This window comes from Frigoribacterium sp. UYMn621 (assembly GCF_040549525.1).
GTDB lineage: Bacteria > Actinomycetota > Actinomycetes > Actinomycetales > Microbacteriaceae > Lacisediminihabitans.
In genome coordinates, this window is sequence record NZ_JBEPTM010000001.1 from 498,697 (window position 1) to 609,518 (window position 110,822).

The following is a 110,822-nucleotide window of genomic DNA, read 5'->3' on the forward strand; positions in this document are numbered from 1 at the left end:
CGTGCTCCGGCGCTGGGCGATTCAGTAGCCACTAAACAAAACAGGAGACAGGGAGACATGAAAACATTTAGGGCAGTTGTAATCATTCGATGCGAGACAATCGAACAGGCGGAAATCGTGCTTGCCGAGCGACTGGCATATTACGAAGACTATGGATTCGATTACACCGTGACCGAAAACGGAGCGCGGGAGATGGGGGCATGACGACCACGGAGCCCTACACCCGCACTAAGTCGGGAGCCTGGACCGCCGAGAGCAAAAGGCGCATAGAGGCAGAGCGCGCAGAGCAGCGCGTCAAGCAGCATGAGCAGTACAAGCAAGCAACGGCCACCCGCGAAGCCCTCGAAGCCTTAGAGGAAGCAACCGAGTTTTTCGAGGGAGTGGCGAACGAATACAACCTCAAAACCGCGCAAACAGAGCGCGAAGAGCGGCTAACCGAAGAGGCCCTAAACCAAGGCCGCGAAGAGGGCAAGCGCGACACACTGGACGACTACGAGAGCGAAGAGGGGGGATGGATTGAGCACTATATCCACCGGATCAAGTACGCGGGCCTAGACACCAACCTAACGGCGCTCGAAGTGCTAGAGCTCATCCGCGACCGCATAAGCCAAATACAAACAAAGGGGACCTATTGAACAAAAAGACCACAGCCGCCGCACTGATCGCCGGGGCAGTTTTCGCCTTGGCTGGGGCCAGTGCAGCGAATGCAGCCGAAACAACGCCGAGCGCAATAGCCCAGACCTGTGCAGCCGGCACGGTTAGCGCAACTTGGAATGGCGGCGGATCTTTCACGGCACACACCAGCGACAAGAATCCCGCGGGGTGCGGAGTGTGGCTTAGCAGCTATTCTTTCGACACTGCGCAGCCGACCAGCGCAGCCGACCACCACCACGCACAGACGGCGAAAGAGTGGACGTGGGCGATTCTCACAAACACGGCGCAGACTTTCACGATCGCGCTGCCTGCGTGCGGGACATATCAGGCGGACATGTACTACGGCGCGCAGCCAGCGCTGAAGTTGCCAGACGGGGAGCTAGGGGGCGCCTATATCGCCGGTAACGTGGTGATGCGCGACGCCTGCCCGCCGCCTGTCGTCGTTCCCGACCCGACCCCGACGCCGACCCCGACGACCCCCGCGCCGACGCCGACCCCCACAACGCCGGTACAGCTGCCCGTAACAGTAACTCCGGCGCCAATACCCGCGGCAGCCGTAACGCCGCCCAGCGCGGCACCTGTGGCCGATGCGGGCAAGAAGCTGGCCTACACGGGCGGCCCGGTCGCTTGGGGTTTGCTTTGGTTCGGAATTCCAGCCGTAGCCCTCGGCGCGGCGTTGATGTTCCGCAGCCGTCGCAACGCACGCAACGCAAAGAAGGCCGGCGCATGAGCAACGCAGCACGTAAAGCGCGCAAAAAATCGGGAAAGCCGATCGACACAACGAAACAGGCAGCCCGCCGCGACGCCGGCGCGACACCGCAGCCCGCCAAAATCAGCCGCGCCACCCGAGCGCGCATGGATGCAATGATGCTCGAAATAGTAAAAGGAATGAGCGCATGATTCTGCTAGCACTTGTCCCGCTCCTTCCAGCCGCAGCCCTTATGGCGACCCTCGCAATCCGCGAAGGAAACCGAACAAACAAAGAAAGCGAGTCTTCCGCTTGATGCTCATTCTCCCTTTAGCTGGCATGTTTCTTGCTGTCGGTCTCGGTCATATCCTTTTTGAAAGGCCTAAAGCATGAAAATCTCACCTAAACAAGAGCTCCACATCCGAAACGTGCGAGCCGCCGCGATCGCCTGGCGAACGGCTAAAGCAGATGCGTTGATGCGCGCCCGACAGCTCGCAGAGCGGGAAGTGGCGGATTACCTTCTGGCGATGGACCGCGAGGTCCGCCTGGCGAATGATGCCGGCGTGCCATCCAGCCGGATTTATCGGGAAGGTCTGGGCACGAAGAATCCCCACTCCTTCTATGAGTCGATGAAACGCACGGCGCACACAGACGAGGGACCGCTGGCACGCCGCGAGAATGACCCGAACGCCGGGCGCTATGCCTGGAACGAGCAGAAGCGGCTGGTTGTCACGTTGACCGGCTCGGCATGGGATTCAGCAACCGACGAGCTCGATTGGGACGCAGGTCAAGCGCTTGAGGCTGGGCTGAATATGGCCGTGTTTGACTGGGACGGCTCGACACTTGTTCCAAGCATCGCGCCGGAAATCCCCGACAATTTAGATTGGCTTCAGCGGTTCGGAAACCGTCATCCCGTGATAGTCTGGATGCAGTTAGCCACTAATGCGGAGGAAGCATTAGCGTGGGCCTCGCAGTAACGCTAGGCGCAGCAGTAGGTAAGGCTTACCTGCCAGGCGAAGGCATAATGACTGTTTTTGCTAGTGACCGACCGGACAGATTCACAGTCCAAGCCGACCGTTCAGGCCGGCGCTATTGGATGCACAGAGACACAATCAAATGGCGCACAATCGCCCCAAAGAATCAGGAGATCAACGCATGACAATCAGGACAGACGCAATCCGCAAGGTGCTCGACCTCATGGACGCAAACCCCGGCGTGCTTCAAGAAGCCGTGGAATCGGAATACGGCTTTCAGAGCAAGACGGCGAGTATCGGCTTCCATGACCGCGGCCTCGACATTCATCTGCCGAGCGCATGGACCGATGAGAACCGCGCGGCCCAGAAGATTCTGGTGCGCCAGATCATCCGGGCGTTCGGCGGAACGTGGAAGAAGCAGGATAGCGGTAGCACCATGTATTTCCGGCGCGAGGGCATCTTCGGCTACTTCGAGGCCACCATCTACGCCGACCGCGCCGCAGTCTGTGAGCGCGTAGTCACCGGCACGAAGACTGTCGAGCACGCCCGCGTCGAAGCCGTGAAAGCATACAAAGAAACCGTTGATGTGGTCAAGTGGGAATGCAAGTCGCTCCTGGCCGATGAGCCTGCCAAGAAAGAGCTGGTGAACGCATGAGCGGCGCGGTGAACATCGTATTCGCAAACATCGAAGGCACCCCCGATTACACCTTCGTTGAGACCGAGTACGACGACGGACGCGGTCTCGGGATCGGAAAGTGGGTCGATTGCCCGAATGGACTGGTCGCAATTCGGATCACTCAGGCCGACTTTGAGGCCGCCCTGGCGCGAGAGCTGGTGAACGCATGAGCTACGACGCCTGGCTCGAAGGCCCATACCAGGCCGAAGAGTCCCGCGAAGAAATCCAAGATGCCGTGGACACCTTCAACAAGTACAGCGATCTTGTCACCGAATTCGACCTCGAGGCCGACCTCACGTTCACGCGCGGCACGTACACCATCACTGTGTACCAGGGGCAGGACGAAGACCAGCGCGCGATCATCGAATTCGATGAGTCACTAAATACGTTCGATGAGTGGGTAACACTGCTCGGCGAACAGGACTGGGACGATGTGACCGCCGAGCTTGACCGGGCAGCCGATGAGCACTCCGAACATGTCGCGCGGCGTGCGTTCAATGCGATGAAGAACTACCTTGTCGCCTCCACCCGCTACGACGACGAGGCTTACGAGCCCGGAAGCGCCAAGAGAACCGACTACCGAGAGAAGGCCACCGCATGACCGACAACGAAAACCCCCTCGACAAGCTCGCCATCATCCCGCCGCACAAGTGGCCGCAGAGCGCCACCCCCGATGACCGGCTGTACTCACTCGAGACTGGCCCGCGCACAGAGCTCGAATGGGATGAGGCAGAACAGGCGATCGTCGAGCGCGACCTCACGCTCCCGAACCCGGCGACCGGCTTTTCGGGCTTCGACCGGCCCGACTACCCCCGCCAGACGGGCACCTACACCGAGATCCAGAAGGAGGCCGCACGCTTGAACAACGCCCAGAAGATTTCCGGCGAAGTGCTCTATGTCTTCTTCCCGCATCCCGTGCAGAAGTTGGCCGCATGAGTGCCGCAGGAGACGACGCCGCGCAGATCGCCGCGAGCATCGACATCGGAATCTGGGCCGAGCAGGACTGGGATGGGCCTTCCATCAAGCCCGGCAAGCTGACCGACGACGAGGTGCAATGGCTGGGTGCATGGCTCGCGGGCGAGAGCTTTGGTAAGGTCCCCGCAAAACATCGCAGTGAAACTGCCTGCCGCGACGCCATCCGCGTCGTGCTCCGCAACCACGGCGTGCTTGTAGGCGTCCGTGATGAGTGGGCCAACGAACTCATTCGCGCTCTCGCGGTTGCTGCTAAATGACCACCGAAAAGATCCTCCCCAACCAGGGCACCGATGAGCGCGGCTGGATCTCTAATGAGCAGGAAGCGGCGATTGTTCGCGCCTGCTGGGAGATGCATTCCGATAACCCAGCCGCTACGCACAGTGTCGTAAACGGGTCCAATATGGATACCGGGAAGCTCGGGGCTTATTCGGAGTTGATTCTGACTCCGAAAGGTTGGACGACCTATGAGAAGATTCAGACCGGCGACTTCACTGTCGGATCAGATGGATTGCCGACCCTTGTAGAAGCCACCTTTGAGCAGGGCTTACGCTCCATTTACCGAGTCACGTTCAGCGACGGCAGCTTCACGGATGTCGGGGCTGAGCACCTCTGGAGCGTCAACACTCCGACGCGGAAGGCAACCGGCAAGCCTTACCGCACGCTGACTACGCAGCAGATCCAGGAGGAAGGGCTGACCTATGCGAATGGCAATCGGAAGCACTTCATTCCGATGGTGCAACCAGTCGAGTTTGAGCAGCGTGGAGAAATCACCCTCGACCCGTACACAGTTGGCGCGCTTCTCGGTGATGGAAGCCTCGGAGTAAAAGGCGGCACAACTATCACCACTGACAAAGAGATTGCCGAAGCAATGTTTTTGCCCGTTGGAGCATCCATCCGCCAGCTTGACACTGGAGGCAAGTACAAGGCCGACTACGTTGGTGCCTACTCGCTCAGCGGTATGAAGTGCTATCTCAAAGAGCTTGGAATGTGCGAATTGAGCGCTGACAAGCATGTGCCAGACGAATACCTCTGGACATCGGCCGCGAACCGCGTCGCAGTGCTTCAAGGGCTTCTCGATACCGATGGAACGCCAGCGAACGCTGAGCAGAAATCGAGCGGCATTGAGTATGGCACGGTTTCAAAACAACTCGCGGAGGACGTTCAATTTCTTGTACGTTCGCTCGGTGGGGTGGCCTCAATTCGCTGTGTTGAAGAGCCGGGGTATACCTACAATGGCGAGAAGCTAATTGGGCAGCCTTTCTATCGCATGTACCTGGCGCTGCCGCATGGTGTCCCCCCGTTCCGTCTCGGACGGAAAGCAGCACGCGCTACTGCGCCAACGAAATACGCTCCTACTCGCTCAATTGAGTCGATCGAATTCGACCGGGTTGAGCTTGCAAAATGTATCCGGGTTGCAGCATCAGATCATCTCTATGTGACCCGCGATTTCATCGTCACGCACAATACGCTTCAGGCAACTGAAGTTGTTGTGCGAATGGGTTTCGAGCGTGTTCTTTACATCGGAATCAAAGACACATACCACCAGTGGGCCGACCGCCTTAGCGCACAATCTGATGGAGCCCTCGAACTCCGCCGGATTGATGCCACGAAAGCAGGAAGGCTCGCCTGGGATGACGCCTATGCGGGCAAGCCTGGACAGTATTTTGTCGGCGCGCAATTCCTTACGGCACAAGACTGGACCGCTCGACAGATTATGGATACCAACGGGCATAAGTTGTGGAAAGAAGATGAAAACGGCGAGCGGATTCTGCGCCATGGCGAGCCGGTGCCTGTAACCGAGCAGCACCACCTACAAATTTTCAAGCGTGCGCGCATTCAAGCGCATCCGTTCGATCTCGTCATTTTTGACGAAGTGCATGTGGTTTCTAACCGGAAAAGTGTCGGTCGGAAAACGCTGGTAACGATTCCTACGCATAACAAACTCGCCATGTCGGGCACCTGGTGGGCAAACAAGTTTGAAGGGGCTTGGTCAATTACAAAATGGGTTTGGCCCGAGCTCATCGACTCAAGCTTTCAGCGTTGGTCGGAAATGTGGTGCTCAAGCGAGCCCGTACTGAAGGCCGGAGGAGAACAGATGGTTTCTGCCCGCGGTCGGGACATTATCAAACTGAAAGGCGAGCGTAACCCCGGCGAGTTTGTCAAAAGCCTTCCCTGCTATATCCGTCTTGATGGGGAGCTGGAAGTACCTGAGCCTGAGATTGTCTACGTCGACCTCCTTCCTGAGCAGCGCGCAGACTACGAAGATCTCGAGCGGGACATGATGGTATGGCTGGAGACGCCGGCTGGGCAACGCGCCACCCTGATCGCGGACCTTCCGATAACGCTCCGCACTCGGCTTCGCACGGCAACGCTTGGCGTAATGTCACTAGACGACGAAACTGGGCAGGTCTTTTTTGCAGATGACACCCGCAGCACCAAGTTGCACGCACTGCGCGGCATCGTAGATCGTGAAGACTGGCGCGGTCAGCAGGTAGGGATTTACTGCGATAGTAAGCAATTCGTGAAAGTTACAGTAAAGCGAATGCGGGCAATGGGCTATGACGCAGTTGAGTGGAGCGGTGACGTGAGCTCGAAAGCGCGTGAAGAGATCAAGCGAAAGTTTCTTGCCGGCGAGATCCAATATCTTGTCTCGGTCATCGCATCTTTTTCAACGGGTCTCGACCTCTTTCAGACAGTATGTGGTCGTGTCTGCTGGTTAAATGAAAGCGACGACAATTCGAGAAACCAGCAAGCGATCAAGCGCTACTTCCGTTCAGGCCGTAAAGAGGGTTTCCAGCACCTGAAGATTGTTGCTCGGGAGTCCTACGATGAAGGAATCTTGTCGCGGAATGTTATGGGTACGCTGGCAATGCACGCGAGTTTGACCGTCGCCGCCTGATAGGATTTAGTCACTAACCAACAAACCACAAACCAAAATGGAGGATCACGCATGAGCGTAAAAATCAACATCAACATCGCAGACGGAGCGGCCCAGCGCTATCTGGAAATCAACCGGATCAACCCGGAGCAGGTGAAGATGGACGGCCCGCACCGATCGCTCGATGATATCGCCAACTATGAAGTCATCGTCACTGGCGGGCGCGGCCCATACCCGTCTCGCGCCACGTTCTTCCACCGCTATGGCGATTCGGAGATACAACTGTTTGGCGAAGCCGTTCAGGCGCTCATCGGCCGCATCCCTGAGCGCTCTGTGCCCCTCGAGAAGAATGAGGTGGCGCTCTAATGGGCATGTATACCGAGATCAACTTCCGCGCTGAGATGGTCCCGGAGTGGGCCAATGATCCGAAGGTGGGAATGGCCTTCACGGCGCTGCGCGAGGGGTCGGGCTATGGCACCCCGCGCGAGATTCTGCCCGAGCATGAGTTCTTTGACTGCGATCGCTGGGCGAGTGTCGCATCGTGCGGGAGCTACTACTTCCCGCTCGGGAATCACAACGAGTGGGTGCATGACTACCAAGGTGGCTACTACTGGTCTTTTCGCGCAAACCTGAAGAACTACGACGACGAGATCAACAAGTTCTTCGACTGGGTCGATCCGTATATCCGCGAAGGTGAGGGCACGTTCCTCGGCTATTCGCTCTATGAACAGGGCAATCAGCCCATCCATTTCTTCAAGAAAGGAGAGAGCCGCAAGTGACCCTCTGGACCAACAACGGCACCCCTAACCCGCCCGACTGGTGGGCAGACGTAACCCGCGACGCACGGCTGAGGTTTGAAGCCAAGATCGCGCACACGCTGAAAACGATTCAGCCATACCAAGAGGAGGATGCAGCATGATCGACGTAACACGAGTCATTTACGTCAACGGAAAAATCACGGAGCACCTGCGAAAGCAGATTCTAGAAGAATCAAACTTCCGGAAACCTTCTGTCACGTTGATTCTTCAAGAGGCAACACCGGGAATTCGGCATCGAGTGATTGCATTCGGTGTTCGCCCCCTGTTCGCTTGTGACTACGTGTTCTTGCCTGAGTCAGATAAGCCTTCTGTAGAACTCTGGGCTGCGATTGATTGGGCGCTCGATGGCTAGCGAATTCGACGGGTTCGTTGAAGAGCTCGCGGAAGCGATGCGGGAGCGGGGGCGGGGATGGGCAAGAACCTCATATCAAAACAATCGTCTCTTTCGCATTGCAAGTGCGTCTGATTATGTACGAGACAACCCCATCACGACACGGGAACGTCGAAAGGTTTATTACGACCGAGGAAAGGCAAAACTCAGCCTTTTGGCAAGATCACGATATCGAAGTAATCCGTCGCCGTATTTAGAAAGAGCAGCAGTCCACAGAAGAGAGCATCCTGACAAAGTCATTGCTTATCGAGTTGCATATTTCGCAAAAAACAAAGAAAGAATCCGTGCGAAAAATCGGGCCAATTGGAGACTTACATACGTCCATAAGGGTCGGCCCGCTGGCGAGTCGCACGTCGAAGCAAAGCTGACTGAGTTGGCTGTAATTGATATCCGATTGCGCGCAGCAAAGGGTGAGCCACGGTTGACCCTGATGAAGGAGTATGAAGTGAGTAAGACCTTGATTGGAAACATTATTCGCCGCACGGCTTGGAAACACGTTGCCTAAGCCACCCATCCCACCTCGCACCATCACAATCCGCCCGAGCGCCACCGACCCGATACGCATCACCCTGACGCAGATCGAAGGCGCTACATTCAGTTTGAAACTAACCAAGGAGGAAACAAAATGACCATGCAATCAGTCCTGAAACGCACTACTCGCCAGATGGAAACGAAGATCGAAGAACTCATCCAGGCGGGCGAAATCACCCTGATCGACGCCGAAGATTTCCCTTCGCTTCTCGAATGCGCCCGGCGCTACGTGGAGACGGAGCACCGCAAGCGTGAGCGCACGATCGTTCGCGCCAAAGAACATTCAGCCGTCGAGCGTTCGGCAAAGATCCACTCTCAGTACCGCGAGAAGGCCGCCAAGATCGTCACGGGTGTTGCTGTCGCCGCGGTCAAGCAGTACATCCAGTGGACGAAAGACCTTCTGGACAGCTCATTCTTCCTTCCAGATGGAACCGAGGTTACGTGGGGTGATGCGACGAAGGTGCAGCACAACCTTTACATCGGAATGCTCAAAAGCCAGCGTTCGGGGCTTGATAAGAACATCGACCTGCATGAACTTGCAATCTTCGACATCGAAGAGGGCGGCGCTTCAAGCCTGCGTGAGTTGGTGACAGCATGAGCACAACCGACGACGAAAACCTGCTCAACGAATACGAGGTTTGGCGCGAAAGTGTAGCTAGTCAGCACACAATCGACCTCACGCCAGCCGCATTCTTGAAGGAGCAGCGGGACGAGGCAAACCAGTGGCGCATTAGCGAAGCTAAGGCAAATCTGCACAAATGGATTGGTGAACTCGAGCAGCATGAAGAAGATTACATAGACGTCAATTCGGCTATCGGCAATTGCTGGCGAATCCTAAATGGCCTCGAAGACGACCGTCCCTACGTCATCGACTCAACACTCACTGGCCAGACGGAACGGATCTACACATGAGCGACATCCAAACCTACATCCCCGAAGCCCCACTACTCCAGCCAGATTTCGAGGCGCAGCGGATGGATACGGCAGAAACCATCGGTACGCGCAGCCGGGCCGGTCGGAAGTCCGAGAAAGAACGCCTGCAAACCAAAGCTGAAGCCGAGCGCCTAGCGCGACAGCTCGAGCGGGAATCGAAGCGGGCCACACCGCTTCTGGCGGACACCCGCGGTTCGCTGATTGTGGCCGTAGCGCTGGTGACCTTGCTTATGGTTTCGAGCTTTGCAGTCTCGTTCGCCGGCATCTATCAGGTTGCCGCATACACGGGCTTGCCGCCGTTCCTTCAGTGGCTCCCCGCCCTGTTCATCGACGCGGCGATTCTGGCCTACACAATCTCGCTCATCATTTTCAAAAGTCGCGGGGTTTCAACCTGGCGGACGCTGGCCGGGCTCACCGGGTTCGCAACGCTTTCAGTTGGCGCAAATGTTGCGCATACTCTCGGGTTCTGGAATGGCAATGTCGGCGACTACCGCGCATGGGTAGGTGTTGCCATTACGGCCGCAGCTCCGATCGCAGTGTTGCTCGCGTCAGAAGAGATCGGGCGCCTAGCGTTTGCGCAGCCAGGGGAGAGCAAGTGAGCGGGATTGAAGAAATCATCGCAACCTGGACGGCGCGGATAATCGCCGAAGAAAACGCGCAGATAGAGGGCGACTTGATGCGCGCTATGGGCAGTCATGCGCGCCTCCCCGTCTGGATTATCAAGCGGTTGGGCTACGAGGTTGTTCATCAGAAGGCGCCGAATGGTGCAGTGATCGCTGAATATCGTGGAATCCGTAGACGCGGGCAGTGGCTGGTTGACCATCATCCTGACTGGCCTTTCAACGAGGAGGTAGCAGCGTGAGCGCGCTCAAGAAGCTAGGCGCAAGCGTTCCCTTTTCCTGGGAGATGCTTGCCGGTCCCTGCGTGACCGAGGACACTCACACCTGGACAGCGCCAACCACGCAGGAAGTGAAGGACTTCAACATCTGGCACGCTGAATACAGGAAGGCGAGGAACAAGTTGGACAAGATCGAGAAGGCCGGCGGGGAATGGTTCTGGGGGCCAGGCGGCTACGACTACGAGCCGGCCAGCGTTAACCCGCCGAAGTCTCGGTGGGTGAAGAAGTGACCATCATCCCCCTGATCCTCTCGCCAAGAAGGCCCCACGCCGAGATCCAGGCGGAGTTTGACGAGATGCTGCTCGAGGCCAGTCGGAACGGCTGGTCAGAGAAGATCAACTGCCACAACAAGCCGGAGCTGTACGCGGACTACCGCCAGAGCCCCAGCCAGGAGGTCGCCGCGGCGCTGTGTGCCGGCTGCCCTTTGCTGCCGCTCCATCGGGAACTAGTGGAGTCGAAAGGCCTCGCATGGACAGTGAGCGGTGGCACGTCATGGGTAGAGGGTCACCCGTTCGTATCGACGGCGAAGCCAAAAAAGTCCCTGCCACTGGCCGCCTAAAAAATAGTCACTAATTTTTACCGAAAGGCTTGATTAGTGACTCACATACGGTAGTCTTCTAAATGTCAGAACAAAGCCCATCGGGGGGGGCGGGTCACTTTTAGAAGAAGGAGCCGCAATGAATCGCATTGAAAGCCCAAAAGTCATCGGCCGTAGGAGGCCCGGTTTCCCCGTGGCACCAGATCCAGAAACAAATACCAATTCAGGGAATAGGAGAAAAGCATGACACTTTCGCCAGAAGAGATTCGCCACCTGGCGGTCTCACTTCTTACGGCTCCGACAGCGCGTGATCGTCAGCATCGCATCGGAGCCTCAGACATGGCGAATGGGTGTGATTTTCACCTGGCTGAAGCAATCCAAGGTGAGCCTGTCCAAGAGTCGGACATCTCAAAGCGCACATGGATGGGCGCTGTCCTTGGTACCGCAGGTCACAGCATCTTCGAGAGCCGCGTAGCTGAACATCGAAACCAGTTCGCGGCTCTCGAAGGAGCAGAGACAGAAAAGCACCTCATTTTCGCCGAGCTCGATGGGTATGGCCCCGTCGGCGGCTCCATCGACTTGCTGCTGGCACCGAGCCGCCAGCTAATCGACTGGAAAGGGAGCACCCGCAAGAAGTCCGCCATCATGCAGGACTACCTTGCAACCGCACAAGGCCTCGAGCCGCAGTATGGCCGCAGCCACAAAGACATCAAGTTGTCCGAGAAGGTTTACGCCGAAGAAATCGCCAAGATGGAGTACAAGGTGACCGGCTATTTCGGGCAGCAGACGCTCTACATGCACTCAGGTGTCGCCGATTCGGCTGCCCTGGTGTTCTTCAACCGCGACGGCACCGGCTTCTTCGATGTGCCGGAACTGGATCGCTACTTCGACGCAAAAGCAGTTCACGACATCTGGGTGCTGCCGTTCGAGTATGACCGGGACTATGCACTTGCGCTCATCGCGCGGGCACAAGAGATCTACGATCGCTTGCAGTCCGGTGCAACGCTCGGGGATTTTGCCCGCAACCCACTGTGTTTCCCGTGCTCGATGGTGCCAGCAGAGCTAACGCCAGCCGACGAGGTTCTAGCTGGAGTCGATTTCATCATCCCGCCCGGCAAAGCTTTCACTGCCGATGACGCAGCGTTCGCTGAGATTGTCGCCAACTTCGCCACTACAACCACCACTGACCCGACTTTTTAGTCACAAACGAACGGAGAAATAATGAACGCCACACCTACCGCCACTGCACCCCAGCCGGTCGCACTGCCGAAGCCCGCATTTGCTGGTATGTTCCAGAAGAAAGCCGATGTCGGGCCGCCTCGCTCGCTCCTTCTCTACGGCGCGACAGGCACCCGGAAGACTTCGACTGTCGGCCGGATGATGGTCGACCGGCCTGAGTTCACCAAAATGCTCATCATCGACATTGATAACGGGACCGAGGTTTTCGCCAACGATCCCGAGGTGCTGAACCTCGTCAACGATGAGGATATGGGCATGGCCGGCGAAAAGACCATCAACATCATCCGCATCGACAAGACGAGCGAAGACGCTTACGGACAGCTCCGCTACTACCTTGGCGAGCGAGACCTCGTAAGCGGAACGTTCCGCCGTGGCGCCGTTTTCGGTCAAGGTTATGACGTGATTGTGGTCGACACTGCAAACGTCATGCAGGAAGTCGCTGTGCAGTGGCTCAAATCGAATACCTGGAACGACAAGGGCAAGTTGGATACCCGTGGCGCGTGGGGATCAGTCTCCGAATGGACTTCGGACATCGCATGGGCGATGCAGAATGACCCGGCTTCGACAGGTATCTGGCTCGCGCATTCGTCCGAAGGTACGGATGAGGGCGGTCAGTATTCGGTGAAGCCTAAGTTTCAGGGATCAGTGAAAGATTCGATCGCGGCTATCCCTTCGGTCGTCGCGTACCTCGAAAAAGTCAAGCACCCTGAGACTGGCGAGATCTCAATCAGTGCCACCGTCGACGGCGATGTGATTGTGTCGAAAAACCGTTACATGCTGCCCAATCGGATCGAAAACTTTGCTCTCAGCGGGCTTTACGCCATGCTTGCAGAGCGTCGTGAGGTGACGCCACGGGCACAAACCCCGTCTATCCCGGTTGCAACCCAGCCTGAAGCACCCGCTTCGGTCTACATCTAAGCAAAGGAGAAAAATATGACTGACGATTTCGTTATCCCATTCAACAACACGGTTGTCGCCGAAGGAGGCGGGGGTTCTGGTGCCCTGTTCCCGAGCGGCTGGAAGGTGCTGGCGACGGTCCTGCCAACCACGAAAGACGGCACGAGCATCACTAAGCGCCCGTATGCGAGAGAAGGCGTGAACGCGGCAATCACTTGCCTAGGCGTTCGTTTCCGTATCGCTGACGGGCAGAAAGGCCAGGGGCGCAACCTGTTCGCCGATGTCCCGCTGGCTCGCAACCTGAAATCCACTGGCAACGGGAAGTTCCCGGATGGCACGCCGGCGTATTTCTTCTTCCAGTTCTTCCGCTCTCTCGGCTACAACGTGGATGCGCCGGAAGGCTTCAAGCTGCCTGCCGACCAGGAGCTCATGGGCAAAGAGGTCGAACTCGTACTCAACTACGAGGCTGCGTCGAACGGGAACGAAGCGCGCAACGTGGTCGGGTTCATCAACAAGGCTGCAGGCATCCCGAACAACACCGCGCTGCAGGCTGCTGCCGACAAGCTGGCCGCTGAAGCGCGCAACGCCCCGGCCGCAGGTGGCGGTCAGCCCGCACAGCAGGCCGCAGCGCCGACTGGCTGGACTCCTGGCACAACTCCCGCCGCGCAGCCCGCGCAGGCCCCCGTGCAGGCACCTCCGGCCGCAGCAGGCCCGCCGCCCGGCTGGACGCCGAATGCAAGTGACGTGCAGGCCGCACAGCAGCAGGCGCAGCCGGTAGGTTCGTTCTAGGCGTTAGTCGCTAAGCGGGAGTTGGACCCGATGAAAGCCAACCGGACATAAGCCCTCCGCGCCTCTACCCGAGAGGCGAAAACGGGTCTCATGGGACCGTAGCTCAGCGGTAGAGCGTCGGCAGGTACCACCTCTATTCAACGGGTAATTCCGGGAGGCGCGTCCGAAGGTCGGGGGTTCAATCCCTCCCAGTCCCACGATGACCCTTATTCATACATATAGAACGGAGCCAGGACAATCGCCATTATCGACCACGCCCTAGCCGCCGCCGACCTCGGGTTTTCTATCTTCCCGCTCAAGCCGATGAGCAAACTTCCCGCCCATAAGGGCTGGCAAGATGAGGCAACCACAGACCCGACTACCATTTCGGTATGGTTTCGGGAAAAGAATTTCAACTATGGGATTCGCACTGGCTCAGTGAACAACCTGTACGTTGTGGATCTTGATGGAGCCGAAGCGCAAGGCTGGTGGAAAGCGCAAGGTTTCGCTGAAGGCGCGATCGTACAAACACCGTCTGGCCCCGACCGCACGCACGTCTACTACCGCATTGATGGCGAGACTGAGCTTCCGAACACGAAAAAGAAGCTACACCCGCAGATTGATACCCGCGGCGAAGGTGGCCTTGTCTGCGGCCCTGGCTCGATGCTGCCTACAGGCACCTACCTTGGGAATATCAGCAATATTCCGATGATCCCGGCTGGCTTGCTGGCGATTCTGCCCGAAAAGCAGACGTATGTCGTAGACACTTCTGAGCACGAGCCAGGAGACAAGGTTGATGTTGCATCCCCTTCAGAGCTCCGCCAGATTGCAAGTGCGATCGAAGCGCTCGATGAGTTGCCGAAAGTCTGGGCCGATGGAGCAGGCTGGCGCTCAGAGATGTACCGCGTCGCGTGCTGGTTCAGCAGAATGTTTCAGTCGCCCGACTATGCGCTGACTGCCGAAGGTGCGCTACAGATCATCCTCGAGCATTGCCCAACCGATGCCGAGTGGGGCGTGCCGGAAATTATGGAGCAGTGGGCGTCCGCCCTCCAGTCGACGCTCGGGCAGTTGGCCGCAGTCCCCGGTCCCGAGTACCCGCACCTCCCTCCGATTGTCGAAGTCATCCATTTCTTACCAGAGCTCACGCCTGGTGGTCAGGAGTCTTTCACCACACTCGTATTCAATGCCCCTGAAGGCGCGCCCGAGACGTGGTGGAAAGCAAGAAGGACACTGCTCATAGAGTGCCTGCGAGCTGGCCGACCGATCGAAGAAGCCGCATCAGCCGCATGGCATTCTGTCGCCGGCAGTCCGCTGCGTGAAAACGAAGCCGCAGGTCTCGACGAGCTCTGGAAGGAGGCCGAGAAAGCGCGTGCCACTGTCGCCGGCGAAACAGGCGCCGGAGCCGAGGCGTTGCCTGATTCTGAGCGGCCGAGCCTGGCGCTGGTCCCTAATCGAATTGAGCTTATGACGGAGGCCGAGAGGGCTGTTGGGCGGAAAGCGTGGTGGGGGACTGAGTACATGGATTGGGCTGAAACTAAGGTTGCTCTCCTAAATCGTCCGTACCATCGCATGAATATCTGGGTGATCCTTTCCGCGGTCTTCAGCGATGTTGGACTTGTCCCAGATCCCGCTGGCCCGGTCGGCCTGAACCTCTTCACATTGACGCTGGGGAAGTCAACTACGGGTAAGTCCGAAGCGTCGAAGCTTATGAAAAGCGTTCTAAAGGCCTGTTTCCCGAAAGATGACCCAGTAAGCATAGGCGGCAATGCCAGCCCGAATGCCTTGCTCGAGGCGCTGATTGTTCGGGATGGCAAGCCGAGCTTGTTCATCACCGACGAGGCGCACGGCCTCTTCCAGCAGATGCAAGGCGACAACTCCTGGATGAGTGGGATGAAGGAACTGCTTGCCGATTTGTATGAGGGGGAGGTGCCCATGATTTTGCGGAGCGGTAAGAAGAACGTCTCTGGGATTGGTGCTACAACACACTTCATCACTCACCTGATGGGAACCGTGGACGGCATGACAAAAGCCCTCGACGAGGCTATGTGGGTTTCTGGCCTACTGCCGCGTTTTATCTGGGCTGTAGGCGATGAGCTCCAGCCGAAGCCGGGAACCTATCGGCTCAGGCAGGTTGATGGATATGCCGCTGCGAACTATGACCTAATGCCTAAGCAATGGGCTGCGCAATTCAGTGCGAAGAAAATGGCAGTCAGGCACGGCCACGCAGGAGCATCGCAGATTCCAGTTCAGCATTCTAATGAAGCCGCAGATAGGCATTCCGACATGCAGGAATATGTGATGAGCCTAGCTTCAGGACATCGACAAGAGGAATTACTCAAGCCGGCCCTAATTCGATTTGGCGTGAATATCAGAAAGTGCGCGATTCTCGTGGCCTTAGTTGACGGCAAGCGGGAGGTGAGCCTTCAGCACGAATTGACGGCAATCGAGGCTGCAGAAGAGTGGATCAATAACATTTTCCTCATGGTTGGGCAGACCACTTCTTCGCCTTTCTCGCGCTCCGTCGATAAGGTCGAGAAATTCATTGCCAGCAATAAGGGCCAGGAAGTCCGTATCGAGCGCGTCTATGCAAATTCTCCTGAGCCGAAACGGTTCGTTGACGAATTCATTACACAGCTCGTCAGCGAGGGAAGAGTGACTAAAACCATGACGAAAGACAACAGCTTTTTATTGAGCATCAAGCAGAATCAGATCGCGGTGGCGGCATGAAGGGCGATGAGTGCATTGTGGATGGATGTTGGCGCGTCTCGGCGGGCGGCGCAATGTGTGGGACCCATTCCCGCCATATGAGGCTTTTCGGCGAGACTCGAGAAGTCAAGCCACAGTCCCCGATGGGGACAAATCGTGACCGTATGTGCAAGTTCGAGCCCTGTGAACGGAAGGCTATGGCGCGGGGATATTGCGGAACTCATGCACGCCATATCGAGCAGGGTAAAAAGCTTCTGCCGATTGTTGGATATCCGGGCTATTTTAATTGGGCCACCGGCGAAAAGGGATACGTATTTCGTACCATTGGATTAGGGGGTAAGCGGATTCGTATCCTTCAGCACCGCGAAGTAATGGAAAAAACCCTCGGCCGCGCACTCCTTCCAGGTGAAAACGTCCACCACATAAACGGCGCGCGCGATGACAATCGCCCGGAGAATCTGGAGCTATGGGTGAGCCATCAGCCCAGCGGCCAGCGCCCCGCCGATCTCGTAACCTACGCCCTCGAAATCCTTGCCCGCTACCCAGAATTCATTCCACAAACAGAAATGAGGATCGCAGCATGACCCACATCCCCGCCCTAATCCAGGCCACCTATGCGTACAACCACGCTGAGACGCAAAGCCGCAACGAGAGGATCGCAGCAGCACTCGAACTTCTCGAATGGAACCTGTTCTCAAACCGCCAGATCGCAGGATTCACCGGCCTCCCTCGTGGCATAGTCGACGGCATGAGCACGAAAACCGACGCCACAGGCGGAAACCTGCCAGGCGAAGCGCTCGGCGACATCCTCAAAGTGGCAACCGCTCACAACCGCGGCGAGCTCGACGAACTAGCAATCAAGCGCGCAGTCGACGCCGGCGCCTCAACCCGCATGGTCTCCAAGCTGTCCGGCGTGAGCCAGTCGGCTGTCTCACGTGCGTCCCGGAAGTTTGCGGCGTGAGCGGGCAAATTCTCTACGGGGACTGTCTTGAATTGCTCCCCGCGATACCCAGCGCCTCCGTCGACATGATTCTCTGCGACCTGCCTTATGGAACAACCCGAAACCCGTGGGACAGCATCATCGACCTCGATCTTTTATGGCCTGAATATCTGCGCGTTGCTAAGCCAAATGCGGCGATCGTGCTCACGGCGCAAACACCGTTCGATAAGGTGCTCGGCTTCTCGAGGCTTGACTTGCTCAGGTACGAGTGGATCTGGGAGAAGACCACGGCAACAGGCCATCTGAACGCGAAACGGATGCCCATGAAGGCCCATGAGAACGTGCTCGTGTTCTACCGCTCGCTCCCAACTTACAATCCGCAGATGACGACGGGACATGAGCGCAAGGTATCGTCTGCGGAGCACAAGCGCAACTCGAAGGCTACGACTAACTGGGGAGAGCACGGACTGACCTCATACGACTCAACCGAGCGCTATCCCCGCTCTGTCCAAGTATTCGCAACCGACAAGCAGAAGTCGAAGATCCACCCAACGCAGAAGCCTGTCGCCCTGTTCGAGTATCTGATTCGTACCTACACGAACGAGGGTGACGTAGTGCTCGACAATGCCGCTGGCTCGGGTACGACAGCGATTGCCGCTAGGAACCTTGGCCGCAATTTCGTCTGCATGGAAAGTAATGCGGAATACTACCGCGCGTCTGAGCTTCGCTTGGCTGCCTAGTGCCTGAAACCCGCCCACTCCCCATCTACGGGGAGGTTACAGCCACCGATCGCGCACAGCTAATTCGGGCCAAGGCTGAGATAAACCCGCCATATCTGCTAACGGTTGTGGAGGCGTATCCTGACTCGCCGGGACGTGTTTTGGCGTTGCGGTCACCATTGCCCCACAATGCAGAGTACTATTTAGTCACTAACCCCGAAGATTACGCGCAGCTCCGACTCGCGCTGTACTGGGCGCTCCATCCAGAATTCGATTCACCAGCAGCACACCTCGCAACCGATCCGCTCTACGCCGTTTTCGGCCCGAATGTAAAGGAGATCTATGAGAAACCGCATTTCGAATAGTCGTATGGCCGAAGCGGTTACAGGCGATACCGAAGCTCAGAAAGAAATTCTGGCCGAAATCGACAGGCTCGAGATGTTGCTTCCGGCCCCGCCGCGCAGGCTTTCTATCTGGCCGTGGATCATTGTGGCGTGGTTTGCCATGAACATCATTTTCCCTGTCACTGCGACTGTTAGCCGCTAATGGCCAGCCTCGGTTTCAACATGACACCTTCCCGCGCAGATCTCATCGAAGATAGGCGCGCCTATTTTGCGGAGTATGGCGCGCAGCGTGCGGCTGCCGTCGCCGAGCGCGATGGCGAGACCGACGACGCTGCGGAAGGCGATGACGAAGACCAGGCGATTGTGACCGAGCCTTCGATCGCCGTGAGCCTCGCTGAGCTCCCGACAGGCGCGAAGGCAGCAATGCTCGCAGCCGCCAAGAATGGCTGGGAGACGCAGGCCTGGCGCACACAGACGCACGTTGAGCCAACCTTCTTCAAAAGCACAACTGAAAGCCATAACGCAGGCGATATTCGTTTTAGAGCAAAAGATGTCCGAAACTACTACGTGACCGCCAAGGCCCCGGCCAGCAGGCTCGGTTTCACCGCATCATGGTCTGGCGAAAACGACCCAAAACGGCCGCTCGCCCGCCTTTCCCGGCCTTACGCTTCAGCGCTTTGGCTGTCGAAGAAAGATCTGGCCCTACTCACCGATAAGCCTGAGCAGAATGGTTCGCTGATAGGTGCGACGATGCTTGACCCTGAAGGCATCGAGGTCGAGCTCTATTTCGATTACAAAGAAACCCGCGCATCAGTGCTCGCACTCGGCCCGGCCCTCGCAAAGAAGCGTGCAGACAAGCTCGACTGGGCCTACAACGACAAGAGTCGCGTCCGAATGACAAGCCTTTTCACCAACAAATCAACGGTTCTCGTTGATTGGATCAAAAAACACCACGCAACATCTAACGAACGGAGTGCAGCATGAGTAACATCACAATCGACGACATCCAGAACCTTTCGGAGACAGAATTCGATGACGAGCTGGATGATTCTATCCGGCTGATCGAAGATTTTCGGGTATTCCTTCACCCAAATGTCATCAAGCAGACGGCTGAATACCTGCGGAACCTGCGCGACATCATCGACGGCCAGCTCCTTCGACATGGCCCGGCAGGTCTCGAGCCGTCTGACGATCCGACATGGGAACGGAGGACGAAAGGTTTCCGTGGCCTGATTTCGAGCCGACTGCACATGGCACAAGGCCGCATCCGTGAAATGGCGAATCAAGAAGGTGTGGGCAGCGATACAGCTAAGTCGAGGGAGTGGAAGCGTTTCGCCCACCGGCTTGCTGAGATTGTCGATCGCCTCGACCCATTTGAGCTTGATCTGGTCGATGTGCCATTCTGCGATTTGAGTGCCGGCGAATGGCTTGATAGGAGATTGCAAAAGCAGCCGAAGCGGACTGGGGTGAATGCATGAGCCTCGTAGACCGCACCAACGAGCAGATCTCGCTCAGTATGCACGAGCCATCTACCTGGGAAGCGCCGACCCCAGGTCTTATGGCAAGGGGCGCAGACTGGGATGCGGGGACATCCCCGGCCGAGCTTGATGTCGATGCTGATAGTGAATCGGGTCGCACCCCGAGCGCATGGATCAACATTTCATGGTCTGATATCGACCACGATTCTGACACCGTCCAACTTACCTACGAAGAAGCTGGCCTCTTGCACGACCGTCTCGGGCTCATCCTCGGCCGCAGCGGGACAGAGGCAAACGCATGATGCCCAACCGGTGCCTCACAATCCCTTGCGGCCGACGATCGCATTGGGTGCCAGAAGGCGACTGGCAACTTGAATTGGCGCTCAAAGTCTTCGACAATGGCGGGCCACATCTGCGCGAGGTCTGGATTCGTCTAGGTGAAGGAGCCCGGCGATGACTGTCATTCTCGGCCTAGATCCTGGCTTGTCCACCGGGTACTCCATCTGGCACTACGATGCGATCACGCCACCCCAGCATATCGAGCATGGGACAATCAAGGGCGGGCATCGCGGGCTTGCGGAATGGTGGAAGGCTCGACTGGAAGCGAACGTAGGTGCCCCACCGTGGGATGAGGTGGTGTCAGAGTCGTTCATCCCAGATGGCCGGACGCCGTTCCCTGAGATTGACCCGCTGCGCTCGGAAGGTGTGCTGTACGCACTCTGGCCCGAAACGGTCTTCCAGCGGAATCTCTACAAGGCCCACGTCACGGACGAGAAGATCAAAGAGCTCGGTTTATGGTGGCCTGGAGGCGGACACGATCGTGACAGCCTCCGTCACGTCTTCGCCTACCTGAAGACCCGTGGGCATATCCCAACGCAGATGCTCTGGAAGAGGCCGCGCCCGGCAACCGAATTCGTGCCTGCCGCCCGCCCGTCGAGCGAGCCCGGCTTTTAGTCGCTAACCCGCACAACGCAGAAGCCCCCGGCCGCAATGGCCGGGGGCTTCTTTGAGATGTGGCCTCCTTTCGGAGAACGTTACTGACTACTTCGAGATGTGGCTGAGCGCGCTGACGGAGATGACGGCTGCGGCGGCGGCCGCAACACTCTCGAGCACAACGCCGATGGTGCCGCCAATGACGGGTGCAGCAGCTCCAGCCGCGACAGCCACGATTCCACCGACGGTGTAGATGGCAGCGCGGACCTTGGGCGGCAGGAACGGCGCAGCAGTCTCGGTCACGGTTACAAGGGCCTTGTCGACGGTCTCGTTAGACAGGTCCGGCGCGATGAGCGGAACCGGCACGGGAATCGGGGTCACGATTGTGACCGGGGCGGCGGGGGCGAGGGTAGTGTCAGTCATGCGTTGGTGCTCCTTTTGTTGGGGTTTGGAGGGGTGGAGATTTTAGGCCGCAAGTTTCGCGGCGTTGCGTGCGCGAATGGACGAAGCTTGCTGAGCGCGGCGCTCAGGCGTCCAGCCGGCAGCTTCGCCGGTAAGCCCCTTGATCCAGGTAGGCTTTCCCGCCGCCTTTATTCCGATGCGCGCCCGTGAGGCCGCGCTCATCGAGTCCGCGATTCCATCCAGAGCCTTTTCGTTGGCGAGGGGATGCCCGGCCGCTAGGTGGCGCGCGATTACGTCCGCCTCCACCGAAAGGATGTCCTCATGCGCGCGGACAACATGGATGATGCTGTACTGGACACGATCGACACCCACTTTCCGCATCCACGCGTACACGGGGGCCCCGTGCCCCTTCCGCGCACGAGAGCGATGCTCCCACCACCTTGTCCTTGCATTGACTTCAGTCGAGCCGATGTAGCCGAACGAGAAATCCCCGACGTGCAGGCCGTAGATCACGCGCTCACGTTCCATGTTGCTGTTCACTGTTCCTCCTTGGGTTCGTTATTACTCGCAGCTTTCGCAGCGCATACCATCCTCGTCCATTGGATCAGTCGGCACGAAATACTCAAGCTTGAGCGGGGCGATGGTCTGGTGTTCTGAAGTTGTCATCTGGCAAGCCTAGGTGGCGAGGTCGAGTTCACGAAGGAGCGGGCTACAGGATGCGGAGGTCGGACCACGAGTTGTTTGCCGTGGTGAATGCGAGCATTCCCGACTGGCTCTGCTCGCCTTTGAGGTTCGTGTACCACGTTGATCCGCGGTCGCTGGATGGCCCCACGATGACCCAGCGACCGTCGCCGGACTGGTAGACGCGGAGTGAGTGCCAGTGGCCTGCGAGAAGGATGCGAGCCTTAGAGACGGGCATATTTCCGTGCGACTGCTTGGCCCACCACTCGCCGATCTTGTCCGGGCCGCCGGCCTGATGCCCGTGAACGACTCCGATGTCTGAACCGGAGCTCTGGAAGTACAGCGACTCCATGTACGGCTCCGGCGTTTGGATGGAGACGTGCCCGAAGCTTGCCGGGTTCAGCGAGAGGGAATCACGCAGCATCTCGGCGATGACGATGCCGAAGTCAGCGTGCGCGTCACCAGCAGGGGACTTCGGGCCGACCCGGAACGCTCCGTGGTTAGAGGGCACCGACTTGAATCCGACCACGGGCGCGAGGGGTGCGAGGATCTGGATGCCTTTGAGGAAGATGTGCGATGCGGCGGCGATCTGGTGAGGGAGGTCGAGGTCGTTGGTCCCCATCTGCGATGAGGTATTGAATACGTTTTCGATCGGGTCGCCGGCGTCGACGATGTGGATTTCTTGCGGCCTGGAGTCACGGACATATTCAGCGAATTCGTGGAAGGAGTGCAGGGCCTGGGCCGCCGTCTCCTTCGAGCCACCATTCCAGTCGACCTTGCCTACCTGTAGGTCGGCGGGCATGATGATCGCCGTGGTTGCGTCATAGGCAACTGGTTCGGGGACAAAGGTGAAGCTACGGATGTCGTCGAGGATGCTCTCGAAAACGACGGGTGCTTCCGATTCGATGGTGACAGGCTTGACGCGAACATTGTTGAGCTTGTTCCAGAATCCGCCGTTGGGGTTCGAGGTCCAGCCCCATGTAAACGTTACGGCGTCGGGGTCCTGGCCTGTCTGGCGAATGAATTCGCAGTAGTCCTCGAAGCCCCAGACCTCTTGCGAGAAACGAACGTAGGAGGTAGCCCCGTCTTCGGCGTGAGTCTCAGATTCGCCGGCCGATTGCTTGGCGACGCTTCCGGCCTGGACGCGCGCGACCTTCTCTTTGAGCGGCAGACCGTCCTTCGAGCGAAGGTTCTGAATGAAGCCGAACGATACGCCGTACCTCGTGGCAAGCGTGCGGATCGAGTCGTCGTCTTTGATGTCTCGCAGGAACTTCGGGTTTTCGAGCAGTGCGTCCGTGTGATTCGACAAGCGAGCCTCCTTGCGTTGGGTAGTGCTATCCGTGCGGTACAAAAGCAGCGATGATTCCAGCCAGCACACCCAGTACAGCGATGACTGCGAAGATACGCGTGATCGGGGACCATGACTGCTCTGCCTTCAGGCGACGATTTTCATCCGCCTCTTTCAGTGCGAAGGCAAGTGCGACAGCAGTCTTCTTGTCCGCGTCGGCCCCTTCACGAAGAGTCTGCGTCTCCGACTTCAGGCTCGCTACGTCGGTCTTGATCGTGTTGAGTTCACTCGCGTGACCATCGACACGTCGGTCGGTATTCACGCCGCGTTCCGCGATCAGGTTGAGAATCCCTTCCATCCGAGTTAGCTGGACGGGGGTCGGCTCCTCCGTGCGGATGAGGTTGATTTCGCTGAGGTCAGGCATGATTGCTTTTCTTTACAGTGCGGCTTTGAGCTCGGCGCGCACAGCACCAGGAATCGCGGCGAAGTTGTCAGCGACGGCCTGATCAACGGCGGCCGCGATCGTGGCAGCATCGAGGGGCACCCCAGCACCGTTCGCGCTCAGCTTGGTGGCAATGGCGGTTGCGAGCGCGTCGGTGTCGACAGCCGGGGCGACCTGCGGCACGCCAGTAGGTGATGACGTACCACCGACTGCCATAGAACGCCACAGGTCGAACTGGCGGTCGTTGCCGATGGCTGAACTGGTAATGATCTGGTCAGAATTCTGCACCTCTTCATCGCTGGTGAGGCTGCGGAAGTAGCCGGGGCCGATGAGGGCGATGCCACGGGCGGGGGACTGAATGCGAATCATGGTGTCTTCCAATACGAGAGGAGGGGTAGCGGTGGGAGTTGGCGTGATCGGTGTGCCGCCCGATCCTGCGGTGCCGGTGAAGAAGGCGTGAACGTCGCACATTGTGCCATGAGCGTCGAACGCGTTCGCGTGAAGATGTGGCCCGGTCGCTGTCCCAGCGCCCCACGCGCCGACACGTCCGCCAGTGTAGCCGATGTTGTCGCCTTGCCTCACGGCGCGTGGAGATCCGGTGTTGTGGGTGCCGTCGGAGAACGCGGACAGGTGCAGGTGGTAGAATGCCATACCATCGGCGCGGCGGAGGACAGCCCGCGCAAGGTTGGTGACGGGGCTGTAGTAGTTCGTCAGCGTGCCGTCGAACGATGCCTGAATCACCGTGCCGACACCAACCGCATAATCGGTGCCGCCAGCAGAACCGCGCGCACGATGGCACGCCCAGTCGCACGATACGCGCCAGCCTGACCAGTAGTTGTGGATGTTCGTCATTAGCCCGCCGCAGACGTGGGGGTCATCTGGATCGCAGTCCATCCAACGGTTACGAGCGAAACGCCTATTGCAGCAAGCATGAAGTGGCTGCTGTTGGGGGTCGCGTCGTACGGGAGATATGCACCACCGCCAGCAGCGCCAGACCCAGAAACAAAGGAAGGGCCGAGGGTAACGATCGGAGATACGGTGAACCGACCAGCGGGCAGTGGGATAGAGACACCAGCCGTCCCAGTAGGAATGTTCGTGGATAGCCCTGCCGCCATTGCATACGGTCCTTGGCCGGGCGCCCACACACGGCTCCAGTTTGCACCGCCACCCGAACAGACGTAGAGGCCGCCGTCAGCGGTTACTAGCGCACTAGCGTCCAATACCCGATATGCCGCACTGGCCTTTGCGTAGGCGGTATCCCGAGCGGCAGTAGTGGCAAATGTTGCAGGAGTTTGCTGGACCCATTTTGTCACAGCAGAGTTGTAGGAGAAGCTTGCCCCACCCTCCGTAACGAAGGCGTCAGCCCCATTGGGCATACCGGCCAGCGCCGCTAGTGCGGTGAGGTCGGCCACGACCGGAACGACGAGTCCAAGGGCTGTGTTCAGTCCATTCGAGATTGCATTGAATGGTGCCTGCCACGGCGTAATTGCGCTCGTATCATCGAAAAGGGGGAGTCCGTATGGGACGGTGGGTGCGACAGCCATCCGCTAAGAATACAGCCGCGCCCAGCAAACGCACAGGTTTGGGGGCGAGACTTACTTTAGTCACTAATCGCCGCCAGAATGATGCTAATGTCGGTGGGGCGAGTGAAGCTGAGAAACACTAACCATCGAGCAAGGGGATTCCATGAAAGTAAAGACCATCATTATCAGCGGCGCGGCGATTGCCCTTTCGGGTGGAATTTTCGCCGGAGCTGCATTCGCCATGCAAGAAGGGAATACCACCGTGCCGACTTCAACCGCTGCTGCTACTGTCGAGGCGACATCAAGCCCGACCCCGACTCCAAATCCCACAGCTACAGCCACATCTGCACCCGTCGCTGCGCCGGTTGCGGCACCTGTCGCCGCTCCAGTCACGGCTCCCGTAAAGCAAGCCGTTGCCGCCCCCGCTGTTCCGAACCCGTCCCCCTCGATCGGGTTTGACGCTAACGGGAATGTGGTCATGCCACCGCGCAAGATGTATGTCGCGCTCGACCCGCAGCCCAAAAACATACCTGCTGGATGGAGTGCTGCCGCGGACCCAAGCGGCGTCCCAAATTCCTACATCCTGTTTATCGGTTGCACGCCTGAGATTTCTTCCTGCTCGATGCAGGGACCAATCCTCATCGATCAGGGCTGAAATACGCCTAGCACCTGAGTATTGATGGTGTTCCCTGCGTTAGCTGCCCAGGCGCTATTTGCGCTCAGTGAGGTCTGAAAGGCCATCTGCTGCCCAGCGACAAGCCCGGAGAGGGTTCCAACTGTGCCTGCACTGACGTATTGCGTTGCTCCCGGTGCAACGGAAACTGTCGCAATCCCAGAGTTTCCGGTGGGGCCGGTAACGTAGATGAGGACGTTGTCGGTGGCGCCTGTCGGGTTGCGTCCAGACCCAAAAGCAAAGGCTGTATAGGACATCTTCGTCATCCCGGCCGGAACCGTTAGGTAGACGGTTTGAACCCCAGTCGGTAGGGCCATTCCGCTGTTGTTGTAAATAGCAGTTGCGGACAGCGAGCCGAGAAGCGCCACAACGGCTTTCAGATCCGCAATCTGCCTCGCCACTACGTTCAGTGTGGCAGCGGCGGTCGAGTTGGCGTTCGCTCCTTCATTGGCCGAGCGGCTGGCGGAAAGTTCGACGTCGTCCATCCGCTGCTGCATGGCTTTCGCCCACGGAGTTGCGTTGACGTCCAAGTTGATCGGGGGCATGAAAACGGGCATGATTTTCTCCTTGTGTTAGGTCAGGTTCAGGGGCGCGACGTTGAAGTCGCCGAAGGTCTTACCGGCCCAGATCGCATTGAATTGGGCCGCCGTCATCGCGGCATAGGTGAGCGCGAAGTCGGAGCCGATGGTGTCGCGCTCGGCGGTGAGTGAAACGCCGCTCTGTGTGAGGGTGGCGGAGCGTACCCGATACCACTGTCCATCATCGAGAATGCGGGACCCGGCGATGTTCCCGAACGCCTGGTTGTCAAAATCGCCAGACACCCGTGCAAACCAGTAGGCCGTGTTCTGGGCTGCGGTCTGTCCTGCCCAGAGCGTGTTGTATGAGGCGGCTGTCATACCGGGGTAGAGAAGGTTGAAGTCCGCCCCGGTCGCATAGCGGTAACTGCCCGTGTCGCCGCGACGGTTGATTCCGCCGCCGGTGACCGTGAGGGTTTGACGTGCTGAGGAGTAGCGTGCAGCGGTCCAAGTAGCTAGGTCTAGGGCTTCGGCATAGGTATTGATGAAGCGATTGTCGACGGAGGCGCCGATCGGTGTCGGCGCAACATCGGGGCCGAGGCCAGTCTGCAGGACGACTTTCTGCTTATTGAAGAAGACTCCGGTGCCGACTAAGCGCAGGCTCGAGTAATCGTCGCTAGTGCCAGATGCCATCGAAATTTTGTACGGAGTGATCTTGCCCGTTGGGTCGGCCGCTCCAATGATCGTGATGGTGACGGAGGTGGTATCTGGGTTGATTGCGACGGTCAGGGAGCCACCAAGTGCGGCCCATTGTGCCGGCGTCACAGGAAGGCCATCAGCACCCGTGACGCTGTAGACCGAGCTCGCACTGTAGTTGGAGGCTACAAAAGCCGTACAAACCGGCTGTTGGACGGAGGTGAGGCTGGCGCCGACGCCGGTCAGGGCTACGGGCAGGAGGCTTAGGTTGTAGGTTTTCGTCTCGCCCGCTTTTACGGTGTAAATACTGACGCCGGGCTGCCACCCGCCCAAGGGGTATGCGAGCGCGTTTGTCTGCGGGGCGCTCTGGTAGTAATAGACCTCGACGCTCTGGGCAAGGGAGGTGGCATCAAGCGCCCAGGACTTTGTTGCTGTCCGGTAGGTCTGTGCGATGCGTCCCCGGTATGGCCGGAGGACGATGTTGTTCGAGACGAGCGCCATCTCAACTTTTTGAGAGGCCGCCATTTGCTTCATGTAGTCCCACGCGATACCACCCCAGCCGGGGAAGGTGACGGCGCGCGAGGCGATCGTTGCATCGACAACGATATTCGCGGTGATGCCAACGAGCCCGAGGTAGTAGGTGAAGGCGTTTGCCAGCGTGCCCGAGAAGGGTGAGGCGGTGCGGGTGACAAGTAGTGCGCCCATCCGAGAATCGGCAGTGAGGCGCGCTGTGACACCGTCGCCGGACGCTGCGGTGACGGTGCCCTGTGTAGTGCCCTGCGCTCCATCCTGAAGCGTGACCACTTTGCTGCGAAGCGTTTTACTGGCGCGCGTTTCTGGCGTGCTGAAGCTGAGCTGGCCCACGCCTCCTGTGCTGTCGGAAGGGTCAACAGAGGGGGAGTCCTCGGTGATGGCGTAGTCGCTGGTCGTCCAGATCGGTGTGGTGCCGACAAGAATGTCTACAGCCATGAGCCAACCTCAATAAGCTTGCCGCTCGCCCCGACAAGGTCCATGCCATTAGCCACTACATACGGGGTCATCGTCGGGGCGGTCTCGAAGGAGCAGCCAGAGTTGCCCTGGCCCGAAACGAAGCCCCCAGTCGACGGAGTAACGCCTACCGGCAGGAGGTGGGCGATCAGGCCCGAGAAGACAGATCCGCCGCCAACAAGGGAAATGTCGACTCCAACGTAGCTCGACCCCGCGAATGATGCGTTGAACCGTGTCGGGTCGGTCACGAGCAAGGCCGCCGGGAAGACCGCTGCAGCCGAAACGGTCGCCGAGACGGCGGGTGTGATCTGCACACCACCCGTTCCCGAGCCATGCCAGCCGAACCAGAGCACGTAGCCGGGCAGGATGGGGACGAACAGCGAGGTTGCCGTTCCAGCGGCGTAGGCGACAGAGGTGGCCGGATAGCCGAGCGTATTGGCCGGGGTGGCAATTGCCGCCGGCCGGGTGACGTTCGCGCCCGTCGAGATGAGCACGGGGCCATCGAGGGAGGCGAGGGCGGGGAAGGCCCAGCCTTGGGGCATCACGTTCGCATCAAGCGCTACCGGGTCACAGTAGTAGATGAGTCCCGTGCCGAGCATTCCTGAGTAGATGTCCATAATTGGGCGAATGCGATCGCGCGTAGTGGCATTCCAGGTGAGTGCGTACTCTTTGTGGGTCGCACGGCTTGTCTTCACGCCCACGCCTCCGTTGAGGTACTGCGTTTTGGCAGACCATCCGACGGGGGTGTAGTCGGGGGATGCTGCGGGCGCGGGTACGAGCACGAGGTTGCCGCGTGGCCCCATGTAGACGTTTGCTGCGGACATTAGGCGGCACCCCTTTTCGTGGTGTTGACGTTGCCGAGGCCATTGGCCTGCTGGATTGCGGTGCCGCTCAGGGTGATCCCGACACGGTTACGAATATCGACGAGGAGTTGACGGTCGTACTGGGAGAGCTCGAGCGGATGTGACGCGCTAGCCGAGGAGGGTGCAGATGGAGCGGGGGTCGGCGCAGGGGCGTGGCCGAATGCGATGGCCTCCAGGCGGTCGACGCCGATACGTGAGGTCTGCTCCTGCGTGAAGATGTACTCGCCCTTGTGGGCAATGCCAGCTACGTCGTACTTGCCACCGTCGCCAGTATAGCCGCCGGTGGCGAAGCTGCCATAGGTGCCCTTGTCCCACTGCTTGCGCACCTCAGCCCAGCCCGAGGCGGACTGAGCGAGTGCCATGTGGTATTGATTCTGGACCTGCGTCGCCCACTGGGTGAAGAGGGCGTCACGGGAGCCCTGATCGGCGCCACCCGTGGTGCGGATCGGGATATTGATACCAGTGGATGCGGCCGACTGGGCCTTTGCGATGAACTCGTTGAGGGCCTGCAGGGCAGGATTAGTGTTCGCCGTGACGGTGATGTCGCGCGGCACATTGTCGATGGCAACCTTGACGTCGTCGAAAGCTGCGGCGTACTGCCCAAGTTCGCCGGTGTTGTAGCCAAGCGCGGTGGCCTGCGCGAGGAAGTCGGACTTGAGCTGCGTGGTCTTCGCCGAAAGGGTCGCGGCCGACGCGCCGGAGGAGGCGAGGTTGCCGATGTAACCCTGGTAGTTCTTGATAAGCCCGAGGATTTCGGCACGATTGGCGATCGCGGCTTCTGTGTTCCCAGTGAGGACCTTCGAGTTCTTGTCCTGAGCGCCTGTGAGGTCGGTCGAGTTCTGCTGGAGTTTCTGGTCGATGTCAGACAGCTCGCCGCGGAGCACTCCGGCGCGCAGGGCATCGTTGTAGTTTGTAGCAACAGAGAGCCAGTATTCTTTGACGGCGCGGTCAGCGGTGAGAGTCTGCATCGTCGCCTGGTACTTGGCAATTTCAGTGTTCGCCGAGGCGAGGTTTTGCTTGACCTTCAGCCAGCCGGAGGTAATTGCGTCAAGTCCCGTGTCCGCGCTGAAGCGGATCGAGTAAGCCCGGTCGAAGACGCTAGTTAGCTCTCCGGCATAGTCGATGAGGGTGCGGACAGTATTCTTGGCCTGGCCTGCAGACTTTTGAATCTTGTCGATCCCGTTGGTGGTGCCACCGCCTGCATCGGGTGGGGCATCTCCACCATATTTACTGGTTTCGGTCTTGAGCGCATTCTGAGCATCTCGAGCCTTCTCGAGGTCGGCCTTGTAGTCCTTGAGATCCTGTTTGCGCTTCTTCGCGCCAAGAATTTCATTGTTGAAGAAGTCGTTCGCGGCTCCTTGGTTGGTGTTGTTGTTGGTGATCCCGCCGTTGACAACCCCGGCTATTGCATCCTGCGCTGCCTGGAATGGGGCGAGGATAGAGAGGGCGGCGCCACCAAGTCGGAGCAGGAAGTTGGAGGTGTCGGTAATCCATCCAATGGCTCCCTTGAAGCCGTTGGAAAGGCTAATTATCGCATCGTCCAGCGCGAGAATTACGTCGATGGTAGTTATCATCGAGCCGTTGAAGTCGGTCAGGAATCCGACGATAACGCTAATCACGGCGAGGATAATAGTCGCCTTGGCAACGGCCCTAAGTGCGATCGTCAGCCGGTCTGCGCCAACTGACGCTGCCGTGAGCCCACCGTCAGCCGTGGCCCCTGCAGGCCCTAGTGCCTCAACCCCGACTGCGGCGCCCTTGGCGGCACCACCGACTGTAGCCAGCCCCGCAGCGGCCGGGCCGGATGCCGAGATGGTGCCGAATAGCGCACGAAGCAGGCCACCAATACCAGCGGTCGCGCCTGTAGAGCTCCCCGCAAGGCTAACCTGGGCGGTAGTCAGTGCATAGGTGGAGGCTGTAGCGAGAGCAGATGCTCCACGAAGCGCGAACATCCCACCAACGAGAGCCACCAGCACGAGGCCAAAGACAACACCGAACTTGACCGCTCCATTGCTAGATAGGTCCCGAAGGCCGTTGACCACATCGGTGAGGCCTTTTACGACACCGGCAAGGCCGGGCACTGCGCCGCTGGTGAAGGCTTCGATCAGGGCGTTGAGCGAATTGACGAAAGTTTTCAGCCGGTTCTGAAGGGTGGCGACAGTCTCGTCGTATTGCCGGGTGAGTTCGGCGTTCTCTTTGTAGCCCTTGGCCGCGTCCCGCTGAGTGGCATCGTAGACGTCTGTCGACTGTGAGAGGCGCTTGAAGGTGTCACTCGCGCGAAGCTGGCTAAGGCCGAGGTTGTCCAGGGCTACGGTCTGCGCGACGGTGTCGCCAGTCTTTAGCCCGCCAAGGAATGCCCGGAAGACGGTCTCGCCCTGCCCGCTGCGCACGAGGTTGGTGATCTTGTCGGCGGCGATTCCGGTTATGGTACTGAAGTTCTCGAGCTTGGCGCCCCCGGCAGCAACAGCCTTGTTGAGGTCCCCGAAGAAGAGTTGCAGCGAGCCACGAGCCTTTTCAGGTGCGACCTTGAGGGAGGCCAGGGCGCCAGCGAGGCCAACGGTCTGCTCGGCGGTGAAGCCGGCAGATACCGCCGCCGCCGCGATCTCCTTCGACACGGCGAGGATCTGGGGTTCGGTTGCGACAGAGTTACGTCCTACGAGCGCGATCGACGAGCCGAGGGCCTGGTAGTTGGTGGGGTCGACGTGGAGGAGCTGGCCGATGGTCCCGAGGGAGAGAGCAGTCTCTTCGACGGCGATGCCAGTTACAGTGGAGAACTCGGCGACGGTTTTCGTGAACGAGGAGACCGCTGCCTCGGGGATGCCAAGCTGGTTTCCCAGCGTGGCGATCTTGGCGATTTCATCGAAGGAGACCGGGATCTGGGTCGATAGGTCAACGAGCTCCTTCTTCAGCCCGCCAAGCTGCGTGACACTCTTATCCGTCGTGCGGGCAACGGTGATGAAGGCGGACTCGAATGAAGCGTCTACCTTGAGTGCATAGCCCGAGACGGCGAGCATCGCACTGCCAACCACGCCGTAGGTAGTAGCTACGTCATAGAGCGCATAGCGCTGGGAGATGAGGGACGTTGTCTGCTCGTCGGAAGCCTTTTTACCCTTGCCGGAGCTGGAGGTAACCCGGTCCAGCCCGCGAACCATTTCATCTGATGCCTTCGCGGATTCCTTGAACCCCTTAGACAGTCCAGAGTTGGTGCTGCTGAAATCGTTGATTTCTTTCTGGGCGTTCCGAACGCTGGCGAGACCGGCCTCGAAATTAGTGACTAGCTCTATCTCAATGCGTGCCTTGTCCGAAAGACTTTCTGGCACCGCACACCGCCTTGTCGAGAGTTGTTTGAAGTCCCCATCGTACAGGGGACAGTCAGGTTACTCACAGGTTCGGCGAGTTAGTCACTAATGACAGATGGGTATTTCGTCTCGTAGTAGGCGGTGCGCATGGCATCATCGAGCGGTAAGCCGGTCCAGGATTTTGCCACTGGGCGTTGCTGGATACCGGCTGGAGCCTTGTAGGTCTTCGACTGGCTGTTCGCCTCGTTCACCATGTCAATCTCGCGCTTCGCGTAGCAAACGTCGTCGACGAGGTCGAATTCGATCCGGTATGCCTCGTCCTCATTGTGGCAAATCCAGACGGGGTAGCCACACTGCGAGCACTTCTCCGCTTCATAGATCGCAAAAGCCTCAAGCAGGAGGAAGTCGTAGGCATTCCACGCCTTCCGGGGCTGGGTATGCAAAATCATCGACGTCGGACGGATGCCCGCGTTGATGGACGCCTTGATGAGATAGACGTACCTAGCCCCGGCGTCGGTTGCTAGATAGCCGGCGAGAAATCCGCCGAGCCCGTCACGCTCTCGTCGATCGCGGTCTTGAACTGGATTGCACCGATGGCGAGGTCGAGCCGAAGGTATTCACTTGCCGGCAGGAAGTCCTTGAGCGCCTTTGCGTCATCGAAGGAGATGAGCTTCGTCGTTTCGCCTGTCGCGTGATCCGTGAGGCCCGTGATGACGACCTGGAGGAGCTTCGCCATGCTGACTGCGGGCCAGTTCTCGTCCTCGAAAGGTCCCGGTCCCTTCAGGTTGAGTTCCCGCTTCGCCTTGCGCCTAGCGTCTTCCGCGATGATGGGCGGAACGGCCCGAAGATCCACCGTGATAGCCGTGGACTCGAGCGCGGAACGAAGCTCATTCGCACGAACCTTCAGCGTCACGAGGGTATTCTCCTGCTCGGCATCCAGGGAGTCGGCGTTCTCGAGAGTGTCGATCTCGCCGAGCACGCCTTCACGCTCCCGCTCGTTGCCGACAATGCTGCCGAGTACGACCCGTGGAATGTCTTTCGCGTAGCCAAGCTCTTCGCCTGCCACCTCGTCGGTGTAGAGCGTGATTCTCTTCTCGCGGAGGCCGCGCTTCATCAGCCGCGCCTTCAGGTCAAAGCTACCCTTGGCCTCCGTGACGGTTGCAGCTATTTCCTCTGCCTCGTTGATGGGGTCGCTCATGGTTGTCTCCTTCTCCTAGGGGTGCGCGCGTGCGCGGGTTTGCATTGCCAACGTTAGCGAATTAGCAGCTAAATTCGAAGGACCGAGGGAACGATAAAGGCCCCGTCCGCGGATCGAGTCGCGTTCGGGGCCTCCCTTGTCGGGTATTACGTGAGGGTGAGCGTGCAGACGATCGGTGCCGTGGCGCTGCCGTGGCTGACGGTGATGGTCGGGCTTCCGGCCGTGAGGGGCCTGACCGTTCCACCCTTCGAGACGGTAGCCATTGTCGTGTTGCTCGAGACGTAGGTCGCGCGGCTCACAATGCTGGCACCACTGAGGATCGGCTGGAGCTGGAACGCGCCGCCGGCAATAGTCTTGGCCAGCGTGGTCGGAACGCCCGTGATGACTCCTGCGCCGCCGACAATCGCGTGGGCGAAAAGCTGCCCCTGCGGGAGGAAGGTCACGGTGAATTTGACGGAATCGTCGCCGTTGGTGTCATCCGAAAGTGTGTCAGCGATCAGCTTGTAGTAGGAAACCTCATCGCCCGCGGCCCACGGCAGGGAGGCTGCCTTGTTCACGCGCACGACGAGCCAGCCGATGGTGCGCATGACGCGGAACGCCTGGAAGGCCTGCTGATAGATGGAGGTGGTGTCGGTGTTGTTCTGGTCGCGGAAGAATCCGAGCGTCGCGCCGTATTTTGCTGCGCCGCGCGTGACTGCGTTGCCGAGGTCCGTGAGCGCGCGGTCCTGAATATCGGGGGAGGCATCTGCACCGAGCTTGAAGCTCTTCCATGCGATCGCCGAAGAGAGGTCGAGCGCACTGGCAATGAGGGTTGCGGCAGGCGTGAAGTTCTTGAGCGGCAGCGCGGAGTCGAGAATCCAGCCGACCTTGACGTTCCCGTTTGCGGGGTTCTTGGACATGATTCAGGCTCCTTATGCCGTGACGGTCTTGTTGGTGTTGACGCCGCCGGTGGTCTTGAAGTGGGCGCCGAACTTCAGCATCGCTCCATCGGCCACGACATCCTGAGCAAGGTCGGTGTAAACGCCGAAGGCAGAGACGATGTCCCCAACCGCCAGGGCAGACCCTTGCGCCTTGTCGATGCGCTTCACGAGGAAGTAGGGGACGTCTGGGGCATCGAAGAGGGAGAGCGCGATGTCGTAGATAGGCATATCAACGTCGCCCGGACGGTTGCGGAACAGCTCGAGCAGCGCCTCATACTGGTAGTAAAGCGGCGTCTCGACGACCGTGATGTCGCAGACACTCTGGGAGTTGTCCACGGCTGATCCAGTGAGGTTCAGCTTGTAGCCGTCCTCTACTGCGCAGGAGATGTCGGTAATGAGACCGGAGGCGAGAGCCGTGCTCCATGCGGCGAGGGAGATGGGGACGCTCCAGTCGGCGAAAGCCTCAGGCCGCACCGCCCAAATGGTTACGTTGCCCCGGAGGGTCTTGGTGGCGGACATTAGTCCTCTTCCTTCGGGGTTGCGGTGGAGTCGAGCGGAGGCGTGGGGACAGCGACGTACTGAACCCGGTTGGTCGAGAGGGGATCTTCAACCACAACTTTGTCTTCCTCGAAGTCGCAATCGAGGGCATCCCAGGGGACGAGTGAGGCCCCGAGTATGGGGTGCTCGTAAATCTCCACCGGATAGTTGGTGATGATCTGGGTGTTGGTGTCGCGGTAGAGTGGCATCCAGTCAGCATACAGGCAACGTGTAGCTAGCTCACAGGTTTAGTTCGACGCTGAAATTCCGCATACGCACAAAACGGCTCGGGACGTTGCTCGCGGCGATAGTTCCAAACGCTGCGCCACCACCAACCGGGAGCATAAGGCCTGATGTCGGGGTCGGCTGCCAGTCCATGAAAAGGTTCAGAATGTCGGCAGACATACTCCGCGCTGTGATGGAGTCGCGGGCGGTCAGCACAAAACTAACGCCCACGATGTGCGGCTGGGTTGCCTCACGGCCGAGATTGCGGTCTTTGCCTGACGCAATCGGTTCACCAAAAAGGATAGCCGCAAAAGGCTTGACTGTGCTATCGCTGTTGAGCGCGATCGTCTCGTCATCCGCAAGACCTTCTGTGACCCGGCCGCCGAAAAGGGTTTTAGCATGGGCAAGGATGGCTGCAGATTCCGCAGCTCCATCAAAATTGGTCATTAGAAAGTCTCCAGAGCTTTTTGGATTCGAGGCCTGATTTTGGCTTTAGCGCCAATCATTGATGTCGCCAAAGAGTGTGCGCCACCAAGGCGACCATTCACATATTCTTGCTCAATGAAATAGGGCTCTGGGTTATCCCAACCCCAAGTCCCCACGAGCAAGTCGCCTTCTTCATGCGCTTCGCTTGAAATCCCATCAATCATGTGACCTGTATCATTGCGACCGCTTGTACCTGGACCACCAGCCTCAATACGCGCTTTACCCGTATCCGTCACGGCCAGATTGAGTGCGAGGATTTGACCCGCTTCTGCTTCTTTGACGATTTCAGTCAGAATCCCAAGAGCCGTCTCGCGGAAACCGTAGATCTGGGTCTCAATGCGGCCCATGAGCTCGATCGGACTACCGTTCGACCATTGGACGTCTCCGGTAGTCACTAAACTACTGCCGGGGTTACGGTCAGGCTGCTAATACAAGAGATTGTGCGGACGGCTGCGAATGAACCATTGAAGGCCGTCTCAACCGTGAAAGCGACTTGAAGGAGCGCGGGGTCATCTGATTCACCGAGCGCAGTCACGCGGATTATGAGACCTTTAGTGATCGGCGTTGTGATAGCTGTAAGCGGGATTTGGATTCGCGCCGTATGGCTTACCGACCAGTCGACTACACCGTTGACAGGTTTCGGGTAACGCAAGAAGACCAGGCGCGCGGGCACGTCCGCTTTGATAATGGAGGGGGCATCATAGCCACCCGTGTCGGTCGCCGAATCGTAAGGAATTGTGACGGTGTTTGTGGGATCGTAAAGGGTGATCTCGCACTTCATCTCCCTCTCTGCAAGCGCGCCAATCTGAGCCGTCCAATGGGAGGTAGCGCCGGGCGTTGGGAGGGGCATCCCCTAATGCTATTCGGTAGTAGTAATTTCGACTAGGATGCCCGCTGCCTTAGCCCATGCAATCATCCGGTCAGCTCGCCGGCGATCAGCGCCTTCCTGCAAGAAGACGTGCAAAGCCCGGAAACTTGCGAGGTCATAAAAACCAGGCGCAGGCATATCAACGAGACCGAGATCAGCGTGCTGGCGGCACAAGAAACCAGCGATCGACTCGGCGCTGCCCGTCTCATTCCGATGCACTTCGATGATCTCGCCTTTCATCTCTTCGTAGTAGGAGAGAAGAGTCGACTGGATCTCGAAGCCATCGGTATATGGGCGGCTGCCCGTGACAAGGATCTTCATGGGGGTGAGTTTACTTTGTATCCGTGGGGATAGCCGATGCCGCACGGTACGGGTTTTCATCGGCTGCAATCCACTGCACTGATGACGACTTGACGGCCCCTAATTCGACAGCAGCCCACATCGCCCCTTCGTCCCAGGCGTCTGCTACCTGTTTCGCGAGAGCAGCGACCAGATCGAGAAGGGTGGGGATGTCAGTTCGGGCGTGCGCGATGAACTCACCATCTGCATCAGTGCGCCCCGTTGCGACAGGGTTGTCCAAGGCATCTTCACTCGACACCCAGCCCTGCGCCACAACACCCTGACAGACATAATCCCACGGCCCTTCAGTAGCGGCGTCGGCGTGTGCTCGTATTGCGGTCAGGTCGGGGATGCTGGGATCAACCACGGATCGTCTCACCTTCTGGGATCGTGTGGCCGTTTCCGCCACCAACGCAGTAGCCGGGATGATTGACGTGCAACGAGCAGTCATCAGCGTGCCAGCCGAATGATTGGCCCTTGGGGCGCATAACCCCGATTGGCATTCCACACCGGCATACGCTGATGTCCATGTTTGGACCAGCGGGGGGTCGGTGTTCGTTGGCGCATTCGGCAGGGTCGATGAATGGGAAGAAACTGCGTATCGTGTCGGCCATCATTTCTCCTTCGTCTCGGTTGTCGGGTCCTTGGTAGCGGGGAAAGCGGCACGGATTACGGTAGCTAGGGAGGCAGCGCGAGCGCTCAGATAGTGCTCGGCGTATCCGTCGAATTCACTCATATGGGCGCCCCAGTCCTGTGCTGCTTCTCGTAGTACGGTGACAGCAACCTCAGCATCGTGAGCGGCGAGAGCACGCCGAAAAGCGGCCCGGTCGCGGTCTGAAGACTTACCCAAGGGCGAACCGTCAGGCGCAGGAATCGCAGAGTAGTCGTCTTCTAACTCCTGCATGGTGGGCGTGTAGTCGGCGGTCACTGGTCGACTCCCTCGGGGTTGGTGGGGGTCGTGAGGGCGTCGTCAAGGATGATGCAGGCGGGACAGTAGGGGTCACGGTCGTCGTTCTCTCCGAGATCTGGGCACTCCCCGTTATAAATGTGTTCGATTCGGAAGTCGCCAACTTGGATTAGCGCGTCGATCTTCCGGCGCAGGTCGTAGTATTCCTCGAACAGAGCCACAACATGGTCGAACCGTAGAGGAACGATTCTCTTGCTGCTGCCTTTGAGCACTTCCTGTAGTCGTTCGACCCGTTCAGCGTTCGAGGTCATGCGGCCACCGCCATCTGGTGCGCACAGGGAAGATGATCGAGCCAGGCATCCAAACATGACTCACGGATGAGCCAGCGACCCTTGCGGCCCGACTGTGTGCCGTGCAACCCGCCAAGTTGCCTGAGCGCTTTGGTTATTGTTTCTTCATGCCGCTTTGCGACCAGTGCCGCTTCTGCCGACGTGTACCGTTTTTCCATTTTTTTACTCCCTCCAGAGTGATTAGTGACTAAACCGTAGCACGGATAACGCTGGATCACATAAGATAAGCAACATGAATTCATGGGTAGAACAACTTCCAAGTAAACGATGGCGAGCACGGTATCTGTTACCGAGCGGAGAGAAACGAACGGCCGGCACTTTTGACAGTAAAGATGAGGCGAACGCGGTCGCTTATCTTGCTCACGAGGCCGCTCACTCTCTTGGCTGGCGTGATCCGAAAGCGCGTGGGAAGACGTGGGGCGAATGGTGCGAAGCGTGGTGGCCCGACCGAGCGGTTTCCCCTGGTGTACTTAAGCGCGATATTTCCCCGCGGAACAAGCACCTTCTTCCAAAGTGGGGAAAAGTGCCGCTAATCGAAATAACTCGGCATGACGTCAAATCATGGGCGGCACAACTTCGGCGAGATGGACTCGCGCCCACAAGTATTCAGCGGATCGTGCATCTCTTTTCAGGCTCCCTAACTGCTGCGATAGATGCTGAAGTCCTCGTATCGAACCCCGCGACACGCCTAGCGCTCCCACATGGGCAGACAGACGAGATGCGCTTCCTCACGCATGAAGAGGCTAGTGCCCTAATGGAGGCGGCCGATGAGTGGACCACGCCTTTCCTCGCCCTCCTTCTCGCCACCGGGCTCCGATGGGGTGAGGCCGCAGGTTTGCAGCACAAACGCGTTGATCGGGCGCGCGGCCAGATCCGTGTCGCCGAAGTGTGGGATGACGCAATGGGGTCGCTGAAGGCCTACCCGAAAGGTCGTCGCATTCGCTCTGTCCCCTTGTCGCCAGACGTCCATCTTCCTGAAGGAGCGGGGCTGATCTTCGGGAAGATGAATTACGCAAACTGGCGCCACCGCCAGTGGGAGCCGACGCTTGAGCGCTCAAAGCTCGGCCATGTCCGTCCACATGATCTCCGCCATACCTATGCCTCATGGCTAGTGCAGAACGGAACACCTCTCGCTGAGATCGGCCGACTACTCGGACACGTCTCGCCAGTCACCACGCAGCGCTATGCACATCTCGTCGATACAGACAACGCGAGCATCCTGTCCGCGCTGCCAGATATGTCGGCGTGGGGTAAACGTGGGGTAAATGAGGCACAGATGGGGCTTGATTAGGCCCGATCACGTTGGACCCGATACCCTCCGATCCCAATGAATACGGGAAATCGTTGGATGTTAGTGGGTGAGCTGAGGTAAGAAAATCGCCCTCGTAATGAGAAGGTCGTCAGTTCGATTCTGACAGGCGGCTCCACATAAACACAGGGATCGGGGCCTATCGGCTCCGGTCCTTTTTGTCTGTCGTGGGGAATTCGTGGGGAATTGTCTTCCAGCGATTGGCTGCGATTCGCGGCGTGGGGAGCCGGCGTGAAGGGTGTGGGCACGTTGCGAGCTGTCAGGGAGCGCTGGCCTCGTCGAGCCAGGGCACTGACCTCGTCGCGCAGTGCGCGCGCGTCCCCCGCCTCAGCATCCTGCTTGGGCCGCTGAACTTGCCCTCGAAGTCGGCCGACGCCTCCGCCTCTTCGATGTCGTGGTGGTCGAGTTAACGTGTAACCACGGCGACGGGGTCTGCAAGCACGACGCACACCCCCGTCAGCGCTTGCCCCCTCCAGCGAGCCCCACAGGGGCGCACGGTACGATGATCACTGGTGTGCCGGGAAGTCTGGTCGGTGGGCGGTCGCGTGATCGCTCTTCCGCCTCACTGAACCCACTTCCGTGGGGAGGGAGCACCATGAGCATTATCCGTTCCGAACGCGTCGCCGCCGTTCTTCTGCTTGTCGCCGCGGCACTCGGCCTTCTGCTCGCCAACACCCCGGCCGGTCCATCGCTGATGGCGCTGCAAGACCGACACCTGGCCATCCCGGGTACGCCCCTCGACCTGTCGGTGGGCCACTGGATCAGTGATGGCCTCCTCGCCGTGTTCTTCTTCGTGGTCGCCGTCGAGTTGAAGAACGAACTGATGGTCGGACAGCTCAATTCGGTGTCGAGGGCCATTCGTCCCGCGATCGCGGCGCTCGGCGGTGTCATCGTGCCGGCCGCGATCTACCTCGCCTTCACCGCGGGCAGCAAGTATCAGGGCGGGTGGCCGATCCCGACCGCGACGGACATCGCCTTCGCGCTCGGCGTGCTCGCGGTCTTCGGCCGGGGAATTCCGTCCCGGCTGCGCATCTTCATCCTCGCCCTGGCGATCTTGGATGACATCGTCGCGATCCTCATCATCGCGGTGTTCTTCACCTCCGACCCCAATCTCGCGCTCATCGGCGTCGCGGCGATCGGCGTTGCACTCTTCGGGCTGCTCAGTCGTTTTCTCGGCTCACGATTCCGAGGGCTCGTGATCGTGGGCATGATCGCCCTCGCGCTTCTGACCTGGTCGCTGGTCTATTTGTCGGGCATCCACGCGACGATCGCCGGAGTGGCGCTCGGGCTGGCGATGGCCCGCAAGCCGGGGATGCACACCCGGCATGCTCTCGAGCCACTGAGCAACGGTGTGGTGCTCCCGTTGTTCGCCTTCTCCGCGGCTCTCGTCGCCATTCCCCAGGTTGGACTCTCGCAACTCCCCGCGCCCTTCTGGGGCATTCTCGTCGCCCTCCCCGTGGGCAAGATCGTCGGCATCAGCCTCGGTGGATGGCTATCGTCGCTCGTCGGATCGCGCGGATCGAGACCGCATCTGACCTTCCAGGGGCTCGTGACGGCCGGTGCTCTCGGCGGCGTTGGCTTCACGGTCTCGCTCTTGATGAATGAGTTGGCTTTCGCCCGCAATCCGGAAGTCGCCGATGCGGGTACCCTCGCGGTTCTGCTCGGATCCATGGTCTCCATCGTCATCGCGGCACTTCTCGTCTCACGACTGGCGGCGTACTACCGTCGTCTGCGCGAGCTGAGGGAATATGCGATCGAGAAGCGCGCGAGCTGACCGGGACGCGGGGCGACGCCTCCCGCCGTGGAGCGAGCGGGCAGGGGAGCGTCGGCTAGAGGCCGAGGATCAGAAGCTCTTCCACGGCGGGTTCGCTCGCGGCATCCGCGAAGATCTCGAGTGCCGAGACCACCGACTGCTGGTCTTCCACAGACATGGTCGAGATGATGTCGGACACTGCATGCCGACGCCGGGCGGTGACTTCGTCCACGAGCGCGCGTCCCGATTCCGTGGCCCGGATCAATACCTCGCGGCGACTGTCGGGGCTCGGTCCCCGTTCGACCCACCCCCCGGTGACCATGCGGTCGATCGATCGACTGAAAGTCGACGAATTCGCACCCATTCGCTCGGCGAGGCTTCCCATCCGAAGCGGACCGGAACTGGTCAACACCACGAGCACTCGAAACTGGGGGAGAGTGACGAATTCGAGTGCCGGTGACACCGACCGGGCGACGACGCCCAAGAGTGCCCTCGACGAAGTGAGGATTGCTTCTGTGGTCTGGGCTCGGAGACGGGGAGCGTGGTTCACAGTTTTCCTGTCCTGCGGGTATGGCGCTTTGTGGAGTGCATACGGGCAACTATTGCTAGGTTACACCGGGAGTGTGGTTCAGGGGCAGGTCGCGGCGGGTGGGCCGGTGCCCGAGTGTGGATCGCCGCTCAGGATGGTCAGAGTAACTGCCGAATCCACGCTGGTTGCCGTCCCGGGCCCGGGCGAACTGGCGTCCACCTGGCAGTGCCCATTCGCGCTGGCCCTCCAGGTGAACCCGATCTGTCCGCGGGAGAACCCGCGATGAACCAGGTCGTCGACCGCGGCCGACCGTTGCTTGCCCACCTCGTCCGGCATGGTGATGGCGAGCGAGCCGTCGCTGGTGTACAGGGTCACCGCACTGCCCTTGCTGACGACCGAGCCGGCCGCGGGAGCGGATCGGGCGACCTGGCCGGCGGGGAGACCGGAAACGACGGGTCCCCCATCGAGTGACCTCAAGCCTCTGCTGGACAACGCCCCCGTGGCGACGCTCAGGGTGCTCCCGGTGCTGTCCGGCACCGGCACCCCCTGTCCCACGAGGAGCCCCGGGTCCGGAGCGGGGAAGTCGCCACCGCGATACTCGGGGTTGGCATTCAACGAGGCGAGCGTGGTGCGGAAGATATTGAATTTGGTGTTGTAGCCGTTCGTGCCCGCCACCGTCACGCGCCTCAGGTCTTGATGCCCCGAGATGTTTCCCACCCACACAGCAAGAGCGACCTTCGTCGTCGTGCCGATCAGCCAGTTCTGGTCGGCCGTATCGGTGGTTCCCGTTTTTCCGACCAGAGGAACGCCGTCGCGCGGATTACCGCTCGTACCGGTGCCGGCAGTCATCACCGTACCGAGGGCGTAAGCGACGGTGTTCGCGACCTTGGGCGACATCGCTTCGCTGCAGGCGTGACCCTGGCCCACGAGCTTCTTGCCGGAGGGGTCGATGATCGTGTCGACTATCACCGGCGTGCAGAAAATGCCCCCCGCTCCGATCGTCGCTATCGCTCCGGCCATCGAGAGGGGAGCGATCTCGTTCACGCCGAGTACGGAGGAGGGCTTCACCTCCAGCGGATTACCGTCGGCCCGATGAACGCCCATTGCCGTTGCATCGGCCCGGATGTCACACAGGTCCAGTTGTTGGGCCATCGTCATGAAGGCCACGTTCACCGAGTTCTCAGTGGCCTGCAGCACCGACATGTATCCGCCCTCGTACCTCGAGGAGTTCTGTGGGCGGTAGGTGCCGACGAATGGTTTCGAGCACGACGCCGCGAACGAGCTCTGCTGGAAGGTGCGCACGCTCCCGTTCACGTATTCCTTCAGTCCGTGGCCGTTCTGCAGCCAGTCGGTGAGAGTGAAGATCTTGTAGGTCGAACCGGTGGGGAATCCGGATGACCCCCCATAGGCCTTGTCGGTGTTGAAGTTCACCGCGGTCGTCGACGACCCGCCTCCGAGCGCGGAGTTGTCGAAGGCCTTGTTCTGCGACATCACCAGGATGCGTCCGGTGCCCGGTTGCACGGATACAGCAGACGCCCCGAGCGCGAATCGGGTGGTGGAAGCCGGGGCCCTCTGCCGGAGTGCGGTGGTCGCGACATCCTGCTGGTCCAGGTCGACACTGGTGTAGATCTGGTAGCCCCCACGGGCCCAGTTCGCCTCGCGTTCGGTTGCATTGGCGCCGAGTGCGGTGAGCGTCGGCACCAGCCGGGTGACGTAATTACAGGCGAATTTCGCGTCAACGGCATAGAGGCAGCCGCTCTGTTGCGCGCTCACGTGCACCTCGTCGGCGATGGGGGTGGCGAGGGCGGCTTCGTATGCAGGCTTATCGATATATCCCTGTGTGAGCATGTCTGCGAGTATCTGGTCGCGGCGAACCTTATTGGCGGCGTACATCGAGGGGTCGCCGAGATTCTGCAGGGACGGCTGCTGCACGATGGCGATGAGGCTGGCGGCCTGTGCGAGTGTCACGTCTTTGGCGCTCACGCTGAAGTATTTCTGAGCCGCAGACTCCACCCCGTAGGTATTGCCGCCGAATCCCACGATGTTGAGATAGCCGAGCAGGATGTCCTGCTTCGAATACGCCTTGTCCAGCCCTATCGCCAGTTTGATCTCGCGCAGCTTGCGGGAGAGGGTGTCGGTGATCGCGGCTTTGTAGGCCTTCGCCCGCGCTACCGGATCCTCGATCTTCACGGCGCGTTGCACGAGGATGTTCTTCACCAGTTGCATATCGATGGTCGAACTGCCACTGGTGATCGCATTGTTGGCGACGTTGCCGGCGGCTGCTCGGACTATCGACTTGAGGTCCACCCCGCCATGCTTGTAAAACCGCTGGTCTTCGCCCGCCACGAGGGCATCCTTCACGAGCGTCGACACACTGTCCCAGGCGACGATCTGGCGGTCCTGATCGAAGACGGTGGCGATCCTCACCGGTTTCCCGCCCCGGTTGGCAAAGATCTCATTCTGTTGGGAGAGACGACCGATGGTGATGTAGTCCGGCAGATTGTCGAACACCGAGATCGCCGCCGCCGAGGCGCGGCTCGGAATAAGCACTGCGGGGATCGCGAGAGCGGCAACGAGCACGCCGGCGAGAACGCTGAATCCCACCATCCCGAGCCAGCCGAGAGCCGCACCGCGGGCGGACTTCGCCCCGTTCATCCGGCCTGCCCGGCCGGTCCCGACACGGGGGGAATCGTCACAGGATTCACGGGCGGCCTTTCGGATGGTCCAATAGATGCATATTTACAACAGTTGCTATGTTACATAAATAGTCTGATGGTGCCACTCCCGCGCCCGGATGGCACGGCCGTCCGGGCGCGAGAAGGGAGGCGGCGAAGTCGAGCTACTTCGTGAGACCGTCTACGTAGTCCTGGTTCTTGGCAATCCACTTCGCGACGATCGGCGTGTAGTCGTCGACGGAACCGTCGACGTTGTACATGTCGTTTTCGAGCGAAAACAGCAGCTTGGACGGGAGCTTGAAGTCTTTGATCCAGCCGGCGAGCTTCGGGAAGTCGGCCGTGAACGAGGTGCTGCCGAGGGAGTGGATGGACTCCGCGGTACCGAGGGTGCCCTTCGGGTCCTTGAGGTCCTTGATCGGGAAGGCGTCATAGGCCCACTGTGGACGCCACAGAGTGACGGCGATGTTCTTGTCCTTGCTCGTCGCGGACTTGAGCTCGGAGAGCATCGCCGGGGTGGAGGAGGTGATGAACTTCATCTTCTCGAGCCCGTAGCCCGGGATGACCTTGTCGGTCATCGCGGCGGTGAGGCCGGCGCCCGGCTCGATTCCGACGATCCGGTTGTCGAACTTGCTGGCGTTGGCCGCGAGCTGGTCGAGGGAGTCGATCGGCGCGTCCTTGTTCACTGCGACGGTGAGCTTCGCGTCTGAATTCCAGGCGCCGAGATCGGTGATCTTGTCGCCGTACTTCTTCATGTAGGCCGCGTGGGTGGTCGGCAGCCAACCGTCCAGTGCGAGGTCGTAGGCACCGGTGCTCACTCCGGCGAACACCGGTCCGGCGTCTGCGTTCTTGAGCTCGACCGAATACCCCTTCTTCTCGAGGATCGCCTTCCAGAGGTACGACGCGGCCTCGCCCTCTGGCCAGCCGTTGAATACCCCGATGCTGAGGCTGGCTTTGTCACCGTTGGATGGGCCGGACGACGATCCGCTATCGGTGTTGGAGGCGCACGCGCTGACGCCGATCAATGTGACTGTTGCAACGGCGATTGCCGCAAAGAGACGCTTCTTCATAGATGTTCCTTTTCTTCCCGACGCTGTGGATCGGGAGATGGGGTTATGCCGCGCTCGGAACGGCCGGGGTGGCCTCTGACGAGCGTGGCGCGTGTTCGATCGACTCATCGACGATCGAATTCTTGGGAGCCCGGTTCGGGAAGAACAGGCGTCGGAGGCTCGGCCGCGACCCACCGAGGGAGGCGGTGAGGCGGTCGAGGATGATGGCGAGGATCACAACCGACAGGCCGGCTTCCGCGCCGAGACCGACGTCGATGCGGCTGAGAGCCTGAATGATGTCCTTGCCGAGCCCGTCCGCTCCGACCATGCTGGCGATGACGACCATCGACAGGGAGAGCATGATGACCTGGTTGATGCCGGCCATGATCGTGGGCCGAGCCAGCGGCAGCTGGATCTGGAGAAGGATGCGACCGGGCGAAGAGCCGAAAGCGTGACCGGCTTCGATCACTTCCTTGTCGACTCCGCGGATGCCCAGCTCGGTGAACCGCACGCCCGGGGCCATGGCGAAGGCGATCGAGGCGACGATCCCGGGCACCGCCCCGATTCCGAAGAGGATGATGGCGGGAATGAGGTAGACGAAAACGGGCATCGTCTGCAAGAAGTCGAGTATCGGCTTGAGCACTGCTGACACGGTGTCGGACCGGGCCGCCCAGATGCCGATCGGGATGCTGATGACCACGGCCACGAACGCCGCCACGAGAGTGAGGGCCAGGGTGTCCATCGCGTTTCCCCATTGGTTGAGCCCCGCGATCAGGCCGAGCCCTACCGCCACGGCGATGCCGAAGCGCCAGCCTTTGGCGAACACCGAGATCGCCACGATGATGAGCAGGATCACCCAGAACGGCGGAGTGGACAGCGCGAAGTCGACGGCGTCGTAGAGCCCGCCGAAGACTGTCGAGATGACGTCGAAGAACCCGCCGAGATGCAGGGTGATGAAGTCGACGATGCTGGTCACCCAGTCGCCGACGGGGATACGGAAGCCGTTCACTTGGATTCTCCTTCTACGGTTTCGAACACTCCGTTGGGGCGCTGGGCGGTCGCGAGCAGCGTTTCGGTGATGACATCGACGGGGATCGTCGATGGTGGTTCGACCACCTGGATCTCAGCCGTCGACGTGGGGATGTTGCCCAGCGCACCGAGCAGGGTGACCCGCGGGATCACGCCGAGCAGCCGGTCCCGGGCGTCGACGACGGCGACGGCGAGGGAACTCTCCACGGCGGCCTCGAACAGCTCGGACAAGGCGGTCTCCCCGCTGACCGAGCTGACCTTGCGCACGACGGGCAGCAGGTCGGTCTCCGAACTCTTCACCAGGCGCATCACGTCGCGGTCGCGCACGACCCCGAGGAATCGGCGCCCTTCGCCGACGACGAAGACTGTGGAGGTCTGCAGGTCCCTCATCACCCGGAGGGCGGCTCGGGGGCCGGCGGTGGATGAGATGAGAGCACGCACGGGCTCCATGACGCTCGCGGCGGTGAGCACACGAGCGCGGTCGACATCCTTCACGAACTGGGCGACATAGTCGTTGGCGGGGTCGGTGAGGATGTCTTCTGGCGTTCCGACCTGCACGATTCGGCCGTCGCGCATGACCGCGATGCGGTCGCCGAGGAACATCGCTTCGTTGAGGTCGTGGGTGATGAAGATGATGGTCTTGCCGAACTCGGCCTGCAGCTCGACGAGCTGCTCCTGCATCTCGCGCCGGATGAGCGGGTCGAGTGCCGAGAAGGCCTCGTCCATCAGCAGGATCTCCGTGTCTGCGGCGAGCGCCCTGGCGAGACCGACGCGCTGCTGCATCCCGCCGGACAGCTCACCGGGGAGCTTGTTCTCCCAGCCGTCGAGACCGACGCGCTTCACGACCGTGAGGGCGCGTTCCCGGCGCTCGGCCAGGGGCACTCCCTGCACCTCGAGGGCGTACGCGGCATTGTCGAGCACGGTTCGGTGCGGCAGGAGGGCGAAGTGCTGGAAGACCATCGAGATGCTTCGACGGCGCACATCCCGCACCTGCACCGGTGAAGCGCCCGTGATGTCGACATCGTTGATGGTCACCGATCCGGCTGTCGGCTCGACGAGCCCATTGAGCATGCGGATGAGCGTGGACTTGCCGGAACCGGAGAGGCCCATCACCACGAAGATCTCGCCGCGCTTCACGTCGAACGATGAGTCGATGACGGCGGCAGTGGTGCCGTCACCGAGGGAATCGCGGGTCGCGCCGCCCTGAAGGCGCTTGACGCCCTCGCGGGCTCTGCGACCAAAGACCTTGTAGAGGCCCTTCACGTGTACTGCGGTGGAATCTGACATGGGATCTCCAGACGCGCCACAGCGATCTCTCGGATCGCGAACGCGTTTCATTCTGGTAACGACCGGGTCTGTGACGTGTCCCGCGAACTCCCACATCAAGCAATCTCGACGGTTTCCCGGCGTTGCGATCGGAGTGTCGCATTGGTGCCGCCATGGGGCGGAACCGACGACGCCAGACCATACGTTGACATCCCACCGAGGTGTGGGACGGGAGCGCGGACTGGGCTCTATGGGCCAAATCGGCCACACCGAGGCTAGCAACATCCGTGCGGTCAAGGGAGGGCGGAGGGCTCGAAACCGCTCGGTTTTCGGAGCCGGACCCGGAGGGATTCCCCGCGCTGGCAGGCATCCGGCCACTTTTCAAGTAGTTGCAGCTTTGTTACCTTGACCCGGCGGATCGGGCCACCCGAGACCGTTCCGGCGGGTCCGTGCTACGGTTATCAGTGCACATTTGCAACTATTGCATGAATACAGACTGTGTACAGCTACAGAGAGTGAAGTGATGTCGGCATCTGTGCGTGAACATTGGGTCAAGCCCAGCCGACGATGGTGGACCTTTCGTTGGTTGTGGGGGGCGAAGCCCTTCGGCGACCGCCTCGGGTTGGCATCCCTTCAACTGGTGGTGCCCGCGGTCATCGTCGGTGCCGGCGCTGGCCTCGCCGCGGTGGCATTCCGCTGGCTGGTCACGGCAGCGACTTTCATCTTCACGGGAACGCAGGACTATTCGTCGTCGGTGGGCCACCCGGCGAATCCGTGGCTTCCCTGGCTGGGGGGCGCGTTCGTCATCATCGCTCCCTCGGTCGGCGGACTGCTCTACGGCCCCTTGGTCGATCGCTTCGCCCGAGAGGCCCGCGGTCACGGGGTGCCAGAGGTCATGTACGCCGTGAGCAAACGCGGAGGGCGGATCCCCGGCAAGGTCGCGGTGGTCAAGGCCCTCGCCTCCGCCATCACGATCGGGTCCGGTGGTTCGGTCGGCCGTGAAGGCCCCATCGTGCAGATCGGGTCGGCGATGGGGTCGACTCTCGCGCGGGTCATGCGCATGCCGGAATCGCGGGTACGCACCCTCGTGGCATGCGGGGCGGCCGGCGGAATCGCCGCGACCTTCAACGCCCCCATCGCGGGCGTCTTCTTCGCGCTCGAGCTGCTCCTCCGTGACTTCGCCGCCGCATCCTTCGGTGCCGTGATGCTCGCCTCGATCACGGCATCCGTCGTCGGCCGGTCGATGCTCGGAGATCACCCGTTCCTCACTCTGCCGACGTTCACCGTCGCGAATCCCTCGCAGTTCGCGCTGTTCGCCGTGCTTGGCCTGTTCGCTGGCCTCGTCGGCGTCGGGTTCACGAGGGTGCTCTACGCGATCGAGGACTTCTGTGACTGGGCGTGGCGCGGGCCAGAGTGGCTGCGTCCGGTCGCCGGCGGTTTGCTTCTGGGGCTGCTGCTGTTCGCGATACCGCAGATGTACGGGGTCGGTTACCCGGTGCTCGAGAAGAGCGTCATGGGCGGCTATGCGCTCGGCATGCTCATCCTGTTGCTGGTGGCCAAGATCATCGCCACGAGCCTGACCATCGGGATAGGCGGATCCGGTGGAGTATTCGCCCCCTCTCTCTTCATCGGGGCCATGCTCGGCGCAGCCTTCGGTGACGTCGTCGGGCTGGTGATCCCGAGCCTCGCCGGTCAGGCCGGGGCATTCGCCCTCGTCGGGATGGGCGCCGTCTTCGCCGGCGCGACTCGCGCGCCGATCACCGCCGGAATCATCCTGTTCGAGCTCACGGGTGAATACAGCATCATCCTGCCCCTGCTGCTGGCCATCATCGTGGCGACGGGCACCTCTCGACTGCTCACCCAAGACACGATCTACACCCTGAAGCTCCGTCGGCGCGGGGTCAATATCGGCACGGCACCGGCGAATACCGCACTGCACGCGCTGCACGTTCGAGACGTCATGGGGACGCCGCCCACCATCGCGGAGGGCGCTCTCGCGAGCGACGGCGCGAGTCTGCTCATCGCATCGGGACGATCGTCGCTGCCGGTCATCTCGATCGGTGGCGACTTTGCCGGGGTGCTCACCGTGCGAGCCGTCACCGACGCCCTGGCCAACGACGACGATGCGTCCACACTCACCGCGGGGCAGCTGAGCGAACTCATCGACTCCGTCCTGCCCGGGTCGACCCTCGATGGTGCCCTCGATACGGTGCTGGCCACCGCCGGCAACGACGGCGTGCCCGTCGTCGACGATTCGGGGATGCTTCGGGGCTGGCTCGACCAGAACGCCGTGCTGCGCGCTCTCGCCGGCGAACGTTAACCTCGCTCGCTCAGGAGCCCCCGAGAGCGGGGTCGAAGGTATCGAGCACGTAGTCGAGCTGCTCGGCTGTGAAGGCTCCGGGATGTCGCACGAGCACCGTGCCCGCCGGATCGAGGATCACCGTGTAGGGCAGCCCGGTGATCTGGAACTCGCCCGCGAGGGTTCCGGACCGGTCCGCTGCCAGGGGGTAGGTGATGCCGGCGTGAGCGGCGAAGGCGACCGCGGAACCGGCCGCGTCCGACACGTCGACGCCGGTGAATTCCACAGTTCGGCCGTCCTTGACGAACTCTGATTGCAACTGGGGGAGTTCCTGCACGCAGGCGGTGCAGGTACTCGACCAGAAGTTGATCACCTCGTATTTTCCGGCTGTCGGAGCGGTACTGATCAGGGACGACGATGTCCCGAGCGCCGGCAACTGTGCCGGAGTCGGGCTGTCACCGAGTTGCCCAGAGCCCGTCACCGATGCCGTAACGGCCGGGCCACCGACCGGCCCATGGTCAGCCGCCGGGAGAAGAGAGACCGCAAGGGAGGCCATCGCGTGACCGAACAGGGCCGTACTCGCCGCCCCGGTGCCGAATCCGCCGACCTGGGCTTCGACGCCCTTCGGGTCGATGAAGAACAGCTGGGCGCCGTGGTCCACCGTGCGGGTGGACGGATGGAGGGTGATGGGCACGCCGTACTTCTTCGCTACCGATGCAAGGGTCGCCGCGGAACCGGTGCCGAAGTACCAGTTACTCGCGGATGCGAGGCCGTGGGCATCGGTCCAGGCCTTCACGGCATCGACCGCGGAAAAGAACGGATTCGCATTGATCGAGACGAAGGCGACATCCTTCGCACGGGCGCCGAGATCGTGGTCGGCGGCCGTGATGTCCTGGGCGAGCAGGGTGCAGAGATCCGTGCATTCGTCGTCGTTGAAGCTGAGCACCACGGCGCGCCCGGCGAACTGGGAGAGGCTGAGCGGCTTTCCTCGCTGGTCGGTGAGGCTGAAGTCGGGCATGCGGGTGTGGCTCACGCCGAGGTTCGCGAGTTCGAGCAGGGATGCGGCCGGCCGGCCGATTCCGGTGGCATCGTTGGCGGGGGATCCGGCCGTCGACGGCGTGACGGGAACGAGCGCGACGACGGCCACGACCACGAGCGCAAGGGCGACCACTCCTCCGATGGTGGCCCAGAGAAGCCCGCGCGGGCCGCCGGCCGGAGTAGGTTTTCTCGACGCGTCAGATGTCATTCGAGCTGTTCTCCCTGCTGTCGGGGTGCGGATACCGCCGTGCCGACCACGCGGCGATGGCGAAGCCGGCGATGACTGTCGCTCCCAAGACACCGGCGACCACGAGCGGAGAGGTCGATACGGCGGTGCTGACGCCCTGGTGGATCGTGGCCACCGCCCGGGTCACCGCGGTGACCGAGCGCGGATCGATGAGGTCGCTCACCCAGTAGAAGACCAGATACAGGCCCACGGTGGCCTCGAGGATATTCGCGACGACCGGCACGACTCGGCTTGCTCGCCGCAGCCGGCGGGTTATCCCGCTACCCGCGCGCACGGTGATCAGGCTCAGACCGGTGACGAGGGTGCCCATGCCGAGCCCGTAGGCCACGAATGCGGCGATTCCAGGCAGCAGCCCCAGGCGGGTGAACGTGCCGGCGACTCCGGCGAGGAACAGGGGAAACGCACAGGTGAGCGAGCCGACGGCATAGGCGATGCCGAAGCCGGCCATCGACACCACCCCCGTGCCCGAGCGGAATCGCACGGCGGGAAGGGAGATCCGCAGTTGCCGGCCGCGTAGACCCGCCACTCCGAACACCGCGAGTGCCGCACCGAACCCGATCATGAACCAGGGTGCGGTCGCGATGATCCATTGGGCGGCGACCGAGGCAAGCAGTCCGACCGTGGCGAAGACGGCGATGAAGCCGAGGGTCACGCCACCGCCCGCGATGAGAGCGGCTGCGGCGCGCTTCCCCGGTGCGGTGTGGAGATCTCGCCGCGCGAAGAGGGCAAGGTAGCCGGGGAGCAGCGGGAAACCACACGGGTTGACCGCGGCGATGAGGCCGAGGGTGAAGGCGTAGACCACCGCTGTGGAACCGGTCACCGGGCGTCCCGGCGGGCGAGGGACGAGAGGTATTCGTTGTAGGCGATCCGTTCGGCGTCGCCGTCGGCATCGGCCTTGCGGTTCGCCGTGCGTTCGTGACGCCGTTCGTGCCCTTGCCACTGGAAGAACAGCACTCCGAGCACGATGAGGGTCGGCAACTCGGTGAAGCCCCATGCGATGCCTCCACCCAGCGCCTGGTCCGCCAGGGCGCCGATGCCCCAGCTCGGATTGGGGTGCGCATAGAAGTGCACGAGAAGGTCGACGGACATCATCACGATCACCCCGAAGAAGGCGTGGAAAGGCACCGTGATCACCAGCTCGAAGATCCTCAGCACGGGTGCGCTGAGTCGCCGCATCCCCCGGCTCGCCTGGCGCGGGGACGGGTCCACGCCCATGACGCCCCAGAAGTAGAGCGCTCCGATGAGCAGGAAATGGAGGAGCATCACGTTGTGGCCCCACATCGAGCCCATCAGAAAGTCGAAGGCAGGCGTGAAGTAGAGGCCGTAGAGGCTCATCAGGAACAGGGCGACCGTCACGACCGGGTGGGTGAAGAAGCCCGCGATGCGAGAGTGCAGAACCCGAAGGATCAGCTTTCGCAGGTTGATCCCGCCGCCGTGTTTCGCCGGAAGAGCGCGCAGCAGCAGGGTGACCGGTGCGCCGAGCACGAGGAAGACGGGGGAGAGCATGCTCAGCGTCATGTGCTGCACCATGTGCACGCTGAAGAGTTCCATGCCGTAGCCGTCTATGCCCGTCGCGGTGACGAGCAGAACCGAAGCGATGCCGGCGACCCACCAGACGGTGCGCTGCACCGGCCACGCGATGCCGCGGCGGTGAAGCCGCCAGACCCCGAGCAGATAGAGCGCCAGCAGGGCCGCCATGAGGAGGGGGATGACCGGAAACGGCTGCGGATGCCAGGCCAGAAGTCGGGCGAGAGTTGGCGGCAGCTGCGGCATCCACATCGGGCCGGTCATGTCATCCATTGCCCGCCACTGCCACCCTGTCTCGCTTGCAACTGCACAACTGTTGCAAGAATACACTCAAGGCCCATGGGCGTTGCCTGAGTGGACAGAGGACCGTCCTGGCCGGCTCAGCCTTCGATGGTGATGTCGTCGGGCGACTTGTCCGGGCGCCACCCTCGCCAGGTGGGATGGCGGAGTCGCGCAAGCACCGTGTCCGTGAGATCGAAGGTGGCGATGCCGTGTCGTTCCGCCATCGCGCGGCGCTCCGGAACGGGATCGATGGCCATCACGTCGTAGCCGAGGTGTGCGCCGACCCGGCTCGCGAACTGGCCGACCGGGCCGAGCCCGAAGACGACGAGGGTGCCGCCATCCGGCACATCCGCGTAGGCCACCCCCTGCCACGCGGTCGGCAGGATGTCGCTGAGGAAGAGATAGCGTTCGTCGGGAAGCTCGGTGCCCACCTTCACCGCGGTGTAATCAGCCAGCGGCACCCGCAGCAACTCGGCCTGCCCGCCGGGCACCTGTCCATAGAGCTTCGTGTAGCCGAACAGCGCCGCGCCCGAGCCGGCTTCCTTCACCTGGGTGGTCTCGCACTGCGACTGGAGTCCGCGACGGCACATGAAGCACTGGCCGCAGGCGATAGTGAAGGTGACCACCACGCGATCGCCGACCCGGAGCGAGGTGACCGCGCTCCCCACCTCCTCGACGATGCCCATCGACTCGTGTCCCAGGATGTCTCCCGTGTCGAGAAAGGGTCCGAACAGTTCGTAGAGGTGCAGATCCGATCCGCAGATCGCCGTCGAGGTGATCCGCACGATCGCGTCTGTGGGCTGCTGGATCGTGGGGTCGGGGACTGTCTCCACCGACACCGATCGCTTGCCCTGGTAGGTGAGTGCCTTCATGAGTACTTCTCCGGGACTAGACGGACTGTGGTGATCTGAAAGGTACGCGTCGATCTGCTCGCGAGGAGGGGGTTGACCTCGACGCCCTCCCGGGGCCTACACCGGTCGGGGGCGGTGTCTATGGCTGGTGCGGGGCAGGCGATACCCCTACCGTGTGGAGGGAAAGAGAGAGGTGATGGCATGACGACTCGCGCTGTGCTGTTCGATGTCGACGGCACCCTCGTGGACTCGAACTATCTGCATGTCCGGGCGTGGTCGCTCGCATTCGCGCAACTCGGCCAGCCGGTCGATTCCTGGCGGATCCACGCGGGAATCGGCATGGATTCGTCCCTGCTGCTGCGCACACTGCTGGCGGATCGGGCGGCGGAGTGGGCAGACCGTGCCTCAGAGCTCCACGGCCGCTTCTATTCCGAGCTGAGTCGGGAGCTGCGGCCGCTCTCCGGCGCGCGCGAACTCATCGCGGAGGTGGCTCGTCGCGGGCACACGGCGGTGCTCGCGACATCCGCGCCGGAGGACGAGTTGGAGATCCTGCGCGAGGCCTTGAAGGTCGACGACTTCATCTCCGTGACGACATCATCCGAAGACGTCGATGTTGCCAAGCCGGCGCCGGATATCGTGCAGATCGCTCTCGAACGCGCGGGAGTCGATGCGTGCGAGGCCGTCTTCGTCGGCGACTCCCTCTGGGATGTCGAGGCCGCGTCGCGAGCGGGGGTGCAGTGTGTCGCCTTGCGATCCGGTGGAACGGGCGCGCTCGAGCTTTTCAACGCTGGGGCGTTCTTCGTGTGGGATGACCCGGCCGAACTCCTCGCGCACTACAGCGAGACCTTCGAGTGGCGAGAGCACGAGGAGCGCGCGAACGGCGAGCGGACTGTGCGACGGGTCGCGCGCCCCGCTTAAGCGTTGAGCACGTAGGTGGTGAGGTCCCTCAGCGTCTGGGCCATGTGGCTGTCCATCGCCTGCCGCGACCGTTCGGGGTCATGCGATGCGAGCGCCTCGACGATATGCCCGTGCTCCGCGATCGCGTTCACCTGGATCTGCGGCACCCGAGAGGTCTGGGTGCGGCGTGCCGCGAGAATTCGCGACAGCGGTTCGAACAGCACGGCGAGGAAGACATTTCCCGAGGCGTGCAGGATCACATCGTGGAAGGCCAGGTCGGCTTCGACGAAACTGCCGACGTCCCGAGCCTCGTGAGCGGCGCGCATCGCCGCGAGGTGTTCTCGCAGTGAGGCGAGCTCTTCCTCCGAGATGCGTTCGGCCGCCAATTCGGCTGCACCGGTCTCGAGCATCCGCCTCAGCTCGATGAGTTGGATGGAGGCGGACGCGTCGTTCTCGCCCGTGGACGTGGCACGGAGCACTGCCTCCATCGAGGTCCACCGGTTGAATGGGTTGACGAAAGTGCCCCGTCCCCGTTCGATGCGGGCGACTCCCATCGCCTCGAGCGTCTTGACGGCCTCGCGCACGGTCATACGGCTGACCTCGTGCCGTGCGACGAGGTCCTGCTCGCCGGGGAGGGTGGATCCCGGGGCGAATTCGCCGGAAACGATACGGGCGAGCAGATCGTCGGAGATCATCGCAACCAGTGACTGACGAGCCAGCGTGTCCTCCAGAGGTCAATGTGAGAATACCTGAACGGAATCCTACGGGGTTCATCGCACGACGGCTCGGGGAAATATAAGATGTCTGACGAGCTTCGAATCCTACTCGAAGCGTCCCGGAGTCGTCAGAACTCCCGATGCGAAAGTTGCCCATCATGTCGCAAACTCTTCCCGTCGCTTCCCGCGACTCCATCGTGACCGTGCTCGGGCTGGGGGCGATGGGATTGCCGATGGCTGCCCGACTGTCATCGGAATTCGCGGTTCGCGGCTTCGACATCAACGAGGGACGCCGCGATCTCGCCGCATCGGCAGGGGTCGAGCGCTTCGATTCGGCACGGTCGGCCTGCAGCGGCAGCGGAATCGTGCTGCTGGCCGTGCGCAACGAGGAACAGCTCGTGGAGGTGCTCTTCGGCGCCGAGGGCGTCGCCGCGGTGATGACTCCGGGTTCGGTGGTGATCCTCACGAGCACTGTCGGCACGGCTGCCATTCCCGTCACAGCGGAGCGTCTGGCCGGAATGGGCATCGGTTTTGTGGATGCACCGCTGTCGGGTGGTCCGGTTCGGGCCCGAGAGGGTGACCTGCTGATCCTGGTTGGCGCAGAACCCGCTGCGCTCGAACGCGCGCGAGCTGTTCTCGAAGCCCTGTCATCGACGCTCACGATCGTCGGTGACGCGCCCGGTGACGGCCAGGCGATGAAGACCGTTAACCAGCTCCTCTGCGGGGTGCACATCGCCGCCGCCGCCGAGGCACTCGCGCTCGCCGACAGGCTCGGGCTGGATCCGGGCAAGGCCCTTCGTGCTCTCGAAGCGGGCGCGGCGGGATCCTTCATGCTCTCCAACCGTGGTCCGCGGATGCTCGAGGCCTATGACGACGGGGGTGCGGAGGTGCTCAGCCGCCTCGACATCTTCGTCAAGGACATGGGGATCGTCGGCAACGCGGTGCGCGCGGCCGGACTGCCCTCCCCGCTCGCGGCGGCGGCCGAGCAGCTCTATCTCATCGCCCAGGCACAGGGACTCGGCACGGCGGACGATTCGGCCGTGATCCGGGTCTTGGCGCCCACGCGCCACACGAGCTGAGCCGACCGTGCGCACCAGACTCGATTCACTCGTCACTGCCGTACACGCCCGCGGCGGCGCAGTTCCCGCCTTCACCTGCTACGACTTCACGACGGCGTTGGCGCTCGTATCTGCGGCGGAGCACTCCGGCGAGGGCATCATCCTGCTCATCGCCCCGAAAACGGCCTCTGCGCCATTCGGGGCGCGGCTCGTGTCTGCCCTCCGCCAGCTGGCCGATAGCGCGGCAGTTCCGGTGTGCGTGCAACTCGACCACGCCCACGACGTGGACGCCATCGTCGCGGGCGTCGCGGCCGGCGCTGACAGTGTGCTCGCTGATGGCTCATCGAGGGATTTCGACGCGAATGTGCGCTTTGTCGAGACCGTTCGCGCGGCGATCGCAGACCCGGTCGTGGTGATCGAGGCGGAGCTCGGCGGCCTGACGGGGGACGAAGACCGGGCCTTCGCAGTGGAGGCCGGCGACACCACATCGCCGGGTGCCGTGGCGGAGTTCGTCTCGCGAAGTGGAGCAGAGCTGCTGGCTGTCGCGGTCGGAAACGTGCACGGGCGCTATTCCGGGGAGCCACGAATCCGCTGGGACGTGCTCAACGACATCGCCGCCGTCTCGACGGTACCGCTCGTGTTGCACGGTGCATCCGGGCTGAGCGCGGAGGACCTCACCCGCGCGGTCGGACTCGGCATCGGGAAGATCAACATCAACACGGAATTGCGCACCGGGATCCTGCGGACTGTACAGGACAGCATCGCCCCGCTCCGCGCCGACGGGGAGAACCTTGCCGGGCTGATCGAGGGTTGGTCGCACACAACGGAGGAGTTCGCGCGGGCCACGCTGGGGACACTCGCCGGGCGGGAGGCGTAGCCCGCCCGGCCCTGCCCGCCCGGCCCTGCCCGCCCGGCCCTGCCCGCCCGGCCCTGCCCGCTACGACTGCGAGAAGTCGAAGGTCGCCGGATCGCCGCTCGTGCGCAACCCTGCTTCGAGACCGGATATCTGCTGCATCTCAGCCGCGCTGAGTTCGAAGTCGAAGATGTCGATGTTCTCGCGGACGCGGTGCGGCGTCACAGTCTTCGGAATAACGATGAATCCCTGCTGCACATGCCAGCGGAGGATGGCCTGAGCCGGGGTCTTGCCGTGTGAGGTGGCGATGGCACGCACCGTCGGGTCAGCCACGTCCTTCGCCTGCCCGAGGGGACTGTAGGCCTCGACGGCGATGCCGCGCTCGAGCGAGGTCGCGATGAGTGCCGACTGCTGGAAGCTCGGGTGGATCTCGAACTGGTTGACCGCCGGAACGATCGTGCCCTCGTCCCGGACCCGGTCGAGGTGAGGCTTGAGGAAATTGGAAACTCCGATCGCGCGCACGGCGCCTTCGGCGTAGAGCTTCTCGAGCGCGCGCCAGGTCTCCACGTAGCGGTCGTGCAGCACGTACGGCCAATGGATCAGGTAGAGGTCGACCACGTCGACTCCCAGAGCGCGACGGCTCGTTTCGAACGCGGCAAGCCCGCTCTCGTATCCCTGGTCGGCATTGCGGAGCTTCGTCGTGATGAAGATCTCATCGCGGGGCAGGCCGCTGCTCCGGACTGCCTCACCGACGCCCGCCTCATTGCCGTAGGCGGCAGCGGTGTCGATGTGGCGATAGCCGGCCTCGAACGCCGTGAGGGTCGCCCCACGAACGTCTTCCGGAGCGATCTGGTAGACCCCGTAGCCGAGCTGGGGGATCTCGATTCCGTTGTTCAGTACGACGGTGGGACTGCTGGGCACGAGTTCTCATTTCATTCGAGGGACTGTGGTGGGGGGTGGAGTTGACAAGCAACGTTCTGTGTTGAATGATAAGTCATCTGACGTCTAGCGTCATACCTCAAAGGAGAGATCAACGTGCCTCAGAAGATCGCGGTTCTGCACACCAGCTTTGTCTTCGTCTCGGTGGAGCCCGTCATCAACGAGCTGATCGCCGAGCTCCTTCCCGGAGCGGAAGTGATGCATTTCGTCGATTCCGACGTATTGGCCACGGTCGTGCGAGAGCAGGGCATCTCAGCCAGCAGCGAGCAGCGGATGGTGCACCTCGCCCAGGCCGCCGAAGCGGCCGGAGCGGACATCATCTTCTCCGCGTGTTCGTCCCTCGGCCCGGCGCTGGACGTTGCCGCCCGCAATGTGCACACGCCGGTCGTCAAGATCGACGAGGCGATGGCGATTCTCGCGGCGAGCCGCGGCACTCGCATCGGCGTGCTCGCGACCGTTCCCACCACGCTCGGCCCCACCTCCGACCTCATCCAGCTCAAGGCGGACGAGCTCGGCCGAGAGGTGCAGATCGAGCAGCGCCTCTGTGCCGGGGCGTTCGACGTGCTGATGTCCGGCGATCGTCAACAGCACGACACGATGGTCATCGAGCAAGCCGTCGACCTGGCGAAGAACGTGGACACGATCGTGCTCGCGCAGGCATCGATGGGTCGCCTCGCCGAGACGCTTCGGGAGAAGACCGGTCTGCCCGTCCTGTCCAGCCCGCGCATGGGCGTCGAGTACCTCGCCGAGCGAGTTGCGGAACTCGCCAAATGACCCTGCCTGCCGAGACGGGCGCGCCCACCGAGATGTCGGCGTTGCGCACCCTCGCACCCGCTCCCCTGGTGATCGACGATGCCCGGCTCAAGATCCGCGAGGCGAATGTCGCGTCGGGCACCCGGGTGATCTTCCTCGACGACGATCCCACGGGCAGCCAGTCGGTTCAGGGAGTTCCGGTGCTCACCCGCTGGACCCCGGATGACCTGCGGTGGGCATTCGCGCAGCCGTCGAGTGGATTCTTCATCCTCACCAACACGCGAGGGCTGAACGACTCAGAGGCGACCTCGACGATGCGCGAGGTCGCGGCGGTGATCGACCGCGTCGCCGCCGATCTCGACCTGCAGTACTCCCTCGTCACTCGCAGCGACTCGACCCTCCGGGGCCACTACCCCCTCGAAACCGATGTTCTCCTCGACATGGGAGCGAAGGAAGGTCGGCCCTACGACGCCCTGCTGATCGCGCCGGCCTACATCGCCGCCGGTCGGGTGACTGCCTCCGACGTGCACTACGTGCAGGAGGGTAACGCCTTCGTTCCCGTCGGCCAGACCAGCTATGCGCGAGACGCGACTTTCGGTTTTCACAGCTCGGACATCCGCGACTATGTGGAGGAGAAGACCGACGGACGCATTTCGGCGGGTGAGGTCAGGAGCCTGAGTCTCGAGGACATCCGCGTCGGTGGGCCGGAGCGGGTTCGGGACATCATCCTCTCCTGCTCGGGAGCCGTGCCGGTGATCGTCAACGCCCTCGACGACAGCGACCTCGACGTCGTTACCCTTGGTCTGCTGCTGGCCGAGCAATCGGGAGCCCGGGTGCTGTGCCGCACCGGCCCCTCCTTCGTGGCCTCCCGGCTCGGAATGGCCGGACGCGAGCCGCTCTCCCACGGGGAGATCTTCGCGGTCGGGGAAAGGTCGGGCAACGGCCTCGTCGTGGTCGGCTCGCACGTGGAGCTCACGTCGAGACAGGTCGCCTGCCTCACCGAGCGGCTCCCGGAGATCGAGACCGTCGAGCTCGACGTGCCCCGATTGCTCGACCCGCTCCAGGCCGAAGCCGAAGTGGAGCGTTGCTCGGTCGCGCTCACGGCCGCGCTGCGCAGAACTGATGCGCTGCTGGTGTCGAGTCGTCGCCGGATCACCGGTGACAGCGGACATTCCAGCCTCGTGATCGCCCAGACCGTGTCCCGGGCGCTGGTGGACCTGACCCGTCGGGTGGTCGAGGACGTGCCGCTCAAGTGGGTGCTCGCCAAGGGCGGTATCACCTCGAGCGATATCGCCACCGAGGGTCTCGGCATCCGGCGGGCGCTCGTGGCCGGGCAACTTTTCGACGGAATCGTCTCGGTCTGGCTCAACGACGGAGAAGGCGAGCGCGGTCTGGAAGGACTGCCCTACGTCGTCTTCGCCGGGAATGTGGGCGATGAAGGCACGCTCGCCGATGCCGTGTCGATCCTGCGGGGGAGCTCGCCTATACGCGAATAGTCACTCCCCTCATCCGAGAATCCATCACAGTCTCATATCCACACACAGTTTCACCATCGTTTGCACTGATTACAAAGGAGTAGTAATGCGAAAAGTCCTGTTGGCAACCGCCCTTCTGGCAGTTTCGACCCTCGCCCTCGCCGGATGCAGCACCGCGGCGACCACCGGGGGAACCGCGGCGAAGTCCGATTCCAAGCCCGTCTACGTCTTCCTCCCGAAGTCGCTCAACAACCCGTACTGGGTCGATGCGCGCAAGGGAATGGAAGATCAGGCGAAGAAGCTCGGCGTCACCGCGAAGTTCCTCGGCCCGGACACCGACGATGCCGCCGCACAGGTGGCCATCTTCGATTCCATCCTCGCCACCAAGCCCGCCGGCATCGCGATCTCGCCCAACGACCCCGCCAGCGTGATCGACGACATCGCGAAGGCTCGCGCGGCCGGCATCCCGGTCATCGCCTGGGACGGCCCCGTGCCGAACAGTCAGGTGATGGGCTACATCGGCACCGACAACGTGGCCGCGGGAGAGCAGGCGGGAGAAGCCCTCGCCAAGAGCATCAACAAGAAGGGCAAGGTCGCCGTGGTCATCGGCAGCCTGAGCGCGGTCAACCTCAACCAGCGCCTCACCGGCGTCAAGAAGGCCCTGGCCAAGTACCCGGACATCAAGCTCGTCGCTACCGAGGTCTCCGGCGAATCCATCGCCACCGCCCAGTCGGCATCCGAGACGATCCTCCAGGCCAACCCCGACCTCGCCGGCATGGTGGGCATCGGTGGATCCGACCTTCCCGGAATCGCCGGCGCGCTCAAGTCGGGCAACAAGTGCGGCGCGGTCAAGGCCGTCGGATTCGACGTGGTGCCCCAGGGCATCGACGGCATGAAGGGCAAGTGTGTCGATGCGCTCATCTCGCAGAAGCCGTTCGGTATGACCGCCCAGGCCCTGCAGATCCTGGCCGACTTCCACAACAAGACCTCCAAGTTGAAGGACAACTTCACCGTGGACACCGGAGTCGTCACCGTCACACCGGACACGCTGGACGAGTTCCTGAAGACCGCGCACTAGCGCGGATTGGCGGGGCCGACTACGGTCGGCCCCGCACCCCCTGTCAACAACGAAGTTTTAGGAGTGGCCATGACCGAGCCAGCGCTCATTTCGATGCGCGGTATCGTCAAGCGATATCCGGGCGTGACCGCCCTCCGCGACGTCGAACTTTCTGTGCGACCCGGCGAAGTGATGGCCCTGGTCGGCGAGAACGGTGCCGGCAAGAGCACGCTGCTGAAGATCCTCGCCGGTGCGGCCCGCGCCGACGAGGGCACCATCGAGGTCTCCGGAGTGGTGCGCGACATCCAGGCGCCGCGGGACTCCCAGGCGTGCGGCATCGCCGTCATCTACCAGGAGCTCAACCTCGCCAACGACCTCAGCGTTGCCGAGAACATCTATGTCGGTCGAGAGATCAAGAACCGCTTCGGTCTTGTGGACTTCCGCGCGATGGAGCGTGGCGCTGCGGCCCTGTTGGACAGCCTCGGTGTCACGATCTCGCCTCAGCAACTCGTCGGCGATCTGAACATCGCTCTGCGCCAGATGGTCGAGATCGCCAAGGCGCTCCTGGTCGACGCCCGCATCGTCGTCATGGATGAGCCCACCTCCTCACTCACCGAGGAAGAGGTCGAGACGCTCCTGGAACTGGTTCGGAAACTGCGGTCCAACGGGGTCAGCGTCATCTATGTCTCGCATCGCATGCGAGAGATCTACGAGATCGCCGACCGGATCACCGTCATGCGTGACGGGGCCGTCGTCGGAGTGTGCGAAGCCAGCACCACCACTCCCAACGACGTCGTGCAGATGATGGTCGGGCGAGAGCTCGTCGACCTCTACGGCGTTCGGTCGGTGCCGCTGGACGAGACTGCCGCGCCCGCGCTCGAGGTGAAGAGTCTCAGTTCCGGAGACCTGTTGCACGATGTGAGCTTCGCCGTGCGTCCGGGCGAGATCCTGGTGCTCGCCGGGCTCATCGGGGCGGGTCGCAGCGATGCCGCCCTCGCCATCTTCGGAGCCGCGAAACGGAGCGGCGGCGAGATCCTGGTATCCCAGAAGGCGCTGGCCCTTCGCACCCCGACCGAGGCCATGGATGCGGGGATCGGCTTCGTGCCGGAGGACCGCAAACACCAGGGACTCTTTCTGGGGCTTCCCGTTCGGGAGAACATCTCTTCGGCATCCCTTCGCGCGATCAGCCGGCTGTCGATCGTGTCGCGTCGGCGCGACCGGGATCTCGCGGCTCATCACTCGAGCCAGCTCGGGCTCCGGCTGTCGGCCATCGACGTCGCGGCCGGCACGCTGAGCGGCGGAAACCAGCAGAAGGTCGTGCTTGCCCGCTGGCTCGCGCGCAAGCCGCGCATCCTGATCCTCGACGAACCGACGCGTGGTGTCGATGTCGGAGCGAAGGCAGAGATCTACCAACTGATCCGCACGATCGCAGCAGAGGGAGTCGCGGTGCTCGTGATCTCTTCTGAACTCACCGAGGTGCTCGGCATCGCCGACCGCATCGTCGTGATGCGTGAGGGATACGGGGTCGGGGAATTGAACGCCGCGGACGCGACAGAGAAGCGCGTGATGGCGATGGCAACAGGAGTCGAAGGAGACGTTTCATGACTATCAACGAAGTGACCGCCAAGAAAGACCCGGCCTCGGCTGGCGCCGGTGCGGCAGTGCCGGTGCCGGAACGCATGACTCCCGGCCAGAGGTTCCGCCTCAGAGTTCGGAAGATCGTCGGAGCACGCGAGGCCACCCTCGCCGGCGTGGTCGTGCTCCTCGTCGTCTACCTCTCCTTTGCGTCGCCCTACTTCCTCACGGCGGGCAACCTCACCGTTGTGGGGCGGCAGATCGCGCTCGCGCTGATCATCAGCGTGGGGATGACCTTCGTCATCCTCATCGGCGGCATCGATCTCTCCGTTGGGTCGACAGTCGCACTGGTGAGCGTGCTCACCGGCGAGTTCATGGTCACCATCGGGATCCCCCCGGTGCTCGCCGTGCTCTTCGCGCTGCTGGGAGGGGCCGCCGTCGGGCTGATCAACGGAGTCATCAATGCCTACGTCGGCATACCCTCGTTCGTCGTGACGCTCGGGATGCTCGCGGTTGCCCGCGGGCTCAGCCTCGGCATCACCAGCGGCTCCACGATCAGCGGTTTCCCGCCGGAATTCCTCAACCTCGGACAGGGTTCTGCGCTCGGCGTTCCCATCCCCGTGTGGGTGGCAGTGGTGATCGCGATCGTCGCGCATCTCGTGTTGACCCGCACCACCTTCGGTCGGCACATCTACTTCGTCGGCTCCAACGAGGAGGCGGCGAAGCTCTCGGGCATCCGCGTGCGTCGGGTCAAGATCGCGGTCTTCGTGATCTCGGCCTCGCTCGCCTCGGTGTCGGGGATCCTCGAGACCGCCCGGCTCAGCGTCGGGCAGCCCGCGGCCGGAAACGGCTATGAGCTGCTGGCGATCGGCGCTGCGGTGATCGGTGGCGCCAGCCTCTTCGGCGGCGTGGGGGGTATCCTCGGCACCGCGCTCGGAACCTCTCTTCTGCTCCTCATCCAGAACGCGCTGATCCTGCTCGGCATCTCTGCCTACTGGCAGCAGGTGTTCAGCGGTGTGATCATCGTCGCCGCGGTCGCTCTCAATATGTGGCGTCGTCAGCGCAAATAGCCCGCAGCCCTCCCTCAAGAAAAAAAGGATAGAAACATGAAGGTAGTCATCACCGGTGCACACGGCAAGGTCGGACGCGCCGCCACCCAGGCGCTCCTCGACGCAGGTCACGACGTGCTCGCCACCGACCTCACACGCCCCGGCTTCGAAAGGCGTGAGGAGGGCTCGGCGCGCTACATGATGGCCGACCTCACCGATGCGGGCGAGGCCTTCGCGGTCGTGCGTGGCGCCGACGCGGTCGTGCATGTCGCCGCCATCCCCGAGCCGACCGGCAACCCGGCACACGTCGTCTTCCGCACCAACCTAATGGCGACCTTCAACGTGCTCGAGGCTGCGGTGCGTTTCGGAGTGAAGCGCTTCGTGAACATCTCGAGCGAGACCGTGCCCGGGTTCTTCTTTCCCGAGCGCCCCTTCCTTCCGGACTACGCGCCGGTGGACGAACTGCACCCGGCCCACCCGCAGGATCCCTATGCGCTCACCAAGCACTTCGGAGAGCAGCTGATGGACGCGGCGGTCGAACGCAGCGACATCCGCGCCATCTCGATCCGCCCGAGCTGGGTTCAGAACGAGGGCAACTACGAGCAGAACCTCGGCCCGCAGGTTCGGGATGCCTCGGTGCTCAGCCCCAACCTGTGGAGCTACATCGACGCCTACGACCTCGCTGATGCCATCGTGCTCGCCACCGAGTCGGAGCTTCCGGGACACGAGGTGTTCTACATCGCCTCACCCGACAACGTTGGCGGCCACGACTTCGCCGAGGTGCTTCACCAGTACTACGGCGACAAGATCGAACTGCGTGAGCTCGACCGGGTCGACGCCTCCGGAATCTCCAGCGCGAAGGCGCAGCGGATGCTCGGCTGGACCCCCAAGCGTTCCTGGCGTGACTACCTCGACGCCGACGGTCGGGCCATCGCCAAATGAAACGCACCAGCGGGATCATCAATCCGCAGCTGTCGCGCGTGATCGCCGAATGCGGCCACACGGATGCCCTCGTCGTCGCCGATGCGGGGCTGCCGATCCCGCTGGGAGTCGAACGCATCGACCTCGCGTACCGGGAGGGCTCGCCGGCATTCCTCGACATCCTCGACTCGGTGCTCGAGGAGTTCATCGTCGAGCGGGCGGTGATCTCGGGCGAGATGGAGACGGAGAGCCCGGGGATGCTCGCCGCGGTGAAGGAACGCCTTCAGCAGTTCGGAGTCTCGGTGGAGGCCGTTCCTCACGTCGAGTTCAAGGCTCTCACCCGGGACGCCCGCGCGATCGTGCGCACCGGCGAGTACACGCCGTACTCGAATGTGATGCTCTTCTCCGGCGCCCCCTTCTAGCGGACGCGCCCCGGAGTGCCACGCGGCGCGGAGAATTCCGACGCGCGTGGTGCTCCGGACAGCGGAGCACTCCGATGACCCCGCCTCCGGCGTCGGCGGGGGAAAACCGCACCTGTGGCGCGCCACGAAGTCCCGTAACAGGTCAGCGCAGCTCGATCATCCGCTCGAGGGCCGGGAGCGCCGCCTCGATCGCGGCGACCTCCTCTGCAGAGAGTCGCTCGAACAGTTCGGCGACGATCTGCTGGCGCACTCGCCGTGCCACGTGCACGGCCTCGAGGCCGGCATCCGTCACCTGGATCAGCGATGCGCGACCGTCGGCCGGATCCGTGGTACGCGAGACCAACTCCTTCGCTTCGAGTTCGGCTACCAAGCGGGTGATGCTCGGAGCGGAGACCAGCTCGACCTGCGCAAGCTCGGCGAGGCGGATCGGCCCGTGTTTCGCCACCGACACCAGCGCAGACAGCAGGCTGTGGCTGAGCCCGCCCCGCGCCGACCGCAGTCGGCGGGTGAGCTGGCCGATCACGAAGGCGAAGCGCCCGGCAGAGTCGGTCAGTAGTCGATCGATGGTGCCACGCCCTCTCGAATCCGGCCGGCGAGCGCCGGTCTAGACGTTGCTCATCGTAGCGGCGGCACCCTGCGGAAGCTCATCACGAATCGGCTCCTCCTCGTGGATGTACTTGCCTCCCGCGGTGAGGGATGCGACGGCACCGATCACCGACATCGACGCCGCAGCGATGAAGACGATCACGAGGCCAGCATGGAACGGGTCGGCGATCAGCTGAGGGAAGAAGGTCTTGCCGGTCAGCGCGGCCGCGTTCGACGACGACAGCGACTTGAGCACGCCGGTCGGTCCGAGAATGGACTCGATCGGGTTGTAACCGAGGAAAGCGGCGAACAGGCTTCCGACCGGGGGAGTGGCCGCGACCTGGTTGGCCACTGTGGCCCCCACCCCGTGCGCGGTGAGCCCGGAGCGCAGCGCGTTCGGGAGGGTCGTGGCGAGGCCGGCGATCATCAGCGAGAAGAAGATGCCGATCGACAGCGAGTTGCCGGCGTTCTGGAAGGTCCCGGTCATTCCGGATGCCGCACCGCGCTGGTTCGCCGGCACGCTGTTCATGATCGCGGTGCGGTTGGGGGCCGCGAAGAGGCCGGATCCCACCCCGTTGAGAAAGGTGATGAGCGCGAACAGCCAGTAGGGGAAGTCCACCGGGATGAGGAGCAACGCCACGAAGGTGGCGGCGACGAGCAACAGGCCGCCGGTCGCGAACCCGCGGGCGCCGAACCTGTCGGACAGCGATCCGGAAACCGGTCCGGAGACAAGGAATCCGATGGTCAGGGGCAGCAGATAGATGCCCGCCCACAGGGGTGTGCTCTCGTAGGAATAGCCGTGGAGCGGCAGCCAGATGCCCTGCAGCCAGATGATCAGCATGAACTGCAGGCCGCCCCGGCTGATCGAGGCGAGCAGGCCCGCGAAGTTGCCCCAGGCGAAAGCGCGGATACGGAACAGGCGCATGTTGAACATCGGGTCAGGGGTGTGCAGCTCGAGGAACACGAATCCGATCAGGAACGCGATTCCCCCGATGATGCCGGTGAGCACCCACGGGTTCAGCCACCCGGTGGAGGAATCGCCGTAGGGCTGGATGCCGTAGGTGATACCGGTGAGCAGCGCGACGAGTCCGACGGCGAAGACGATGTTGCCCGGCCAGTCCACCTTCCCGGTGGCCCGGGTGCCCACTTCGTGCAGCGACTTGTACGACCAGATCGTGCCGAGGATGCCGAAGGGAACGCTCACGACGAAGACCGCGTGCCAGTCGATCTCGGCGAGCACGCCACCGACGATGAGCCCGAGGAAGGTGCCCGCGATGCCGGCGACCTGGTTGATGCCGAGCGCGAAGCCGCGGCGTTCGATCGGGAACGCGTCGGTGAGGATCGCGGTGGAGTTGGCGAACAGCATCGAGCCGCCGACGGCCTGCACGACGCGCCACCCGATCAGCCAGAGGGCGCCCTGCCCGCCGGTGAAGGGGTCGAAGACGAGGAAGATCGCGGAGATGGTGAAGATGACGAAGCCGAGGTTGTAGATCTTCACGCGACCGTAGAGGTCTCCGAGTCGGCCGAAGCTCACGACGAGCACCGCCGTGACGAGGATGTACCCGGTCAGCATCCAGAGCAGGTAGCTGACGTTTCCCGGCTCGAGCGGGTTCAACTTGATCCCGGTGAAGATGGCCGGGAGCGAGATCAGCACGATCGACCCGTTGATGGTGGCCATCAGGATGCCGAGGGTGGTGTTGCTCAGCGCGATCCACCGGTAGTTCGGGTGGTCCTTGTTGAACATCCCGGTTCGCGTCTTCACGGTCTTCTGCGCCACGATTTCCTCCGTCTTCCGGCCTCGTCGTCGAGCGCCAACGCCAGTGACTGGCATGGAGTCACTCACTGGCATTTAGTTACTTGTTGTGAACTAAGTATAACCGCCCACTGTCCGCGATTCCCTAACATGGAGCCATGACCCTTGCCGCCGACTTCATCGCCCTGGGTGATGAGCACTTCGTGTCGCTGACGACCTTTCGCAAGTCGGGGGAGGCGGTCTCGACCCCGGTCTGGATCGCCCGCGATGGCGACGACCTCGTCGTCACGACACCCGCGATGAGTGGCAAGGTCAAACGGCTGCGCAACAGTCCCCGCGTGGAGCTGCGCGTCTGCGATCGCCGTGGCCGCGTGAAAGACGGCGTGCCGGTGTTCCGGGGGAGCGCCGCCATCGAGTCCGGTGACGATGTCACGGCGAGACTCGACAGGATCTTCGCCGCCAAGTTCAGACTCGAATACAAGATCTTCATGTTCATCGAGGGCCGCGGCAAGCAGGGCAAGAAGGATCGCGTGCTGCTGCGGATCACGCCGGCCTGACCGAACCGAACCGAACCGAACCGAACTGGGGCTCGGCTCGTCGGTGGCCGGATTGTGCCCCGGACAGGGGGAGAAACGCACATTCTGTCCCCTCACTCTGACGGAATGTAAGCAGCGAAACGCCCCCACTTCGGGGGCGACTTTCGGCTCCTCCTCCCGTATTTGCTTGTGATGCCCCTGCCCGGGGCCTACCGTTGGCCGTAGGCGCGGCGAAGATCTGTCGGTCTCACAGGGGTTCGGGGGAATCTGGCATGAAGCGGTTCGCACTACTCACGACGGTTCTCACCGCCGTACTGACGCTCGTTCTGCCGTTCATCGGTGGAAGCGGCCCGTCGCTCACCGGCTCCGTATCTGCCGCGACCGCGGCCGGTTCTGCGACCCCCCGCTATGCCTCGTCCCTCGCCGCCCCGGCGGCATCCGCCGCGGTCGCCCCCGTCACGGTTGTCACCAACGAGGTGCTGGCTGCGAAGGCTCAGGCGGCCACGGCGGCCTACCTGAAGTCCGATTCCGAGCATCTCGGCCAGAAGCCCGTGCCGATCCCGGTCGTCGTCGCCCCGCCCGCGGCGCAGCCCTCCGCGAGCGGTGCTCGCCCGAGCCGCGGTGGTTCGAGCGGCGGTTCCAGCGCCGGGGGAAGCACCGCCGACCGTCGCGCCGCGGCAGCAGCGGCCGGCACATCCTGCCCGGGCAGCGCGGGCGGCGGCGGTAGCGCACCGGGCGGAAGCGAGTCGGGCATCGGGGGAACCACCAGCGGCGACATCCAGTCCTTCTCGGCCACCCTCAATGCCATCCGCGCAGCCAACTGTCTGCAGCCCATCGCCCCCGGCAACTTCCGTTACGACTCCTGCATGGAGCAGCGCCTGTACTGGATGGCCGAAGACCCGAGTACCAACCCGGGCAACACCTGGGGTCACTCCGGTGTGCGGAGCCTCGCCCCCGACGCCAACGGGGTCTACTATTCGGACGCCGTGCCGGCCAAGGGATGCGACGGAAACCTCGCGGGAGGATCGGGCAACACCGGAGCGACAGTCGCCCAGAAGTGGTGGGACTCGCTTGCCCACCGCGCATCCCTCTATCGCCCCGGAGTGGCGAGCACGAGCGGCGTGTGCATCTACTTCGCAATGACCCACGGGGGAGTGCCAGGCGAGAGTAGCGGCTTCACCCGCGCCGCGGCGCGCTGGGGTGGCTGCTGAGCCACTGCTAGATTCTCGTTTCATGACTGTGGAAGAGACGACGAACCCACCCGCGCCGATTCGCTGGGGCATTCTCGGCACCGGCTTCATCGCCCACACCCAGACTGCCGATCTCATCGGATGCGGCTTCACCGTCGCGGCAGTCGGCTCCCGTTCCCGGGAGTCGGCCGAGGCGTTCGCGGGGGAGTTCGGCATCCCCGTCGCGCACGGAAGCTATGAAGACCTCGTCGCCGACCCCGGCGTCGATGCGATCTACATCTCGACGCCGCATCCGTTCCATGCCGCGAACGCGCTGCTCGCGCTGCGGGCGGGCAAGCATGTCCTCGTCGAGAAGTCCTTCACTGTCACTGCCGAGGAGGCGCGCGAGGTGGTCGAGGCCGGCGAAGCCGCCGGGCTCGTGGTGATGGAGGCGATGTGGACCCGCTTTCTGCCTCATATGGTGCGCATTCGCGAGATCATCGCCGCCGGAACTCTCGGCGACGTGAGAACCCTGATCGCCGACCACAACCAGAACCTGCCGAAGGATCCGCTGCACCGCCTCAACAACCCGGAGCTCGGGGGCGGCGCACTCCTCGACCTGGGCATCTACCCGGTGTCCTTCGCGTTCGACCTCTTCGGCGCCCCGACCCAGGTGAAGGCACTGGCCGCGATGACCGCGACCGGTGTCGACCGACAGACCGCCATCGTGCTCGGATTCGAGGATGACCGGCAGGCCGTGCTGCACTGTGCTCTCGACACCACGGGCCCGAACACCGCCTCGATCCTCGGAACGGATGGCCGCATCGACATCGACGCCGTGTGGTATTCGCCCACGAGCTTCACCGTCTTCGATGCCGAGGGCGCGGTGATCGAGCGATTCGAGAGCACCGTCTCGCATCGTGGCATGCAGTACCAATCCTGGGAGTTCGAACGGCGAATCCGGGAGGGCGACCACACTCCGGCCATCCTTCCGGCGACCGAGAGCGTGCGCATCATGGAGACCCTCGACGCGGTCCGTGCGCAGATCGGTCTCTCCTACCCCGGCGAATAGGCCCGGTTATCATGGGTGGGTGAGTGACCCGAAGGATCCGCAGCTCCCGCAGCCGCCGATCGATCCCCCGAGTGCGGCGCCGGCGCAGCCTCCGACCGTGCCTGCCGCGGTGCCGCCTGCCGCGGTGCCGTCTGCCCCGGCCTCACCTTCGCCCGTGCCGCTGACCAGACGCGAAGCGCGGGAGCTCGAGCAGTCGGGCCAACTGCCCGTCACGGCGGCGGTTCCTCCGGCCGCAGAATCTCCTGCCGACCCTCCGTCAGCCGTGCCTCCGGCGACCGACGCTCCGGCAACCGTACTTCTCCCCTCCTGGGGCACCGCGCTCTTCTCTCCATCCCCGCCTCCCGAGCAGCCGACGCAATTGCTTGCCACCTCCGCTGCGCCGGAAGCATCGGCGGCCGGCGCTCCCCCCGGAACTCGCGGCGGCATCTTCGCGCTCATCGCGAAGCATCCGAACGCCTGGCTGTTCTCCGCTCTCGGCGTCGTCTTCGCGCTCCTGGCCACCGGATCCGTGCTCACCGGCATGGCCGTCGGCTCGGGCTCGGCGGATGCCTCGGCTCCCGGAGCCGCCGTTGGCCCGAGTGCCACGCCGACCCCCACCCCGGCCCGTGACGTCCCCGCCGCGATCGCCGCGGCCACGCGCCTGCGCACCTGTTCCGTCGTCGCGCCAGCCACCGACCCGAACCTCCTCACCTTCCAGGCCTCGGTGATCAACGCCACAACCGGCGAGGTGCTCTTCGATCGCGGGGGCGCCACACCCTCGCGCACCGCGAGCGTGCTCAAGACCCTCACTGCGGCTGCGGCGCTCAACGTGCTCGGGCCCGACTACCAGATCTCGACCAAGGTCTACGCGGGTGCCACACCCGGCACCGTGGTGCTCGTCGGCGGCGGGGATCCCACGCTGAGCGTGCTGCCCTCCGGCCAGGAGAGTGTGTACAGGGACGCACCGAAACTGAGCGATCTCGCGCAGCAGGTGTCCGCAGCCAGCCCCGTGCCGATCACGGACATCGTGCTGGATTCGAGCTTCTGGGACCCGAACGACAACTGGGATCCGAGTTGGGAGCGCAGCGAACAGTCCGAGGGGTACCAGCCCGAGGTGACCGCCCTCACGGTCGACGGGGGCCGGGCGGATCCCCGCAAGCAAGACAGTCCGCGCAGCAGCAACCCGATCGCCGACGCGGGTGCCGCCTTCGCCGCCGACCTCGGCGTCTCCGGGGCCGAACACATCACCACCGGCACGGCGCCAGCCGGCGCCACCCTGCTCGGTGAGGTGAAGTCACGGCCGGTGAGCGAACTCGTGGCCTACATGCTGCCGGTCTCGGACAACACCCTCGGGGAATACCTCGCGCGCCAGACCTCGAAGGTCGCGGGCAGCGACGGATCCTCGGCCTCTCTCGCGAAGGTGATCCCGGCCGCCCTCACCAAGTACGGCCTCACCACCACCGGAGTGGTCATTCGCGACGGATCGGGGCTCAGCAATGACAACGCAGTGCCCGCCGCCTTCGTCGCGCAACTGATGGCCAAGGTGTCTGCGGGCCAGCAGAACCTCCGCATCATCTACGACGCGCTGCCGATCGCGGGCAAGACCGGCACCCTCGCCAGTCGGTTCACCGGGGCGAACGCGGTGGCACGGGGAGCGGTCAACGCGAAGACGGGCTGGATCAAGACCGAGTACGCGCTCGCCGGCGTCGTGCACGCCACCGACGGCACCACCCTCGCGTTCGCGTTCTACGCCCTCGGCGCCATCAACAGTCGCACCATTCCTGCGCTCGACACCATCACCACCGCCGTATTCAAGTGCGGTAACAACCTCTCGAACAACTGATCTCATGACCCGCGCCCTGTTCATCATCGACGTGCAGAACGACTTCACCGAGGGCGGAGCGCTCGGCGTCGAGGGCGGCGCGGCCGTCGCCGCGGCGATCACGCGGTATCTGGCGCAGCATCCGCATCGCTATGACCAGGTCTTCGCCTCCCGCGACTGGCACGACGCAGAGGGTGACAACGGCGGCCACTTCGCGAGGGGGCACTCCGGCGAACCGGATGGCCCGGACTTCGTGACCACCTGGCCGGTGCACTGCGTGGCTGGCACGACCGGTGCCGATTACCATCCGGCATTGGACACCTCTGCCGTCACGGTCGGAGTGCGCAAGGGGCAGGGACGCCCGGCCTACTCGATCTTCCAGGGCGTGACCGACTCCGGGCAATCTGTGGTGCAGAAGCTCGACGAACTGCAGGTCGACGAGGTGGATGTGGTGGGCATCGCCACCGACTACTGCGTGCTCGCCAGCGCGCTCGATGCCGTGGCGGCGGGCCGGACGGTGAGGGTGTTCGAGGACCTCGTCGCCGGTGTCGATCCGGTGTCGAGCGCGCTCGCCCTCGAGCGCCTGGCGGCGGCCGGGGTGCGGGTCGAAGGGTCGCCGCAAAACTAGACTGATCGCATGAGTGTGATCTCCGAATCCGAACTTCTGTCCCGTGTGCCCGACCGGCTCTTCATCGGTGGGGACTGGGTGGAATCCACCTCTGGACGATCGATCGAGGTGGTCGATCCGTCGACCGGGCTGGTGATCAAGACCATCGCCGATGCCTCGGTCGCCGACGGAGCCCTGGCGATGGATGCCGCTGCGGCCACGCAGGCTTCCTGGGCGGCAACCGCGCCCCGGGTGCGCGGCGAGATCCTGCGCCGGGCCTTCGACCTGCTGCAGGAGCGCGCTGATGAATTCGCGCTGCTGATGACTCTCGAAATGGGCAAGCCCCTCGCCGAAGCGCGCGGCGAGGTCACCTATGGTGGCGAGTTCCTGCGCTGGTTCAGCGAGGAAGCCGTGCGCATCGGCGGCCACTACGGGGTGAACCCCGAGGGCACTGGTCGCATGTTCGTCACCCGCTTCCCGGTCGGACCCTCTTTTCTCATCACCCCGTGGAACTTTCCCCTGGCGATGGCGACCCGCAAGATCGCGCCGGCGCTCGCGGCCGGGTGCACCGCGGTCGTGAAGCCCGCCGAGCTGACCCCTCTCACCACCCTCTACTTCGCGAAGCTCCTCGAGGAGTCCGGCCTGCCGAAGGGAGTGCTCAACATCATCACGACCTCCACCTCCGGCGAGGTCTCCGCACCGATCATCGCCGATTCCCGCTTGCGCAAGCTCAGCTTCACCGGGTCGACGCCGGTGGGTGTCCGCCTGCTCAAGCAGGCCGCCGACAACGTGCTCCGCACATCCATGGAGCTGGGGGGCAACGCCCCGTTCCTGGTGTTCGAGGATGCCGATCTCGATGCCGCCGTCGACGGCGCGATGATCGCGAAGTTCCGCAACATCGGCCAGGCCTGCACCGCGGCCAACCGGTTCATCGTGCACGAGTCGGTAGCCGCGGAGTTCGCCACACGCGTGACCGAGCGGGTCAACTCACTGACGATCGGGAGGGGCACCGAGACCGGGATCTCGATCGGACCGCTCATCAACGCCGCAGCGGTTGCCAAGGCCGACGAGCTGGTCTCGGATGCGGTCTCCCGCGGTGCGACAGTTCTCACCGGGGGAACCCCGGTCGACCGCGATGGCAGCTTCTACGCACCCACAGTGATCACCGGGGTGACGCCGGGAAGCGACATCCTGCGCGAAGAGATCTTCGGACCGGTGCTGTCGATCACGACCTTCACCGACGAGGCGGATGCGGTGGCCAAAGCCAACGACACCCAGTATGGCCTGGTGAGCTACGCCTTCACGCGCGACCTGGCCCGCGGACTTCGACTGATCGACAGCATCCAGACCGGCATGATGGGCCTCAACGTGGGAGTCGTCTCGAACGCGGCGGCGCCCTTCGGCGGAGTCAAGCAGTCCGGCCTCGGACGCGAGGGCGGCGACGTCGGCATCGACGAGTACCTCGAGACGAAGTACGTGCTCGCGCCGGCCACCGTCGCGTGACCGTCGTCGAGATCACGGACCTCTCCGATCCGCGACTCGCCGACTATTCCCACCAGACGGATGTCGCGCTCAAGAAGGCGCGCGGCACGGAGCACGGCCTCTACATCGCCGAGTCGGCACTTGTGCTGCAGCGGGCGCTCGCCGCAGGGCATCGGCCGCGCTCGGTGCTCGCCCTCGGCAACACCGTCGACGAGGCGCTCGCGCTGGTGGGTGAGGAGATTCCGATCTTCTCTGGGCCGAGCGAGCTGCTCGAGGAGCTGACCGGTTACCTGCTGCATCGCGGCCTGATCGCCGCGATGCACCGCCCGGAACTGCCTGCGGCGTCGGCGCTGCTCCAGGACGCCCGGCGGGTGATCATCCTCGAGAATGTCGCTGACCCCACCAATGTGGGGGCGATCTTCCGCTCCGTCGCCGCCATCGGTGCCGATGCGGTGTTCGTCACTCCCCGGTGCTCCGATCCGTTCTACCGGCGCGCCATCCGGGTGTCGATGGGCACGGTGCTGCAGGTGCCGTGGACGCGTCTGGGGGACTGGCCGTCTACCCGGCGGCTGCTCGCGGCATCCGGATTCCAGGTGGCGGCACTGGCCCTGAGCGCGGATGCCGTGAGCCTGCGCGACTTCGCGGCGCCCGAGCGACTGGCGCTCGTGCTCGGCGCCGAGGGGGAGGGCCTCACCGCTGAAGCGCTTGCCAGCGCCGACACGGTGGTTCAGATTCCCATGGCGCACGGGATCGACTCGCTCAACGTCGCCGCGACCGCCGCCGTGGCGATGTGGGCGCTCGCCTGACCCCTCAGATCGCTCGCATGCGGTTGTTCCGCGGGTCGTGGGTGAGCTCGGCGCGGCCGAGCTGTTCGAGCAGCGGGGGCAGGTACATCCCGAACCGTCCGCGATAGCCCTTGCGCAAGCCGTACCATCCGCCGACCGGATTGGTCTCGGCTCGTCCCCAGGCTTCGACGGTTCCCTCGGCGGGCGTCTTCGATTCGTCGGAGGCACCCAGGTCGACCCAGTCGCCCTGCTCCGTGAGCCAGGAGTGCAGGTCGTCGATCGCCCGGGACTGGTATTTCAGGGTGGTCGAGCCCACCTGGCAGACGAGTTCGTCGCCCTCGACGAACATCGTGTAGTTCGAAGATCCGGGAGCCGTGACCAGCTCCCAGGGGTCGTCCTTCGTTCCAGCGGCCATCGTCGGCTCCTCTGCTCAGCAGAAATCTAGCGCATCCCCACGTCATCATTCAGGAATGTGTGGGGCTGGTGTGACGGATGCTGCAGGAGTCGACCTCATCCGTGCCATCCGTCTCATCCGTCGCAGATGTTCCTGAATGATGGAGAGCGCGGAAGGGGTGGACCAAGCGGAACGCCTCAGACGAGCAACTGGTGTTTCGCGAGCTCGCGGTAGAGCGGGGTGCTCTTGACGAGTTCGGAGTGGGTGCCGACGCCGACGACCCGCCCGTGGTCGAGCACCACGATCTGGTCGGAGTCGACCACGGTGGAGAGGCGATGCGCGATCACAATCAGGGTGCGGTTCTCCGCCACGGCATCGATCGCCTCGCGGAGCAACTGCTCGTTGAGCCCGTCGAGAGACGACGTCGACTCGTCGAGCAGAAGGATGGGCGGGGCCGCGAGCAGGGTGCGTGCGATGGCCAGACGCTGGCGCTCACCGCCGGAGAGCATGACGCCCTCCTCGCCGACCGCCGCATCCAGGCCCGAGTCGCTGCGCTCGAGTACCGCCGTGAGGTTCACATCGTGCAACACCCGGATGCACTCCTCGTCGGTGGCATGGGGAGCACCGAGAGTGAGGTTGTCGCGCAGGGATCCGGCGAGCACCGGGGCATCCTGCTCCACGTAGCCGATCTGGGCACGAAGGGCCTCCCGATCGAGCCCGCGGATGTCGACGCCGCCGAGTCGCACCAGACCTGCGGTCGGGTCGTAGAAGCGTTCGATCAGCGCGAGGATCGTGCTCTTGCCGGCGCCGGAGGGACCGACGAGCGCGGTGCGCTGGCCGCGGGGGGCGTCGAAGGAGACCCCGTGGAGCACGGTGAGGTCCTTCGGCGCGGCATCCTCCACGACATCGGAGTGCTCCACCAGCCCGGAGCCGGTGGCCGGGGCAGACGCGGGGACCGGAGCCGCCGGGTAGGTGAACACCACGTCGTGGAAACTGATCGCGGAATCCGAGGGCATCGGCGCAGCGGGTTCGATCGCGCCGTCGAGCTCTGCTTCGCTCGGAAGGGTCACGATCTCCTGGATGCGCCCGAGCGCGCCGAGCGCCTGGTTCACCGAGGTGATCGCGCCGAAGGCCTGCCCGAGAGGCATGATCAGCATGAAGAGGAAGAAGATGAAGGCCACGAGGTTGGCGATCGTGATGGCGCCGCTCGCGACACGGAATCCTCCGACGCCGAGCACCACGAGCAGGGAGACTTGCAGGGCGATTCCCGCGATCGGCACCACGAGCGCCGAGATCTTCGCGACCTGGATGCCCATCTCCCACGCGCCCTTGGCGTCCTTCTCGATCGCCGCGGTCTCGCGATCGGTGGCGTTGGAGGCGCGAACGGTGCGGATGGCTCCGAGCGCGCGTTCGACGGAGGCGGCGAGATCCCCCACCTTCTCCTGCTGTTTACGACTCGCGACCCGCACCCGGCCGGACAGCAGCACGACCGTGACGACGGAGACGGCGATGACCAGCACGGTCAGACCGAGAAGCACCGGATCGATGACGAGCATCGCGATCAGGGCGCCGAGGAAGATGAGGGCGCCGCCGATCGCGTCCACCAGGCCCTGGGTCAGCACCGCGTAGAGCAGAGTGGTGTCGGATCCCACCCGCGAGACGAGGTCGCCGGTGCGCCGGGTGTCGAACTCGCTGATCGGCAGTCGAAGCATCCGCCGCACGAGCTGGCGGCGGGCAGAGAGCACGACGCTCGTGCCGGTGCGCTGCAGAAGGTAGTGCTGCACCCCCGAGAGGATGGCGGAGATCACGACCAGAGCGACGAGCAGGTACACGAGCGTGCCGAGGGGATCGTTCTTCTGCACCCGTGCGATCACCTGGCTCACCAGCAGCGGCTGCCCGAGGGATGTCGCCGCCCCCAGCACGCTGAGCGCGATGACGATGCCGAGCACCCTCTTGTGCTCGAGCAGGTAGGGCAGAAGCTGGCTGAAGCTCGCGCGGGGCCCATCGTCTTTCTTCTGGCGGGAGAAGGGAGAGCGGGAGGGGCGAGATTGCGTGCTTGTGCTCATGATGTCGTTTCCGTTGGGCGAGGCGAACAATCAAGCTTAGGCACTGCGGTGCTGGGAGCTCGTACTCCGCAGGGAGCATGAGCGAGCCTCGCACTATGTCCGGGGGAGTGGTTATGGTGGATCATCGTGCCTATCCCTGTCATCGCCGCCAGTCTCCTCACCAAGAAGTACAAGGATTTCGCCGCCGTCGACGGCCTCTCGTTCGAGGTCGCGCCCGGGGAGTCCTTCGGGCTGCTCGGTCCGAACGGCGCCGGCAAGTCCACCACGATGCGCATGGTCGGAGCCGTCTCCACCCGCACGAGCGGCGACCTCAGCATCCTCGGGCTCGACCCGGACGCGAACGGGCCCGAGATCCGCTCCCAGCTCGGCGTGGTGCCGCAGCAGGACAACCTCGACACCGAACTCCGGGTGCGCGACAACCTCATCGTCTACGGGCGCTACTTCGGCATCGGCATCGCGGAGTGCGGGCGCCGCGCCGACGAGCTGCTCGAGTTCGCCCAACTCTCCGATCGCAAGAAGTCGAAGGTGGACGACCTCTCGGGAGGCATGAAGCGCCGGCTCACCATCGCGCGGTCGCTCATGAACGAGCCGCGCATCCTGCTGCTGGACGAGCCGACCACCGGCCTCGATCCCCAGGCCCGCCACATCCTCTGGGATCGCCTGTTCCGCCTCAAGGAACAGGGCACCACCCTCGTGCTCACCACCCACTACATGGATGAGGCCGAGCAGCTCTGCGACCGACTGATCGTGGTCGACAAGGGCACGATCATGGCCGAGGGGGCGCCCGCCGCGCTGATCCGCCAATACTCCACCCGGGAGGTCGCCGAGCTGCGCTTCGGGTCGGAGCGCAATGCGGAGGTGGCGACGCTGATCGCCGGGGTCGGGGAGCGCATCGAGGTGCTGCCCGACCGCATCCTCGTCTACAGCGAAGACGGTGACGCGGTGCTCGCCGAGATCGCGCGACGGGGGCTGCACCCGATCACGAGCCTGGTGCGTCGCTCCAGCCTCGAAGACGTCTTCCTGCGACTCACCGGACGGAGCCTGATCGAATGACCCCCGACCACATGGGCACGGCGCAGGCGGCATCCCCCGCGGGCGCGCGCGACGTCGCCATTGCAGGCGGGGTCAAGCCGCGGCGATGGGGATCCTGGTACGTCGCTGAGCATCGCATCCGCGGCATCAATTCGTACTACAAGACGCTGCTCGCGACGGCGATCGGCAGCCCGGTCATCTACCTCTTCGCGCTCGGCGTTGGTCTCGCGACCCTTGTCGACAAGAACCAGGGCAACGCCTTCGGGGGAGTGGGCTACCTCGCCTTCGTTGCGCCCGCGCTGATCGCCTCCGCGGCGGTCGAGGCGGCCTCGGAGGAGTGCACCTACCCGATCCTGATGGGCTTCAAGTGGAACCCGATCTTCTTCGGCATGAACGCGGCGCCGATCTCGGGCAACCAGATCGTGAACGGGATCTTCATCTCCGTGATCGCCCGGGTGCTCCCCACGAGCATCATCTACTACCTGATCATGCTGGCCTTCGGGGCCGTGCCGAACGCGCTCGGGTTCCTCACCGTGCCGATCGCACTGCTCACGGGCATGGCGTTCGGGCTCGTGATCGCCAGCTACATGGCGACCGTCGAGACGGATGCCGGCCAGCCCGCCTTCATCCGCCGGTTCATCATCGCCCCGCTCCTGCTGTTCTCCGGCACCTTCTTCCCGCTCACCCAGATGCCCATCTACCTGCAGTGGATCGGCTGGATCTCGCCGCTCTGGCACGGCACGCAGCTCGGGCGCGACGTGAGCTACGGCAATGTGGAGCCGGGCTGGCTCGTGGCCGTGCACATCCTGTTCCCCCTCGCCCTCTGCGTGTATGGATGGTTACGCACCCAGCGGGTCGTCACGAGGAGGCTCGACAAGTGACGGCGACGCCGACCTTCGCCCCGGTGCGTCCGGAGCCATTACCGCGCCGCAGCGGCATCCGGGCGCTGTATGCCGGCAACTCCCGCTCGGTGATCGAGCGGGGTCTGCTGGCCACCCGAAGCACCAACTGGCTCATCGTGGTCAGCGGGTTCTTCGAGCCGATCTTCTACCTGCTCTCGCTCGGCATCGGCCTCGGTGCCCTCGTCGGTGCGGTCACCACCTCGACGGGCCAGCAGGTGCCCTACGCCGCGTTCATCGCTCCGGCGCTGCTCGCCGTCTCGGCGATGAACGGGGCGATCTTCGACTCCACCTGGAACGTCTTCTTCAAGATGCAGTTCGCGCGGCTCTACGAGGGGATGCTCGCGACCTCCCTCGGGCCGCTTGATGTCGCGCTCGGTGAGATCTTCCTCGCCCTGCTGCGCGGTGTCGTCTATGCCGCAGGCTTCCTGCTGGTGATGCAGGTGCTGGGGCTCAATCTGGCCTGGACCGCGATCCTGGCGCTCCCGGCCGTGGTGCTCGTCGCCTTCGGTTTCGCGAGTCTCGGCATGGCGATCACCAGCTACATGAATAGCTTCCAGCAGATGGACTGGATCAACTTCGCCCTACTGCCGATGTTCCTCTTCTCGGCGACCTTCTATCCGCTGAGTGTCTACCCGCAGGTCATCCAGTGGGTGATTCAGGCGCTGCCGCTGTGGCACGGTGTCGAGCTCATCCGGGGTCTCACCACCGGAGCGCTCAGCTTCGCGATGCTCGGCCATGTGCTGTACTTCGTAGTCATGATCGCGGTGGGTCTGGTGTTCACGACCCGGCGCCTGCGCGCGCTGTTTCTCGACTGAGGCCCGTCGGATTCCCCCGGCGCGCCGGCGCTGAGGCACCCCGGCGCCCCGGCACCCCAGCGCTGAGGCGGGCGATTGCGGACATTGCGGGTCGGCACGCCCGCCCGGAATGTCCGCGACCGCCCGGAGTCGGCCGCCGCGCCCCGCGAGGGAGGACTACTCCACGATCGTCGTGAAGTCGCTGTCGCGGGTCTCCCGGGTCAACCGGAGCGCGACGAGGGTGATCGCGGCAGCCAGCGAGAGATAGAGGCCGACGAGGATCGTGCTGCCGCCCGCGAGCGCCCACAGCGCCAGCGCGATGTAGGGCGCTACGGCGGCACCGATGATGCTGGACAGGTTGTAGCTCATTCCCGAGCCGGTATAGCGCACGTTGGTCGCGAAGAGCTCCGGCAACTGCGCACCCATCGGCCCGAAGGTCAGTCCCATGAGGGAGAAGCCGAGGATCAACCAGGCCATCACGCCCACGATGCCGCCGCCCGAGAGGGGAACGAACAGCAGTCCGAAGACGATGATGCCGATGGTGACGACGCTGAGCATCCGCCGTCGTCCGAAGCGCTCGGCGAGCGGGCCCGAGACCAGGGTGAAGATTCCGAAGAACACGACCCCGATGATCAGCATGATGAGGAACTCGTTGCGGGTGTATCCGAGTCCCGGCACGAACGCCGAGGGATCGAACGGTTTGCCGGCGGCCTTCGCGGCGGCCGCGGCGACATCCACGGTCTTCGCGGAAGTGCCGAAGGCCAGAGTGAAGGTCGTCATCAGGTAGAAGAGCACGTAGGTGGCGAGCATGATGAAGGTGCCGAGGACGAGCTGGCGCCAGCTGGTCTTGAAGACGAGCGCGAGCGGCACGCGGGCGACAGCGCCCTTCTCGATGACCCGGGTGAAGGCCGGGGCCTCGACCAGTCGGAACCTCACGTAGAGGCCCACGATCACGAGCAGGGCACTGGCGAGGAACGGGATGCGCCAGCCCCAGGCCGCGAAGGCCGCCGGGCTCATGGAGAGATTTAGCACGAGGAAGAGCGCGTTGGCCACGATGAACCCGATCGGTGCCCCGAGCTGCGGGAAGGTGCCGTAGATCGCGCGCTTTCCGGCCGGCGCGTTCTCGGTGGCGAGCAGGGCCGCGCCGCTCCATTCCCCACCGAGGCCGATGCCCTGTGCGAAGCGGAAGATCACGAGCAGCAGCGGGGCGAACACGGTCCAGCCGGGGGTGGAGGCCGACGGGAGGCAGCCGATGAGGAAGGTCGCGATACCCATGGTGAGGAGCGACGCGATGAGGGTGCCCTTGCGTCCGATGCGGTCCCCGAAGTGCCCGAACAGGATCGAACCGAGCGGACGACCCACGAACGCCGCCCCGAACACGGCGAAGGAGCTGAGCAGGGCGGTCGCGGGCGATTGTGTGGGGAAGAACAGTGCCGGGAACACGAGCACCGCCGCCGTGGCATAGACGTAGAAGTCGTAGAACTCGATCGAGGTTCCGATGAGGCTCGCGAGAATCACACGAGAGCGCGGATTCGCGGGCGCGGCGACGGTAGCGGCGGATGATGACATGAGCGACTGCTCCCTAGTGACGTGGATGACCGCCTCCGACCCTACCCCGCGTTCGGGGGTAGGCCGTCACGACCACCCTCCCGCGCTGGGCGCGTGTCGGGGGCGACGGCGAGCGTGGTGGAGGGCGCTACCGCACACCCTTGATCGGCAGGATGGCGAGTCCGCCGAGCGCCGCCGCAATGGCCGAGCAGATGAAGAGTGCGGTGAACCCGCCGAGGGCGGCCACCACGAAGGCGCCGAGGAGCGGAGCGAAGGCCTGGGGCACCGCCGTGGCGATGTTCATGATGCCGAGGTCCTTGCCCCGGCTGTGCGAGTCGGGAAGCACCTGGGTCGCGAGGGCCTGGTCGACGGCCATGAAGCATCCGTAACCGAGACCGAGGAGGCCCGCAGCGGCCATGGCGACGGGAAGTGCGGGCACGAAGGCGAGGAGAAGGGCGGCGAGCGCCTGCAGGTAGGCGGCGGCATAGACGAACACCTTGCGCTGGCCGATGCGGTCGCTGAGCTTGCCGAAGCCGAGGGCCGCGGCGATGAAGAAGACCAGGTAGATCATCGTGAGCAGCAGCAGGTCGTCTTCTGCCGACTTGCCTCTCCCCAGGCCGTACATGAGGAAGTAGAGCAGCAGGGTGGTGCCGAGGGCGTTACCCAGATTCACGAGGATGCGGCCGAGCAGGGTCCAGCCGAAGTCGGGGAAACGGATCGGGTTGATCCAGAAGCCGCGAATCAGGCTGCCGAAGGTGAAGGGCGCGCGAAGTACGCGAGGCAGCACCTCATCCGGGATGAGCAGCAGGAATGGCATCACCAGGATGACGAGCAGCACGGCCATGAGGGAGTAACCGACGAAGGTGCTGAGTACGAGAGTGAGCACGAGCACGATTCCGAGCACGGTGCCGACAGCCTGCGGCGCCGACACCCACCCGGAGACGAACCCGCGTTGGTTCGCCGGCACCTGGTCGGAGATCGTGGCCGTGATGGCAGCGGACACGATGCAGAATCCGCTGAGGGCCAGCGACCAGAACACCCCGACTCCCGCGATCGTGGTCTGGATGCCGAGGAGGAACAGCGAGATCGCAAAGACGAGAGTGCCGATGAGGATCCACGGGCGTCGCCGACCAAAGCGCGAGGTGGTGCGGTCGGAGAGCGCGCCGGTGACCGGGTAGACGATCAGCGCGCAGGCTCCAGCGATGCCGGAGATGATTCCGAAGGCGACGACCGTCGACACCCAATCGGTGGTGGTGAAAAGTTCGCCGATCTGTTTCGGCAGCAGGAGCTGGATGGGGGTGAGCTGTGCCATCCAGATGCCGAGCCAGGCGGTGGCGAAGAGGGTGATCCAGCGCGCGGGCACCTTCCGTCGCGGCTCGGCGAAGGGAGTGAACGCGGCGGGCAGTGTGGTTGCAGTCATACGTCAGGCTCCTCCGTCGCCAGAATAGTCGCCCCTCCGGCAGAGGGAGGCCCCGCGGATGCCCCCAGTTCGGGAGCTAGCTAGCCGTCGTCCGCTGCGCGCCACCGGGTGAACAATGCGGAAGCGTCACTCACGAAGGTGCCGCGCGGCACGGTGCGCCCGCAGTCGTAGATGCGCAGCTTCGCCGACTTCGAATCGGCGAAGCGCAGCGTGATGTCGGTGGCGAGCCCCCCGGTGCACACATCATTGAGGGTCTGGTCGAAGTTCGTGACATCGATCGAATACTTCGTGACGATGGCGGTGAAGTCGGCGATGCGTGCGGCATCCGTCGTCTCGTGTGAGGAGGCGGAGAATCCTTCGATCGCCTTGGACTGGCTGTACTGGATGCTGGTGATCGGCGCCAGGGCCTGCAGGGATCCCGAATTGAGGCTCACGATGAGCACGACCAGTGCCACGGTCACCACAGCGGCGACGACCGCGATGAGTCGTGCCTGAAGCCGCGCTTGCGGCTGCACGTCAGGCCGGTTCGATGACGGAATGGCTGCTGATGCTGCGGGAGACCTTGCCGGGGTCCTTCAGGAACACGATGTAGGTGAACCCGGCTGCGAGCACCACCGCGATCACGATGGCGAGGACGATCAGGATCTTGAAGGGGTTGCTCACGCAGCCAGCCTACCTTTCAGCGAGTCCGACGAAATCAGCGGGACAGGCCGCGGATGATGACGGCGGTCGCGAGTGCGGCCTCGGCAGCCTCCGCGCCCTTGTCCTCCTTCGACCCGGGCAGGCCGGCGCGGTCGAGTCCCTGTTGCTCGTCCTCCAGGGTGAGCACGCCGAAACCGACGGCCTTGCCGGTGAGGATCGCGACCTGGGTGAGGCCGCTCGTTGCGGCATCCGACACGAATTCGAAGTGCGGCGTGCCGCCACGGATGATCACGCCGAGGGCGACCACCGCATCCGCTCCCGCATCCAGCGCCGCTCTGCTCACCACGGGCAGCTCGAAACTTCCGGGGACGCGCACCTCGGTCACCTCGGCACCGGATGCCGCGAGCACCCGTCGTGCGCCGGCCAGGAGTCCATCGGTGATCGCTTCGTGCCAGCGCCCGGCGACGATGGTGACATGGAGGCCGGTGCCGTCGGTGATGATCTCTGGTGCTCCGTCGCCGCTCATGCGAGGTGTCCTTTCGGGGTTTCGAGGATGCGCTGGTGTGCCCGCGCAGACCGTTCTAGTTCGGTGTCACCACGCAGTTCGGTGGTGCTGGGAAGGATGTGCCCCATGCGGTCGCGCTTCGCCTCGAGGTACTGCTCGTTGAAGTCGCCGACGCCGACCACGAGAGGCACCTGCTCGGTGACCGTGATTCCCCGGTCGCGCAGCTGGCGCAGTTTCTCCGGGTTGTTGGTGATCGCCCGCACCTCACTGAGTCCCAGGTCCTCGAGGATCGCCACGGCCGCGCTGTAGTCGCGACCGTCGGCGGGGAAGCCGAGCGCGATGTTCGCGTCGAGGGTGTCGAGCCCCTCCTCCTGGAGGCGGTAGGCCTTGAGCTTGTTGATGAGCCCGATGCCGCGACCCTCGTGGCCGCGCATGTAGATGACGACTCCGCCCTCGGCCTGGATCTGGTCGAGCGCGGCATCCAGCTGCGGTCCGCACTCGCACTTCAGCGATCCGAAGACCTCACCGGTGAGGCACTCGGAGTGCACGCGGATCAGTGCGCCGTTCCGCGGGGTTCCGCTGATGATGGCGAGGTGGTCGGCCCCGGTCATCCGGTCCCGATAGGCGCGGAAGCGGAACGGGCCGTGTCGGGTGGGGATGCTGGTCTCGACCTCGAAGGTCACCCTCGAGGTCTCGGGAATCGGCACCGCCAGCGGCACCGCGGTGTCGCAGTGCTCGGCCTGGAGGAATTCGATGAGCGATTCGATCGTGATGACCACGATGCCTTCGCGCTCGCCGAGCTGGATGAGGCCGGGAAGGCGCATCATCTCGCCGTCTTCCGCGACGATCTCCGAGATGGCGCCGACCGGGGTGAGGCCGGCGAGCTTGAGCAGGTCGACGGTGGCCTCGGTGTGGCCGTCGCGTTCCCGCACTCCGCCGTCCCTTGCCCGAAGTGGCATGATGTGGCCCGGACGGTGCACGCTCGACGGAGTCGAGTCGAGGTTCGCGAGCACTCGAAGGGTGTGGGCGCGGTCTGCGGCGCTGATCCCGGTACTGATGCGATCCGCGGCATCCACCGACACCGTGTAGTTGGTGCCGCGCGGGTCCTCATTGTTCACGACCATCATCGGCAGCTCGAGGCGGTCGGCGATCTCATTCGTCATCGGGGCGCAGATGAACCCCGAGCTGTTGCGCACGAGCCACGCGAGCCATTCCTGGCTGGCGAACTCCGCGGCGAGCACGACGTCACCTTCGTTCTCCCGGCCTTCGTCGTCCACGACGATGATCGGTTTGCCCGCCCGAAGCTCTTCGAGGGCGGTGGGGATGTCAGCGAGACTCATGACTCGCTCCTTCCGGTTGTGGCTGATGTCTCGGCGAGCCGTGCCACGTGCCGAGCCAGGATGTCGGTCTCGATGTTGACCGTGTCGCCGACGCCCTTGAGGCCGAGGGTCGTCACCGCGAGGGTTTCCGGGATGAGGGAGACCTCGAACCAGTCCGCCCCGACGGCGCTCACGGTGAGGGAGACGCCGTCCACCGCGATCGAGCCCTTGCGGGCGACCAGGGGAGCGAGATCCGGCGCGAGGGAGAATCGCAGTACGCGCCAGGCGCTTCCCTCGGTGATGCTGAGCAGGGTGCTGGTGCCGTCGATGTGGCCCTGCACGATGTGGCCGCCGAGCCGGTCGCCCACCTGGGCGGCTCGCTCGAGGTTGACACGGGATCCGGCCGTGATTCCGGAGAGGGTCGACATCGCGATGGTCTCGGCCATCACGTCGGCGGTGAACCAGTCCTCGCCCCTGTCCACGACGGTCAGGCACACCCCGCTCACCGAGATCGAATCGCCGTGGCCCGCATCCGACACCGCGAGCGGTCCGCGGATCGTGAGGCGCGCGGCATCCGGGGTCGGCCGCCAATCGACGACCTCGCCGAGTTCTTCGATGATTCCCGTGAACATCAGGTGCCTTTCTTGGTGTGAACGTTGGTGGGCCGGGCGACGACGAGCAGGTCGCCTCCCAGCGATTCGACCCGGTCGATCGAGAGACGACGGGCATCGCCGATCGTGCCGACTCCGATGTCGGTGAGGGCGAGGCGCTCGCCGCCCAGCAGCACCGGGGCCAGGTAGACGAGGTATTCGTCGACGAGCCCCGCGGCGACGAAGGCGCTCGCCAGCGTCGGGCCGCCCTCGACGAAGACGTGACGGATGCCCCGGGCGAACAGCTCGTCGAGAATCGTCGGCAGATCCCGGCTTCCGGTGATGATCGGGGTGCGGGGGTGTGCCAGCACCCGGGAGCCTGCGGGGATCGCGCGCTCTCCGACCACCACCGGGATGGGCTGGTGCGGCATGAGCTCACCGCCGTCTCCCCGCGCGGTGAGGCTCGGGTCGTCGGACAGTACCGTGCCGGTGCCGACCAGGATCGCGTCGGACTGCTCGCGCTGCTCATGCACTCTCTGCCGCGCGGCGGTGCCGGTGATCCATTGGCTCGAGCCATCCGCCGCGGCCGCGCGACCGTCGAGGCTGGATGCCCACTTCACGGTGACGAACGGACGATGCAGGCGTTCGGCGGTGAGCCATCCGCGCAGGGCCTCCGATGCCTCCTCGAGGAGAACACCGCCCTCGACGATCACCCCGGCCTCGCGCAGTCGCGCGGCCCCTCCGCCGGAATGCTCTCCCGGGTCGGACACGGCGTAGACGACACGCTCGACCCCCGCGGAGATCAGGGCTTCCGAGCAGGGACCCGTGAGCCCCAGGTGGTTGCAGGGCTCGAGCGTGACGATCGCGGTGAGACCCTCGGCGCTCGTCACCTGGGAGAGCGCGTCCACCTCGGCGTGGGGTGTACCGGCCCCGCGGTGCCAGCCCTCGGCGACGATGGCGCCAGCGGCATCCACCAGCACGCAGCCGACCTGCGGATTCACACCGAAGGACGGCCCGTTCGCAGCGAGAGAGAGCGCGCGGCGCATCAGCGTCTCGTGCGCGCTGCCTGCCGTTGGGGCGGTCATCCGGAATCTCGAATCTTCGTATCGAAGACGGACTCCGGGTACGGTGTCGACGGTCGCCGACATCGCTCGTGGGCACCCGAAGGTGAACACGCGTGCTTCCTCTCATCCGGACTGAGAGGCTCTTGCGAGCCTCATTACCGTCGGTCTCGGAATTCCACCGAGTCAACCGCCCCTCCGATGTTCGGGAGACGCGGGTCGCGGACTGTCACCGCCGGTTCGGATTTTCACCGACCCCGGAGCACGTACTTCTTTGGTTCACTCTACCCAACGCGAAGGACGCGGGGATATTCCCGGTATTCAGTCCATCTCGGCGAGCTGGGCCGCCGTGACCTCGTCGACGACGAGGTCGGTGATGACTCCGGTCGCGACCGCGCCGCGGAGGGCGGGCAGCTTCGCTTGGCCGGAGACCACCGCGATCCGGCGAGGCGCCTTCATCAGCACGTCGAAGGAGGGACCGCTCGAGCGGGCGTTGAGGGGGATGTCGTCGTGCGTGCCGTCGCCGCGGAAGAACATCGTGGCGATGTCACCGACGACCCGCGAGCGGGAGAGCTCGTCGTAGTCGGCCCGGTCGAGATAGCCGCCGGCGTAGACATGGCTCGGCACGTCGGCATTGGGTGATCCGATGCCGAAGACCGCGACATCCATCCGACGCTGCACGGCGAGCACCCGTGCGGTGCTCCGCTCCCGCCACAGTGCGTCTTTGGTGGCCGGGTCATCGAAGAAGGCGGGCACCGGGAACTGCTGGACCATCGCCCCGAAGGCGGAGCCGAACCTGCCGATGATCTCGCTCGCGTAGACCAGCCCGGTGGTGTGCGCATTTCCGGCGCCGTTGAGCTGCACGACCTGGGTGTTGCGCACCGGTTTGCGCACGAGATGCCGGCTCACCGACGCGATCGTCGCCCCCCAGGCGACGCCGAGGATCATGTTCGAATCGACGAAATCGGTGAGAATCCGTGCAGCGGAGAGGGCGACACGGTCGAGGCGGTCCACCTCCGTGGCGGCATCCCCTGCCGGCACGATGTGAGCGGAGAGGCCGTAGCGCTCGTGCAGCTGCTGTTGCACCTGGGTCAGCTGATCGATCGGTGAGTGCAGGCGGATCTCCACAAGCCCGGAATCCCGGGCGAAAGCGATGAGACGGCTCACGGATGATCGGGAGATCTCCAGCTCGGAGGCGATGGCATCCATCGTGAGGTTCTGGATGTAGTAGAGATGGGCCGCACGCAGCGCATCGGCGGTACGGCTGTCGCCCTCGCTGTCGGTGAGGTTCATCTGCACATCCGTTCACGGGCCATGAAAAGTCTCTCTATGCGGCGCACTATGAGTGTATGACCACTTCAACTCCTCGAACCGATGTCGTTTCCCTCACCGAGCACCCGCACTCCCAGGTGCTCGTGATCGGGGGTGGCATCAACGGTGCCGCCACCTTCCGTGAACTCGCGCTCCAGGGCGTCGACGTGACGCTCATCGAGCGCTCCGACTACATCTCCGGAGCCTCCGCCGCCTCATCGCACATGATCCACGGAGGCATCCGCTATCTCGAGAACGGTGAGTTCCGTCTCGTGCGCGAGGCCGTGCAGGAGCGCAACCGGCTGCTCAAGACCGCCCCGCACTACGTGAAGCCCCTGCAGACGACAATCCCGATCTTCTCGACCTTCTCCGGGGTGGCCGCGGCTCCGCTGCGCTTCCTCACCCACAAGCAGAGCAGCACCACCGAGCGTGGCGCCCTGCTCATCAAGGTGGGGCTCATCCTCTACGACTCCTTCTCGCGCGACGGCGGCAGCGTTCCGCGCCACCAGTTCCACGGTCGCCGCAAGTCGCTCGCCGACCAGCCGGCCCTCAACCCTGACCTCAAATACACCGCGACCTACTACGACGCTGCCATGGTCAATCCCGAGCGTCTCGGCCTCGATGTGCTGCTCGACGGTGTCGCAGCGGGCGGGCGAAGCGCGAACTATGTGGAAGCCGTCGGCTCTGTCGATGGCGGAGTTCTCGTGCGAGATCGGGTCACCGGTGATGAGTTCGTGCTCACCGCGGACGTCATCGTCAACACCTCCGGCCCCTGGACCGACCTCACCAACGACGCCCTCGGTGCGCCGACCACGTTCATGGGGGGCACCAAGGGCTCGCACATCGTGGTCGACAACCCCGAGCTGTTCGCGGCCACCAAGGGTCGCGAGCTGTTCTTCGAGAACGACGACGGACGCATCGTGCTGATCTACCCGATCAAGGGCCGCGTGCTCGTCGGCACCACCGACATGGATGCCGACCCGCGCGACCCGATGATCGAGACCGATGACGACACGGAGTACTTCTTCAAACTCGTCTCCCACGTGTTCCCGGATGTCGCCGTCGATCGCTCGCAGATCGTCTTCACCTACGCGGGCATCCGCCCTCTTCCCCGTCACGACGACGAGGCTCCCGGCTTCGTCTCCCGCGACTACCGCATCGAGAAGGGCAGCTTCGGCGGCTCGCCGCTGCTCAGCCTCGTCGGCGGCAAGTGGACCACCTTCCGCGCGCTGGGGGAGCACATGACGAACGAGGTGCTCGCCATCCTGAAGCGCGAGCGCACGGCATCCACCACCACGCTCTCCATCGGCGGAGGAGCGGGCTTCCCCACCACCGAACCCACTCGCAACGCCTGGATCCATGCGAACGCCGTCGGCGTGACGCGGTCCCGTGTCGCCGAGTTGTTGACGCGCTACGGAACGCGGGCAACGAAGTTCATCTCCGCGATCGCCGGCGTGGAGGACGCGGCTCTGCGGACGACTCCGCTCTACACGACCGCCGAGCTCGACCACCTCGTGCGCACGGAGAGCGTCGTTCACCTGGACGATGTGCTTCTCCGTCGCACCGATCTCGCGTTCACCGGCGCGGTGACCGGCCCGATGATCGAAGAGCTGGCGGATGTCGTCGGTGCGAGTCTCGGCTGGAGCAGCGAGCGGCGCGCCGCGGAGGTCACCACGACCCGCGAGACCCTCACGACGCTCCACGGCCAGGTCTTCGTCGACGAGCCTTCGGTGGTCACCCGGTAGCTCGAGTATGTTCCGTCCGCCTCCGCATAACTCCTGCAGTGTGAGCCACCCTGGTGGTCTGCCCCCGCATCGACGGTGTTTTTGCACGAAGAGTGCAGGCTGGCGGCCAGATTGCAGGAGTTATGCATCGGGCCAGTGAGCATTCTGGCCGGAGCCGACACACTGGAGCCGCACCAGACCGTCGACGGCACCAGAGCTGTCTCGGCCTGCGCCCCTCGGCATAACTCCTGCTCTTCGCGAACAGAGTGTTCGCGATGCCCGCAGACCCGGGACAGGCTAACCCGCGCAGCGCGCCGTGCCGGAGTTATGCACCGAGCGTGCTGGCGCCAGGTTATGCACCAATCTGGGCCGCTCCCCCACCGTGCCGACCGCATCGGTCACGATCCCACAATGACGTGGAGCGAAGTGTTCGAACAACTGAATCTGATGGTGGCGGATCGGCGAACGCTCCTCGCGTACGGTGCAACAGGCGCGGGGCTCACGAGTGCGGTGCGGGGCGGCTACCTTGTGCGACCGCGTCGGGATCACTATGTGCTTCAAGGCACACCGATCCCTGTTGTTCAGGCGGTTCGGGTCGGTGGCCGCCTCGGCTGTGTCTCGGCTCTGCATCTGCTCGGTGCCTTCGCCATGGACTCCGGGACTCCGCATATCCACCTCCTGCGCTCGGCATCGCGACTGCGGTCGCCTCATTCGCGCTGGATTAACCTCGCCGACAGCGAGAGGGACGACTCCGTGTTGCACTGGTGGCCACTCCTCGACAGCACCGACGTCTCGGAGCATGCCGTCGGAGTCCGCGAGGCGGTGGCCCAGGTGGTGCGGTGCCAGGAGCCGTGGCATGCCATTGCCACACTCGACAGCGTTCTCCACCAGGGACTTCTCTCGCTCGACGAGCTGAGCGCGCTCTTCCGCCAAGTGCCTGAACGGTGCGTGATGCTGCTGGGCCAGCTCGACGGCCGAGCGGAGGCCGGCCAGGAGTCGATCCTGCGGTTGCTGATGCGGCAACTCGGCCTTCACTGCGAGATCCAAGTCGAAGTGACGGGAGTCGGGCGTGTCGACATGATCGTGGAGGGCATCCTCATCCTTGAAGCAGACAGCAGACTCGCCCATGACGGGTGGGAGATGCACGTGCGTGATCGCAATCGGGATATCGACTCGGCGCGTCAGGGTTACATGAGCCTTCGGCCGGCCTATCAGCGCACGATGTTCGACCCGACGGCTGTGCAGGAGGCTGTCCTCGCGCTCCTGGCGGCGTGGAATCACCATCGGGTACACCTCCTGTAGCGTCGGGGCCCTCTCCGCCCCTCCGCCGGTCGCATAACTCCTGCAGAATCTCTCCGGGGGCCTTTGCCTCGCCGGGGTCGCCCTTGCCCTCTGCTGCCCGCTGTCAGTTTGCAGGAGTTATGCACGGTGAGCACGGCGGACGACTCCGGTGGGTTTGAGACCCCCCCCGGAGTCTGGAGCTTGAGGCGTGCACGGGCGGGGTCTTAGAGCGTCAGTACCTTCTCTGCCGCCCGGTCGCCCGTGTGCCGGATCGATCCGGAGAGGATCCCGGGAACGAGCACCGCGACGCGAGGATCATCGTCGGCTCGGGACCGCGCTCCGACGGGCGAGCCCGATCACACCGGCCACCCGGGCCGCTCCACCCGGGGCTCGGCCGTGTTCAACAGGCCATGCCAGGCGAGGGGGTGCGTGCCATCCCGGAACGTCAGCTGGGTGGGTCGCTCACCGGTGTACTCGAATCCCGCTTTGCGGGCGACGGAGACGGATGCCGCGTTGCCGACGACGCACTCCCACGCGATCTCCGTGAGGCGGAGCTCCTCGGAGAGCCAGTCGGTCACGGCGACAACGGCCTCGGTCATCAGTCCGCGCCCGCGATGCGGTGCACCGAGCCAGAACCCGATGTCCCCCAGCTCCCGGCGCCACCCGATCACCCCGAGCAGCGGTCCGCGCTCGGAGCCGCGCACCGCCCAGGTGAGTTCGTCACCGGAGAGCCATCCGCCGGGAACCACCCGGTACAGGAAATAGTCGGCATGCCGCTGCTCGTAAGGCCAGGGCAGGGTCATCACGGTCTCGAACAGCGGGTCGCGGCAGTATTCCGCCACGGCATGCCGGTCGGAGAGCACCGGAGAATCGAGCCACAGTCGCTCTGTGCGAAGCACCGGCGCCATCACCGTCACCTCTTCGGCAACAGGCCGATGCGGTCGTAGACCGTTGCAAGCGTGACATCGGCGATGGCGGCCGCTCGATCGGCATTTCCGGCGAGCACCCGATCCAGCTCGGCCGGATCGTCGAGGAGTTCGAGGGTACGCGCTCGAATCGGCGCGAAGGCCTCGACGACGACGTCGGCGAGGTCCTTCTTGAAGTCACCGTAGCCCCGGCCCTCGTAGTCGACCTCCAGGGAGGCAATCGACCGCTCGGACAGCACCGAGAAGATGGTGAGCAGGTTGGAGACGCCGGGCTTCTCCGCGACGTCGTAGCGCACCTCGCGGCCGGCATCCGTCACCGCGGACTTGATCTTCTTCCCCGTGACCGTGGGCTCATCGAGCAGCCACACCACTCCCGCCGCGCTCTCCGCGGACTTGCTCATCTTGGAGCCCGGGTTCTGCAGGTCGTAGATGCGGGCGGTCTCTTTCAGGATCATCGGCTCCGGCATGGCGAAGGTCGCGCCGAAGCGCGTATTGAAGCGGTTCGCGAGGTCGCGGGTGAGCTCCACGTGCTGTTTCTGGTCGTCACCCACCGGCACCGCCACCGCGTTGTAGAGCAGGATGTCGGCGGCCATGAGAGTGGGGTAGGCGAACAGGCCGACCGAGGCGGCATCCGCTCCCTGCTTCGCCGCCTTGTCCTTGAACTGGGTCATTCGGCTTGCCTCACCGAACCCGGTGATGGTGTTGAGAACCCAGGCGAGCTGGGGGTGGGCGGCCACGTGCGACTGCACGAAGAGGGTCGAGACTTCGGGGTCGATCCCCGCGGCGATGTATTGAGCGGCGGTGCGTCGCGTGTTCTCGCGTAGGAGGAACGGATCCTGCGCCACCGTGATCGCGTGCAGGTCGACGATGCAGAAGATCGCGTCGTGCGTGTTCTGCAGCTCCTTCCACTGCAGCAGTGCTCCGATGTAGTTGCCGATGTGGAGGGACTCTGCCGAGGGCTGCATGCCTGAAAACAGGCGGGGTTTGGAACTCATGGAGACAGTCTTTCAGACGGGCGGGAGGCTAGAGGGCGTAGTCGACGACAACCGGAGAGTGGTCCGACCAGCGGGTGTCCCAGGCGGAGGCGCGATCCACCACATAATCGGTGACGGATGCCGCGAGCTCGGGCGACGCGACCTGGTAGTCGAGGCGCCAGCCGGTGTCGGTGTCGAAGGCCTGCCCTCGCTGGGACCACCAGGTGTACGGCCCGTCCACCTCGCCGGCCCAGTTGCGCCCGACATCCACCCAACCGAGTCCGCGTCGGGTCTTTCCATCGACGCAGGCGACGTTCTTGCCCGCCGGCCCGAAGAACTTGTCGAAGTAGGCACGTTCCTTCAGCAGGAACCCGGCGTTCTTGCGATTTCCGCGCCAGTTCTTGAGGTCGAGTTCGCGGTGCGCCACGTTGAGGTCGCCGATGATGACGGCTAGGGGAGTGTGTGCCGAGAGCTCGGGCAGCCGCTTCGTCATCGCGTCGAGGAACTTGTATTTCTCGATCATCTTCTTGGGATCCTCGACGTTGCCGGAGTGCACATAGGTGCTCACCACGGTGACGATCGCGTCACCGACACGGTAGTCGGCCTCGAGCCAGCGACCGGCGCTGTCGAACTTCTCGTCACCGAGGTCGACCCGGTGGATCTCCGCGCTTCCGCGACTGGCCAGGGCGACGCCGGCGCGACCTTTCGCGGTCGCCGCGTCGTGCAGGATGTTCCACTCCGGGCCGAGCAGCTCTTCGAGGTCGGAGGTCGCGGCCCGCACCTCCTGCAGGGCGAGGATGTCGACATCCCTCGCCTGCAGCCAGTCACCCATGCCCTTGCGGAATGCGGCCCGCACCCCGTTGACGTTGACGCTGGCGATACGCAGGGGAGTGCTCATGATGCGAGCCTAACGAAGACCGGTGACGTCACTTGAGGCGGGCGATCGGACGCACCCGAGGGCGCGGGTGGCGCCCGGGTGGCACGATGCCGTTCTGCCGCGGGGTGGTCGACGCGGTCTGGCCGTGGTCGGCCATGTCGACGGAGATCCAGGTGGCCGAGAGGAGGATCACCTGGCAGATCAGCCCGAACCAGACGAGCAGGCCGAGGATCACCGCGAAGGAGGCCAGAAGGGGATTCTTGCCCGCGCCGCCCACGATCGTCGCACCGAGCACCTTGAGGATTCCGAGGGCGAGTCCGCCGAGAAGCGCGCCGGTGAGAAGCCTTTGCCACGGTATCCGCACCGCGAGGAGAACGCGGAACAGCACGGCGAGAGTGAGGGTATCGAGCGCGAGAACGACGAGCAGGCCGATGATCCTGGCGACCGTGGTCGCGAAGGCGGACCGGTTGTCGATGCCGAGCAGGCCGAAGAGCCAGTTCAGCGCACTCGTGGAGAAGACGGAGAGGGCGGCCGACAGGATGGTGACGGCGGCGAAGGCGACGACGAGGGCGAGATCCCGCACCTTGAGCAGCAGGAAGAAGGTCGTGTCCGGGGCAAGGTCGAACACCGCGCGCACCGCGGAACGCGCGGAGGCGAACCAGCTGAGGGCGGTCACCAGCAGGGCTGCGGCGGCGACGATGCTGCTCCAGCCCAGCACGCGGGACTTGAAGAGGGCCTCGAGATCGATTGCACCGCCCCCGTTACCCGTATCGATGAGTCCCGGAACGGACGTCGACAGCGTGTTGACAACCGCGTCTTTCAGCTCGGGATTGGACTCGATCGACAGCCCGAGGATGGCGAATCCCACATACAGCCCGGCGAAGACGCTGTAGAGCGCGGTGAGGCTGAGGCCCCCGGCGAGGATCGGCCCGCTCTTCTCGGAATAGCGCAGGAACACCCGCACCGGCCTGAGCTTCATGACCCGAGCGAGGAGGGCTTGCAGCGAGCTGAGCATCCATTCCCTTTCGACCGGTCAAGCCTAACCAGCACGCCGGTAGAGTTTTGTGGAAACGGCACGGGCTCGAGGAAGAGGAACGCATGGATCTGCAGGGTATCGGCGTGGGGCGCGGAGTAGCAGTCGGCCCGATCCTGAGGATGCCGGATCCTCTCCCCGAACCGACCGACGGGCCGCGCTCGACGGATGCGGCGGAGGAGCTCGCCACCGTGACCTCGGCGTTGTCCAGCGTCGCCGCCGAGCTCCTGGCGCGCGGCGAGAAGGCGGGCGGTGCGGCGAGAGACGTGCTGGAGGCGGCCTCTCTCATGGCCCAGGACCCGACCCTCGTCGACGACGTGACCGCGCGCATCGACTCCGGCAAGTCCGGCGAGCGGGCGGTCTTCGAGGCATTCGGGGCGTTCCAGGACATGCTCACCGGCATGGGAGGTCTCATGGCCGAGCGGGCCACCGACCTCGGAGACGTCTCCCAGCGCATCATCGCCCACCTCCGCGGGGTCCCCGCACCCGGCGTGCCCAGCTCTGACAGTCCCTTCATCCTCGTCGCACCCGACCTCGCCCCGGCCGACACCGCGCTCCTCGACCTCGACAAAGTGCTCGGGCTCATCACCCGCGACGGTGGTCCCACCAGCCACACGGCGATCCTGGCCCGGTCCAAGTCGATTCCGGCGATCGTCGGAGTGACCGGTGCGCTCGACCTCACGGACGGCACTGTGGTCATTGCGGATGCCGCCTCCGGCAGCGTGCGGGTCTCGCCCAGCGACGACGAGGTCGCCACGGCGCGACAGCGCATCGCGGATCGCGCCGCGGCCGCCTCCGCCCCGATCACCGACGGCGCGCTCGCCGACGGCACGACGGTGCCGCTTCTCGCCAACCTCGGATCGCCCAAGGACGCCGCTGCCGCTGTCGCCCTCGGTGCAGAGGGTGTCGGCCTGTTCCGCACCGAATTCCTGTTCCTCGATTCGAAGTCCGCCCCGACCGTGGAGGAGCAGCGGGTGCAGTACACCGAACTCCTCTCGCACTTCCCCGGCAAGAAGGTCGTGGTGCGCGCGCTCGACGCCGGCGCAGACAAACCGCTCAGCTTCCTGAACGATGCGCACGAGGAGAACCCGGCCCTCGGGCTCCGCGGCCTGCGCGCGCTCCGCGCGAGCGAGCCGATCCTGCGCGACCAGCTCACCGCTCTCGCGCTCGCCGCGGCGGAGACGGAGGCGGAGCTCTGGGTGATGGCACCGATGGTCTCCGACTCCGAGGAGACCGAGTACTTCGTCACGATCGGCAAGGAGCTCGGTCTGAAGATCGTGGGCGTCATGGCGGAGGTCCCGTCGCTCGCGGTTCTCGCCGACCAGGTTCTCGAGAGCGCGGACTTCGTGAGCATCGGCACCAACGACCTCACTCAGTACACGCTGGCGGCGGACCGGATGCTCGGTTCCGTTGCGCACTTCCAGGACCCCTGGCACCCTGCGGTGTTGCGCCTCGTGAAGCTCATCGGCGATGCCGGCGCGGCGAGCGGAAAGCCGGTCGGGATCTGTGGAGAGGCTGCGGCCGATCCGCAGTTGGCGGTGGTCCTCGTCGGACTCGGCGCGACGACCCTGAGCATGACCCCTGCGGCCCTCGCCGACGTGCGCGCGGAGCTGGCGACGGTCACGCTCGAGCAGGCTCGCCGGAAGGCGACGGCGGCGTTGGGAGCTCGGACCGCGGCCGGTGCGCGCGCTGCGGCATCCGCCTGATCGCCGTTCGAGTCCCGGGATCATTCGCCAGCGGAGTTCGCGGAGGTCATACTGGAATGAACCCGCACGGTTCTCGATGACGGAATCGGATGCCCGGCCGGGGTCGACACGCACCACCGCGAGCGGGGGATCGCACCATGGAACACGAGGCAGCGGAAGATCGAGGAAGCCAGGGCGCACCGCCCTCGGATGAATCGCTGGTGGTGCTGGCGCGGGCGGGAGACCGCAGCGCGTTCGCCCAGCTGTGGCAGCGTCACGCCCGTTCCGGTCTGCGGGTCGCCCGCCAGTTCACCTCCTCCATCGATGCCGACGATCTGGTGTCCGAGGCCTACGTGCGCATCTATCAGCGGGTGCTGGCCGGGGGTGGTCCCGATGGCGCCTTCCGCCCGTACCTGTATACGACCATCCGCAACCTCGCGAGTCGGTGGGGTCGCGATCGTAGAGATGTCAATGTCGATGACATCGGTGATTTCGAAGATCCCAGGGCTGTCGAAGACCCGGCTGCCATCGCCCTCGACCGCACCCTCACGGTGCGGGCCTTCCGGGCCCTGCCCGAGCGGTGGCAATCGGTGCTCTGGTACACCGAGGTGGAAGGGATGGATCCGCACGAGGTCGCCCCGATCCTCGGGCTCACCGCGAACGGGGTCGCTGCCCTCTCGTATCGGGCTCGCGAGGGCTTGCGCAAGGCCTGGTTGCAGGCGCACGTCTCCGATGCCACGGCGTCTGGCGAGTGCCGATGGGCGATCGCACGCCTCGGCGACTTCGCGCGCAACGGACTGACGGCCCGCGAACGCAGCAGGGTCAGTGACCATCTGGCCACCTGCGCCCGCTGTTCCATCATCAGCGAGGAGGTGGAAGAGGTGGGCTCGCACCTGGCGCTCGTCCTGTTCCCGCTCCTGCTCGGCGGTATCGCGGGCGGCGGTCTGCTCGCATCGCTCGGGGCCCCCACTTCCGCCGTCGCCGCCACGCTGACTCCGGCCGTGCCCCCGGCATTCCTCGCCGGCTCTGGGGCCCTCGCCGCGCCGACGGTCGCCGCGGGACTCACTGCAAGCGGAATCGCCGCGCCTCTGATCGGCACTCTCGCGGTCGCGATGGTGGTGTCGGGAGGTCTCGCGGCGAGCAACGCCTCTCCCGCGCCCCCCGCGCCGGGGTCGACATCGATCTCCCAGCCCTACGAGACGTCGACGGCATCGTCTTCGGCGGCGGCACACTGGCGCCCGACCTCCTCTGCCGCGGCGGATGCTCTTGGCGCGGCCGACGGGGCGAGCGACGGTCTCGCACCACTCTTGAGGCCGATCGGCGCGACCCTCGACAGCACTGTCTCTCAGGCGGGGACGGCGGTGCACGGGCTCGTCAGTGATCTGACGAACCCGGTGAACTCCCTGATTCCCGGCGTCGCGATCGCCCCGGGCGATGAGCCGGCACACTCGGCTCCCGCCGGTGTGGTCGGGGTGCTCGGCGCCCTCGACCTGACAGGCACCGGCGTCCCCGGCGCGACCGTCTCTCTTCAGGCGGCGGGAGTCGTCTACGCGACGACGAAGGTCACCCCCGCGGGAACCTGGGCGATCCACCTGACCGCCCTTCCCGCGGCGACGGTGGGGCTGCAGCTGAAGCAGAGCGTGCTCGGGCTGGTGGGGCTCACCCTCGACGTGCCGTTGACTGTTCTGTCGAACAGCCTCGGCGTGAGCATCGACGTCCTCGGTCTCTGATCGGGTCGGATTTCCGCGTCATAGACGGTGTTCCGCGCGGTCTCCCCTGGTAGGAGGGGAAACCATTTCCCTCCCCCTCCCGAATACAGAGGAACAGGGAGGGCCTACGGGGGTAGGAGAGCACCACCACCCGAAAATGAAAATCGCCGGCTGCCCTTCGGGTGGGCAGTCGGCGATTTTTCTGTAGGGAGAGCGCTACGGCTTTCCACGCAGGACGGCGGCCTTCACCTCGGCGATGGCCTGAGTCACCTGGATACCGCGAGGGCAGGCCTCCGTGCAATTGAAGGTCGTGCGGCAGCGCCACACGCCTTCCTTGTCGTTGAGGATGTCGAGACGCACCTGTGATCCCTCGTCGCGCGAGTCGAAGATGAAGCGGTGTGCGTTCACGATCGCGGCCGGCCCGAAGTACTGGCCATCCGTCCAGAAGACCGGGCAGCTCGAGGTGCAGGCCGCGCAGAGGATGCACTTGGTGGTGTCGTCGAAGCGGGCGCGCTCGGCGGGGCTCTGGAGGCGTTCCTTCTCGGGCTTCGAGGAGGCGATGAGGAAGGGCTGCACCTCCTTGAAGCTCTCGAAGAACGGATCCATGTTCACGATTAGGTCCTTCTCGAGGGGGAGTCCCTTGATCGCTTCGATGTAGATCGGCTTCGACAGGTCGAGGTCCTTCAGCAGGGTCTTGCAGGCCAGCCGGTTGCGACCGTTGATGCGCATCGCGTCGGAGCCGCAGACACCGTGGGCGCACGAGCGGCGGAACGTGAGCGAGGCATCCTGCTCCCACTTGATCTTGTGCAGGGCGTCGAGCACCCGATCGGTGCCGCCCATCACCACGTCGAAGTCCTCCCAGCGTGGCTCGAGGTCCACCTCCGGGTCGAAGCGGCGGATGATCAGGGTCGCCGTGAAGGTCGGAATTTCTTCCGGAACGGAGGGACGATTCTCCAGGACTGCGTTACTCATGGATCAGTTCGCCTCTTTCATCAGTATTTTCTCTCCATCGGCGGGTAGTTGGTGATCACGACGGGCTTCCAGCCGAGCTTGATGTGCTCGCCGGCATCCGCGGACTCCGGATCGCCGACCAGGTACGCCATCGTGTGCACGAGGAAGTTCTCGTCGTCGCGGTCGGGGTAGTCCTCGCGCATGTGGCCGCCACGGCTCTCCTTGCGCGAGCGGGCCGAATAGACGACCACCTCGGCGAGGTCGAGCAGGAAGCCGAGCTCGACGGCCTCGAGCAGGTCGGTGTTGAACCGCTTGCCCTTGTCGCGGAGCGCGATGTTCTTGTAGCGGGCACGCAGGCGCTCGATGAGCTCCGTGACCTCGGCCAGCGACTCATCGGTGCGGAAGATCTGCGCGTTGCGGTCCATGGAGTCCTGCAGCTCCTTGCGGATCGCCGCGATGTTCTCCGAACCGTTTCCGCTGCGAACCATGTCGAGGATCTTGCGCACACCGGCTGCCGGATCGTCCGGAAGCGGCACGAACTCCGCGGTCTTCACGTACTCCACCGCGTTCTGGCCACTCCGCTTGCCGAACACGTTGATGTCGAGGAGGGAGTTGGTGCCGAGGCGGTTGGACCCGTGCACGCTCACGCAGGCGCACTCACCGGCAGCGTAGAGGCCCGGAACGACCTCGGTGTTGCTGCGCAGCACCTCGGCCTTGACATTCGTGGGGATGCCGCCCATCGCGTAGTGCGCGGTCGGAAGCACGGGAACGGGCTCGGTATAGGGCTCGACGCCGAGATAGGTGCGGGCGAACTCCGTGATGTCCGGGAGCTTCTCGTCGATGACCGCGGGCTCGAGGTGAGTGATGTCGAGGTAGAGGTAATCCTTGTTGGGGCCGGCCCCCCGGCCCTCACGGATCTCCGTCGCCATCGAGCGCGCCACGATGTCACGCGGCGCGAGGTCCTTCAGGGTCGGGGTGTACCGCTCCATGAACCGCTCGCCGGTGGAGTTGCGGAGTATCGCCCCTTCGCCGCGGGCCGCTTCGGAAAGCAGGATGCCGAGCCCGGCGAGGCCGGTCGGGTGGAACTGGTAGAACTCCATGTCCTCGAGCGGCAGTCCCTTGCGCCAGATGATGCCGACGCCGTCACCGGTGAGGGTGTGGGCGTTCGAGGTGGTCTTGTAGATCTTGCCGAATCCCCCCGTGGCGAAGATGATCGCCTTGGCCTGGAACACGTGGAGTTCTCCGGTGGCGAGCTCGTAGGCGACGACACCGGATGGCTGCTCCGTGGTGACGCCGAAGGCATCCGTCACCTCGGTCATGACCAGATCGAGCACGTAGAACTCGTTGAAGAAGTTGATGCCGAGTTTGACGCAGTTCTGGAACAGCGTCTGGAGGATCATGTGGCCGGTGCGGTCCGCGGCGTAGCAGGCGCGACGCACGGGAGCCTTGCCGTGCTCACGGGTGTGGCCTCCGAAGCGGCGCTGGTCGATCTTGCCGTCGGGGGTGCGGTTGAACGGCAGTCCCATGTTCTCGAGGTCGAGAACGGCGTCGATGGCTTCCTTCGCGAGGATCTCCGCCGCATCCTGGTCGACCAGGTAGTCGCCACCCTTGACGGTGTCGTAGGTGTGCCACTCCCAGTTGTCTTCCTCGACGTTGGCGAGAGCCGCCGCCATGCCGCCCTGGGCGGCACCCGTGTGGGAACGCGTCGGGTAGAGCTTGGAGATCACGGCGGTGCTCGCGTGCGGTCCGGCCTCGATGGCCGCCCGCATGCCGGCGCCTCCGGCGCCCACGATCACGATGTCGAACTGGTGGTAGTGCACTCCGTCGATGACCGAGGAAGTCCCCTGTGCGTCTGTTCCCATGGTGTGTCCGGCCCTACTTGGCCGGGCAGAAGGACGGGAGCAGCTCGGCTGGCGAGCCCGCAGGACAGGGGTTGAAGGTGTAGATCACGAGGGTTCCCAGCAGGATCAGTAGAACGGCAGACGCGAGGAGCGCGCCCTTGAATATGCGGCGGACGAGAGGATTGGAGGCGTAGTCGTTCACGATCGTGCGCATGCCGTTCGCGCCGTGGATGAGAGCGAGCCAGAGAAGGAGCGTGTCCCAGATCTGCCAGAACGGCTGCGACAGCTTGCCGCCGACGAAGCCGAAGTCGATGGCTTTGACTCCCTCTCCGGCGACGAGGTTGACGAAGAGGTGTCCGAAGATCAGCACGACGAGGACGACGCCGCTCGCGCGCATGTAGATCCAGCCCCACTTCTCGAGGTTGACCCGGGAATTGTGCTGTGCTCGCGGCGAACGCGGGGTGTCAATGGTGGTGGTCATGATCACGCCCCTCCGAAGATGTGCATGAGTTGACGGGGCAGGAAGCCCGCCATCAGCACGACCCAGATTCCGATGACGATCCAGAACATGAGGCGCTGGTGTTTGGTGCCGACGCTCCAGAAGTCGATGAGGATGATCCGCAGGCCGTTGAGGGCGTGGAAACCGATGGCGGCGACCAGGCCGGCTTCGCCGAGGCCCATGATGGGCGTCTTGTACTGGTCGATCACCGCGTTGTAGGCCTCAGGACTGAGCCGCACCAGCGAGGTGTCGAGAATGTGTACGAGCAGAAAGAAGAAGATCGCGACTCCGGTGATGCGATGGAGTACCCACGACCACATCCCTTCCCGGCCCCGATACAGCGTGCCTCGTGGCACCCGCGGAGCTGAGATCCTGGGTGTCGGTAATTTCTTATCTGGCATAGGTGCAGCCAGGGCCCCCGCCGACTTCTCTGGCACGAGCAACCCTCCTTGGCGTCGGTGAGCTCCATAACAGAAGCTGTGAAAGTTCACAGATGAACTGAGTCGATTCTATTCCCGGCGATCGGGAGCACTCTGCCAAGGGGCCCCGCGAATGTCTCGGTATCGAGACATTTCCCAGCTTGCGGGGCGCGATGGCGCATCCCCGATGAGGTGGGCGGCCCCGACGGATAGTCTGGGCGACATGGCCACTCCTCCGGAAGAACTCGACCGTTTCTATAGTGTGATCCCCGCCGGCGGCATCGGATCCCGGCTCTGGCCACTCTCTCGGGCCGATGCCCCGAAGTTCCTCCACGACCTCACCGGATCCGGCAGCACACTGTTGCGCGCCACCTGGGATCGTCTCGCGCCCATTTCGGGCCCGGACCGCATCATGGTGGTCACCGGCCGTGCCCATCGCGCGGCCGTGGAGGCGCAACTGCCCGATCTCACCGACCCGAATGTCGTGCTCGAGAGCGAGCCGAAGGATTCGTCCGCGGCGATCGGACTTGCCGCCGCGATCCTGGTGCGCCGCGAGCCGGATGTCATCATCGGCTCGTTCGCCGCAGACCACGTCATCTCCGACCAGCGCGGCTTCCGCCGGGCGGTCGTCGAAGCGGTGGCCGCGGCGGAGGCCGGCTATATCGCGACCATCGGCATCACTCCGACGGATGCCGCCATCGGCTTCGGTTACATCCACTGCGGGGATCCGCTCGATATCCCGGATGCCCCTCGCGCCGTGAGCGTCGACAGTTTCGTCGAGAAGCCCGACCTCGCCACCGCCCAGTCCTACCTCGCCGACGGCAACTACCTCTGGAACGGCGGCATGTTCATCTCCCGGGCCGACGTACTTCTCAAACAGCTCGGGGAGACGGAACCGCAGCTTCTCGCGGGTCTCGAGGAACTCGCCGAGGCCTGGGACACCCCCCGCCGCGGAGCCGTGGTCGACAAGGTCTGGCCGGAGCTGAAGAAGATCGCCATCGACTACACCGTCGCAGAGCCGGCCGCAGCGGCGGGCCGTCTCGTGGTCATTCCCGGTGACTTCGACTGGGACGATGTCGGCGACTTCGCGGCGATCGCCAAACTGCACTCCGGAGGGCGCAAGTCCGACCTGGCGATCCTCGGCGAGAACGCGAGGGTGCTCGCCGACGCCTCGAGCGGTGTGGTGATCAGCCAGACCGGTCGCCTGATCTCCCTCATCGGAGTGACCGACATCGTCGTGGTCGACACCCCGGACGCGCTCCTCGTGACCACCAGCGCGAATGCGCAGCGGGTCAAGTCCGTGGTGGATGCCCTCAAGCTGTCTGGTCGCAGCGACGTTCTCTAGGTGATTATTTCTGCAACATTTCCTGACCATCGCATCTTGGTAACCATTGGGTCCCAGTGGTCACGGATGGCTGATCCGCTGTCGTAACATTCGGTAACCTGACACCACTATGGCCACGGCAACCGCTGCTATGGCTGCACCTTCTTGGAGGACATCTTGAGAATCACCACGCGTAAGGCCGCGCTCAGCGGTCTCGCTTTGGTCGGCGTCGTTTCCCTGCTCGCGGGCTGCGCAGCAGCGCCCAAGGCCGACAGCACCACCGCAGCAAAGACGAAGTTCCTTCCGTGCATGGTCTCGGATGCCGGTGGGTTCGACGACAAGTCCTTCAACCAGCTCGGCCTCGAGGGGCTGCAGGCCGCGGCCAAGTCGCTCGGCGCCTCGTACAAGAAGGCGGAGTCCAACGCCGACACCGACTACGCACCGAACATCGAAAGCATGGTGGCCGCGAACTGCAACCTGATCATCACGGTCGGCTTCAACCTCTCCGCCGCCACTCTCGCCGCGGCCAAGGCCAACCCGGACATCCAGTTCGCCATCATCGACGACGCGGCAGATGCCAACTTCGACGGCAAGGTCGACGAGCCGAATATCAAGCCGATCCTCTTCGACACCGCGCAGGCCGCGTTCCTCGCGGGCTACGCCTCGGCGAGCTACAGCAAGTCGGGCGTCGTCGGCACCTTCGGCGGAATGCAGTTCCCGACCGTGACGATCTTCATGGACGGCTTCGCCGATGGCGTCGCGCAGTTCAACAAGGACAAGAGCAAGGATGTCAAGGTCGTCGGTTGGGACGTCACGAGCCAGAAGGGTTCGTTCACCGGTGGTTTCGATGCGAATGACACCGCGAAGAGCACGGCCCAGAACCTGATCGACCAGGGTGCTGACGTCATCTTCCCGGTCGGCGGACCGATCTTCCAGAGCGCCGGTGCCGCAATCACCGACTCGAAGAAGGACATCGCGCTTCTCGGCGCCGACGCCGACGTGTACAACACGTTCCCGCAATACGACAAGCTCTACCTCACCTCGGTTCTCAAGGGCATCGATCCGGCCACGCAGGCCGTCGTCAAGGCGAGCGCCAAGCAGGCGAAGGGCACCTTCGACAACGTGGCCTACGTCGGCAACCTGAAGAACGACGGAGTGGGCATCGCCCCGTTCCACGACTTCAAGTCGAAGGTCGACGCCGGACTGCAGGGCGAGCTCGACAAGCTCAAAGCCGACATCATCAGCGGAACGCTGACGGTGAAGTCCTACCTCTCCGGTAGCTGATAACACACGAAACGACGGGCGGGGAGGCCAGCGATGCTGGTCTCCCCGCCCTGCTTAACCATCCACTCAGCCGCCCGCAGACCTGATTGACTTGCGGCTACGACTCCGGCAACGTTGCCGGATAGATTGGGACGCATGAAGCTCGAACTCCGTGGGATCACCAAGCGGTTTGGTGCCCTTGTGGCCAACGATCACATCGATCTCGTCGTCGAACCCGGTGAGATCCACTGCCTCCTCGGCGAGAACGGCGCAGGCAAGTCCACGCTCATGAACGTGCTCTACGGCCTCTACCAGGCCGAAGAGGGCGAGATCCTGCTCGACGATGCCGTGCAGCACTTCGCCGGCCCCGGTGACGCGATGGCGGCCGGAATCGGAATGGTCCACCAGCACTTCATGCTCATCCCCGTCTTCACAGTCGCCGAGAACGTGATGCTCGGTCACGAGCAGACCTCCTTCGGTGGCCGACTCGACCTCGCTGCGGCGCGCGAACAGGTGCGTCAGATCTCGAGCCGATTCGGATTCGACGTCGATCCGGACGCCCTGGTGGACGACCTCCCCGTCGGGGTGCAGCAGCGGGTGGAGATCATCAAGGCACTCTCCCGCGACGCGAAGGTGCTCGTCTTCGACGAACCGACCGCGGTGCTCACCCCGCAGGAGACGGATGAGCTGATGGTGATCATGAAACAGCTCAAGGCCGCCGGCACCTCCATCGTCTTCATCACCCACAAGCTGCGCGAGGTGCGCGAGGTGGCAGACCGGATCACCGTCATCCGGCTCGGCAAGGTCGTGGGCGAGGCATCCCCCACCGCGACCAATACCGAACTCGCCTCCCTGATGGTGGGCCGACCGGTCGAACTCACTGTGAACAAGGGTCCGGAGAAGCCCGGCGACGCTGCTCTCGTGATCAGCCACCTCTCGGTGATCGATCACCGCGGACAGCTCGTCGTGAACGACGTGAGCTTCGAGGTGAAGTCGGGCGAGATCCTGGCGATCGCCGGCGTGCAGGGCAACGGACAGACCGAACTCACCGAAGCGATCATGGGGCTCCAGCCCCGGGTCACCGGATCCATCGTGCTCGACGGCACTGATTTGCGTCGCGAATCGACCAGGAAGGTGCTCGACTCCGGGGTCGGCTTCGTGCCGGAGGACCGCGGAGAAGACGGACTCATCGCCGAGTTCACCATCGCCGAGAACCTCATGCTCGACCGATCAGACGGAGCTCCGTTCGTGAAGGCGGGAACGCTCCAGCTCGGCGGCCTCGCGGAGTTCGCCGAGCAGAAGATCGTGGAGTTCGACATCCGCGCCCAGGGCATCGGCACGCACGCCGGCAAACTCTCCGGGGGCAACCAACAGAAGGTCGTGCTCGCCCGCGAGCTGAGCCGCGACCTCCGGCTCTTCGTGGCGGCGCAGCCGACCCGGGGACTGGATGTCGGTTCGATCGAGTTCGTGCACACGCGGATCGTCGCCACTCGCGATGCAGGCACCGCCGTGATCGTCGTGTCCACCGAACTCGATGAGGTCGTCGCGCTCGCAGACCGCATCGCCGTGATGTACCGGGGCGGAATCGTCGGGATCGTGCCGGGCAACACCCCGCGTGCGGTGCTCGGGCTCATGATGGCAGGCGAACTGCCCGACACGGCGGAGGTGGCGGCGTGACCGACTCGCAAACACCCTCTCCCACCCAACCGCAGGCGAAGGCACCGATCGAGAACGAGCCCTCCCGGTTCAGCGGAGTGCTCCGGGAGATCACCACGGGCAACGCCCTGATCTCTGTGCTGGCAGTCGTGCTCGCGCTCGTGGCCGGCGGCATTCTCATCGCCCTGACGGACCCGACTGTCAAGACGGCATCCGCCTACTTCTTCTCTCGCCCCACCGATATGCTCCAAGCCGCCTGGACGGCCGTGTCGGGTGCGTACATCGCCCTGTTCCAAGGTTCGATCTACAACTTCGGTCGACCCGACTTCGCAGGCGGCATCAAGCCCTTCACCGAGACTCTCGCCTTCGCGACGCCGCTCATCGCGGCCGGTCTCGGAGTGGCGCTGGCGTTCCGGGTGGGACTGTTCAACATCGGTGGGCGTGGGCAGATGCTCATCGCTGCTGCCGCTGCCGGCTGGGTCGGTTTCTCCTTCGACCTGCCATTCCCCCTCCACCTCATCGTCGCGCTGCTCGCGGGGATCGCGGGCGGTGCGATCTGGGGCGGCATCGTCGGACTGCTCAAGGCGCGAACCGGGGCGAACGAGGTGATCGTCACGATCATGCTCAATTACGTGGCCTATTACCTCCTCGCCTACATGCTTCGCACGCCCGGCCTTCTGCAGGCCAAGGGCTCGAGCAATCCGAAATCCCCGGCGATGAAGCCCTCCGCGATCTTCCCCGACCTGCTGGGGCCGAACTACAACCTGACCATCGGGTTCATTCTCGTGATCATCGTGACCATCTTCGTCTGGTATCTGCTCAACCGGTCGAGCCTCGGTTTCAAGTTCCGGGCGATCGGCGAGAATCCCCACGCTTCCCGCGTCGCGGGCATAGACGTGAAGAACATGTACGTCTACGCGATGCTCATCTCCGGTGGGCTCATCGGGCTCGCCGGAGCGAATCAGGTGCAGGGCTCCATCACCTCGGGATTCGGATCGGGCATCGATGCGGGCATCGGGTTCGATGCCATCACGGTCGCACTCCTCGGTCGCTCCAAGCCGTGGGGCGTGTTCGTAGCAGGCATCCTGTTCGGCGCGTTCAAGGCGGGAGGATTCACCATGCAGGCCTCCCAGGGCATCCCCATCGAAATCGTGTCGGTGGTCCAGTCGCTCATCGTGCTCTTCATCGCGGCTCCTCCACTGGTGCGGGCGGTCTTCCGCCTGCCGAAACCCTCCGGCGTCCCGAGAATCCGCACGTCGAAGATTTCCGGCAAGAAGGCTGTGGTGACCAAATGACCACCGTGACAGACAATCAGGGCGTTTCGAGCAGCGCGCCCATCGCTCTCCAGTCAGCCGTGGTGAAAAGCTGGAAGGCTCCCATCGCGCTGGGCTTCTTCGCGGTGCTCTCGCTCGTGCTCTTCGGCTTCTTCGGCCGCTCGGGCACCAGCACCTTCCGGCTGTCCACCGACTCCGACTTCTTCCAGATTCCCCCCATCCCCGTCGACGCCCGGCCAACCTCGATCGTCACGTCGGTGCTGTTGCTGCTCATCGCCGGTTGGGCGGCCTGGCTCGCGCGGCACGCGCGACGCGTCCCGCTCTGGGTCACCGCCGTCTTTGCGGTGCTGTTCCTGTTCGCGTTCCTGGTCTGGGCATCCGCGGGCCTCCGGTCGATCCCCGTGGCTGGCTTGCTCGTCGGTGCCGTTGGTCTCAGCGTTCCCCTGATCTTCGGAGCGCTCGGCGGCGTGATCTCGGAGCGGGTCGGTGTGGTCAATGTGGCCATCGAGGGCCAGTTGCTCGCGGGAGCCTTCGTTTCGGCGCTCGTCGCCTCCGCGACTCGGCTTCCCTTTCTCGGCTTGCTTGCGGCCATGGTCGCCGGCATGTTGGTGTCCTTCGTGCTCGCCGCATTCTCGATCAAGTACTTCGTCGACCAGGTGATCGTCGGAGTGGTTCTCAACGTGCTCGTGACCGGGCTCACGAGCTTCCTGTACACCACACTGTTGAGCCCCAACCAGACCACCCTCAACTCCCCGGAGCGGTTCCAGCGCATCAACATCCCGCTGCTCAGCGAGATCCCGATCATCGGACCGACGCTGTTTCGGCAGACGATCATCATCTACATCATGTACGTCGCGGTCTTCGTCGTCTGGTATGCCCTGTTCCACACCAAGTGGGGACTGCGGCTCCGATCCTCCGGGGAGAACCCGCAGGCCGCGGACACCGTCGGTATCAACGTCAACCGCACCCGCTTCTGGAATGTCTCTCTCGCCGGGGCCATCGCCGGGTTCGGTGGGGCGTACTTCACCCTCGGGTCGGTGGGCAGTTTCAGCAAGGAGATGACGGCCGGCGCCGGGTTCATCGCCCTTGCGGCCGTGATCTTCGGACGCTGGGATCCGATCCGCGCGACCCTCGCCGCCCTGCTGTTCGGTTTCGCCACCAACCTCCAGAGCGTGCTGTCGGCGATCGGTTCCCCGGTGCCCAGCGAGTTCATGTTGATGCTGCCGTACGTGATCACCATCTTCGCCGTCGCCGGGCTCGTCGGCTCGGTGCGACCACCCGCCGCATCGGGCAAAGCGTACGTGAAGGGCTGATGATGTCGGATGTCGACTGGGAGGCCCTGCGGCTCGTCGCGAACGAGGCGAACACGCACGCCTATGTGCCTTACTCGAAGTTCCCGGTGGGCGTCGCCGCGATCGTCGATGACGGCCGCATCATCTCCGGCGCCAATGTGGAGAACGCGTCGTACGGCCTCACTCTCTGCGCCGAATGCGCCCTGGTCTCCTCGCTGCACATGACCGGCGGTGGGCGCCTCGTGGCGTTCACCTGCGTCGACGGCCACGGCAACATCCTCATGCCCTGCGGGCGGTGCAGGCAGCTGCTCTATGAACATTCCGCACCCGGCATGCTTCTCGAGACCGTCTCCGGCGTGAAGACGATCGACGAAGTCATCCCGGATGCCTTCGGCCCGCGCCAGCTCGCCGAGTACCGCGACGCGGACTGAACCCCCTCCCTACGATCGGACTCTCCACCATGGCCATCGAAGCCTTCGACGTCGTCGACCTCATCCACGCCAAGCGCGATCGCGGGGTGCTCTCGACGGAGCAGATCCGCTGGCTGGTGGACGCGTATACCCGGGGCTACGTCGCCGACGAGCAGATGGCCGCCATGGCGATGGCGATCTTCCTCAACGGCATGGAGCGGAGGGAGATCCGTGATCTCACGCTCGCCATGATCGCCTCCGGCGAGACGATGGACTTCTCGGGCCTGTCCAAGAAGACGACCGACAAGCACTCCACCGGAGGCGTCGGCGACAAGATCACGCTTCCCCTCGCCCCGCTGGTGGCGAGCTTCGGAGTGGCCGTTCCCCAGCTCTCCGGCCGCGGTCTCGGGCACACCGGTGGCACGCTCGACAAGCTCGAGTCGATCCCCGGCTGGCAGGCGAACATCTCCGGGGAGAGGATGCGCGAGATCCTGGATGACGTCGGTGCGGTGGTCTGTGCGGCGGGATCGGGCCTCGCTCCCGCCGACGGCAAGCTCTACGCCCTGCGCG

The 110,822-nt window shown here is 63.7% G+C and carries 123 protein-coding genes, 1 tRNA gene, 1 pseudogene and 1 riboswitch (2 of these 126 only partly in view); of the genes and pseudogenes, 71 read left to right on the forward strand and 54 right to left on the reverse strand.

The annotated features are described in order from the left end of the window. The 36 genes from ABIB54_RS02610 to ABIB54_RS02785 form a co-directional block, all read left to right on the forward strand. Positions 1–28 carry the 3' end of a hypothetical protein gene (locus ABIB54_RS02610; RefSeq protein WP_354573954.1) on the forward strand. It extends 281 nt beyond the left edge of the window, so only the last 28 of its 309 coding nucleotides appear in the window; its start codon lies beyond the left edge, outside the window; it ends in the stop codon at positions 26–28. A 172-nt stretch (positions 29–200) separates the two neighbouring features. Beyond that, on the forward strand, positions 201–635 hold the full coding sequence (locus tag ABIB54_RS02615; RefSeq protein WP_354573955.1) for a hypothetical protein: 435 nt from the start codon (positions 201–203) through the stop codon (positions 633–635). Further along, a complete protein-coding gene (locus ABIB54_RS02620; protein WP_354573956.1) occupies positions 632–1,384 on the forward strand; it encodes an LAVTG motif-containing sortase-dependent surface protein in 753 nt (250 codons plus the stop codon). Before ABIB54_RS02615 ends, ABIB54_RS02620 begins: the two co-directional genes overlap by 4 nt. Further along, a complete protein-coding gene (locus tag ABIB54_RS02625; protein WP_354573957.1) occupies positions 1,381–1,554 on the forward strand; it encodes a hypothetical protein in 174 nt (57 codons plus the stop codon). Before ABIB54_RS02620 ends, ABIB54_RS02625 begins: the two co-directional genes overlap by 4 nt. Positions 1,555–1,731: 177 nt before the next feature. After that, positions 1,732–2,319: a hypothetical protein gene (locus ABIB54_RS02630; protein ID WP_354573958.1), complete on the forward strand. Its 588-nt coding sequence runs from the start codon at positions 1,732–1,734 to the stop codon at positions 2,317–2,319. 178 nt (positions 2,320–2,497) lie between these two features. Then, positions 2,498–2,971 (forward strand): hypothetical protein, encoded by a 474-nt coding sequence (locus ABIB54_RS02635; protein WP_354573959.1) that lies wholly within the window; start codon positions 2,498–2,500, stop codon positions 2,969–2,971. Continuing rightward, positions 2,968–3,162: a hypothetical protein gene (locus ABIB54_RS02640; RefSeq protein ID WP_354573960.1), complete on the forward strand. Its 195-nt coding sequence runs from the start codon at positions 2,968–2,970 to the stop codon at positions 3,160–3,162. Before ABIB54_RS02635 ends, ABIB54_RS02640 begins: the two co-directional genes overlap by 4 nt. After that, on the forward strand, positions 3,159–3,593 hold the full coding sequence (locus ABIB54_RS02645) for a hypothetical protein (RefSeq protein ID WP_354573961.1): 435 nt from the start codon (positions 3,159–3,161) through the stop codon (positions 3,591–3,593). Before ABIB54_RS02640 ends, ABIB54_RS02645 begins: the two co-directional genes overlap by 4 nt. Then, a complete protein-coding gene (locus ABIB54_RS02650; protein WP_354573962.1) occupies positions 3,590–3,928 on the forward strand; it encodes a hypothetical protein in 339 nt (112 codons plus the stop codon). Before ABIB54_RS02645 ends, ABIB54_RS02650 begins: the two co-directional genes overlap by 4 nt. After that, entirely contained in the window at positions 3,925–4,224 is a 300-nt protein-coding gene (locus ABIB54_RS02655; protein WP_354573963.1) for a hypothetical protein, read from the forward strand. Before ABIB54_RS02650 ends, ABIB54_RS02655 begins: the two co-directional genes overlap by 4 nt. After that, a complete protein-coding gene (locus ABIB54_RS02660; protein WP_354573964.1) occupies positions 4,221–6,866 on the forward strand; it encodes an LAGLIDADG family homing endonuclease in 2,646 nt (881 codons plus the stop codon). Before ABIB54_RS02655 ends, ABIB54_RS02660 begins: the two co-directional genes overlap by 4 nt. A 51-nt stretch (positions 6,867–6,917) precedes the next feature. Further along, complete coding sequence (locus ABIB54_RS02665) at positions 6,918–7,211, forward strand: hypothetical protein (protein ID WP_354573965.1); 294 nt, start codon at positions 6,918–6,920, stop codon at positions 7,209–7,211. Next, positions 7,211–7,624 carry a hypothetical protein gene (locus ABIB54_RS02670; protein ID WP_354573966.1) on the forward strand — a complete coding sequence of 138 codons (414 nt, stop codon included), beginning with the start codon at positions 7,211–7,213 and terminating at the stop codon, positions 7,622–7,624. The genes ABIB54_RS02665 and ABIB54_RS02670 overlap by 1 nt, the downstream gene beginning before the upstream one ends. Continuing rightward, positions 7,621–7,764, forward strand: coding sequence for a hypothetical protein (locus tag ABIB54_RS02675; protein WP_354573967.1), 144 nt, complete (start codon positions 7,621–7,623; stop codon positions 7,762–7,764). Before ABIB54_RS02670 ends, ABIB54_RS02675 begins: the two co-directional genes overlap by 4 nt. After that, on the forward strand, positions 7,761–8,015 hold the full coding sequence (locus tag ABIB54_RS02680) for a hypothetical protein (RefSeq protein WP_354573968.1): 255 nt from the start codon (positions 7,761–7,763) through the stop codon (positions 8,013–8,015). Before ABIB54_RS02675 ends, ABIB54_RS02680 begins: the two co-directional genes overlap by 4 nt. After that, positions 8,008–8,559, forward strand: a complete 552-nt coding sequence (locus ABIB54_RS02685; protein ID WP_354573969.1) for a hypothetical protein — start codon at positions 8,008–8,010, stop codon at positions 8,557–8,559. The genes ABIB54_RS02680 and ABIB54_RS02685 overlap by 8 nt, the downstream gene beginning before the upstream one ends. Before the next feature lie 120 nt (positions 8,560–8,679). Beyond that, the gene (locus ABIB54_RS02690; RefSeq protein ID WP_354573970.1) at positions 8,680–9,183 is read left to right on the forward strand and encodes a hypothetical protein; all 504 of its coding nucleotides are present in this window, start codon (positions 8,680–8,682) and stop codon (positions 9,181–9,183) included. Beyond that, positions 9,180–9,497 (forward strand): hypothetical protein, encoded by a 318-nt coding sequence (locus ABIB54_RS02695; RefSeq protein ID WP_354573971.1) that lies wholly within the window; start codon positions 9,180–9,182, stop codon positions 9,495–9,497. Before ABIB54_RS02690 ends, ABIB54_RS02695 begins: the two co-directional genes overlap by 4 nt. Further along, positions 9,494–10,117, forward strand: coding sequence for a hypothetical protein (locus ABIB54_RS02700; RefSeq protein WP_354573972.1), 624 nt, complete (start codon positions 9,494–9,496; stop codon positions 10,115–10,117). Before ABIB54_RS02695 ends, ABIB54_RS02700 begins: the two co-directional genes overlap by 4 nt. Further along, positions 10,114–10,380 (forward strand): hypothetical protein, encoded by a 267-nt coding sequence (locus ABIB54_RS02705; RefSeq protein WP_354573973.1) that lies wholly within the window; start codon positions 10,114–10,116, stop codon positions 10,378–10,380. Before ABIB54_RS02700 ends, ABIB54_RS02705 begins: the two co-directional genes overlap by 4 nt. Then, the gene (locus ABIB54_RS02710) at positions 10,377–10,646 is read left to right on the forward strand and encodes a hypothetical protein (RefSeq protein WP_354573974.1); all 270 of its coding nucleotides are present in this window, start codon (positions 10,377–10,379) and stop codon (positions 10,644–10,646) included. Before ABIB54_RS02705 ends, ABIB54_RS02710 begins: the two co-directional genes overlap by 4 nt. After that, complete coding sequence (locus ABIB54_RS02715; RefSeq protein WP_354573975.1) at positions 10,643–10,975, forward strand: hypothetical protein; 333 nt, start codon at positions 10,643–10,645, stop codon at positions 10,973–10,975. The genes ABIB54_RS02710 and ABIB54_RS02715 overlap by 4 nt, the downstream gene beginning before the upstream one ends. Before the next feature lie 222 nt (positions 10,976–11,197). After that, a complete protein-coding gene (locus ABIB54_RS02720; RefSeq protein WP_354573976.1) occupies positions 11,198–12,154 on the forward strand; it encodes a hypothetical protein in 957 nt (318 codons plus the stop codon). A gap of 21 nt (positions 12,155–12,175) precedes the next feature. Continuing rightward, complete coding sequence (locus tag ABIB54_RS02725; protein ID WP_354573977.1) at positions 12,176–13,111, forward strand: AAA family ATPase; 936 nt, start codon at positions 12,176–12,178, stop codon at positions 13,109–13,111. Between the two features lie 15 nt (positions 13,112–13,126). Then, complete coding sequence (locus tag ABIB54_RS02730; protein ID WP_354573978.1) at positions 13,127–13,879, forward strand: hypothetical protein; 753 nt, start codon at positions 13,127–13,129, stop codon at positions 13,877–13,879. Positions 13,880–13,971: 92 nt separating this feature from the next. Next, positions 13,972–14,076, forward strand: a tRNA-OTHER gene (locus ABIB54_RS02735). 49 nt (positions 14,077–14,125) lie between these two features. Further along, positions 14,126–16,585, forward strand: a complete 2,460-nt coding sequence (locus ABIB54_RS02740; RefSeq protein ID WP_354574242.1) for a bifunctional DNA primase/polymerase — start codon at positions 14,126–14,128, stop codon at positions 16,583–16,585. A 143-nt stretch (positions 16,586–16,728) separates the two neighbouring features. After that, positions 16,729–17,148, forward strand: coding sequence for an HNH endonuclease (locus tag ABIB54_RS02745; RefSeq protein ID WP_354573979.1), 420 nt, complete (start codon positions 16,729–16,731; stop codon positions 17,146–17,148). Then, positions 17,145–17,525, forward strand: a complete 381-nt coding sequence (locus tag ABIB54_RS02750; protein WP_354573980.1) for a hypothetical protein — start codon at positions 17,145–17,147, stop codon at positions 17,523–17,525. The genes ABIB54_RS02745 and ABIB54_RS02750 overlap by 4 nt, the downstream gene beginning before the upstream one ends. Beyond that, on the forward strand, positions 17,522–18,244 hold the full coding sequence (locus ABIB54_RS02755; RefSeq protein ID WP_354573981.1) for a DNA-methyltransferase: 723 nt from the start codon (positions 17,522–17,524) through the stop codon (positions 18,242–18,244). The genes ABIB54_RS02750 and ABIB54_RS02755 overlap by 4 nt, the downstream gene beginning before the upstream one ends. Next, positions 18,244–18,588 carry a hypothetical protein gene (locus tag ABIB54_RS02760; protein WP_354573982.1) on the forward strand — a complete coding sequence of 115 codons (345 nt, stop codon included), beginning with the start codon at positions 18,244–18,246 and terminating at the stop codon, positions 18,586–18,588. Before ABIB54_RS02755 ends, ABIB54_RS02760 begins: the two co-directional genes overlap by 1 nt. A 4-nt stretch (positions 18,589–18,592) precedes the next feature. After that, on the forward strand, positions 18,593–18,769 hold the full coding sequence (locus ABIB54_RS02765) for a hypothetical protein (RefSeq protein WP_354573983.1): 177 nt from the start codon (positions 18,593–18,595) through the stop codon (positions 18,767–18,769). Beyond that, entirely contained in the window at positions 18,769–19,551 is a 783-nt protein-coding gene (locus ABIB54_RS02770; protein WP_354573984.1) for a hypothetical protein, read from the forward strand. The genes ABIB54_RS02765 and ABIB54_RS02770 overlap by 1 nt, the downstream gene beginning before the upstream one ends. Then, positions 19,548–20,045: a hypothetical protein gene (locus ABIB54_RS02775; protein WP_354573985.1), complete on the forward strand. Its 498-nt coding sequence runs from the start codon at positions 19,548–19,550 to the stop codon at positions 20,043–20,045. The genes ABIB54_RS02770 and ABIB54_RS02775 overlap by 4 nt, the downstream gene beginning before the upstream one ends. Beyond that, on the forward strand, positions 20,042–20,347 hold the full coding sequence (locus ABIB54_RS02780) for a hypothetical protein (RefSeq protein ID WP_354573986.1): 306 nt from the start codon (positions 20,042–20,044) through the stop codon (positions 20,345–20,347). Before ABIB54_RS02775 ends, ABIB54_RS02780 begins: the two co-directional genes overlap by 4 nt. 151 nt (positions 20,348–20,498) lie before the next feature. Beyond that, positions 20,499–20,999, forward strand: a complete 501-nt coding sequence (locus ABIB54_RS02785; protein WP_354573987.1) for a RuvC family protein — start codon at positions 20,499–20,501, stop codon at positions 20,997–20,999. A gap of 87 nt (positions 21,000–21,086) precedes the next feature. Here ABIB54_RS02785 and ABIB54_RS02790 read toward each other — a convergent pair whose 3' ends face one another. From ABIB54_RS02790 to ABIB54_RS02810, 5 genes are all read right to left on the reverse strand, one after another. After that, entirely contained in the window at positions 21,087–21,401 is a 315-nt protein-coding gene (locus ABIB54_RS02790) for a hypothetical protein (RefSeq protein ID WP_354573988.1), read from the reverse strand. Positions 21,402–21,443: 42 nt separating this feature from the next. Beyond that, positions 21,444–21,920 (reverse strand): GIY-YIG nuclease family protein, encoded by a 477-nt coding sequence (locus tag ABIB54_RS02795; protein ID WP_354573989.1) that lies wholly within the window; start codon positions 21,918–21,920, stop codon positions 21,444–21,446. Between the two features lie 169 nt (positions 21,921–22,089). Further along, entirely contained in the window at positions 22,090–23,370 is a 1,281-nt protein-coding gene (locus ABIB54_RS02800) for a hypothetical protein (protein WP_354573990.1), read from the reverse strand. Between the two features lie 25 nt (positions 23,371–23,395). Continuing rightward, positions 23,396–23,773 (reverse strand): hypothetical protein, encoded by a 378-nt coding sequence (locus ABIB54_RS02805; protein WP_354573991.1) that lies wholly within the window; start codon positions 23,771–23,773, stop codon positions 23,396–23,398. A gap of 12 nt (positions 23,774–23,785) precedes the next feature. Further along, positions 23,786–24,643 (reverse strand): M23 family metallopeptidase, encoded by an 858-nt coding sequence (locus tag ABIB54_RS02810; RefSeq protein WP_354573992.1) that lies wholly within the window; start codon positions 24,641–24,643, stop codon positions 23,786–23,788. An 834-nt stretch (positions 24,644–25,477) separates the two neighbouring features. On the opposite strand from ABIB54_RS02810, the gene ABIB54_RS02815 reads away from it, so the two are divergent. Then, positions 25,478–25,969 carry a hypothetical protein gene (locus tag ABIB54_RS02815; RefSeq protein WP_354573993.1) on the forward strand — a complete coding sequence of 164 codons (492 nt, stop codon included), beginning with the start codon at positions 25,478–25,480 and terminating at the stop codon, positions 25,967–25,969. Here ABIB54_RS02815 and ABIB54_RS02820 read toward each other — a convergent pair. The 17 genes from ABIB54_RS02820 to ABIB54_RS02900 all read right to left on the reverse strand — a co-directional run bounded on the left by ABIB54_RS02820 (position 25,960) and on the right by ABIB54_RS02900 (position 38,332). After that, positions 25,960–26,544 (reverse strand): hypothetical protein, encoded by a 585-nt coding sequence (locus ABIB54_RS02820; protein WP_354573994.1) that lies wholly within the window; start codon positions 26,542–26,544, stop codon positions 25,960–25,962. The two genes, ABIB54_RS02815 and ABIB54_RS02820, sit on opposite strands and share 10 nt — an antisense overlap. Before the next feature lie 15 nt (positions 26,545–26,559). Continuing rightward, positions 26,560–28,167: a hypothetical protein gene (locus ABIB54_RS02825; protein WP_354573995.1), complete on the reverse strand. Its 1,608-nt coding sequence runs from the start codon at positions 28,165–28,167 to the stop codon at positions 26,560–26,562. After that, positions 28,158–29,009 (reverse strand): hypothetical protein, encoded by an 852-nt coding sequence (locus tag ABIB54_RS02830; RefSeq protein ID WP_354573996.1) that lies wholly within the window; start codon positions 29,007–29,009, stop codon positions 28,158–28,160. The genes ABIB54_RS02825 and ABIB54_RS02830 overlap by 10 nt, the downstream gene beginning before the upstream one ends. Further along, the gene (locus ABIB54_RS02835) at positions 29,009–32,365 is read right to left on the reverse strand and encodes a phage tail tape measure protein (RefSeq protein WP_354573997.1); all 3,357 of its coding nucleotides are present in this window, start codon (positions 32,363–32,365) and stop codon (positions 29,009–29,011) included. Before ABIB54_RS02835 ends, ABIB54_RS02830 begins: the two co-directional genes overlap by 1 nt. Positions 32,366–32,442: 77 nt before the next feature. Further along, positions 32,443–32,793 (reverse strand): hypothetical protein, encoded by a 351-nt coding sequence (locus ABIB54_RS02840; RefSeq protein ID WP_354573998.1) that lies wholly within the window; start codon positions 32,791–32,793, stop codon positions 32,443–32,445. Positions 32,794–32,864: 71 nt separating this feature from the next. Then, positions 32,865–33,542: a hypothetical protein gene (locus ABIB54_RS02845; RefSeq protein WP_354573999.1), complete on the reverse strand. Its 678-nt coding sequence runs from the start codon at positions 33,540–33,542 to the stop codon at positions 32,865–32,867. 146 nt (positions 33,543–33,688) lie between these two features. Continuing rightward, positions 33,689–34,441 (reverse strand): phage tail tube protein, encoded by a 753-nt coding sequence (locus tag ABIB54_RS02850; RefSeq protein ID WP_354574000.1) that lies wholly within the window; start codon positions 34,439–34,441, stop codon positions 33,689–33,691. A 12-nt stretch (positions 34,442–34,453) separates the two neighbouring features. Further along, a complete protein-coding gene (locus tag ABIB54_RS02855) occupies positions 34,454–34,981 on the reverse strand; it encodes a phage tail tube protein (RefSeq protein WP_354574001.1) in 528 nt (175 codons plus the stop codon). Then, positions 34,981–35,208: a hypothetical protein gene (locus ABIB54_RS02860; RefSeq protein ID WP_354574002.1), complete on the reverse strand. Its 228-nt coding sequence runs from the start codon at positions 35,206–35,208 to the stop codon at positions 34,981–34,983. The genes ABIB54_RS02855 and ABIB54_RS02860 overlap by 1 nt, the downstream gene beginning before the upstream one ends. A gap of 31 nt (positions 35,209–35,239) precedes the next feature. Further along, positions 35,240–35,671 carry a hypothetical protein gene (locus ABIB54_RS02865; RefSeq protein ID WP_354574003.1) on the reverse strand — a complete coding sequence of 144 codons (432 nt, stop codon included), beginning with the start codon at positions 35,669–35,671 and terminating at the stop codon, positions 35,240–35,242. Beyond that, positions 35,671–36,057 (reverse strand): hypothetical protein, encoded by a 387-nt coding sequence (locus tag ABIB54_RS02870; protein WP_354574004.1) that lies wholly within the window; start codon positions 36,055–36,057, stop codon positions 35,671–35,673. The genes ABIB54_RS02865 and ABIB54_RS02870 overlap by 1 nt, the downstream gene beginning before the upstream one ends. Positions 36,058–36,104: 47 nt before the next feature. Then, positions 36,105–36,560 carry a DUF6093 family protein gene (locus ABIB54_RS02875; protein ID WP_354574005.1) on the reverse strand — a complete coding sequence of 152 codons (456 nt, stop codon included), beginning with the start codon at positions 36,558–36,560 and terminating at the stop codon, positions 36,105–36,107. A gap of 9 nt (positions 36,561–36,569) precedes the next feature. Beyond that, positions 36,570–36,899, reverse strand: a complete 330-nt coding sequence (locus tag ABIB54_RS02880) for a hypothetical protein (protein ID WP_354574006.1) — start codon at positions 36,897–36,899, stop codon at positions 36,570–36,572. A 10-nt stretch (positions 36,900–36,909) separates the two neighbouring features. Further along, positions 36,910–37,284 (reverse strand): hypothetical protein, encoded by a 375-nt coding sequence (locus ABIB54_RS02885; protein ID WP_354574007.1) that lies wholly within the window; start codon positions 37,282–37,284, stop codon positions 36,910–36,912. A gap of 246 nt (positions 37,285–37,530) precedes the next feature. Continuing rightward, the gene (locus tag ABIB54_RS02890; RefSeq protein ID WP_354574008.1) at positions 37,531–37,845 is read right to left on the reverse strand and encodes a hypothetical protein; all 315 of its coding nucleotides are present in this window, start codon (positions 37,843–37,845) and stop codon (positions 37,531–37,533) included. Then, positions 37,842–38,135 (reverse strand): hypothetical protein, encoded by a 294-nt coding sequence (locus ABIB54_RS02895; RefSeq protein ID WP_354574009.1) that lies wholly within the window; start codon positions 38,133–38,135, stop codon positions 37,842–37,844. The genes ABIB54_RS02890 and ABIB54_RS02895 overlap by 4 nt, the downstream gene beginning before the upstream one ends. Next, on the reverse strand, positions 38,132–38,332 hold the full coding sequence (locus ABIB54_RS02900; RefSeq protein ID WP_354574010.1) for a helix-turn-helix domain-containing protein: 201 nt from the start codon (positions 38,330–38,332) through the stop codon (positions 38,132–38,134). The genes ABIB54_RS02895 and ABIB54_RS02900 overlap by 4 nt, the downstream gene beginning before the upstream one ends. A 74-nt stretch (positions 38,333–38,406) precedes the next feature. Here ABIB54_RS02900 and ABIB54_RS17880 point away from each other — a divergent pair, with 74 nt between their 5' ends. Both ABIB54_RS17880 and nhaA read left to right on the forward strand, forming a co-directional pair. Beyond that, positions 38,407–39,465: a tyrosine-type recombinase/integrase gene (locus ABIB54_RS17880; protein WP_502917040.1), complete on the forward strand. Its 1,059-nt coding sequence runs from the start codon at positions 38,407–38,409 to the stop codon at positions 39,463–39,465. Between the two features lie 613 nt (positions 39,466–40,078). Then, on the forward strand, positions 40,079–41,257 hold the full coding sequence (gene nhaA / locus ABIB54_RS02910; RefSeq protein ID WP_354574012.1) for a Na+/H+ antiporter NhaA: 1,179 nt from the start codon (positions 40,079–40,081) through the stop codon (positions 41,255–41,257). 55 nt (positions 41,258–41,312) lie between these two features. On the opposite strand, the gene ABIB54_RS02915 is transcribed toward nhaA, so the two are convergent. The 5 genes from ABIB54_RS02915 to ABIB54_RS02935 form a co-directional block, all read right to left on the reverse strand. After that, positions 41,313–41,786, reverse strand: a complete 474-nt coding sequence (locus ABIB54_RS02915; RefSeq protein WP_354574013.1) for a MarR family winged helix-turn-helix transcriptional regulator — start codon at positions 41,784–41,786, stop codon at positions 41,313–41,315. Positions 41,787–41,864: 78 nt separating this feature from the next. Then, entirely contained in the window at positions 41,865–44,420 is a 2,556-nt protein-coding gene (locus tag ABIB54_RS02920) for a transglycosylase domain-containing protein (RefSeq protein WP_354574014.1), read from the reverse strand. A 184-nt stretch (positions 44,421–44,604) separates the two neighbouring features. Then, a complete protein-coding gene (locus tag ABIB54_RS02925; protein ID WP_354574015.1) occupies positions 44,605–45,507 on the reverse strand; it encodes a glycine betaine ABC transporter substrate-binding protein in 903 nt (300 codons plus the stop codon). A 43-nt stretch (positions 45,508–45,550) separates the two neighbouring features. After that, positions 45,551–46,495, reverse strand: coding sequence for an ABC transporter permease (locus ABIB54_RS02930; RefSeq protein ID WP_354574016.1), 945 nt, complete (start codon positions 46,493–46,495; stop codon positions 45,551–45,553). Then, a complete protein-coding gene (locus ABIB54_RS02935; RefSeq protein WP_354574017.1) occupies positions 46,492–47,802 on the reverse strand; it encodes a quaternary amine ABC transporter ATP-binding protein in 1,311 nt (436 codons plus the stop codon). The genes ABIB54_RS02930 and ABIB54_RS02935 overlap by 4 nt, the downstream gene beginning before the upstream one ends. 502 nt (positions 47,803–48,304) lie before the next feature. Between ABIB54_RS02935 and ABIB54_RS02940 the strand changes: the two genes are divergently transcribed. Beyond that, positions 48,305–50,101 carry a chloride channel protein gene (locus ABIB54_RS02940; protein WP_354574018.1) on the forward strand — a complete coding sequence of 599 codons (1,797 nt, stop codon included), beginning with the start codon at positions 48,305–48,307 and terminating at the stop codon, positions 50,099–50,101. A gap of 10 nt (positions 50,102–50,111) precedes the next feature. On the opposite strand, the gene ABIB54_RS02945 is transcribed toward ABIB54_RS02940, so the two are convergent. The 4 genes and pseudogenes from ABIB54_RS02945 to ABIB54_RS02960 form a co-directional block, all read right to left on the reverse strand. After that, positions 50,112–51,326, reverse strand: a complete 1,215-nt coding sequence (locus ABIB54_RS02945; protein WP_354574019.1) for a redoxin domain-containing protein — start codon at positions 51,324–51,326, stop codon at positions 50,112–50,114. Next, positions 51,316–52,185: a cytochrome c biogenesis CcdA family protein gene (locus tag ABIB54_RS02950; RefSeq protein ID WP_354574020.1), complete on the reverse strand. Its 870-nt coding sequence runs from the start codon at positions 52,183–52,185 to the stop codon at positions 51,316–51,318. The genes ABIB54_RS02945 and ABIB54_RS02950 overlap by 11 nt, the downstream gene beginning before the upstream one ends. Then, entirely contained in the window at positions 52,182–53,156 is a 975-nt protein-coding gene (locus ABIB54_RS02955; RefSeq protein WP_354574021.1) for a cytochrome c oxidase assembly protein, read from the reverse strand. The genes ABIB54_RS02950 and ABIB54_RS02955 overlap by 4 nt, the downstream gene beginning before the upstream one ends. Before the next feature lie 170 nt (positions 53,157–53,326). Next, positions 53,327–54,046 (reverse strand): annotated as a pseudogene (locus ABIB54_RS02960) (alcohol dehydrogenase catalytic domain-containing protein); the annotation flags it as partial. Positions 54,047–54,226: 180 nt separating this feature from the next. Here ABIB54_RS02960 and ABIB54_RS02965 point away from each other — a divergent pair. After that, complete coding sequence (locus ABIB54_RS02965) at positions 54,227–54,943, forward strand: HAD family hydrolase (RefSeq protein WP_354574022.1); 717 nt, start codon at positions 54,227–54,229, stop codon at positions 54,941–54,943. Here ABIB54_RS02965 and ABIB54_RS02970 read toward each other — a convergent pair. Next, a complete protein-coding gene (locus tag ABIB54_RS02970; protein ID WP_354574243.1) occupies positions 54,940–55,641 on the reverse strand; it encodes a FadR/GntR family transcriptional regulator in 702 nt (233 codons plus the stop codon). The two genes, ABIB54_RS02965 and ABIB54_RS02970, sit on opposite strands and share 4 nt — an antisense overlap. 155 nt (positions 55,642–55,796) lie before the next feature. Here ABIB54_RS02970 and ABIB54_RS02975 point away from each other — a divergent pair, with 155 nt between their 5' ends. Both ABIB54_RS02975 and ABIB54_RS02980 read left to right on the forward strand, forming a co-directional pair. Further along, the gene (locus ABIB54_RS02975; protein WP_354574023.1) at positions 55,797–56,717 is read left to right on the forward strand and encodes an NAD(P)-dependent oxidoreductase; all 921 of its coding nucleotides are present in this window, start codon (positions 55,797–55,799) and stop codon (positions 56,715–56,717) included. A gap of 7 nt (positions 56,718–56,724) precedes the next feature. Next, on the forward strand, positions 56,725–57,573 hold the full coding sequence (locus tag ABIB54_RS02980; RefSeq protein ID WP_354574024.1) for a class II fructose-bisphosphate aldolase: 849 nt from the start codon (positions 56,725–56,727) through the stop codon (positions 57,571–57,573). A 60-nt stretch (positions 57,574–57,633) separates the two neighbouring features. On the opposite strand, the gene ABIB54_RS02985 is transcribed toward ABIB54_RS02980, so the two are convergent. After that, complete coding sequence (locus ABIB54_RS02985; protein WP_354574025.1) at positions 57,634–58,470, reverse strand: aldo/keto reductase; 837 nt, start codon at positions 58,468–58,470, stop codon at positions 57,634–57,636. A gap of 114 nt (positions 58,471–58,584) precedes the next feature. Here ABIB54_RS02985 and ABIB54_RS02990 point away from each other — a divergent pair, with 114 nt between their 5' ends. The 7 genes from ABIB54_RS02990 to rbsD all read left to right on the forward strand — a co-directional run bounded on the left by ABIB54_RS02990 (position 58,585) and on the right by rbsD (position 65,740). Beyond that, positions 58,585–59,262, forward strand: coding sequence for an aspartate/glutamate racemase family protein (locus ABIB54_RS02990; protein WP_354574026.1), 678 nt, complete (start codon positions 58,585–58,587; stop codon positions 59,260–59,262). Continuing rightward, positions 59,259–60,737 (forward strand): four-carbon acid sugar kinase family protein, encoded by a 1,479-nt coding sequence (locus ABIB54_RS02995; RefSeq protein ID WP_354574027.1) that lies wholly within the window; start codon positions 59,259–59,261, stop codon positions 60,735–60,737. The genes ABIB54_RS02990 and ABIB54_RS02995 overlap by 4 nt, the downstream gene beginning before the upstream one ends. An 85-nt stretch (positions 60,738–60,822) precedes the next feature. Next, positions 60,823–61,794 (forward strand): sugar-binding protein, encoded by a 972-nt coding sequence (locus ABIB54_RS03000; RefSeq protein ID WP_354574028.1) that lies wholly within the window; start codon positions 60,823–60,825, stop codon positions 61,792–61,794. 69 nt (positions 61,795–61,863) lie between these two features. Further along, a complete protein-coding gene (locus ABIB54_RS03005; RefSeq protein WP_354574029.1) occupies positions 61,864–63,378 on the forward strand; it encodes a sugar ABC transporter ATP-binding protein in 1,515 nt (504 codons plus the stop codon). Further along, the gene (locus tag ABIB54_RS03010) at positions 63,375–64,418 is read left to right on the forward strand and encodes an ABC transporter permease (protein WP_354574030.1); all 1,044 of its coding nucleotides are present in this window, start codon (positions 63,375–63,377) and stop codon (positions 64,416–64,418) included. Before ABIB54_RS03005 ends, ABIB54_RS03010 begins: the two co-directional genes overlap by 4 nt. Before the next feature lie 36 nt (positions 64,419–64,454). Continuing rightward, a complete protein-coding gene (locus ABIB54_RS03015) occupies positions 64,455–65,339 on the forward strand; it encodes an NAD-dependent epimerase/dehydratase family protein (RefSeq protein ID WP_354574031.1) in 885 nt (294 codons plus the stop codon). Next, positions 65,336–65,740, forward strand: coding sequence for a D-ribose pyranase (gene rbsD, locus ABIB54_RS03020; protein WP_354574032.1), 405 nt, complete (start codon positions 65,336–65,338; stop codon positions 65,738–65,740). Before ABIB54_RS03015 ends, rbsD begins: the two co-directional genes overlap by 4 nt. A gap of 142 nt (positions 65,741–65,882) precedes the next feature. On the opposite strand, the gene ABIB54_RS03025 is transcribed toward rbsD, so the two are convergent. Together ABIB54_RS03025 and ABIB54_RS03030 are read right to left on the reverse strand one after the other, a co-directional pair. Continuing rightward, positions 65,883–66,263, reverse strand: coding sequence for a MarR family winged helix-turn-helix transcriptional regulator (locus tag ABIB54_RS03025; RefSeq protein WP_354574033.1), 381 nt, complete (start codon positions 66,261–66,263; stop codon positions 65,883–65,885). A gap of 81 nt (positions 66,264–66,344) precedes the next feature. Then, positions 66,345–68,102, reverse strand: a complete 1,758-nt coding sequence (locus ABIB54_RS03030; protein WP_354574034.1) for an MFS transporter — start codon at positions 68,100–68,102, stop codon at positions 66,345–66,347. Positions 68,103–68,236: 134 nt separating this feature from the next. Between ABIB54_RS03030 and ABIB54_RS03035 the strand changes: the two genes are divergently transcribed. The 7 genes from ABIB54_RS03035 (at position 68,237) to ABIB54_RS03065 (ending at position 75,551) form a co-directional block, all read left to right on the forward strand. Further along, complete coding sequence (locus ABIB54_RS03035; protein ID WP_354574035.1) at positions 68,237–68,635, forward strand: PPOX class F420-dependent oxidoreductase; 399 nt, start codon at positions 68,237–68,239, stop codon at positions 68,633–68,635. 251 nt (positions 68,636–68,886) lie between these two features. Then, the gene (locus ABIB54_RS03040; protein WP_354574036.1) at positions 68,887–69,825 is read left to right on the forward strand and encodes a hypothetical protein; all 939 of its coding nucleotides are present in this window, start codon (positions 68,887–68,889) and stop codon (positions 69,823–69,825) included. Between the two features lie 22 nt (positions 69,826–69,847). Continuing rightward, positions 69,848–70,855: a Gfo/Idh/MocA family protein gene (locus ABIB54_RS03045; protein WP_354574037.1), complete on the forward strand. Its 1,008-nt coding sequence runs from the start codon at positions 69,848–69,850 to the stop codon at positions 70,853–70,855. 19 nt (positions 70,856–70,874) lie between these two features. After that, positions 70,875–72,677, forward strand: a complete 1,803-nt coding sequence (dacB, locus tag ABIB54_RS03050) for a D-alanyl-D-alanine carboxypeptidase/D-alanyl-D-alanine endopeptidase (RefSeq protein WP_354574038.1) — start codon at positions 70,875–70,877, stop codon at positions 72,675–72,677. A gap of 4 nt (positions 72,678–72,681) precedes the next feature. After that, complete coding sequence (locus ABIB54_RS03055; protein ID WP_354574039.1) at positions 72,682–73,284, forward strand: isochorismatase family protein; 603 nt, start codon at positions 72,682–72,684, stop codon at positions 73,282–73,284. A 9-nt stretch (positions 73,285–73,293) separates the two neighbouring features. Then, positions 73,294–74,766 (forward strand): NAD-dependent succinate-semialdehyde dehydrogenase, encoded by a 1,473-nt coding sequence (locus ABIB54_RS03060; RefSeq protein ID WP_354574040.1) that lies wholly within the window; start codon positions 73,294–73,296, stop codon positions 74,764–74,766. After that, entirely contained in the window at positions 74,763–75,551 is a 789-nt protein-coding gene (locus tag ABIB54_RS03065) for a TrmH family RNA methyltransferase (RefSeq protein ID WP_354574041.1), read from the forward strand. The genes ABIB54_RS03060 and ABIB54_RS03065 overlap by 4 nt, the downstream gene beginning before the upstream one ends. A 4-nt stretch (positions 75,552–75,555) precedes the next feature. On the opposite strand, the gene ABIB54_RS03070 is transcribed toward ABIB54_RS03065, so the two are convergent. Both ABIB54_RS03070 and ABIB54_RS03075 read right to left on the reverse strand, forming a co-directional pair. Next, on the reverse strand, positions 75,556–75,945 hold the full coding sequence (locus tag ABIB54_RS03070; RefSeq protein ID WP_354574042.1) for a DUF6855 family protein: 390 nt from the start codon (positions 75,943–75,945) through the stop codon (positions 75,556–75,558). Between the two features lie 176 nt (positions 75,946–76,121). Next, positions 76,122–77,990: an ABC transporter ATP-binding protein gene (locus ABIB54_RS03075; RefSeq protein WP_354574043.1), complete on the reverse strand. Its 1,869-nt coding sequence runs from the start codon at positions 77,988–77,990 to the stop codon at positions 76,122–76,124. Positions 77,991–78,116: 126 nt separating this feature from the next. Here ABIB54_RS03075 and ABIB54_RS03080 point away from each other — a divergent pair, with 126 nt between their 5' ends. From ABIB54_RS03080 to ABIB54_RS03090, 3 genes are read left to right on the forward strand one after another with little or no spacing between them, the layout of a single operon-like run. Further along, positions 78,117–79,043, forward strand: a complete 927-nt coding sequence (locus ABIB54_RS03080) for an ABC transporter ATP-binding protein (RefSeq protein ID WP_354574044.1) — start codon at positions 78,117–78,119, stop codon at positions 79,041–79,043. Then, positions 79,040–79,903 (forward strand): ABC transporter permease, encoded by an 864-nt coding sequence (locus ABIB54_RS03085; RefSeq protein ID WP_354574045.1) that lies wholly within the window; start codon positions 79,040–79,042, stop codon positions 79,901–79,903. Before ABIB54_RS03080 ends, ABIB54_RS03085 begins: the two co-directional genes overlap by 4 nt. Next, a complete protein-coding gene (locus tag ABIB54_RS03090; RefSeq protein ID WP_354574046.1) occupies positions 79,900–80,739 on the forward strand; it encodes an ABC transporter permease in 840 nt (279 codons plus the stop codon). The genes ABIB54_RS03085 and ABIB54_RS03090 overlap by 4 nt, the downstream gene beginning before the upstream one ends. A 156-nt stretch (positions 80,740–80,895) precedes the next feature. Here ABIB54_RS03090 and ABIB54_RS03095 read toward each other — a convergent pair whose 3' ends face one another. The 9 genes from ABIB54_RS03095 to ABIB54_RS03135 all read right to left on the reverse strand — a co-directional run bounded on the left by ABIB54_RS03095 (position 80,896) and on the right by ABIB54_RS03135 (position 89,096). After that, on the reverse strand, positions 80,896–82,287 hold the full coding sequence (locus tag ABIB54_RS03095; RefSeq protein WP_354574047.1) for an MFS transporter: 1,392 nt from the start codon (positions 82,285–82,287) through the stop codon (positions 80,896–80,898). Between the two features lie 127 nt (positions 82,288–82,414). After that, positions 82,415–83,686: an MFS transporter gene (locus tag ABIB54_RS03100; RefSeq protein WP_354574048.1), complete on the reverse strand. Its 1,272-nt coding sequence runs from the start codon at positions 83,684–83,686 to the stop codon at positions 82,415–82,417. 80 nt (positions 83,687–83,766) lie between these two features. Next, entirely contained in the window at positions 83,767–84,201 is a 435-nt protein-coding gene (locus ABIB54_RS03105; protein ID WP_354574049.1) for a hypothetical protein, read from the reverse strand. A gap of 1 nt (position 84,202) precedes the next feature. Continuing rightward, positions 84,203–84,349: a hypothetical protein gene (locus ABIB54_RS03110; RefSeq protein WP_354574050.1), complete on the reverse strand. Its 147-nt coding sequence runs from the start codon at positions 84,347–84,349 to the stop codon at positions 84,203–84,205. Positions 84,350–84,383: 34 nt separating this feature from the next. Next, positions 84,384–84,854: a 6,7-dimethyl-8-ribityllumazine synthase gene (gene ribH, locus ABIB54_RS03115; RefSeq protein ID WP_354574051.1), complete on the reverse strand. Its 471-nt coding sequence runs from the start codon at positions 84,852–84,854 to the stop codon at positions 84,384–84,386. Continuing rightward, positions 84,851–86,173 carry a GTP cyclohydrolase II gene (gene ribA, locus ABIB54_RS03120; RefSeq protein WP_354574052.1) on the reverse strand — a complete coding sequence of 441 codons (1,323 nt, stop codon included), beginning with the start codon at positions 86,171–86,173 and terminating at the stop codon, positions 84,851–84,853. The genes ribH and ribA overlap by 4 nt, the downstream gene beginning before the upstream one ends. Next, positions 86,170–86,784, reverse strand: a complete 615-nt coding sequence (locus ABIB54_RS03125) for a riboflavin synthase (RefSeq protein WP_354574053.1) — start codon at positions 86,782–86,784, stop codon at positions 86,170–86,172. The genes ribA and ABIB54_RS03125 overlap by 4 nt, the downstream gene beginning before the upstream one ends. After that, positions 86,784–87,827, reverse strand: coding sequence for a bifunctional diaminohydroxyphosphoribosylaminopyrimidine deaminase/5-amino-6-(5-phosphoribosylamino)uracil reductase RibD (ribD, locus tag ABIB54_RS03130; RefSeq protein WP_354574054.1), 1,044 nt, complete (start codon positions 87,825–87,827; stop codon positions 86,784–86,786). Before ribD ends, ABIB54_RS03125 begins: the two co-directional genes overlap by 1 nt. Positions 87,828–87,916: 89 nt before the next feature. After that, positions 87,917–88,072, reverse strand: a riboswitch (FMN riboswitch). Between the two features lie 52 nt (positions 88,073–88,124). Further along, positions 88,125–89,096 carry a sugar-binding transcriptional regulator gene (locus ABIB54_RS03135; RefSeq protein ID WP_354574055.1) on the reverse strand — a complete coding sequence of 324 codons (972 nt, stop codon included), beginning with the start codon at positions 89,094–89,096 and terminating at the stop codon, positions 88,125–88,127. A 56-nt stretch (positions 89,097–89,152) separates the two neighbouring features. On the opposite strand from ABIB54_RS03135, the gene ABIB54_RS03140 reads away from it, so the two are divergent. Both ABIB54_RS03140 and ABIB54_RS03145 read left to right on the forward strand, forming a co-directional pair. Beyond that, the gene (locus ABIB54_RS03140) at positions 89,153–90,859 is read left to right on the forward strand and encodes a glycerol-3-phosphate dehydrogenase/oxidase (RefSeq protein WP_354574056.1); all 1,707 of its coding nucleotides are present in this window, start codon (positions 89,153–89,155) and stop codon (positions 90,857–90,859) included. Between the two features lie 390 nt (positions 90,860–91,249). Beyond that, positions 91,250–92,140 (forward strand): putative endonuclease domain-containing protein, encoded by an 891-nt coding sequence (locus ABIB54_RS03145; RefSeq protein WP_354574057.1) that lies wholly within the window; start codon positions 91,250–91,252, stop codon positions 92,138–92,140. Between the two features lie 335 nt (positions 92,141–92,475). Here the strand turns inward: ABIB54_RS03145 and ABIB54_RS03150 are convergent, their stop codons facing one another. The 4 genes from ABIB54_RS03150 to ABIB54_RS03165 are packed head-to-tail and all read right to left on the reverse strand — an operon-like array spanning position 92,476 to position 95,911. Further along, positions 92,476–93,027, reverse strand: coding sequence for a GNAT family N-acetyltransferase (locus tag ABIB54_RS03150; protein ID WP_354574058.1), 552 nt, complete (start codon positions 93,025–93,027; stop codon positions 92,476–92,478). A 5-nt stretch (positions 93,028–93,032) separates the two neighbouring features. Next, positions 93,033–94,040, reverse strand: a complete 1,008-nt coding sequence (gene trpS, locus ABIB54_RS03155) for a tryptophan--tRNA ligase (RefSeq protein ID WP_354574059.1) — start codon at positions 94,038–94,040, stop codon at positions 93,033–93,035. A gap of 28 nt (positions 94,041–94,068) precedes the next feature. Then, a complete protein-coding gene (locus ABIB54_RS03160; protein ID WP_354574060.1) occupies positions 94,069–94,917 on the reverse strand; it encodes an exodeoxyribonuclease III in 849 nt (282 codons plus the stop codon). A gap of 28 nt (positions 94,918–94,945) precedes the next feature. Further along, a complete protein-coding gene (locus ABIB54_RS03165) occupies positions 94,946–95,911 on the reverse strand; it encodes a YihY/virulence factor BrkB family protein (RefSeq protein ID WP_354574061.1) in 966 nt (321 codons plus the stop codon). A gap of 83 nt (positions 95,912–95,994) precedes the next feature. Here ABIB54_RS03165 and ptsP point away from each other — a divergent pair, with 83 nt between their 5' ends. Next, entirely contained in the window at positions 95,995–97,635 is a 1,641-nt protein-coding gene (gene ptsP / locus ABIB54_RS03170; RefSeq protein ID WP_354574062.1) for a phosphoenolpyruvate--protein phosphotransferase, read from the forward strand. 137 nt (positions 97,636–97,772) lie between these two features. After that, positions 97,773–99,344 (forward strand): sigma-70 family RNA polymerase sigma factor, encoded by a 1,572-nt coding sequence (locus ABIB54_RS03175; RefSeq protein ID WP_354574063.1) that lies wholly within the window; start codon positions 97,773–97,775, stop codon positions 99,342–99,344. A 195-nt stretch (positions 99,345–99,539) separates the two neighbouring features. On the opposite strand, the gene ABIB54_RS03180 is transcribed toward ABIB54_RS03175, so the two are convergent. The 4 genes from ABIB54_RS03180 to sdhC are packed head-to-tail and all read right to left on the reverse strand — an operon-like array spanning position 99,540 to position 103,015. After that, positions 99,540–100,295, reverse strand: coding sequence for a succinate dehydrogenase iron-sulfur subunit (locus ABIB54_RS03180; RefSeq protein ID WP_185202502.1), 756 nt, complete (start codon positions 100,293–100,295; stop codon positions 99,540–99,542). A 20-nt stretch (positions 100,296–100,315) separates the two neighbouring features. Then, positions 100,316–102,136, reverse strand: coding sequence for a succinate dehydrogenase flavoprotein subunit (sdhA, locus tag ABIB54_RS03185; RefSeq protein WP_354574064.1), 1,821 nt, complete (start codon positions 102,134–102,136; stop codon positions 100,316–100,318). 13 nt (positions 102,137–102,149) lie between these two features. Beyond that, positions 102,150–102,596 (reverse strand): succinate dehydrogenase hydrophobic membrane anchor subunit, encoded by a 447-nt coding sequence (locus ABIB54_RS03190; protein WP_354574065.1) that lies wholly within the window; start codon positions 102,594–102,596, stop codon positions 102,150–102,152. Positions 102,597–102,598: 2 nt separating this feature from the next. Continuing rightward, positions 102,599–103,015 (reverse strand): succinate dehydrogenase, cytochrome b556 subunit, encoded by a 417-nt coding sequence (sdhC, locus tag ABIB54_RS03195; RefSeq protein ID WP_354574066.1) that lies wholly within the window; start codon positions 103,013–103,015, stop codon positions 102,599–102,601. Between the two features lie 241 nt (positions 103,016–103,256). Between sdhC and ABIB54_RS03200 the strand changes: the two genes are divergently transcribed. The 7 genes from ABIB54_RS03200 to ABIB54_RS03230 form a co-directional block, all read left to right on the forward strand. Continuing rightward, entirely contained in the window at positions 103,257–104,378 is a 1,122-nt protein-coding gene (locus ABIB54_RS03200) for a mannose-1-phosphate guanylyltransferase (protein ID WP_354574067.1), read from the forward strand. A 156-nt stretch (positions 104,379–104,534) separates the two neighbouring features. Beyond that, positions 104,535–105,641, forward strand: coding sequence for a BMP family lipoprotein (locus ABIB54_RS03205; protein ID WP_354574068.1), 1,107 nt, complete (start codon positions 104,535–104,537; stop codon positions 105,639–105,641). A 135-nt stretch (positions 105,642–105,776) separates the two neighbouring features. Next, on the forward strand, positions 105,777–107,297 hold the full coding sequence (locus ABIB54_RS03210; RefSeq protein ID WP_354574069.1) for an ABC transporter ATP-binding protein: 1,521 nt from the start codon (positions 105,777–105,779) through the stop codon (positions 107,295–107,297). Next, complete coding sequence (locus ABIB54_RS03215) at positions 107,294–108,571, forward strand: ABC transporter permease (RefSeq protein WP_502917043.1); 1,278 nt, start codon at positions 107,294–107,296, stop codon at positions 108,569–108,571. Before ABIB54_RS03210 ends, ABIB54_RS03215 begins: the two co-directional genes overlap by 4 nt. Beyond that, positions 108,568–109,863, forward strand: coding sequence for an ABC transporter permease (locus tag ABIB54_RS03220; RefSeq protein WP_354574070.1), 1,296 nt, complete (start codon positions 108,568–108,570; stop codon positions 109,861–109,863). The genes ABIB54_RS03215 and ABIB54_RS03220 overlap by 4 nt, the downstream gene beginning before the upstream one ends. Continuing rightward, positions 109,863–110,273, forward strand: coding sequence for a cytidine deaminase (locus ABIB54_RS03225; protein WP_502917045.1), 411 nt, complete (start codon positions 109,863–109,865; stop codon positions 110,271–110,273). The genes ABIB54_RS03220 and ABIB54_RS03225 overlap by 1 nt, the downstream gene beginning before the upstream one ends. Before the next feature lie 29 nt (positions 110,274–110,302). Beyond that, on the forward strand, positions 110,303–110,822 hold the start of the coding sequence (locus ABIB54_RS03230) for a thymidine phosphorylase (protein WP_354574071.1). The gene runs 779 nt beyond the window's last position; the window shows 520 of its 1,299 coding nt (coding positions 1–520); its start codon is at positions 110,303–110,305; its stop codon lies off the right edge, out of view.

Coding starts and splice junctions, on each gene's coding strand:
- ABIB54_RS02615 (WP_354573955.1), top strand. CDS start 201: ATGACGACCACGGAGCCCTACACCCGCACTAAGTCGGGAGCCTGGACC.
- ABIB54_RS02625 (WP_354573957.1), top strand. CDS start 1,381: ATGAGCAACGCAGCACGTAAAGCGCGCAAAAAATCGGGAAAGCCGATC.
- ABIB54_RS02630 (WP_354573958.1), top strand. CDS start 1,732: ATGAAAATCTCACCTAAACAAGAGCTCCACATCCGAAACGTGCGAGCC.
- ABIB54_RS02635 (WP_354573959.1), top strand. CDS start 2,498: ATGACAATCAGGACAGACGCAATCCGCAAGGTGCTCGACCTCATGGAC.
- ABIB54_RS02640 (WP_354573960.1), top strand. CDS start 2,968: ATGAGCGGCGCGGTGAACATCGTATTCGCAAACATCGAAGGCACCCCC.
- ABIB54_RS02645 (WP_354573961.1), top strand. CDS start 3,159: ATGAGCTACGACGCCTGGCTCGAAGGCCCATACCAGGCCGAAGAGTCC.
- ABIB54_RS02650 (WP_354573962.1), top strand. CDS start 3,590: ATGACCGACAACGAAAACCCCCTCGACAAGCTCGCCATCATCCCGCCG.
- ABIB54_RS02655 (WP_354573963.1), top strand. CDS start 3,925: ATGAGTGCCGCAGGAGACGACGCCGCGCAGATCGCCGCGAGCATCGAC.
- ABIB54_RS02660 (WP_354573964.1), top strand. CDS start 4,221: ATGACCACCGAAAAGATCCTCCCCAACCAGGGCACCGATGAGCGCGGC.
- ABIB54_RS02665 (WP_354573965.1), top strand. CDS start 6,918: ATGAGCGTAAAAATCAACATCAACATCGCAGACGGAGCGGCCCAGCGC.
- ABIB54_RS02670 (WP_354573966.1), top strand. CDS start 7,211: ATGGGCATGTATACCGAGATCAACTTCCGCGCTGAGATGGTCCCGGAG.
- ABIB54_RS02680 (WP_354573968.1), top strand. CDS start 7,761: ATGATCGACGTAACACGAGTCATTTACGTCAACGGAAAAATCACGGAG.
- ABIB54_RS02685 (WP_354573969.1), top strand. CDS start 8,008: ATGGCTAGCGAATTCGACGGGTTCGTTGAAGAGCTCGCGGAAGCGATG.
- ABIB54_RS02690 (WP_354573970.1), top strand. CDS start 8,680: ATGACCATGCAATCAGTCCTGAAACGCACTACTCGCCAGATGGAAACG.
- ABIB54_RS02695 (WP_354573971.1), top strand. CDS start 9,180: ATGAGCACAACCGACGACGAAAACCTGCTCAACGAATACGAGGTTTGG.
- ABIB54_RS02700 (WP_354573972.1), top strand. CDS start 9,494: ATGAGCGACATCCAAACCTACATCCCCGAAGCCCCACTACTCCAGCCA.
- ABIB54_RS02720 (WP_354573976.1), top strand. CDS start 11,198: ATGACACTTTCGCCAGAAGAGATTCGCCACCTGGCGGTCTCACTTCTT.
- ABIB54_RS02725 (WP_354573977.1), top strand. CDS start 12,176: ATGAACGCCACACCTACCGCCACTGCACCCCAGCCGGTCGCACTGCCG.
- ABIB54_RS02730 (WP_354573978.1), top strand. CDS start 13,127: ATGACTGACGATTTCGTTATCCCATTCAACAACACGGTTGTCGCCGAA.
- ABIB54_RS02745 (WP_354573979.1), top strand. CDS start 16,729: ATGTGCAAGTTCGAGCCCTGTGAACGGAAGGCTATGGCGCGGGGATAT.
- ABIB54_RS02750 (WP_354573980.1), top strand. CDS start 17,145: ATGACCCACATCCCCGCCCTAATCCAGGCCACCTATGCGTACAACCAC.
- ABIB54_RS02765 (WP_354573983.1), top strand. CDS start 18,593: ATGGCCGAAGCGGTTACAGGCGATACCGAAGCTCAGAAAGAAATTCTG.
- ABIB54_RS02770 (WP_354573984.1), top strand. CDS start 18,769: ATGGCCAGCCTCGGTTTCAACATGACACCTTCCCGCGCAGATCTCATC.
- ABIB54_RS02775 (WP_354573985.1), top strand. CDS start 19,548: ATGAGTAACATCACAATCGACGACATCCAGAACCTTTCGGAGACAGAA.
- ABIB54_RS02780 (WP_354573986.1), top strand. CDS start 20,042: ATGAGCCTCGTAGACCGCACCAACGAGCAGATCTCGCTCAGTATGCAC.
- ABIB54_RS02785 (WP_354573987.1), top strand. CDS start 20,499: ATGACTGTCATTCTCGGCCTAGATCCTGGCTTGTCCACCGGGTACTCC.
- ABIB54_RS02790 (WP_354573988.1), bottom strand. CDS start 21,401: ATGACTGACACTACCCTCGCCCCCGCCGCCCCGGTCACAATCGTGACC.
- ABIB54_RS02805 (WP_354573991.1), bottom strand. CDS start 23,773: ATGCCTGACCTCAGCGAAATCAACCTCATCCGCACGGAGGAGCCGACC.
- ABIB54_RS02810 (WP_354573992.1), bottom strand. CDS start 24,643: ATGACGAACATCCACAACTACTGGTCAGGCTGGCGCGTATCGTGCGAC.
- ABIB54_RS02815 (WP_354573993.1), top strand. CDS start 25,478: ATGAAAGTAAAGACCATCATTATCAGCGGCGCGGCGATTGCCCTTTCG.
- ABIB54_RS02820 (WP_354573994.1), bottom strand. CDS start 26,544: ATGCCCGTTTTCATGCCCCCGATCAACTTGGACGTCAACGCAACTCCG.
- ABIB54_RS02825 (WP_354573995.1), bottom strand. CDS start 28,167: ATGGCTGTAGACATTCTTGTCGGCACCACACCGATCTGGACGACCAGC.
- ABIB54_RS02830 (WP_354573996.1), bottom strand. CDS start 29,009: ATGTCCGCAGCAAACGTCTACATGGGGCCACGCGGCAACCTCGTGCTC.
- ABIB54_RS02840 (WP_354573998.1), bottom strand. CDS start 32,793: ATGATTTTGCATACCCAGCCCCGGAAGGCGTGGAATGCCTACGACTTC.
- ABIB54_RS02845 (WP_354573999.1), bottom strand. CDS start 33,542: ATGAGCGACCCCATCAACGAGGCAGAGGAAATAGCTGCAACCGTCACG.
- ABIB54_RS02850 (WP_354574000.1), bottom strand. CDS start 34,441: ATGTCCAAGAACCCCGCAAACGGGAACGTCAAGGTCGGCTGGATTCTC.
- ABIB54_RS02855 (WP_354574001.1), bottom strand. CDS start 34,981: ATGTCCGCCACCAAGACCCTCCGGGGCAACGTAACCATTTGGGCGGTG.
- ABIB54_RS02860 (WP_354574002.1), bottom strand. CDS start 35,208: ATGCCACTCTACCGCGACACCAACACCCAGATCATCACCAACTATCCG.
- ABIB54_RS02865 (WP_354574003.1), bottom strand. CDS start 35,671: ATGACCAATTTTGATGGAGCTGCGGAATCTGCAGCCATCCTTGCCCAT.
- ABIB54_RS02870 (WP_354574004.1), bottom strand. CDS start 36,057: ATGGGCCGCATTGAGACCCAGATCTACGGTTTCCGCGAGACGGCTCTT.
- ABIB54_RS02875 (WP_354574005.1), bottom strand. CDS start 36,560: ATGCCCCTCCCAACGCCCGGCGCTACCTCCCATTGGACGGCTCAGATT.
- ABIB54_RS02880 (WP_354574006.1), bottom strand. CDS start 36,899: ATGAAGATCCTTGTCACGGGCAGCCGCCCATATACCGATGGCTTCGAG.
- ABIB54_RS02895 (WP_354574009.1), bottom strand. CDS start 38,135: ATGACCTCGAACGCTGAACGGGTCGAACGACTACAGGAAGTGCTCAAA.
- ABIB54_RS02900 (WP_354574010.1), bottom strand. CDS start 38,332: ATGGAAAAACGGTACACGTCGGCAGAAGCGGCACTGGTCGCAAAGCGG.
- ABIB54_RS17880 (WP_502917040.1), top strand. CDS start 38,407: ATGAATTCATGGGTAGAACAACTTCCAAGTAAACGATGGCGAGCACGG.
- nhaA (WP_354574012.1), top strand. CDS start 40,079: ATGAGCATTATCCGTTCCGAACGCGTCGCCGCCGTTCTTCTGCTTGTC.
- ABIB54_RS02920 (WP_354574014.1), bottom strand. CDS start 44,420: ATGAACGGGGCGAAGTCCGCCCGCGGTGCGGCTCTCGGCTGGCTCGGG.
- ABIB54_RS02925 (WP_354574015.1), bottom strand. CDS start 45,507: ATGAAGAAGCGTCTCTTTGCGGCAATCGCCGTTGCAACAGTCACATTG.
- ABIB54_RS02935 (WP_354574017.1), bottom strand. CDS start 47,802: ATGTCAGATTCCACCGCAGTACACGTGAAGGGCCTCTACAAGGTCTTT.
- ABIB54_RS02940 (WP_354574018.1), top strand. CDS start 48,305: ATGTCGGCATCTGTGCGTGAACATTGGGTCAAGCCCAGCCGACGATGG.
- ABIB54_RS02945 (WP_354574019.1), bottom strand. CDS start 51,326: ATGACATCTGACGCGTCGAGAAAACCTACTCCGGCCGGCGGCCCGCGC.
- ABIB54_RS02955 (WP_354574021.1), bottom strand. CDS start 53,156: ATGACCGGCCCGATGTGGATGCCGCAGCTGCCGCCAACTCTCGCCCGA.
- ABIB54_RS02965 (WP_354574022.1), top strand. CDS start 54,227: ATGACGACTCGCGCTGTGCTGTTCGATGTCGACGGCACCCTCGTGGAC.
- ABIB54_RS02975 (WP_354574023.1), top strand. CDS start 55,797: ATGTCGCAAACTCTTCCCGTCGCTTCCCGCGACTCCATCGTGACCGTG.
- ABIB54_RS02995 (WP_354574027.1), top strand. CDS start 59,259: ATGACCCTGCCTGCCGAGACGGGCGCGCCCACCGAGATGTCGGCGTTG.
- ABIB54_RS03000 (WP_354574028.1), top strand. CDS start 60,823: ATGCGAAAAGTCCTGTTGGCAACCGCCCTTCTGGCAGTTTCGACCCTC.
- ABIB54_RS03005 (WP_354574029.1), top strand. CDS start 61,864: ATGACCGAGCCAGCGCTCATTTCGATGCGCGGTATCGTCAAGCGATAT.
- ABIB54_RS03010 (WP_354574030.1), top strand. CDS start 63,375: ATGACTATCAACGAAGTGACCGCCAAGAAAGACCCGGCCTCGGCTGGC.
- ABIB54_RS03015 (WP_354574031.1), top strand. CDS start 64,455: ATGAAGGTAGTCATCACCGGTGCACACGGCAAGGTCGGACGCGCCGCC.
- rbsD (WP_354574032.1), top strand. CDS start 65,336: ATGAAACGCACCAGCGGGATCATCAATCCGCAGCTGTCGCGCGTGATC.
- ABIB54_RS03035 (WP_354574035.1), top strand. CDS start 68,237: ATGACCCTTGCCGCCGACTTCATCGCCCTGGGTGATGAGCACTTCGTG.
- ABIB54_RS03040 (WP_354574036.1), top strand. CDS start 68,887: ATGAAGCGGTTCGCACTACTCACGACGGTTCTCACCGCCGTACTGACG.
- ABIB54_RS03045 (WP_354574037.1), top strand. CDS start 69,848: ATGACTGTGGAAGAGACGACGAACCCACCCGCGCCGATTCGCTGGGGC.
- ABIB54_RS03055 (WP_354574039.1), top strand. CDS start 72,682: ATGACCCGCGCCCTGTTCATCATCGACGTGCAGAACGACTTCACCGAG.
- ABIB54_RS03060 (WP_354574040.1), top strand. CDS start 73,294: ATGAGTGTGATCTCCGAATCCGAACTTCTGTCCCGTGTGCCCGACCGG.
- ABIB54_RS03070 (WP_354574042.1), bottom strand. CDS start 75,945: ATGGCCGCTGGAACGAAGGACGACCCCTGGGAGCTGGTCACGGCTCCC.
- ABIB54_RS03075 (WP_354574043.1), bottom strand. CDS start 77,990: ATGAGCACAAGCACGCAATCTCGCCCCTCCCGCTCTCCCTTCTCCCGC.
- ABIB54_RS03085 (WP_354574045.1), top strand. CDS start 79,040: ATGACCCCCGACCACATGGGCACGGCGCAGGCGGCATCCCCCGCGGGC.
- ABIB54_RS03095 (WP_354574047.1), bottom strand. CDS start 82,287: ATGTCATCATCCGCCGCTACCGTCGCCGCGCCCGCGAATCCGCGCTCT.
- ABIB54_RS03100 (WP_354574048.1), bottom strand. CDS start 83,686: ATGACTGCAACCACACTGCCCGCCGCGTTCACTCCCTTCGCCGAGCCG.
- ribH (WP_354574051.1), bottom strand. CDS start 84,854: ATGAGCGGCGACGGAGCACCAGAGATCATCACCGACGGCACCGGCCTC.
- ribA (WP_354574052.1), bottom strand. CDS start 86,173: ATGAGTCTCGCTGACATCCCCACCGCCCTCGAAGAGCTTCGGGCGGGC.
- ABIB54_RS03125 (WP_354574053.1), bottom strand. CDS start 86,784: ATGTTCACGGGAATCATCGAAGAACTCGGCGAGGTCGTCGATTGGCGG.
- ribD (WP_354574054.1), bottom strand. CDS start 87,827: ATGACCGCCCCAACGGCAGGCAGCGCGCACGAGACGCTGATGCGCCGC.
- ABIB54_RS03135 (WP_354574055.1), bottom strand. CDS start 89,096: ATGAACCTCACCGACAGCGAGGGCGACAGCCGTACCGCCGATGCGCTG.
- ABIB54_RS03140 (WP_354574056.1), top strand. CDS start 89,153: ATGACCACTTCAACTCCTCGAACCGATGTCGTTTCCCTCACCGAGCAC.
- ABIB54_RS03145 (WP_354574057.1), top strand. CDS start 91,250: ATGACGTGGAGCGAAGTGTTCGAACAACTGAATCTGATGGTGGCGGAT.
- ABIB54_RS03150 (WP_354574058.1), bottom strand. CDS start 93,027: ATGGCGCCGGTGCTTCGCACAGAGCGACTGTGGCTCGATTCTCCGGTG.
- trpS (WP_354574059.1), bottom strand. CDS start 94,040: ATGAGTTCCAAACCCCGCCTGTTTTCAGGCATGCAGCCCTCGGCAGAG.
- ABIB54_RS03160 (WP_354574060.1), bottom strand. CDS start 94,917: ATGAGCACTCCCCTGCGTATCGCCAGCGTCAACGTCAACGGGGTGCGG.
- ABIB54_RS03165 (WP_354574061.1), bottom strand. CDS start 95,911: ATGCTCAGCTCGCTGCAAGCCCTCCTCGCTCGGGTCATGAAGCTCAGG.
- ptsP (WP_354574062.1), top strand. CDS start 95,995: ATGGATCTGCAGGGTATCGGCGTGGGGCGCGGAGTAGCAGTCGGCCCG.
- ABIB54_RS03175 (WP_354574063.1), top strand. CDS start 97,773: ATGGAACACGAGGCAGCGGAAGATCGAGGAAGCCAGGGCGCACCGCCC.
- ABIB54_RS03180 (WP_185202502.1), bottom strand. CDS start 100,295: ATGAGTAACGCAGTCCTGGAGAATCGTCCCTCCGTTCCGGAAGAAATT.
- sdhA (WP_354574064.1), bottom strand. CDS start 102,136: ATGGGAACAGACGCACAGGGGACTTCCTCGGTCATCGACGGAGTGCAC.
- ABIB54_RS03190 (WP_354574065.1), bottom strand. CDS start 102,596: ATGACCACCACCATTGACACCCCGCGTTCGCCGCGAGCACAGCACAAT.
- sdhC (WP_354574066.1), bottom strand. CDS start 103,015: ATGCCAGATAAGAAATTACCGACACCCAGGATCTCAGCTCCGCGGGTG.
- ABIB54_RS03200 (WP_354574067.1), top strand. CDS start 103,257: ATGGCCACTCCTCCGGAAGAACTCGACCGTTTCTATAGTGTGATCCCC.
- ABIB54_RS03210 (WP_354574069.1), top strand. CDS start 105,777: ATGAAGCTCGAACTCCGTGGGATCACCAAGCGGTTTGGTGCCCTTGTG.
- ABIB54_RS03220 (WP_354574070.1), top strand. CDS start 108,568: ATGACCACCGTGACAGACAATCAGGGCGTTTCGAGCAGCGCGCCCATC.
- ABIB54_RS03225 (WP_502917045.1), top strand. CDS start 109,863: ATGATGTCGGATGTCGACTGGGAGGCCCTGCGGCTCGTCGCGAACGAG.